The sequence below is a fragment of the Gemmobacter nectariphilus DSM 15620 genome, assembly GCF_000429765.1.
GTDB lineage: Bacteria > Pseudomonadota > Alphaproteobacteria > Rhodobacterales > Rhodobacteraceae > Wagnerdoeblera > Wagnerdoeblera nectariphila.
In genome coordinates, this window is the sequence record NZ_AUCM01000011.1 from 55,141 (window position 1) to 169,458 (window position 114,318).

At 67.5% G+C, this 114,318-nt stretch carries 90 protein-coding genes and 1 pseudogene (1 of these 91 only partly in view); 33 read left to right on the plus strand and 58 right to left on the minus strand.

Annotated elements, in window-relative coordinates; translation table 11 throughout:
- Nucleotides 1-508: the start of an amidohydrolase gene (locus G481_RS0112615; protein ID WP_028030363.1), read on the minus strand. It extends 1,118 nt beyond the left edge of the window; 508 of the gene's 1,626 nt are visible here — the first part of the coding sequence; the start codon lies at nt 506-508; the stop codon falls past the left edge of the window.
- A 332-nt stretch (nt 509-840) separates the two neighbouring features.
- Between G481_RS0112615 and G481_RS23710 the strand changes: the two genes are divergently transcribed.
- Nucleotides 841-1,806, plus strand: coding sequence for a LysR family transcriptional regulator (locus G481_RS23710; protein WP_051294511.1), 966 nt, complete (start codon nt 841-843; stop codon nt 1,804-1,806).
- On the opposite strand, the gene G481_RS0112625 is transcribed toward G481_RS23710, so the two are convergent.
- The 3 genes from G481_RS0112625 to G481_RS0112635 all read right to left on the minus strand — a co-directional run bounded on the left by G481_RS0112625 (nt 1,793) and on the right by G481_RS0112635 (nt 5,277).
- Complete coding sequence (locus G481_RS0112625) at nt 1,793-2,593, minus strand: M55 family metallopeptidase (RefSeq protein WP_028030364.1); 801 nt, start codon at nt 2,591-2,593, stop codon at nt 1,793-1,795. The genes G481_RS23710 and G481_RS0112625 overlap by 14 nt on opposite strands.
- On the minus strand, nt 2,590-3,621 hold the full coding sequence (locus tag G481_RS0112630) for a DmpA family aminopeptidase (RefSeq protein WP_028030365.1): 1,032 nt from the start codon (nt 3,619-3,621) through the stop codon (nt 2,590-2,592). The genes G481_RS0112625 and G481_RS0112630 overlap by 4 nt, the downstream gene beginning before the upstream one ends.
- Nucleotides 3,622-3,720: 99 nt before the next feature.
- Complete coding sequence (locus G481_RS0112635) at nt 3,721-5,277, minus strand: D-aminopeptidase (RefSeq protein WP_051294512.1); 1,557 nt, start codon at nt 5,275-5,277, stop codon at nt 3,721-3,723.
- Between the two features lie 225 nt (nt 5,278-5,502).
- Between G481_RS0112635 and G481_RS0112640 the strand changes: the two genes are divergently transcribed.
- Nucleotides 5,503-6,855: an MFS transporter gene (locus tag G481_RS0112640; protein ID WP_028030367.1), complete on the plus strand. Its 1,353-nt coding sequence runs from the start codon at nt 5,503-5,505 to the stop codon at nt 6,853-6,855.
- The gene (mepA, locus tag G481_RS0112645; protein ID WP_028030368.1) at nt 6,834-7,724 is read left to right on the plus strand and encodes a penicillin-insensitive murein endopeptidase; all 891 of its coding nucleotides are present in this window, start codon (nt 6,834-6,836) and stop codon (nt 7,722-7,724) included. Before G481_RS0112640 ends, mepA begins: the two co-directional genes overlap by 22 nt.
- A gap of 217 nt (nt 7,725-7,941) precedes the next feature.
- On the opposite strand, the gene G481_RS0112650 is transcribed toward mepA, so the two are convergent.
- Nucleotides 7,942-9,360, minus strand: a complete 1,419-nt coding sequence (locus G481_RS0112650) for an amidohydrolase (RefSeq protein WP_028030369.1) — start codon at nt 9,358-9,360, stop codon at nt 7,942-7,944.
- Between the two features lie 142 nt (nt 9,361-9,502).
- Here G481_RS0112650 and sseA point away from each other — a divergent pair, with 142 nt between their 5' ends.
- Together sseA and G481_RS0112660 are read left to right on the plus strand one after the other, a co-directional pair.
- Nucleotides 9,503-10,354: a 3-mercaptopyruvate sulfurtransferase gene (gene sseA / locus G481_RS0112655; RefSeq protein WP_028030370.1), complete on the plus strand. Its 852-nt coding sequence runs from the start codon at nt 9,503-9,505 to the stop codon at nt 10,352-10,354.
- Nucleotides 10,355-10,360: 6 nt separating this feature from the next.
- A complete protein-coding gene (locus G481_RS0112660) occupies nt 10,361-11,542 on the plus strand; it encodes an amino acid aminotransferase (protein WP_028030371.1) in 1,182 nt (393 codons plus the stop codon).
- 267 nt (nt 11,543-11,809) lie between these two features.
- Here the strand turns inward: G481_RS0112660 and smpB are convergent, their stop codons facing one another.
- Nucleotides 11,810-12,280, minus strand: coding sequence for an SsrA-binding protein SmpB (gene smpB / locus G481_RS0112665; RefSeq protein WP_028030372.1), 471 nt, complete (start codon nt 12,278-12,280; stop codon nt 11,810-11,812).
- Nucleotides 12,281-12,385: 105 nt separating this feature from the next.
- Here smpB and G481_RS0112670 point away from each other — a divergent pair, with 105 nt between their 5' ends.
- Complete coding sequence (locus G481_RS0112670; protein ID WP_028030373.1) at nt 12,386-13,567, plus strand: hypothetical protein; 1,182 nt, start codon at nt 12,386-12,388, stop codon at nt 13,565-13,567.
- Here G481_RS0112670 and G481_RS0112675 read toward each other — a convergent pair whose 3' ends face one another.
- Nucleotides 13,568-15,517 carry a lytic transglycosylase domain-containing protein gene (locus tag G481_RS0112675; protein ID WP_245594965.1) on the minus strand — a complete coding sequence of 650 codons (1,950 nt, stop codon included), beginning with the start codon at nt 15,515-15,517 and terminating at the stop codon, nt 13,568-13,570.
- 144 nt (nt 15,518-15,661) lie between these two features.
- Here G481_RS0112675 and dapA point away from each other — a divergent pair, with 144 nt between their 5' ends.
- Complete coding sequence (gene dapA, locus G481_RS0112680) at nt 15,662-16,534, plus strand: 4-hydroxy-tetrahydrodipicolinate synthase (protein ID WP_028030375.1); 873 nt, start codon at nt 15,662-15,664, stop codon at nt 16,532-16,534.
- A gap of 43 nt (nt 16,535-16,577) precedes the next feature.
- Here dapA and G481_RS0112685 read toward each other — a convergent pair whose 3' ends face one another.
- Nucleotides 16,578-17,192 (minus strand): outer membrane protein, encoded by a 615-nt coding sequence (locus G481_RS0112685; protein WP_028030376.1) that lies wholly within the window; start codon nt 17,190-17,192, stop codon nt 16,578-16,580.
- A 284-nt stretch (nt 17,193-17,476) separates the two neighbouring features.
- Nucleotides 17,477-18,262, minus strand: coding sequence for a tRNA pseudouridine(38-40) synthase TruA (gene truA, locus G481_RS0112690; RefSeq protein ID WP_028030377.1), 786 nt, complete (start codon nt 18,260-18,262; stop codon nt 17,477-17,479).
- 206 nt (nt 18,263-18,468) lie between these two features.
- Between truA and G481_RS0112695 the strand changes: the two genes are divergently transcribed.
- From G481_RS0112695 to G481_RS23715, 3 genes are all read left to right on the plus strand, one after another.
- On the plus strand, nt 18,469-19,917 hold the full coding sequence (locus tag G481_RS0112695; protein ID WP_028030378.1) for a TrkH family potassium uptake protein: 1,449 nt from the start codon (nt 18,469-18,471) through the stop codon (nt 19,915-19,917).
- Nucleotides 19,918-20,239: 322 nt separating this feature from the next.
- Entirely contained in the window at nt 20,240-21,124 is an 885-nt protein-coding gene (gene ttcA, locus G481_RS0112700) for a tRNA 2-thiocytidine(32) synthetase TtcA (protein ID WP_028030379.1), read from the plus strand.
- Nucleotides 21,125-21,191: 67 nt separating this feature from the next.
- On the plus strand, nt 21,192-22,712 hold the full coding sequence (locus G481_RS23715; protein ID WP_035025986.1) for a GGDEF domain-containing phosphodiesterase: 1,521 nt from the start codon (nt 21,192-21,194) through the stop codon (nt 22,710-22,712).
- A gap of 6 nt (nt 22,713-22,718) precedes the next feature.
- On the opposite strand, the gene G481_RS23720 is transcribed toward G481_RS23715, so the two are convergent.
- Complete coding sequence (locus G481_RS23720) at nt 22,719-23,516, minus strand: tyrosine-protein phosphatase (protein WP_051294514.1); 798 nt, start codon at nt 23,514-23,516, stop codon at nt 22,719-22,721.
- A gap of 233 nt (nt 23,517-23,749) precedes the next feature.
- Here G481_RS23720 and map point away from each other — a divergent pair, with 233 nt between their 5' ends.
- Complete coding sequence (map, locus tag G481_RS0112715; protein WP_028030380.1) at nt 23,750-24,574, plus strand: type I methionyl aminopeptidase; 825 nt, start codon at nt 23,750-23,752, stop codon at nt 24,572-24,574.
- Here map and G481_RS23725 read toward each other — a convergent pair.
- Together G481_RS23725 and G481_RS23730 are read right to left on the minus strand one after the other, a co-directional pair.
- Entirely contained in the window at nt 24,531-25,463 is a 933-nt protein-coding gene (locus G481_RS23725) for a DMT family transporter (RefSeq protein ID WP_051294515.1), read from the minus strand. The two genes, map and G481_RS23725, sit on opposite strands and share 44 nt — an antisense overlap.
- Entirely contained in the window at nt 25,460-26,395 is a 936-nt protein-coding gene (locus G481_RS23730) for a LysR family transcriptional regulator (RefSeq protein WP_084450900.1), read from the minus strand. Before G481_RS23730 ends, G481_RS23725 begins: the two co-directional genes overlap by 4 nt.
- 102 nt (nt 26,396-26,497) lie before the next feature.
- Between G481_RS23730 and deoD the strand changes: the two genes are divergently transcribed.
- Complete coding sequence (deoD, locus tag G481_RS0112730) at nt 26,498-27,202, plus strand: purine-nucleoside phosphorylase (RefSeq protein WP_028030381.1); 705 nt, start codon at nt 26,498-26,500, stop codon at nt 27,200-27,202.
- A gap of 96 nt (nt 27,203-27,298) precedes the next feature.
- Here deoD and G481_RS0112735 read toward each other — a convergent pair whose 3' ends face one another.
- The 6 genes from G481_RS0112735 to G481_RS0112765 all read right to left on the minus strand — a co-directional run bounded on the left by G481_RS0112735 (nt 27,299) and on the right by G481_RS0112765 (nt 31,676).
- Nucleotides 27,299-27,772, minus strand: a complete 474-nt coding sequence (locus tag G481_RS0112735; protein ID WP_028030382.1) for a GNAT family N-acetyltransferase — start codon at nt 27,770-27,772, stop codon at nt 27,299-27,301.
- Nucleotides 27,769-28,374 (minus strand): glycerol-3-phosphate 1-O-acyltransferase PlsY, encoded by a 606-nt coding sequence (gene plsY / locus G481_RS0112740; RefSeq protein ID WP_028030383.1) that lies wholly within the window; start codon nt 28,372-28,374, stop codon nt 27,769-27,771. The genes G481_RS0112735 and plsY overlap by 4 nt, the downstream gene beginning before the upstream one ends.
- Nucleotides 28,367-29,644, minus strand: a complete 1,278-nt coding sequence (gene pyrC / locus G481_RS0112745; RefSeq protein ID WP_028030384.1) for a dihydroorotase — start codon at nt 29,642-29,644, stop codon at nt 28,367-28,369. The genes plsY and pyrC overlap by 8 nt, the downstream gene beginning before the upstream one ends.
- Nucleotides 29,641-30,171, minus strand: a complete 531-nt coding sequence (locus G481_RS0112750) for a hypothetical protein (RefSeq protein ID WP_028030385.1) — start codon at nt 30,169-30,171, stop codon at nt 29,641-29,643. The genes pyrC and G481_RS0112750 overlap by 4 nt, the downstream gene beginning before the upstream one ends.
- On the minus strand, nt 30,168-30,605 hold the full coding sequence (locus tag G481_RS0112755) for a hypothetical protein (RefSeq protein ID WP_051294516.1): 438 nt from the start codon (nt 30,603-30,605) through the stop codon (nt 30,168-30,170). Before G481_RS0112755 ends, G481_RS0112750 begins: the two co-directional genes overlap by 4 nt.
- Before the next feature lie 105 nt (nt 30,606-30,710).
- Nucleotides 30,711-31,676, minus strand: a complete 966-nt coding sequence (locus G481_RS0112765; RefSeq protein ID WP_028030387.1) for an aspartate carbamoyltransferase catalytic subunit — start codon at nt 31,674-31,676, stop codon at nt 30,711-30,713.
- Nucleotides 31,677-31,895: 219 nt separating this feature from the next.
- Here G481_RS0112765 and G481_RS0112770 point away from each other — a divergent pair, with 219 nt between their 5' ends.
- The 4 genes from G481_RS0112770 to G481_RS0112785 all read left to right on the plus strand — a co-directional run bounded on the left by G481_RS0112770 (nt 31,896) and on the right by G481_RS0112785 (nt 38,194).
- Nucleotides 31,896-32,675 carry a uracil-DNA glycosylase gene (locus G481_RS0112770; protein ID WP_245594966.1) on the plus strand — a complete coding sequence of 260 codons (780 nt, stop codon included), beginning with the start codon at nt 31,896-31,898 and terminating at the stop codon, nt 32,673-32,675.
- Nucleotides 32,672-33,214, plus strand: coding sequence for a molybdenum cofactor biosynthesis protein B (gene moaB, locus G481_RS0112775; protein ID WP_028030389.1), 543 nt, complete (start codon nt 32,672-32,674; stop codon nt 33,212-33,214). Before G481_RS0112770 ends, moaB begins: the two co-directional genes overlap by 4 nt.
- A 107-nt stretch (nt 33,215-33,321) precedes the next feature.
- Nucleotides 33,322-34,782, plus strand: a complete 1,461-nt coding sequence (locus G481_RS0112780; RefSeq protein WP_028030390.1) for an efflux RND transporter periplasmic adaptor subunit — start codon at nt 33,322-33,324, stop codon at nt 34,780-34,782.
- Nucleotide 34,783: 1 nt separating this feature from the next.
- A complete protein-coding gene (locus G481_RS0112785; protein ID WP_028030391.1) occupies nt 34,784-38,194 on the plus strand; it encodes an efflux RND transporter permease subunit in 3,411 nt (1,136 codons plus the stop codon).
- 355 nt (nt 38,195-38,549) lie between these two features.
- On the opposite strand, the pseudogene G481_RS26690 reads toward G481_RS0112785, so the two are convergent.
- Nucleotides 38,550-39,059: pseudogene (locus G481_RS26690) on the minus strand (protein-disulfide reductase DsbD domain-containing protein); the annotation flags it as partial.
- Nucleotides 39,060-39,114: 55 nt separating this feature from the next.
- On the opposite strand from G481_RS26690, the gene G481_RS0112795 reads away from it, so the two are divergent.
- Nucleotides 39,115-39,669: a YqgE/AlgH family protein gene (locus G481_RS0112795; RefSeq protein WP_028030392.1), complete on the plus strand. Its 555-nt coding sequence runs from the start codon at nt 39,115-39,117 to the stop codon at nt 39,667-39,669.
- 23 nt (nt 39,670-39,692) lie between these two features.
- On the opposite strand, the gene G481_RS0112800 is transcribed toward G481_RS0112795, so the two are convergent.
- Nucleotides 39,693-41,204: an aldehyde dehydrogenase family protein gene (locus tag G481_RS0112800; RefSeq protein ID WP_425402461.1), complete on the minus strand. Its 1,512-nt coding sequence runs from the start codon at nt 41,202-41,204 to the stop codon at nt 39,693-39,695.
- Between G481_RS0112800 and G481_RS0112805 the strand changes: the two genes are divergently transcribed.
- Both G481_RS0112805 and G481_RS0112810 read left to right on the plus strand, forming a co-directional pair.
- Nucleotides 41,203-42,450, plus strand: coding sequence for an aminopeptidase (locus G481_RS0112805; protein WP_028030394.1), 1,248 nt, complete (start codon nt 41,203-41,205; stop codon nt 42,448-42,450). The genes G481_RS0112800 and G481_RS0112805 overlap by 2 nt on opposite strands.
- A 136-nt stretch (nt 42,451-42,586) precedes the next feature.
- Nucleotides 42,587-43,825, plus strand: a complete 1,239-nt coding sequence (locus G481_RS0112810; protein ID WP_028030395.1) for a Tm-1-like ATP-binding domain-containing protein — start codon at nt 42,587-42,589, stop codon at nt 43,823-43,825.
- 49 nt (nt 43,826-43,874) lie between these two features.
- Here G481_RS0112810 and G481_RS0112815 read toward each other — a convergent pair whose 3' ends face one another.
- The 13 genes from G481_RS0112815 to G481_RS23745 all read right to left on the minus strand — a co-directional run bounded on the left by G481_RS0112815 (nt 43,875) and on the right by G481_RS23745 (nt 57,988).
- Nucleotides 43,875-44,621 carry an HpcH/HpaI aldolase family protein gene (locus tag G481_RS0112815; RefSeq protein WP_035025988.1) on the minus strand — a complete coding sequence of 249 codons (747 nt, stop codon included), beginning with the start codon at nt 44,619-44,621 and terminating at the stop codon, nt 43,875-43,877.
- On the minus strand, nt 44,618-45,997 hold the full coding sequence (locus G481_RS0112820; RefSeq protein ID WP_028030397.1) for an FAD-binding oxidoreductase: 1,380 nt from the start codon (nt 45,995-45,997) through the stop codon (nt 44,618-44,620). The genes G481_RS0112815 and G481_RS0112820 overlap by 4 nt, the downstream gene beginning before the upstream one ends.
- Nucleotides 45,994-47,082 (minus strand): LLM class flavin-dependent oxidoreductase, encoded by a 1,089-nt coding sequence (locus G481_RS0112825; protein ID WP_028030398.1) that lies wholly within the window; start codon nt 47,080-47,082, stop codon nt 45,994-45,996. The genes G481_RS0112820 and G481_RS0112825 overlap by 4 nt, the downstream gene beginning before the upstream one ends.
- Entirely contained in the window at nt 47,079-47,777 is a 699-nt protein-coding gene (locus G481_RS0112830; protein WP_028030399.1) for a GntR family transcriptional regulator, read from the minus strand. The genes G481_RS0112825 and G481_RS0112830 overlap by 4 nt, the downstream gene beginning before the upstream one ends.
- A 37-nt stretch (nt 47,778-47,814) precedes the next feature.
- A complete protein-coding gene (locus tag G481_RS0112835; protein ID WP_028030400.1) occupies nt 47,815-48,513 on the minus strand; it encodes an EthD family reductase in 699 nt (232 codons plus the stop codon).
- A 2-nt stretch (nt 48,514-48,515) separates the two neighbouring features.
- Complete coding sequence (locus G481_RS0112840) at nt 48,516-49,832, minus strand: TRAP transporter large permease (RefSeq protein ID WP_028030401.1); 1,317 nt, start codon at nt 49,830-49,832, stop codon at nt 48,516-48,518.
- Nucleotides 49,833-49,835: 3 nt separating this feature from the next.
- Nucleotides 49,836-50,348 carry a TRAP transporter small permease gene (locus G481_RS0112845; RefSeq protein WP_028030402.1) on the minus strand — a complete coding sequence of 171 codons (513 nt, stop codon included), beginning with the start codon at nt 50,346-50,348 and terminating at the stop codon, nt 49,836-49,838.
- Between the two features lie 98 nt (nt 50,349-50,446).
- Nucleotides 50,447-51,421, minus strand: a complete 975-nt coding sequence (gene dctP / locus G481_RS23740; RefSeq protein WP_051294518.1) for a TRAP transporter substrate-binding protein DctP — start codon at nt 51,419-51,421, stop codon at nt 50,447-50,449.
- A gap of 132 nt (nt 51,422-51,553) precedes the next feature.
- Nucleotides 51,554-53,173, minus strand: a complete 1,620-nt coding sequence (locus G481_RS0112855) for an AMP-binding protein (RefSeq protein ID WP_028030403.1) — start codon at nt 53,171-53,173, stop codon at nt 51,554-51,556.
- 41 nt (nt 53,174-53,214) lie between these two features.
- On the minus strand, nt 53,215-53,988 hold the full coding sequence (locus tag G481_RS0112860; RefSeq protein ID WP_028030404.1) for a cyclase family protein: 774 nt from the start codon (nt 53,986-53,988) through the stop codon (nt 53,215-53,217).
- Nucleotides 53,988-55,211 carry an SDR family NAD(P)-dependent oxidoreductase gene (locus G481_RS0112865; protein WP_035025990.1) on the minus strand — a complete coding sequence of 408 codons (1,224 nt, stop codon included), beginning with the start codon at nt 55,209-55,211 and terminating at the stop codon, nt 53,988-53,990. Before G481_RS0112865 ends, G481_RS0112860 begins: the two co-directional genes overlap by 1 nt.
- Nucleotides 55,211-56,374 (minus strand): thiolase family protein, encoded by a 1,164-nt coding sequence (locus tag G481_RS0112870; protein WP_211235203.1) that lies wholly within the window; start codon nt 56,372-56,374, stop codon nt 55,211-55,213. The genes G481_RS0112865 and G481_RS0112870 overlap by 1 nt, the downstream gene beginning before the upstream one ends.
- A gap of 12 nt (nt 56,375-56,386) precedes the next feature.
- Entirely contained in the window at nt 56,387-57,988 is a 1,602-nt protein-coding gene (locus G481_RS23745) for an AMP-binding protein (RefSeq protein WP_051294519.1), read from the minus strand.
- A gap of 104 nt (nt 57,989-58,092) precedes the next feature.
- On the opposite strand from G481_RS23745, the gene G481_RS0112880 reads away from it, so the two are divergent.
- Together G481_RS0112880 and G481_RS0112885 are read left to right on the plus strand one after the other, a co-directional pair.
- The gene (locus tag G481_RS0112880) at nt 58,093-58,995 is read left to right on the plus strand and encodes a LysR family transcriptional regulator (protein ID WP_028030407.1); all 903 of its coding nucleotides are present in this window, start codon (nt 58,093-58,095) and stop codon (nt 58,993-58,995) included.
- 52 nt (nt 58,996-59,047) lie between these two features.
- A complete protein-coding gene (locus G481_RS0112885) occupies nt 59,048-59,989 on the plus strand; it encodes an NADP-dependent oxidoreductase (RefSeq protein ID WP_211235204.1) in 942 nt (313 codons plus the stop codon).
- Here G481_RS0112885 and G481_RS23750 read toward each other — a convergent pair.
- The 4 genes from G481_RS23750 to cbiB all read right to left on the minus strand — a co-directional run bounded on the left by G481_RS23750 (nt 59,958) and on the right by cbiB (nt 63,861).
- Nucleotides 59,958-60,668, minus strand: a complete 711-nt coding sequence (locus G481_RS23750) for a GntR family transcriptional regulator (protein WP_084450904.1) — start codon at nt 60,666-60,668, stop codon at nt 59,958-59,960. The two genes, G481_RS0112885 and G481_RS23750, sit on opposite strands and share 32 nt — an antisense overlap.
- Nucleotides 60,669-60,798: 130 nt before the next feature.
- On the minus strand, nt 60,799-61,719 hold the full coding sequence (locus G481_RS0112895) for a glycosyltransferase family 2 protein (RefSeq protein ID WP_028030409.1): 921 nt from the start codon (nt 61,717-61,719) through the stop codon (nt 60,799-60,801).
- Nucleotides 61,719-62,882, minus strand: coding sequence for a lytic murein transglycosylase (locus G481_RS0112900; protein ID WP_028030410.1), 1,164 nt, complete (start codon nt 62,880-62,882; stop codon nt 61,719-61,721). The genes G481_RS0112895 and G481_RS0112900 overlap by 1 nt, the downstream gene beginning before the upstream one ends.
- Nucleotides 62,883-62,940: 58 nt before the next feature.
- On the minus strand, nt 62,941-63,861 hold the full coding sequence (gene cbiB, locus G481_RS0112905; RefSeq protein WP_035025992.1) for an adenosylcobinamide-phosphate synthase CbiB: 921 nt from the start codon (nt 63,859-63,861) through the stop codon (nt 62,941-62,943).
- Nucleotides 63,862-64,102: 241 nt separating this feature from the next.
- On the opposite strand from cbiB, the gene G481_RS0112915 reads away from it, so the two are divergent.
- Nucleotides 64,103-64,894: an alpha/beta fold hydrolase gene (locus G481_RS0112915; RefSeq protein ID WP_028030412.1), complete on the plus strand. Its 792-nt coding sequence runs from the start codon at nt 64,103-64,105 to the stop codon at nt 64,892-64,894.
- Between the two features lie 12 nt (nt 64,895-64,906).
- Here the strand turns inward: G481_RS0112915 and G481_RS0112920 are convergent, their stop codons facing one another.
- Nucleotides 64,907-65,893 (minus strand): glutathione S-transferase family protein, encoded by a 987-nt coding sequence (locus G481_RS0112920; protein ID WP_028030413.1) that lies wholly within the window; start codon nt 65,891-65,893, stop codon nt 64,907-64,909.
- A 210-nt stretch (nt 65,894-66,103) separates the two neighbouring features.
- On the opposite strand from G481_RS0112920, the gene G481_RS0112925 reads away from it, so the two are divergent.
- The gene (locus tag G481_RS0112925; RefSeq protein WP_028030414.1) at nt 66,104-66,454 is read left to right on the plus strand and encodes a hypothetical protein; all 351 of its coding nucleotides are present in this window, start codon (nt 66,104-66,106) and stop codon (nt 66,452-66,454) included.
- A 271-nt stretch (nt 66,455-66,725) separates the two neighbouring features.
- Here the strand turns inward: G481_RS0112925 and G481_RS0112930 are convergent, their stop codons facing one another.
- Nucleotides 66,726-67,898 carry a M20 aminoacylase family protein gene (locus tag G481_RS0112930; RefSeq protein ID WP_028030415.1) on the minus strand — a complete coding sequence of 391 codons (1,173 nt, stop codon included), beginning with the start codon at nt 67,896-67,898 and terminating at the stop codon, nt 66,726-66,728.
- A gap of 125 nt (nt 67,899-68,023) precedes the next feature.
- On the opposite strand from G481_RS0112930, the gene G481_RS0112935 reads away from it, so the two are divergent.
- Both G481_RS0112935 and G481_RS0112940 read left to right on the plus strand, forming a co-directional pair.
- The gene (locus G481_RS0112935) at nt 68,024-70,339 is read left to right on the plus strand and encodes a Tex family protein (protein WP_028030416.1); all 2,316 of its coding nucleotides are present in this window, start codon (nt 68,024-68,026) and stop codon (nt 70,337-70,339) included.
- A gap of 109 nt (nt 70,340-70,448) precedes the next feature.
- On the plus strand, nt 70,449-71,207 hold the full coding sequence (locus G481_RS0112940) for a DeoR/GlpR family DNA-binding transcription regulator (protein WP_028030417.1): 759 nt from the start codon (nt 70,449-70,451) through the stop codon (nt 71,205-71,207).
- Here G481_RS0112940 and G481_RS26695 read toward each other — a convergent pair.
- A complete protein-coding gene (locus G481_RS26695; RefSeq protein WP_342666585.1) occupies nt 71,134-71,514 on the minus strand; it encodes a DUF6525 family protein in 381 nt (126 codons plus the stop codon). The genes G481_RS0112940 and G481_RS26695 overlap by 74 nt on opposite strands.
- The gene (locus G481_RS0112950; RefSeq protein ID WP_028030418.1) at nt 71,463-72,668 is read right to left on the minus strand and encodes a GTP-binding protein; all 1,206 of its coding nucleotides are present in this window, start codon (nt 72,666-72,668) and stop codon (nt 71,463-71,465) included. The genes G481_RS26695 and G481_RS0112950 overlap by 52 nt, the downstream gene beginning before the upstream one ends.
- A gap of 142 nt (nt 72,669-72,810) precedes the next feature.
- Between G481_RS0112950 and G481_RS0112955 the strand changes: the two genes are divergently transcribed.
- Nucleotides 72,811-73,785, plus strand: coding sequence for a quinone oxidoreductase family protein (locus G481_RS0112955; protein WP_028030419.1), 975 nt, complete (start codon nt 72,811-72,813; stop codon nt 73,783-73,785).
- 74 nt (nt 73,786-73,859) lie between these two features.
- On the opposite strand, the gene G481_RS0112960 is transcribed toward G481_RS0112955, so the two are convergent.
- Complete coding sequence (locus G481_RS0112960; RefSeq protein WP_028030420.1) at nt 73,860-77,315, minus strand: chromosome segregation SMC family protein; 3,456 nt, start codon at nt 77,313-77,315, stop codon at nt 73,860-73,862.
- Nucleotides 77,316-77,573: 258 nt separating this feature from the next.
- Here G481_RS0112960 and G481_RS0112965 point away from each other — a divergent pair, with 258 nt between their 5' ends.
- Both G481_RS0112965 and G481_RS0112975 read left to right on the plus strand, forming a co-directional pair.
- Nucleotides 77,574-77,786, plus strand: a complete 213-nt coding sequence (locus G481_RS0112965; RefSeq protein WP_028030421.1) for a hypothetical protein — start codon at nt 77,574-77,576, stop codon at nt 77,784-77,786.
- A gap of 457 nt (nt 77,787-78,243) precedes the next feature.
- Entirely contained in the window at nt 78,244-78,945 is a 702-nt protein-coding gene (locus G481_RS0112975) for a sugar transferase (RefSeq protein WP_028030422.1), read from the plus strand.
- Nucleotides 78,946-78,948: 3 nt separating this feature from the next.
- Here G481_RS0112975 and G481_RS0112980 read toward each other — a convergent pair whose 3' ends face one another.
- The 8 genes from G481_RS0112980 to G481_RS0113015 all read right to left on the minus strand — a co-directional run bounded on the left by G481_RS0112980 (nt 78,949) and on the right by G481_RS0113015 (nt 90,467).
- Nucleotides 78,949-79,644, minus strand: a complete 696-nt coding sequence (locus G481_RS0112980) for an ABC transporter ATP-binding protein (protein ID WP_028030423.1) — start codon at nt 79,642-79,644, stop codon at nt 78,949-78,951.
- Entirely contained in the window at nt 79,645-80,349 is a 705-nt protein-coding gene (locus G481_RS0112985; protein ID WP_028030424.1) for an ABC transporter ATP-binding protein, read from the minus strand.
- The gene (locus G481_RS0112990; protein WP_028030425.1) at nt 80,337-81,272 is read right to left on the minus strand and encodes a branched-chain amino acid ABC transporter permease; all 936 of its coding nucleotides are present in this window, start codon (nt 81,270-81,272) and stop codon (nt 80,337-80,339) included. The genes G481_RS0112985 and G481_RS0112990 overlap by 13 nt, the downstream gene beginning before the upstream one ends.
- Complete coding sequence (locus tag G481_RS0112995; RefSeq protein WP_028030426.1) at nt 81,269-82,147, minus strand: branched-chain amino acid ABC transporter permease; 879 nt, start codon at nt 82,145-82,147, stop codon at nt 81,269-81,271. The genes G481_RS0112990 and G481_RS0112995 overlap by 4 nt, the downstream gene beginning before the upstream one ends.
- Nucleotides 82,148-82,192: 45 nt before the next feature.
- Nucleotides 82,193-83,488, minus strand: a complete 1,296-nt coding sequence (locus G481_RS0113000) for an ABC transporter substrate-binding protein (RefSeq protein WP_028030427.1) — start codon at nt 83,486-83,488, stop codon at nt 82,193-82,195.
- 32 nt (nt 83,489-83,520) lie between these two features.
- Complete coding sequence (locus tag G481_RS23755) at nt 83,521-84,897, minus strand: hypothetical protein (RefSeq protein WP_051294520.1); 1,377 nt, start codon at nt 84,895-84,897, stop codon at nt 83,521-83,523.
- Between the two features lie 62 nt (nt 84,898-84,959).
- On the minus strand, nt 84,960-89,009 hold the full coding sequence (locus G481_RS25165; protein WP_084450906.1) for a PAS domain S-box protein: 4,050 nt from the start codon (nt 89,007-89,009) through the stop codon (nt 84,960-84,962).
- A gap of 99 nt (nt 89,010-89,108) precedes the next feature.
- Nucleotides 89,109-90,467, minus strand: coding sequence for an oligosaccharide flippase family protein (locus G481_RS0113015; protein ID WP_028030428.1), 1,359 nt, complete (start codon nt 90,465-90,467; stop codon nt 89,109-89,111).
- Nucleotides 90,468-90,674: 207 nt separating this feature from the next.
- Between G481_RS0113015 and surE the strand changes: the two genes are divergently transcribed.
- The 3 genes from surE (at nt 90,675) to G481_RS0113030 (ending at nt 93,479) form a co-directional block, all read left to right on the plus strand.
- Nucleotides 90,675-91,463 (plus strand): 5'/3'-nucleotidase SurE, encoded by a 789-nt coding sequence (gene surE, locus G481_RS0113020; RefSeq protein WP_028030429.1) that lies wholly within the window; start codon nt 90,675-90,677, stop codon nt 91,461-91,463.
- Entirely contained in the window at nt 91,460-92,212 is a 753-nt protein-coding gene (locus tag G481_RS0113025; protein WP_028030430.1) for a protein-L-isoaspartate O-methyltransferase family protein, read from the plus strand. The genes surE and G481_RS0113025 overlap by 4 nt, the downstream gene beginning before the upstream one ends.
- Nucleotides 92,213-92,327: 115 nt before the next feature.
- Nucleotides 92,328-93,479: a peptidoglycan DD-metalloendopeptidase family protein gene (locus G481_RS0113030; RefSeq protein ID WP_035026014.1), complete on the plus strand. Its 1,152-nt coding sequence runs from the start codon at nt 92,328-92,330 to the stop codon at nt 93,477-93,479.
- 73 nt (nt 93,480-93,552) lie between these two features.
- On the opposite strand, the gene G481_RS0113035 is transcribed toward G481_RS0113030, so the two are convergent.
- The gene (locus G481_RS0113035; RefSeq protein WP_028030432.1) at nt 93,553-94,320 is read right to left on the minus strand and encodes a glycerophosphodiester phosphodiesterase family protein; all 768 of its coding nucleotides are present in this window, start codon (nt 94,318-94,320) and stop codon (nt 93,553-93,555) included.
- Between the two features lie 103 nt (nt 94,321-94,423).
- Here G481_RS0113035 and G481_RS0113040 point away from each other — a divergent pair, with 103 nt between their 5' ends.
- Nucleotides 94,424-95,632 carry a glycosyltransferase gene (locus tag G481_RS0113040; protein ID WP_028030433.1) on the plus strand — a complete coding sequence of 403 codons (1,209 nt, stop codon included), beginning with the start codon at nt 94,424-94,426 and terminating at the stop codon, nt 95,630-95,632.
- A gap of 123 nt (nt 95,633-95,755) precedes the next feature.
- Here G481_RS0113040 and G481_RS0113045 read toward each other — a convergent pair whose 3' ends face one another.
- Genes G481_RS0113045 through G481_RS0113055 form a run of 3 tightly spaced genes read right to left on the minus strand, consistent with a single transcriptional unit; the run spans nt 95,756 to nt 100,052 of the window.
- Entirely contained in the window at nt 95,756-96,583 is an 828-nt protein-coding gene (locus G481_RS0113045) for a glycosyltransferase (protein WP_028030434.1), read from the minus strand.
- On the minus strand, nt 96,583-99,093 hold the full coding sequence (locus G481_RS0113050) for a hypothetical protein (protein WP_028030435.1): 2,511 nt from the start codon (nt 99,091-99,093) through the stop codon (nt 96,583-96,585). The genes G481_RS0113045 and G481_RS0113050 overlap by 1 nt, the downstream gene beginning before the upstream one ends.
- Nucleotides 99,090-100,052: a hypothetical protein gene (locus tag G481_RS0113055; protein ID WP_028030436.1), complete on the minus strand. Its 963-nt coding sequence runs from the start codon at nt 100,050-100,052 to the stop codon at nt 99,090-99,092. The genes G481_RS0113050 and G481_RS0113055 overlap by 4 nt, the downstream gene beginning before the upstream one ends.
- A gap of 112 nt (nt 100,053-100,164) precedes the next feature.
- Here G481_RS0113055 and G481_RS23765 point away from each other — a divergent pair, with 112 nt between their 5' ends.
- Complete coding sequence (locus G481_RS23765) at nt 100,165-101,394, plus strand: glycosyltransferase (RefSeq protein ID WP_245594968.1); 1,230 nt, start codon at nt 100,165-100,167, stop codon at nt 101,392-101,394.
- Here the strand turns inward: G481_RS23765 and G481_RS23770 are convergent.
- Genes G481_RS23770 through G481_RS0113080 form a run of 4 tightly spaced genes read right to left on the minus strand, consistent with a single transcriptional unit; the run spans nt 101,351 to nt 113,885 of the window.
- A complete protein-coding gene (locus G481_RS23770) occupies nt 101,351-102,043 on the minus strand; it encodes a 4'-phosphopantetheinyl transferase family protein (RefSeq protein WP_051294523.1) in 693 nt (230 codons plus the stop codon). The two genes, G481_RS23765 and G481_RS23770, sit on opposite strands and share 44 nt — an antisense overlap.
- A 3-nt stretch (nt 102,044-102,046) precedes the next feature.
- Entirely contained in the window at nt 102,047-106,540 is a 4,494-nt protein-coding gene (locus tag G481_RS0113070) for a MupA/Atu3671 family FMN-dependent luciferase-like monooxygenase (protein WP_028030437.1), read from the minus strand.
- Nucleotides 106,537-107,544, minus strand: a complete 1,008-nt coding sequence (locus tag G481_RS0113075; protein ID WP_028030438.1) for a glycosyltransferase family 2 protein — start codon at nt 107,542-107,544, stop codon at nt 106,537-106,539. The genes G481_RS0113070 and G481_RS0113075 overlap by 4 nt, the downstream gene beginning before the upstream one ends.
- Complete coding sequence (locus tag G481_RS0113080) at nt 107,541-113,885, minus strand: type I polyketide synthase (protein ID WP_051294524.1); 6,345 nt, start codon at nt 113,883-113,885, stop codon at nt 107,541-107,543. The genes G481_RS0113075 and G481_RS0113080 overlap by 4 nt, the downstream gene beginning before the upstream one ends.
- Nucleotides 113,886-114,318 lie beyond the last annotated feature (433 nt).

Genomic DNA, 114,318 nt, shown 5'->3' on the forward strand with positions numbered 1-114,318 from the left:
GGGTCGCCTCGGTCACGCCGCCCAGCTCCAGCGCGCGGGAATTGGCGATGGCGATATGCCCGCAGGCCCGCGTCACCAGGACCGGATGGTCAGGGGCGACCGCATCCAGATCCGCGCGCGTCGGGTGAACGCCGGTATCCAGCTTGACCTGATCATAGCCGCGCGCCAGCACCCAGCCGCCTTTCGGCGTTTGTGCAACCCGCTCTGCGATGGCGGCCTTCATCGCGGCCAGGGTCGGCACCGCGTCGGGCGTGACATTGACCATGCCCATCACAAGGCCGGTCGACAGCAGGTGCAGGTGATTGTCGTTCAGCCCCGGACAGGCGAACCGGCCCTGAAGGTCGATGACCTGCGTGCCCGCCCCTTTCAGGGACAGGATATCGTCATCGCTGCCGCTGGCGATGATCTTGCCTTGCCAGATGGCAAGCGCCTGACAGACCCCATCGGCCCGGCCGCGCCAGATGCGACCGTTCAGCAAGATGCAGTCGGCTTCAATCTTGATGGACAAGAAGGTTCTCCCGAAAACAGTGAAGGTGCTGGCCCGACGTTGATCTGCCGACCGCAAGAGCCCTGCCCTTCCGTGCCTCAGGCGCGGCAACAGGTACGGCCGCGTTGGCGGCACGCATGGAACTGCGTTCGACCTGGATCATCCCTTCCCGTCCGTTGGACCCGAAAGCCTGTTTCCGGCTTTCTGTTGTTATGGGTGCAGCGTGGCGGGGGAATATCGCGATGGCCAATTCGCTTTTGACACGTCATTATGCCATTCTAACATAGCCGTGCGATTCCAGATGGTTGCAGCATGGCACATCAACAGATCCTGCGCAGCAGGGGGGGTGCAGGATGGAAATCAAATGGCTGGAAGATTTCGTCGCCCTGGCTGAACATTCCAGCTTTTCCCGCGCGGCCGAGGTGCGCAACGTCACGCAGCCCGCCTTCAGCCGCAGAATCAAGCAGTTGGAAACCTGGCTTGGCGCATCGCTGATCAGCCGCGCCACCATGCCCGCGGAACTCACGCCGGCGGGGCGCAGTTTCCTGCCGGTTGCCCAGGAAACCATCCGCACCTTCTATGCCGCGCGCGAGACCCTGCGCCCGATTGCCGAGGCCGGGCTGGTCCGCTTTGCCGCGCTGCATACGCTGACGCTGTCATTCTTTCCGCACTGGCTGCGGGCGCTGGAGGCCAGCGCCCCGGACCTGCGCACCTCGTTCATCCCCGACCGTGGCGGGCTTGAGGCGAACCTGTCCGCCCTGGTCGAGGGCGAGGCCGATTTCCTGCTGACCTACGCCCACAATCAGGTGCCGTTCCACCTGGAACAGACCCGGTTCGGCTTCATGACCATCGGGCATGATCGTCTGTTGCCCATGGTGGCGCCCGAGATCCGCATCGGCGGGGTCGTGCACCGGGGGGCGGGGCTGCTGGACCGGGCGGTGAACGGCAAGCTGACACTGCCCTATCTGAGCTACGGGTTCAGCTCGTTCTTCGGGGTGGCGCTGGGGCGGCTGTTTGCGACGCGCCCGCCCTTTCGCCGCCGGACCGTGCACGAAAATACCATCAGCGCCGGGCTGATGATGCTGACTCTGGCTGGAAACGGGCTGTGCTGGCTGCCCGAAAGCCTGGTCCAGGACGATATTGCCGCCGGGCGGCTGGTCCGGGCCACGATGGACGACAACTGGACCATGGACCTCGAGATCCGCCTGTATCGCCACCGCGAAAGCCAGAGCCGCCCGGTCGAGACGCTCTGGCAATCCGCCGCCGATGTGCTGGCCCGCGGGGCGATGTCTGGTGGCCGCGCGCCTAGCTATTCATGAAGCGCAGCGCGCGCTGGATTTCAAAGAACTCCACCGCGTCAAAGGCCACCGCCCTTGGCCCATGCTTGCGCGCGCCGGGATACCAGCTGGCCCGATAGGCGTCGATCGGGTTCACGAACTCGATCACCACCTCATAGCGATCCGACGTCGCAGGCAGCCGCCCCGACAGATCGCCGCGCAAGGCCGCCTCGACCCCTTCGCGGATCGCGGCGCGGGCGCGGGCCGGCGCCAGAGAGACCGTCGCAGGCCCGAACCCTTCCAGCGTTTCCACCGTGCCGATCCCCGGCACCATGGCGCGGGCATCGGCGCAGATCCCGGCATCCCCCGCGATCAGCGCCGAAGGCACCCCATAGCGCGCCGCGCACAGCGCATTGACCGTGAACTCCGAGGCCACCTCGCCGTTCAGCATCAGCCGCGAGATCCGCAGATTCGAAGTATGCGCCAGCGGGTTCGCCTCGGTTCCCGCCTTGGAATGATAGCCGGTATAGATCGCCGCCGCGAAATCGGGCGCCAGGCCGAACATCATGGAATCCGGATGGCCCGACCAGCTGCGGATCACCCGGCAATAGTCGGGCAGGCGGTCGATCATCAGGTTGCGCCCGCTTTCATGGGCGTCCTTCACCACCACCTCGGATGCCCCGGCGGCCCGTGCGCCTTCGCAGGCCGCGACGACCTCGGCGGTCATCAGGTCGCGAAACTGCGCATAATCGGGATGGTCGCGGTCGGCCTCGTTCCAGTTGGCAATTCCGGCAGTGCCTTCCATATCGGCAGAGATAAAGACCTTCATGTCGGCGCGTTCTCCTTCAGCCAGTCGGCCAGCGCGGGGTAAAGTCGGCCATTGCGGCCCAGGGTGGCGGGGGCGGCACACAGCGCGTTCAGCACCGCCTCTTGCGTCGCCTCGGCGGCGGCGCGAAAGGCAAGGTCGATGCGGCCATCGTCCAGCCGGGTGACGGGGGTAAAGGTCTTGGGCGCATGGGCCACCGGATCGGCGGTGGTAAAGCACAGGCAGAGATCGCCGCTGCCATGGCCCCAGAACGCCCCCAGCCGCGCCAGCCCCGCCCCGCCCCGCCGCGCGACGCGCTGCAATTGCCGGTCGCCCAGCGGCAGGTCGGTGGCCAGAACCACGATGACCGATCCCTTGTCACCTTCGGGCATGGATCGCGGATCCGGGCGCCGGCCATCGGGCAGCACCAGATCGCCCGCCGCCCCGAAATTCGCCAGCACCAGCGCACCCAGCGTGTAATCCTGCCCGCCGATCCCAATCAGCCGCGACGATGTGCCGATCCCCGCCTTGAACCCGAACGAGGTCATCCCCGTGCCGGCGCCGACCGCGCCTTGCGCCACCGGGCCGCCCCGCGCCGCATCCAGCGCGGCATGGGCATCGTCCGGCGTCACGGCCAGCGCCTGAATGTCGCTGATCCCGCCATCGTTGCATTCGCACACCACCGCGTTCACGGTCGAGGTCTTGCGCCCGATGTCAGGGTTTGCCGCGATCGCCCGGCGGATCAGCGCCTCGGTGCAGGCCGCAACGCCGAAGGTGTTGGTCAGCAGGATCGGCGTCTCCAGCGTGCCCAGCTCGGCCACCTGCATCAGCCCGGCCGATTTGCCAAAGCCGTTGATCACCTCGACCGCTGCGCGCACCTTCTGGCGGAAGGGATCGCCGTCATGGGGCAGGATCGCCGTGACCCCGGTGGCCAGAGCGCCGCCGTTCAGCGTCTGATGGCCAACGGCAACCCCCGGCACGTCGGTAATCGCATTCAGCGCGCCCGCAGGCAGTCCGCCGATCACAAGCCCAAGTTCCCGCGCGGTCGCCATGACGTCCCCTTTCCTGATCCCCGGCAAACTGACCGCGCCGCAGGGCGCTGGCCAATACCCTTTGCGCAACGGGCCATGCCGGAACCGCATGACCCCGGCTCAGGCGGTCCGCCGATAGTCCAGCCCCCGCGCCAGCCAGCAGCCCAGCCGCGCGCCCGCCACCCGGCCCGCCCCGTCGCGGCGGATCTGCAAGGTCCAGTCCCCCGGTGCCGGCGCATCCATCGACCGGCGCGTCGAGACAATCCACAGGTCAGGACCGACAGGCATGGCCAGCTCGGCCGGTCCCTGCCCCAACATGCCATCGAACCAGACGGCGACCGCAGGGCCGTTCGCTTCGATCACCATCTCGGCGCCCAGCTCGTCCGAGGCATAGCGTCCCGCGATCTCGGCCCCATCCGCCACATCGACCGGGGCAACGGGCTCCAGCATCGTCACCAGATTTTCCAGCGGCCGCCGCATCAGCAGCCGATCGCCCTGCCGCTCGAGTGTCACATGCGCCGACCCAAGCCGCCCCGGCGCCAGCTGCCGCAGCTCTTCGGGCGAGGTGCCAAAGCGCATCACGACACTGGCCGCGCCAGGCTCCAGCCGCGCGGTCAGGCCGGTCTCGGGGCAGATCCAGCGCCCCTGCCAGCCGGGTTCCAACGCCAGCGGCGCCGGATCGGTCCAGCCCAGCGCGGCCTTGGCCAACATCTGGGCCGCCCCCTGGGCGTCTGCCTGGTGGTTGAACATCACCACCACCGACAGCCGCTGTTCGGCGCAATACATCCGATAGGACCGGAAGCCCCGCAGCGCCCCGCCGTGGCCAGTGAACCGCTGCCCCGCCACCGTCGAATGCGACAGGCCAGAGCTGTAGCTTGCCGGCGTTCCATCGCGGAACACCTGCGGCTCGGCCAGCCGGGAATAGATCGCCTCCGGGGTGTCGCGGCCGGCATCCACCCACCGCTCATAGGCCAGCATGTCGTCCAGCGAGGCCGCCATTCCAGCATCGCCCATCCACCAGATCCCGTTGTCGGCCGGCACGAACCCGGTAAGGATGTTCCCCTCATACCCCACGACCTCATCGGCAGGGTGGCGGGTATCGGCGGCCAGAACCGCCGTTTCCATCCCGGCGGGCTGCCAGATGTGGCGGGCGTAAAGGCTGGCCATATCCTCGCCCGTCGCCTGCTCCAGCAGGTCTGCCAGAATGCGGAAGTTGCCGTTGCTATAGGAATAGCGGGTGCCCGGCGCGAAATGCCCGGTCCGATAGCGCGCGATCAGCGGCGCCGCATCGGCGCGGCCAAAGGTCTGTTCGGCCCGCGCCCCCTGCAAGACGGTCAGCGCCCAATAGTCGCGCAGCCCCGACTGGTTGTTGCACAAGTCCCGCACGGTCGGCAGCGCGCCCTGAAACCGCGGCATCAGCGCAGGCAAGCCGCCGTCCAGCGCCTCGGGCGCGCCGACCGCGCCCAGCACGGCGGCACAGGTGAACTGCTTGGTGATCGAACAGACCGGCAGCCGCGTTGCGCGCGTCATGGCCTTGCGGCGCCCCAGATCGGCATGGCCCCAGGCCGTCGCCGCCACGACCTGCCCCTCGTGCAGAACGCCGGCAACCCCGCCCGGCCCCCGGAACCGTCCCGGCAGCGCCGCCATCACCGCCTCGACCGCCGCAACATCCACCATTCTGTTCCCCATCCACCAGATCGCGCGCAGGTTGACCAAGACCCCCGGCAATGTCCAGCACCCGCCCGCGCCCGTTCATCTGTCCGAAAATATCCCGGGGAAAGGGGCGCGGCACGCGACCCTTGGGGCAGCGCCCCCCCTGCCCGCGGCCGCCGCGAAAGCTTCGCTTGCCAAGCCCTGCGCCACCCTGTTTGATCGCGCCACGGCCAGGGCCAGGGGGACAGGATGACCGAAACACGGCGGCGGATCTGGGGATGGTGGTTCTTTGACTGGGCCAGCCAGCCCTACAACACCCTGCTCCTGACCTTCATCTTCGGCCCCTATGTGGTCAAGGTCATGGGCGACGGCTCTGCCGCCCAGACCGTCTGGGGCTATGGCGTCGGCGCGGCCGGCGTGCTGATCGCCCTTGCCTCGCCGCTGCTGGGCGCCATCGCCGACAGGGCGGGGCGGCGCATGGCCTTCATCTGGCTGTTCTCGCTGATGTATTTCGTCGGGGCCTGGGGCCTGTGGTGGGCCGCGCCGCAGGACTTCAACGTCTGGCTGGTCATGCTGTCCTTCTGCATCGGCCTCATTGGCATGGAATTCGCGACCACCTTCACCAACGCCATGATGCCCGACCTTGCCCCGCCCGAGGACCTGGGCCGCATCTCCGGCTCGGGCTGGGCCTTTGGCTATGTCGGGGGCGTTCTGGCGCTGGCCATCATGCTGCTGTTCTTCGCCGAAGGCGAGACCTCGGGCCGCACGCTGATCGGCCTTGAGCCGCTCTTCGGCCTCGACCCCACCACGCGCGAGGGCACGCGCTTTGTCGGGCCCTTCACCGCCATCTGGTTCGCGGTGTTCATGATCCCGTTCTTCCTGTGGGTGCGCGAACCCAAACGCCCCGGCATCGGCATTGTGGCCGCCGCGCGCGGGGCGTTTCCCGAAACCGTTGCCACCATCCGCGACCTGCCGAAACATCGCAGCCTACTGGCCTATCTGGTATCCTCGACCTTCTACCGCGATGCGCTGAACGGCATGTACACCTTTGGCGGCATCTACGCCGCAGGGGTCCTGGGCTGGGAGGTGACCGAGGTGGGGGTCTTCGGCATCCTGGCCGCGATCACCGGGGCGATCTTCGCCTGGTTGGGCGGCAAGGCCGACAGCCGCCTTGGGCCCAAGCCGGTCATCTTCGCCTCGGTCGTGCTGCTGGCGCTGGTCTGCCTTGGCATCGTCTATGTCGGGCGCGAGGCAGTGTTCGGCCTTGCCGTCGGCCCCGAAAGCGCCTTGCCCGACATCGCCTTCTATGTCCTTGGTTGCCTGATCGGCGCGGGCGGCGGCGTGCTGCAATCGGCCAGCCGCACCATGATGGTACGCCAGGCCGACCCCAGCCGCATGACCGAGGCGTTCGGGCTTTACGCCCTGTCCGGCAAGGCCATGTCCTGGATCGCGCCGCTGTCGATCGCCGTCACCACCCAGATCACGGGCAGCCAGCAGCTGGGCATCATTCCGCTCATCGTGCTTTTTGTCATCGGCCTGTCTCTGCTAGTCTTCGTCAAACCCAACGGAGACAAAGACACATGGTCCGCACCCTCCTCCTGATCGCGGCCCTTCTGGCCCCCGGCACCGCGCTGGCCGAGGCCAAGGCCAACCAGCTGTTCGGCGCGATGAAGACAGCCAGCCGGCACCAGCCGGCCGCCATCGGCAGCTATGCCAAGGGCTGCGCGGCCGGTCTGGTGCAGCTGCCGGAAACCGGCCCGACCTGGCAGGCGATGCGCCTGTCGCGCAACCGCAACTGGGGCCACCCCGAGATGATCCGCTTCCTGCAAGATCTCTCGGCCGAAGCCACCCGCAACGGCTGGCGCGGCCTTTACATCGGCGACATCAGCCAGCCGCGCGGCGGGCCGATGACCTCAGGCCATGCCAGCCACCAGATCGGGCTGGATGCCGATATCTGGATGCTGCCGGCCACCCGTCTGAACCTTTCTCGGGCCGAGCGTGAAAAGATCAGTTCGATCCCCGTGCGCAGCGCCGACCAGCGCAGCGTGACCAGCCATTGGTCCGCTGCGCATCAGGCCATCATGCGCGCCGCAGCCCTGGACGATCGGGTCGATCGCATCTTCGTCGCCGCCGCCGTCAAGATCGAGATGTGCAAGACCGCGACCAGCACCGATACGAGATGGCTCCAGAAAATCCGCCCGATCTATGGCCATGACACGCATTTCCACGTCCGGCTGAAATGCCCCGCCGGATCGGCAGGCTGCGAGACGCAAAGCCCCACGGTTGCGCAACTGTCCAAGGGCGGCAACGGCTGCGACGACACGCTGATGTGGTGGGTAACGGAGTATCTCAACCCGCCCAAGGCCGACCCGAAAAAGAAAAAAGACCCGCAACCTCGCCCGCGCGGCCCGCGCGACTACACCATGGCCGACCTTCCGGCCCAATGCGCCACGGTGCTGTCCTCGCAATGATGGCGGCCGCGCGCTCCGGCGGGCCGCAAGACGCCACCCGCCGGACCGCCCGATCCACGCTGACGGACCCACGGACCGCGCGGGCATCATCTTGCCCCAAATACCCATACCCGGCCTGCCACCCGCGCCGCGGCCTGCCCTTTCACCTTTCCACAAATACCCGTTCAACGCCCGCCACCCCGCGATGCCCGCAGGATGGCAAAGGCGCGGCAAGACCTCAGGGCCGGGGCACCAGCGGCGGCGCCAGATCGGCCGGCAGCGGACAGGTATAGGGCGTCACCGCCAGCCTTTGCGCATGTTCCGCCTTGGCCTCGGCCAAGAGCCCCGCATCCGCCAGCAGCTTTTGCGCCAGCCGGCCCATCGCCTTGGCGGCATGGGTCATGCCCTTGTGCGCCATGCCCGACTTGCCCTGCGCCGTCAGCTGCCAGCTGTGGAACGGCGTGCCGATGGCGCAGGTCGCGACCAGAACCTCGGTCGTCGGCACCTTCCAGGTCACGTCCCCCACATCGGTCGAGCCGATCATCACCTCGCCACCCGGACGCATCGGCACCACCCAGTCGCACAGCGGAACCTCCATCTGCGGCATCTGCCCGACGGCGCGCCATTCGCTGGCAATATCGCTCTCGCTCAGGGTCGCGCGGATCCGCTGGGCATAGGCGCGGTCCTCGTCGTCAAAGGGAACCCCGCCGATCTCGTCCAGCACACTCTGCATGGCACGGTCGAGCGTCAGGTTTTCCAGATGGTTCGACACCGCCGAGAAAATCTTTGCCTCGACCTTGGTCTCGGTCATCAGCGCGGCACCTTCGGCGACCTTCTTCACCCGCTCGACCAAGGACAGCATCTCGGCCAGCTTCAGCGCCCGGATCGAATAGCGCACCTTGGCGCGGGCCTGCACCACGTTCGGAGCGGTGCCGCCGGTTTCCAGATAGGCATAGTGGATCCGCGCATCCTGCGGCGCATGTTCGCGCAGGTAGTTCACGCCCACCGACATCAGTTCCACCGCATCCAGCGCCGACCGGCCCAGATGCGGCGTCGCGGCAGCATGGGCGGCCCGGCCGGTAAAGGTGAAATCCATCCGCGTGTTGGCCAGCGCCAGCGGATCATCCACCCGCGTCATGCAGCTGGGGTGCCAGGTCACCGCCGCATCCACATCGTCGAACGCCCCGTCGCGCACCATGAAGGCCTTGGCCGCCCCGCCCTCTTCTGCCGGGCAGCCATAATAGCGCACGCGGCCCGGCGTGCCGGTTTCCTCCAGCCAGTCCTTGACGGCACAAGCCGCCAGCAGCGCGGCCGAGCCCAGCAGGTTGTGCCCGCAGCCATGCCCGTTGCCGCCGGCCTCGACCTCCTTGCGATAGTCGAGACCTGCCTCCTGGCTCAGCCCCGGCAGGGCATCGTATTCGCCCAGAATCGCGATGACCGGCCCGCCCGAGCCCGCCTCGCCCATCACGGCGGTCGGAATGCCCACGACGTTCTCGGTCACACGGAACCCCTTGGCCTTCAGCATCGCGGTATGTTCGGCGCAGGACTTGAATTCGCCATACAGCAACTCGGGCATGCCCCAGACCCGGTCGGCCAGCCCGATCAGATCTTCCTTGTGAGCCTCGACAAGCGAGGGAATTTCGGACGTGTTCTGCATGATGTTCTCCGTTCGGCGGCAGACTGGGCGGCTCCCCGACCTGAATGAACCGCGCGCGAACGGGAATGTCCATGGCCCGCCTGCACGGCTTGCCCTGCAACGCCCCTGCGGCTAGGAAGAGCTGATTGCAAGGGAGGCCGCGATGGCGATTGACGACCCCCGGACGCTTGTGTCCACGGACTGGCTCGAGGCGCATCTGAAGGACCCCGACCTGCGGGTCATAGATGCGTCATGGTATCTGCCCGCCATGAACCGCAACGGCAAGGCGGAATACGACGCCAGCCACATCCCCGGCGCGCGCTATTTCGACATCGACGAGATCGCCGATACCCGCAGCCCGCTGCCCCACATGGCCCCCCCGGCCGAGAAATTCATCAGCCGGATGCGCGCCATGGGCATCGGCGACGGGCATCAGGTGGTCGTCTATGACGGCATGGGCATCTTCTCGGCCCCGCGCGTCTGGTGGACCTTCAAGCTGATGGGCAAGGCCGATGTGGCCGTGCTGGACGGCGGCTTCCCCAAATGGCTCGCCGAGGGCCGCCCGGTCGAGGACATGCCCCCGATCATGCGCGATCGCCACATCACCGTCTCGCGCCAGGCCGGCCTGGTCAAGGATGTGACCCAGGTCGCCCAGGCCTCGAAACTTGGCAGCCATGCGATCATCGACGCCCGCAGCCCCGGCCGCTTTGCCGGGACCGAGGCAGAGCCGCGCGCCGGCCTGCGCAGCGGCCATATCCCGGGCTCGCGCAATGTGCCGTGGCAACAGGTGCTGTCCGCCGATTGCACGATGAAATCGCCCGAGGAACTGCGCAGCGTCTTTGACGCCGCCGGGGTCGACCTGACCAAGCCCGTCATCACCACCTGCGGATCGGGCGTCTCGGCCGCAATTCTCAGCCTTGCGCTGGAACGGATGGGCCAGCGCAACCATGCGCTCTATGACGGGTCCTGGACCGAATGGGGCATGTACGACGACCTGCCGGTCGAAAAGGGATAAGGCACCATGCTCGAACGTCTCCAGCCGCAGCCCGAGGACAAGATCATCCAGCTGATGGCGCTGTTCCGTGACGATCCGCGCCCGGTCAAGGTGGATCTGGGCGTCGGCGTCTACAAGGATGCCACCGGCCATACCCCGATCATGCGCGCCGTGCGCGCGGCGGGCAAACGGCTGTGGGACGCCGAGACGACCAAGACCTATGTCGCCCTTGCGGGCGATCCCGGGTTTCATGCGGCCATGGCGGGGCTGGTGCTGGGCGATGCGGTGCCTGCGTCGCGGCTGGCGGCAGCAGCCGCCCCCGGCGGCACCGGCGCGCTGCGCATCGCCTTCGATCTGATCCACAAGACCGCCCCCGGCGCAAGCGTCTGGATGTCGGATCCCACCTGGCCGAACCACCCGGCCATCGTCGCGGATCTGGGCCTCAAGCCGGCCAGCTACCGCTATTTCGACAACGCGACCGGCGGCGTGGACTTTGCCGGAATGCTGGCCGATATCGCCGCGATTCCCGATGGCGACGTGCTGCTGCTGCACGGCTGCTGCCACAACCCGACCGGCGCCAACCTTACCCCGGCCCAGTGGGACCAGCTGGCCGAGGCGCTGGCAGGCCGCAAGCTGACCGTGCTGATCGACATCGCCTATCAGGGCTTCGGCGACGGGCTCGAGGATGACGCCTACGGAACCCGCCTTCTGGCACGCCGCCTGCCCGAGCTGCTGATCGCCGCCTCCTGCTCAAAGAACTTCGGTGTCTACCGCGAGCGGGTGGGCGTGCTGCTGGCCGTGGTGCCCGAAGGCGCCGACCGCGCCACGGTGCAGGCCAATCTCGCCATGCTGAACCGGCTGAACTATTCCTTCCCGCCCGATCACGGCGCGCGGCTGGTGCAGACCGTGCTGGGCAGCCCCGATCTGACCGCCGACTGGAAAGCCGAACTCGAAGAGATCCGCCTCTCCATGCTCGGCCTGCGCCAGCAACTGGCGGACGAACTGCGCCGGCTGACCAACTCGGACCGCTTCGATTTCATTGCCCGCCATCGCGGCATGTTCTCGCGCCTTGGCCTGTCACCGGATCAGGTGGCCCGCCTGCGCGCCGATCACGCGATCTACATGGTGGGTGACAGCCGGATCAATATTGCAGGGCTGAACAAGGACAGCGTTCCGCTTCTCGCCCGTGCCATCGCGGCGGTGATCTGAGCCGGGCAGCGGGGGCCAGCCCCCGCACCCCCGCCAAGGAGGGCAGTCTGCCCTCCTTGGAACCACCCGAGGATATTTCCTTCAAGGCGAAATGGCGCAGGCACGATCAGCCATCAGACCAGTGCCGAACCCGTCTTCCCCGACCACGCCCTCCATTTTGCCTTTTTCCAAATACCCCCGCCGGAGGCACGCCGCGCGGAACGCGCGGCGCCCGGCCCAAAGGGAGAAGCCGGGCTGGCCCGGCGTCCGACCTGCGGGAGAGCGCGGTCAGCCTTGCTTGAGCAGGCGCTGTTTCTGGCGGTTCCAGTCGCGCTTGGCCTCGGTGTCGCGCTTGTCGGCGACCTTCTTGCCCTTGGCCACGCCAAGTGCCAGTTTCACGATGCCGCGGTCGTTGAAGTACATCCGCAGCGGCACGATGGTCATTCCTTCGCGCCCGACGGCCTGCCACAGCCGCGACAACTCGCGCTTGGACACCAACAGCTTGCGCCGGCGCCGTTCCTCGTGCCCGAAGACGCCGGCCTGTTGCAGCGAGGCAATATAGCCGTTGATCAGCCACAGCTCGCCGCCTTCGACCGAGGCATAGCTTTCGGCGATGTTCGATTGCCCGGTGCGCAGCGCCTTGACCTCGGACCCGGTCAGCACGATGCCGGCCTCGATCTCGCTTTCGATGAAGTAATCGAAGCGGGCGCGGCGGTTCTCGGCAATCAGCTTGCTGTTGGGATCGTGTTTCTTCTGCATGACCGCTCCGAGATAGGCGAGCCATGCCCGCAAGTCCAGTGGCGCGCTTGTGCCGGGCCAATGCTGGTGCAAAGCTGCAAGCGTCAAGTGCAAGGGAGAACACCCATGGCCGTGGTCGCCGATCTGGATACGCTGGTGCGCGATGGCGTTCTGACGCCGGGGCAGGCCGACACCATCCGCGCGCGCTCGCGGGCGGCGATGATCACGCTGGCGGTCAATGTGCTGCTGGCCGGGGGCGTTCTGGCCGCCGCGGCCGGTCTGGTGGTTCTGCTGGCCGATACCGTGACGGTGGCCGGGGTCGGGCTGGCGCTGCTGGCCATCGGCGTGATCGTTCTGGCGTCCCTGGCGGCCACTTTGCGCATCTTTGGTCATGCCGCCGCGCTGATCGGTGCCGGAATGCTGATCGGCGGCGGCGTCACCGAAGCGCTGACCCGGCTGGAGCCTTCGGGCGCCGGGCTGGTCTTTCTGATGGCCGGGGCGGTTCTGGCACTGGTCGCCCTGGCCGCGCATCAGACCAGCCCCTCGGCCTTGCGCTTTGTCACCGGATTTCTGATCGTCGCCGGGGTCGGGCTGCATCTGGCCGGGCTTTATCTGCTGGGGCAAGCCCATGAGATCAGCGGCGCTCCCGTCATGCTGCTGAACCTTTACGCCGCGCTGCTGGTGGCCGGGGTGGGCTGGCTGGTGGATGTGCGGGCCCTGACGGCGCTGGCGATCGTGCCTTTTGCCCAGGCGCTGGACACTGGCACGTTCTATTTTCACGCTGCCTATGTGTTCTATTCGCCCGAACCCACGCTGAGCATTTTGCAAATGGCGGCCGCCATCGCGCTGTGCCTGTGGATCATGGCAAGGCGGCCCGAGCGGGACGAGCGCCACGCCGGCATGTTTGCCATCATGGCCTTCATCGTGGCGAACCTGTGCTTTCTGGTCGGCTCGCTCTGGGGTGATACGGTGGGCGAAAGTTTCGCAATGACGGCGCTGCGCGCGCAGCACCCGAACGACTGGGAGGCCGTCTGGGCCGGCCGCACCGCGTTCCACGACCATGCGCTGCATATTCCCGAAGGGGTCTTTTCGCTGGTCTGGGCCGCGTTGCTGGCTGCCTGCGCGATCTGGGCCGCACATACCTTGCGGCGCGGGCTGTTCAACGCGGCTGTCACCTTCGGGGCGATCCACGCCTATACCCAGGCGTTCGAGAGCTTTGGCGATCAGCCGCTGACCTGGGTGATCGGCGGGCTGGCGGCCATTCCTTTGGCCTGGGGGGTCTGGCGGCTGAATCAGCAGTTCGGCTGATCAGCCGCCCGTGCCGCGCAAAAGGGCCGTCACCGACACCGTCTTGCCCGGCGCCTGCCGGGCGCGATAGATCGCAACGCCCTCGACCACCCGCATGATATAGGTGCGGGTTTCGGTAAAGGGCACCATTTCCACCCAGTCCACCACGTCGACCGAAGCCTGCCGGGGGTCGCCGAATTCGGTCACCCAGGCGCGCGGCCGCCCTGGCCCCGCATTATAGCCCGCCGCCCGCAGCGCGATCGAGGGACCGAATTCCTCGGCCAGATGCGCCAGATAGGCCGAGCCCAGCGTCGCATTATAGGCCGGATCGGTGGTCAGCGACCCGGGCCGGTGCGGCAGGCCCAGCTTTTGCGCCATCAGCTTCGCCGTGCCCGGCATCAGCTGCATCAGCCCCAGCGCGCCGGCGGGCGAGACCGCCTCGGGCAACAGCTCGCTTTCGCGCCGCGCAATGGCCAAGGCCAGCGGCCGTTCCACCGCCAGCCCATCGGGCAACAGCGAGCGGTCAGGATCGGGGTAATAGATACCCGGCAGGATGATCCCGCGCGCAGCCGCCTGTTTGCCGATCAGCACCGCCAGATGCGCATCACCCTTGTCCAGTGCAAAGGCCCCCATGGCGGCCAGCCCCGCCGCATCCTGCCCTTCGGCCAGGTGCAGCAGGAACCGCCGCGCCAGCGCCGCATCGCCTGCCTTGTAAAGCAGCAGCGCCGCCTCGGTGACCGAGGCGTTCAGGAACGCCCCCTTGCGCCAGTCAGGTGCAGCCGGGGGCGAGACCAACGCCGCATCCAGCGGTTGCCCCAGTGCCTCGGCAGCCAGAAGCCCGTAATAGGCAGTCTGGTGCCGCGCCGCGCGGGCATAGGCGGCCTGCGATTCGTCCGTGCGGCCCAGGGCCTCCAGCGCGCGCGCCTGCCAATATTCGGACCGCGAGACCGAGATCGGCGTCGACACGATGTCACCCAGCGCCTGGAAATGCCGCAGGGCTGCGGCCGGATCCTTGTTGAACCGCAGCGCGATGAAGCCGGCCAGAAACTCCAGCTCTGCCCGGTCGCCACCGGCTTGCAGGTGGTGACTGGCGGCCACCAGTTCGGCCAGCTTGGGGTTGTCTTGGCGCAACAGGGCGCGGGCCAGGGTGGCGCGCCGGCCGGCCCAGGCCTCGGGCCGCCCCAGCAGTTCGGCCGAGCGCGAGCGTTCCATCAAGATCGCCGCCGCGCCTTCGGTCCGGCCCTTGCGGGCGCGCCATTCGAACCGGGCATGGGCAAGCCCTGCATCGGACTGCAGGGATTGGGGAACCAGCTCGATCAGCCGGTCCACCCCGTCGCGGTCCTCGCGCAGGGCCATGCGGGCCTCGGCCAGCCTCTGCCAGCCCGTATCCACCAGCGGCATCAGGCGCCGCGCCTCGGTGAAGCGGCCATCCCACAGCAGGTTGTCCATCCGCGCCTGATGCGCCTTCAGGTCCAGCGCCTTGCCCGCCTCGGCCAGCAGGGCGGCCTGTTCGGCATCGTCGAGGCGCAGGCTGACCCACAGGCGGCGCAGCATGGCATCGGCCTGATCGCCCTTGTCGCTGGCGCGCAGCGCGCGGGCCAGGGCCGCCGCACCATCCGCCGTTGCCGGATCGCGGGTGCCGAACCAGTCGATCACCCGCCCCGGCGTGGTCGAGCGAGCGACCGCGACCTCGCCCTTGGCCTGCAACAGCGGTAGCCCCGGCCAGTCGGGCCGGCGCTTGAGGAACGATTCGTAATCGCCCAGAAACCCCTCGCCCTCGCGCAGGCGCTGCCATTCGACCAGATCGGCCGCCACGGGCCCCAGGGGCGCCGCCGTGCTGGCCGCCGCTGCCCAATCCTTGCGCCCTGCCAGATCCAGCGCAGCGCGCAACGGATCGGTCTGCGCCAAGGCAGGCGACAGCGACAGCATGGCAGACAGGGCAAGGGCGGGCAGAACGGTCAGGGCGCGCATCATGGCGCCATTTTCCCCGGCCCGCACGGCAACCGCAACACACAAACCCGCCAGCCCCCCGCTTGGCAACGCCCCGTTGCGCGGCTAGGAAGGGCGCGTTCCAACCTCGGGCGATTCAGGCCCCATTCTCAAGGAGAGCGTGCCATGATCAAAGGCTCCATGCCTGCACTGGTGACGCCGTTCAAGAACGGCGAACTGGATCTGGATACGCTGAAGAAACTTGTCGAATGGCACATCGAGCAAGGCTCGACCGGCCTAGTTCCGGTGGGGACCACGGGCGAAAGCCCGACGCTGAGCCACGAAGAACACGAGACCGTCATCGAAACCGTGGTTCAGGCCGCCGCCGGCCGCGTGCCGGTGATCGCCGGTGCCGGGTCGAACAACACGGTCGAAGGCATCCGCCTGATCCGCTTTGCCGAAAAGGCCGGCGCCGATGCCGCGCTGGTGGTGACGCCCTATTACAACAAGCCGACCCAGGCCGGGCTGATCGCGCATTTCACCGCGATGCACGATGCCTGCAACCTGCCGATCGTGATCTACAACATCCCGCCGCGGTCGGTCATCGACATGACCCCGGCAACCATGGGCGAGCTGGCGAAACTGCCGCGCATCATCGGCGTCAAGGATGCCACCGGCAAGCTGGAACGTGTCAGCCAGCAGCGCATCACCTGCGGCCCCGACTTCATCCAGCTGTCGGGCGAAGATGCGACGGCGCTTGGCTTCAACGCCCATGGCGGCGTCGGCTGCATCTCGGTCACTGCGAACGTTGCGCCGAAACTGTGCGCCGAATTCCAGCAGGCCACCCTGCGGGGCGATTACAAGACCGCGCTGGACTATCAGGACCGCCTGATGCCGCTGCACGAGGCGATCTTCATCGAGCCGGGCCTGGTCGGCGCGAAATATGCGCTGTCGGTTCTGGGCCTGTGTTCCGACGAGGTGCGCCTGCCGCTGGTCGGCCTGACCGAGGGCACCAAGGACCGGATCAAGGCCGCGATGCGCCACGCCGGGCTGATCTGACAGCAGGATACGAAAAGGGGCGCCAGCGGCGCCCCTTTCCACCTCAGAACCGGAGGTTCACACCCAGCTTGACCTTCTGGGTTTCCACCTTGGACCCGCCAAAGGCCGCGACCTTGCCAAAGTCGGAATAGTTGTATTCGGCATAGCCGCTCAAACGGTCGTTGAACTTGCGCTCGACGCCCAGGCCCAGGGTGTAGCCATCCAGGTTGGCGCTGGTCGCCCCCGACTGGCCATCGGCCCAGGTATAACCGGCCAGCGCATAGGGCAGCCAGGGCCCGGCATCATACCCCAGACGGCCATAGACAGTCCCGGCCTTGCCAACCTCTGCAGCCGCGCCGGCGCCATTGCTGCCCTTGAGCTTGCCAAAGTCGTATTCGGCGCCCAGACCATACACGGTGCGCCCGGCCTGCCAGTCATAGCCGCCGCGCAGCGCACCACTTGCCCCCGAGGGATCGTCGACAAAGCCCGAGATCGGGTTCTTGCCCCAGTTCAGGTTGGCGCCGACATAGCCGCCTTGCCAGTTGCCAAAGCTCAACTGCGGTGCGGGCTGTTCGACCGGCGCCAGAACGGGTTCGGGCGCGGCTTGCACGGGGCCTCCAGCCTGGGCAGCGGCCCCGGTCGCCGTCAGGACGGCAGCGGACAGAAGGATATTTTTCATCTCATCACCTGTATCTTGCGCCTCGTCAGAAGCGTTGATCTGCGGCCCGGGTGCCAGGGCGGGGCGGCACATGTCTGCCAGCCCCGCGGGTGCCACGGCCGCGTCCGGCACAGCTAGGAAACCCTGACAGGCGGGCAAGGGTTCCGTAGATCAGGAAAAATTGATGTGGTTTTTCAAGCAAATAGCAGCGCATCCGGGCTGGGCGAAACCGGCAGGTTTCCGCCGGCCGGGCCTGCCTGCCGATCACGCCGGCGTGCGCCGCCTTGCACCGGAAGGCCTGCACCCTACCTGCGCGCGACCCCGGCAAACGGGTCCAGCGGATAGCCCACACCGGCCAGATACAGCCCCTGCGGCGGACAGACCGGGCCACAGGCCGCGCGGTCCCGCGCCTCCAGCGCGCGCTTCACATCCTCGGGCGCCCAAGCGCCGGCCCCGACCCGCTCCAGCGTTCCGACGATCGAGCGCACCTGGTTGTGCAGGAAACTGCGCGCGCGCAAGGCGATCCGCAGCTCGGTCCCCATCGGCACCGCAACTTCGGTGATGGTGATCTCGTCCAGCGATTTCACCGGGCTTTTCGCCTGGCACATCGTCGCGCGGAACGTCGTGAAATCATGCAGCCCGATCAGATGCGCCGCCCCCGCACGCATCGCCGCCACATCAAGCGGATGCGGCACCTGCCAGACAAGCCCCCGGTCATGCGTCGCCGGCGCGCGCCGGCACAGCAGGCGGAACATGTACCGCCGCTCTATGGCCGAGAACCGGGCGTGAAAGTCGGGGTCCACCTCGGCCACCGCCAGCACCGCGACCGGATCGGGCCGCAGATGGTGGTTCAGCGCGCCCTGCAGGCGGAACGGATCCCAGGTGCGCGTCAGATCGGCATGGGCCACCTGCCCCGTCGCATGCACCCCGGCATCCGTCCGCCCGGCCGCCGCCACGACCGGCGCCGCGCCATCAATCCGTGCCAGCGCCGCCTCGAGCGCGCCCTGCACCGAGGGCAGACCGCCAGCCTGCCGCTGCCAGCCGCAGAACGGCCCGCCATCATATTCCACCACAAAGGCATAGCGCGGCATCGGCGTTTCCTGCCCCCTCAGCTGTCCAGAACCATCCCGCGACGGGATGCCGAGTGTCCGCCATCGGTTCAAGACCCAATCGGCATGGGGTTTGCCCCCCGGTCTGCCCGCGCAACAGGCGCAACCGTCGCCCGTCTAGCCCGCGGGCCGGTCACGCGGCAAGGCCCTGCTTGACAGCCCCCGCCGGGGACGCCAAGCCTGCGGACATGCTGGACCTGCGCCCCGTCGGATATGTCATTGGCCTGCTGACCGCCACGCTTGGCGTTCTGATGCTGTTTCCCATGGCGCTGGATCTGGCCGCCGGAAACCCGAACTGGGCCGCCTTTGCCGAATCTGCTGCGGTGACCTTTGTCTGCGGGCTGCTTCTTGCACTTGCCTGCGCGAACGGGACCGGCAGCGGGCTGAGCCTGCGGCAATCCTTCGTGCTGACGACCGGCGTGTGGATCGTGCTGCCGGCCTTTGGCGCCCTGCCGCTGATGCTGGGGGCGCCGGGCGTCGGGCTGACGGATGCGATGTTCGAATCCATGTCGGGCATGACCACTACCGGCACCACGGTGCTGACCGGCCTCGACAGCCTGCCCCTGGGCACCAACCTGTGGCGCGCCATGCTGCAATGGCTGGGAGGGCTGGGCATCGTGGTCGTCGCGCTGATCTTCCTGCCCGTGATGAAGGTCGGCGGCATGCAGTTCTTCCGGGCCGAGGGGTTCGACACCCTTGGCAAGGTGCTGCCGCGCGCGCTGGATATCTCGTCGGCGCTTGTGCAGATCTATGTGCTGATCACGCTGGGCTGCGCCGCCACCTTCTGGCTGCTGGGGATGGATGGATACGAGGCGGTGATTCATGCGCTGTCCGCCGTCTCGACCGGGGGGTTTTCGAACCGCGACACGTCCTTCACCGAATTCTCCGACGCGCTGCATTATGCGGCGGCGGTGTTCATGATCCTGTCCACGCTGCCCTTCATCCGCTTCATCCAGCTGATGCAGGGCCACCCGCTGCCGATGTGGCAGGACGGGCAGGTGCGGGCCTATCTGCGCTGGACGCTCTATGCCATCGGCGCCATCGTCGCCTGGCGGGTTCTGGCCAATGGCGAACCCGTGCTTCACACGCTGCACGATTCGGTGTTCAACGTCGTCTCGATCTTCAGTGGCACCGGATATGGCAGCGGTGATGTGCTGCTTTGGGGGCACATGCCCTTTGTCGTGCTGCTGATCGTGGGGCTGATCGGTGGCTGCACATCGTCGACCGGCTGCTCGGTCAAGGTGTTCCGCTATCTGGTGATGTTCCAGGCGATCCGCACCCAGATCCGGCGGATCCTGATGCCCTTTTCGGTGCAGCCGGTGCGGCTGGACGGCCGGACGGTCGAGGAAGACGTCATCAACTCGGTCATCGTGTTCTTCGCCATGTTCGTGCTCAGCTTCGGGCTGCTGGCAGTGGCCCTGTCGATGACCGGCCTGCCGCCGCGCACCGCGCTGACGGCCGCCTGGACCTCGATCGCCGATATCGGGCCGGTCTGGGGGCCGATGGTTGGCCCGACCGGCGCGGTCGACGCCTTTCCCGCCAGCGCGAAATGGCTGCTGATCGCCGGAATGCTGGTCGGCAGGCTCGAGCTCTTGTCGGTCTACGTTCTGTTCACCGTACGGTTCTGGTCGCGCTAGGGTCGCCCTCGGGTTGGCCGATGCACCTGGCCCCGGCGTTGAATGGGTATTTGGAAAAAGGCAAAGACTGCGGGCAGAACGCAAGGCCCGATCGGTTGTCCGGGAGAGCCCCCGGCAGGCAACAGGGGGCCAGCCGCTTCTGTCTTTCGCCTTGATCCAAATATCCTCGGGGGTGAATGCGCGCTTGCGCGCAGAGGGGGCAGACGGCCCCCTTTCCCCCACAGGCCAGACAGGCCAACGCCAATCAGGAGCGAATGCCGACCGGACCTAGGCACGGGCGCCGCTTTCTGGCATACCGCCCCCGTTCCGCCACGAGGCCGCGATGCTCGATCAAGCCGACGACATTCACCCCCTGTTCTACGGTGCACCGAAATCCACCGAATTCCGCAAGCTGCGCAAGCGGCTGGTGCAGGAGGTGCGATCCGCCATCGAGACCTATGGCATGGTCGAACCGGGCGGACGCTGGCTGGTCTGCCTGTCGGGGGGCAAGGACAGCTACACCATGCTTGCCATCCTGCACGAGCTGAAATGGCGCGGACTTCTGCCGGTCGATCTGCTGGCGTGCAACCTGGATCAGGGGCAGCCGGGCTTTCCCGCGACCGTCCTGCCGGATTTCCTGACCCGGATGGGCGTTCCGCACCGGATCGAATATCAGGACACCTATTCGATCGTCGTCGACAAGGTTCCGCAAGGCCGCACCTATTGCGCGCTGTGTTCGCGGCTGCGGCGCGGCAACCTCTATCGCATCGCGCGCGAGGAAGGGTGCTCTGCCGTCGTGCTGGGCCATCACCGCGATGACATTCTGGAAACCTTCTTCATGAACCTCTTTCACGGCGGACGGCTGGCAACCATGCCGCCCAAGCTGCTGAACGAAGAGGGCGATCTGTTCGTCTATCGCCCGCTGGCCTTTGTGGCCGAGGCTGATTGCGACCGCTTTTCCCGCGCCATGAACTATCCGGTCATTCCGTGCGATCTGTGCGGCAGCCAGGACGGCCTGCAACGCATGCAGGTCAAGGGGATCCTGGACGAATGGGAGCGCCGCACGCCGGGGCGGCGCAACATCATGTTCCGCGCGCTGATGAACGCCCGCCCCTCGCATCTGCCGGACCCCGCGCTGTTCGACTTTCTGGGCCTTGCCCGGCGCGAGAGTGGCGCGGAACCCGCGCAATCTGAGGAAAATCCGCCGCAACTCAAGGGCGAGCCTTAAGGAACTGGTGAGCATGTCCGTCTAGCCTGACCGGGCCGGATCTGCCGGCGCCGACAGGGACGCCGATATGCCACTGCGCACCAACCTTCGCCGACTGCCCGCATTGATGCGATTCGCCCCTGGCCTTTTGCTGGCCGGGCCGCTTTTGTCCTTGCTGGCCTATTGGCTGGGGGGGGAACGGGGGCTGGTGGGCGGTGTTCTTGGCCTTACCCTGCTGGCGGTGGCGGCTGGATCGCTGATGCAGCGGCCCGGCGGGGGGCAGACGGGGGCGGCCTTTTCGCGCCACAGGTTCCTGACCGACCTGGACGAGCATCTGATCGTCTCGGATGCCGAGGGGTTGGGAACCGCCTGCATCGTCTTGCAATTCGACGATACGGCCACGCTGCTGGACCGCCACGGCCGCGCCACCCAATCCGAAGTGATCCGGCGCATTGGCGAGCGAATCGCCGATGCGCTGCGGCCCGGGGATTCGGTTCTGCCGCTGGACGGCGGCGGCTTTGCCGTCGCGCTGGCGCCGGTCCGTCGGCTGGATCTGGAAACGGCGGTCCAGATCGCAGCCCGGTTGCAGGGGATCGCGGCCGAGCCGGTGGCCATCGGGGGCAAGCGGCTGTTGCTGACCTGTTCGGCCGGCTTCTGCCTTGGCGCCCGCGCCGGACGGGCGGGGGCCGCCGCGCTGCTGGATGCCGCGCAGGTCGCCGCGGACGAGGCGCAGCGCCATGGCCCCGGCGCCCTGCGCGCCTATGCCCCCGGCATGGCCCGCAAACGCGCCGACCGCGATGCCCGCCGCGCCGAGCTGGAGGCCGCGCTGGACAGCGGGCAGATACAGGCATGGTTCCAGCCGCAGATCCGGGCTGACACCGGCGATGTTTCGGGGGTCGAGGCGCTGGCGCGCTGGCACCACCCCGATCGCGGGGTCATCTCTCCGGCGGAATTCCTGCCCCAGATCGCCGAAGCCGGGCTTTCCGAGCGGCTGTCAGAGGTGATGGTGTTTCACGCCTTCGCCGCCCTGACCCGTTGGGACAAGGCCGGGGTGCGGGTGCCGTCGGTCGGGGTCAACTTCTCGAACGACGAGCTGCGCAATCCGCGGCTGGCCGACAAGCTGAAATGGGAACTCGACCGTTTCGACCTGACGCCGGACCGGCTGTCGGTCGAGGTGCTGGAAACCGTGATGGCCACAGGCGATGCCGATGTGGCGGTGCGCAACATCACCGCGCTGGCGCGGCTGGGGTGCCGGATCGACCTGGACGATTTCGGCACCGGCCATACCTCGATCACCAATATCCGGCGATTTGCCGTGCATCGGCTGAAGATCGACCGCTCGTTTGTAGCCCGCATCGACGAAGACCCCGAACAACAGCGCATCGTCGCCGCCATCCTGTCGATGGCGGAACGGCTGGGCCTTGATACGCTGGCCGAGGGGGTAGAGACGCGCAGCGAATACACCCTGCTCGCCCAGCTTGGCTGCGGCCATGTTCAAGGCTTTGGCATCGGTCGCCCGATGCCCCAGGAACAGACGCTTGCCTGGCTGTCCGCGCACCAGGCGCGGACCCGGATTGTCTGGCAGGCCGGGAACAGTGGCCCGGCCTGACGCCGATCAGATCAGCCAGCGCGCGCGCAAGGATCCAATCGCATCGGCGCCCAGACCAAGGCCCGACACCAGATAGCCCGCCTCGCCGCCGTAATCGACATCCAGCCGCGCCCAGAAGGCCCGCAGATAATCCGGATCGGCAGCCAGCAGCGGTGCAAGCAATTCGGCTGGCGGAGGCTCGCGCCCCGGGTTGCGGGCGGCCATCGCATCAAAGATCGCATCGCGCGCCCGGTTGCTGGCGGTGTAGTCGGCCAGAATCTCCTCACGCGGAACGCCAAGCGCCGCCAGCAGCAGCGCCACGGCAACGCCCGTCCGGTCCTTGCCGATGGCGCATTGCACCAGCAGGCCGCCGCGGCAGCTGAGCGCCGCATCGAACACCGCGCGCAGCGAGGTGGCAAAGCGGCTGGGCATCCCGGAATAGACCTCGAACATCGCGGCGCGCACATCTTGCGGGGTGGCATTCGGATCACCGACAACGCGCGTCGCCTCGGACGGGTCGCTTTCGGGGGCAGCCATGGCCAGCGGGAAGCCGGCCGCCGGCAGGGGCGAGGGGAACTTCTTGTGTTCGCCCACGCTACGCAGATCGCAGACCGAGCCAAGGCCCAGCCATTGCAGCGTATCGGCCCCCGCATCGCTGAGCTGGTCAAAACCGCCCGAGCGGAACAGCCGCCCCGCGCGAATCCGGCGCCCGCCATCGCCAACCAACCCGGCAAGGCTGCGGAAGTTCAGGAACTGTGGAAACGTCTCTGGCTGCAACAACTGGCGCTGCGGCACCTGCAGCGGAATCGATACCTGGGTATTCATGCGGCAACTCCTGTCACATATGCGGCCAAATTCGGCCACATTGTCGCGTCTTTTCGCCTTAAAGATGCCATAATGCTATTCAGAATTGCCCAAAACTCAAGTGATTCCCGCCTGACGTGCAGGATTGCTGCGCTTGGGCAGATGCCAAATGCGTTCGGGCAGCAGGATGCAGGTCTGGCCAAGGGCGCGAAACCGGACTATCTAGGACCCATAATCTGGAATGGGACCAAGCGATGGACGACAAGCGCGGTCGGGTCACGCGCGACGGGATCCGCATTTACGATCAATCGGACTTTGCCGGAATGCGCGAGGCGGGACGCATCGCGGCCGAGATCCTCGACGAGGTCGGGCCTCTGGTGCAGCCTGGCGTCGCGACCGAGGCGCTGGATGCCTTCATCGCGGAACGTGTCACGGCCAAGGGCGCGACCAGCGCCACCATCGGCTATACGCCGCCGGGGCGTGACCCCTATCGCCATGCCTCGTGCATCTCGGTCAACCATGTGGTCTGCCATGGCATCCCCGGCCCCAAGGTGCTGGGCAACGGCGACATCCTGAACATCGACGTGACGGTCATCGTCGATGGCTGGTTCGGTGACAGCAGCCGGATGTATGTGGCCGGCAGCCTGGGCGTCAAGGCACGGCGCCTGGTGGAAGTCACCCATGACTGCCTGATGAAGGGCATTGCTGCGGTCAAACCCGGCAACACCTTTGGCGACATCGGCAATGCCATCCAGACCTATGTCGAGGCCCACCACATGAGCGTGGTGCGCGACTTCTGCGGTCATGGCCTTGGCCGGGTGTTCCACGCACCGCCGAACGTGCTGCACTATGGCCGCGCGGGCAGCGGTCCGGTGCTGGAGCCTGGCATGTTCTTCACCATCGAGCCGATGGTGAATCTGGGCCGGCCGGAAACCAAGGAACTGTCCGATGGCTGGACGGCCGTGACGCGCGACAAGTCGCTGTCGGCGCAATACGAACATTCGGTCGGCGTGACCGAGGACGGGGTCGAGATCTTTACCCTTTCCCCGGCTGGCCTGTTCCGCGCGGCAATGGACTGACGGTTTCGTCCTTCAGCAGCAGCACCAGCGCCAGCACCGTCAGGCCGATCCCCACCAGCACCATGGCGGGCGGCGGGTTGCCGCCCAGCGCCAGTTCCCAGCAGATCACCCAGGTCGGGACCAGATAGGTATAGGCCATGACCTTGGCCCCTGGCAGCCGGTGACTGGCCCATGCCAGCAAGAACGCCGTGGCGCCCGAGGCGATCAGCGCCAGATAGGCCAGCGTGGCCCAGACCAGCGGCGGCAATGCGGCCCAGTCGGTCGCCAGAACCGGCCCGATCCCCCAGGGCAGCAGCGCGACAAACCCGCCGGTCAGCAGCAGCGTGGTGGCGACCAGCTGCGGCTCTCCGCGGCTGGTCAGGCGCATCGCGGCGGGCAGGGCCGCGTGAAAGATGCAGCCGATGAAATAGATCACCTCGCCCCGGCCGACCACGAACCGCAAGAGCGCGGCCAGATCGGCGCGAAAGATCACCCACAACGCCCCTGATGCCCCCACGGCAATCGCCAGCGCCATCCGCGGCGTCGTCACCTGGCGCAGCAGCAGCCAGCCGAACCCGGCCGACAGCAGCGGCGACAGGGTAAAGACCGCCGCCGTGGCGACCGAACTTGCGGTCTTGAGCCCTTCGAGCATCAGCACGAAGTAGATGGCGTAAATCCCGCCCAACAGCGCCCAGCGCCATGGCGCGCGGAAATGGGCCGGGCGAAAGCCGGGCCCCATCGCGGCCAGCACCGCCATGCCGATTGCGGCGATCAGAAACCGCATCTGGGTCAGCGCCGCCGGGTCGATCTGGTTCGCCACGCGCGAGCCAAGGCTGAACGAGCCCGCGACCAGCGCCGAAAACGCCAGCATCGCCAGATGCCCTTGCGCCTGCGGGGTCAACGCCTTCATCCCCTGCCTGCCAGAACCGACGGGCCCGCGCCGATCCAGTCGCGCGATTCCGCCTTGAGATGGCTGAGGAACGCCTGAACCTTGGGCGTGCGGTGCAGATCGACATGGGTCACCAGCCACAGCGGCGCGTTCCATTCCTGACGCGGCGGCATGACCTGGACCAGATCGGGGCAGGATGCGGCCTCGTCCAGCGAGATGAAGCCAAGGCCCATGCCGGCCCGGATCGCCTCGAAGATCGCAGCCGATTCCGTGCCGCGAAAGGTGACAAGATCGGGGTCGACATGCTGGGCCATCCAGCGATGATAGGGCGCGCGGGAATGATCGCCCTCGACCCCGACAAAGCGGTGACGGACAAAACCTTCGGGCCCCTGCGGCAGCCCATGCGCCTCGGCATAGCTGCGCGAGGCATAGAGCGCGGATTCGATCCCGCCGAAGGATTGCACCACGTTGTCCGGATCGTCCGGCACCGCACCCGCGCGAATCGCCACATGCGCCTCGCCATATTCCAGCCGGAACAGGCGGGAATCGGTCAGAAACCGCACGCTGACCTGCGGGTGGCGCTGCTGAAAGCTGGCCAGGACCGGCACCAGCAACGAGGCCATTCCGATGATCGAGGTCACCACCAGATCGCCTGCCACCTCGGCGCCCTGCCCCCGGATGCGTCCCGCCAGCTGGCCGAACTGATCCGCGGCCGCTTCGGCCACCTTCAGCAGGTCACGCCCCGCCTCGGTCGGGGTGTAGCCGCGGGAATGGCGCTGGAACAGCTTGGCGCCCAAGCGTTTTTCCAGCGCGTCGATATGGCGGATCACCGTTGCATGGTGCACGCCCAGCACCTCGGCGGCGCCCGAGACGGTTCCCAGACGCGCCACCTGCCATGCCGTGCGCACTTCGTCCCAGCTGTCCAAGATCGCGACCCCGTCTGTCTTTGCCATGCTTCAAGCTTGGCCTGCGAATTTGGTCGCTGCAAGGGGAAGCGGGGCTTTAACTTGGGCGCTGCAGTCTGTATTTTGACCGCTTGGTCAAGGATTGGTGACATGACGATTCATATCGGGGCCCGGCCTGGGCAGATCGCGGAAACGGTGCTGATGCCGGGCGATCCCTATCGCGCGCGGTGGGCGGCGCAAACCTATCTGGAAGATGCCGAGCTGGTGAACGAGGTCCGGGGGATGCTGGGCTATACCGGGCGCTGGCGCGGGCACCGGGTCACGATCCAGGCGCATGGCATGGGGATGCCGTCGATCTCGATCTATGCGAACGAGCTGATCCGCGACTATGGCGCGCAGCGCCTGATCCGCATTGGCAGCGCCGGGGCCCTGCAGGACAGCGTGCAGCTGCGCGACATCGTGCTGGCGCAGGCGTGCAGCACGCTGGGCAGCCCCTCGCGCAGCCTGTTCGGCGAGATGAACTTTGCCCCCGTCGCGGATTTCGGGCTGCTGGCGGCCGCCCATGCGGCGGCGCTGCAGCGGCGGGCGCGGGTGCATGTGGGCGGGGTCTATTCCTCGGACACGTTCTATGACGAGCGCGAGGATCTGACCCGCCAGTTGCAGCGCCACGGCACGCTGGCGGTCGAGATGGAGGCGGCAGAGCTTTACATGCTGGCCGCCCGCCATGGCCGCAAGGCGCTGGCGATCCTGACGGTGTCGGATCATATCGTGACCGGCGCGCAGACCAGTTCGGCCGAGCGGGAAACCGGCTTTGGCGCAATGGTGGAACTGGCGCTGGAGGCCGCGTTCGCCTGAAGCGGGGCTGCCGGGGGCCAGCCCCCGGACCCCCGCTCAAGGGGGCCGTCTGCCCCCTTGAGAAACCCCCGAGGATATTTGGATCAAGGCGAAAGATCAGGCCAGCGGCTTGGTCATTTCGATGGTCGTGGTGCGGGTAAACCCGGCGTGGCGGCTTTCGCCTGATCTGGTGAACCCCCAGGCGGCAAAGCGGGCATGGTTGCCCGTCAGCTCGGCGCGGGTTTCCAGCCGCAGGTGGGCCGCCCCTTCAGCGCGGGCGATGGCTTCGGCCTTGGCCAACAGGTACCGGCCGACGCCGTGGCCCTGCCATGCCGGATCGACCGCCAGCTTGCCCAGATAGAACCCGCCCGGTTCCGGGCGCAGAAAGGCGCAGCCGACAAGGGTGCCGCCTTCAAACGCCGCCAGCCCGATTTCATCGGCCGCCTTCTGGCGCAGGCTGTCGACCGTCAGGCGATGAGCCGAAGACGGCGGGTCGATCACCCCGTCCATATAGGCGAAGGCATGCAGGATCAGCGCGAGCAGCGCCGCGAAATCGTCGGCCGGGTCGATCCGCCGGACCGTGAGGGTCATTTCTTGCCGATCCGGGGTTCCTGGCCCGCCAGCAGGCGGCGGATGTTCGCCTTGTGCCGTTCAAGGATGATCAGCGCCAGAACGATGGTCAGCGCCATCAGCTGCGGCTGACCCAAGAGCCAGGCCGCCAGCGGCGACAGGACCGCCGCGACCAGCGCCGACAGCGAGGAGATGCGGCTGACAGCCGCCGTCACCAGCCACAGCGCACAGGCCGCCAGACCGACGGGAAACGACAGCGCCAGCAGCGTGCCAAGGAAGGTCGCGACCCCCTTGCCGCCCTTGAACCCCAGCCAGAGCGGGAACAGATGCCCCAGAAACGCCGCCACCCCCGCCAGTTGCGCCGCATCCTCGGCCAGCAGTCCGCGCGCCAGCAGGACGGCGATGCCGCCCTTGCCTGCATCCAGCACCAGCGTCAGAAAGGCTGCCAGCTTGTTGCCCGTGCGCAGAACGTTGGTGGCGCCGATATTGCCCGACCCGATCTTGCGCAGATCGCCCAGACCAAAGGCCCGCGCCATCACAAGGCCAAAGGGAACCGAGCCCAGCAGATAGCCCAGGACCGCCGTCAGGGCGAGCAGCGGCAGCGATGTGACGATCTCAGGCATTGTCCCCTCCGAAGACCCGGTTCCCGGCAACCCAGGTGCCCAGAACCTTGCCTTGCATCCTGGCCCCGTCAAAGGGGGTATTCTTCGATTTCGACCGCAGCTTGAAGCGGTCCAGCACGAAAGGCGCGTGGGGGTCGAACAGCACCAGATCGGCCGGCGCATCAGCCGCCAGACGGCCGAAGGGCAGGCCAAGGCGGCGCGCCGGGTTCAGCGACATGGCGCGGAACAGGCCCGGCAAATCCATCGCCCCGGCATGGAACAGCCGCAGGGCCGCCGGCAGGAAGGTTTCCAGCGCCACGGCGCCGGGGGCGGCTTCCTCGAAGGGCAGGCGTTTCGATTCCTCGTCCGCCGGGGTGTGCATGGAACACAGCACGTCGATCAGCCCCGAGGCCAGCGCCTCGACCACCGCCAGGCGGTCATCCTCGGACCGCAGGGGCGGGGTCAGCTTGAAGAAGGTGCGATAGTCGCCCACGTCGAATTCGTTCAGCGTGACATGGTGGACCGACACCCCCGCCGTCACATCGAACCCGTTGGCCTTGGCCCGCTCCAGCGGCGGCAAGGCGCGGGCACTGGTGATCTGGTCGGCGTGGTAGCGCACGCAAGTCATTTCCACCAGCGCAAGGTCGCGGTCCAGGCCCATGCGCTCGGCCAGCGGGGAAACGGCGGGCAGGCCGCGCAGGGACGCAAACTTGCCGCTGGTGGCCGCCGCGCCCTTGGACAGCACGGGTTCCTGCGGATGGCCGACCACCAGCGCGCCAAGGCTGCGCGCATAGGTGAAGGCGCGGGACAGCACCTTGGTATCGGTCGGGACATGATCGGCGTCGGTGAACGCGATGGCGCCGGCATCCATCAGAAAGCCGATCTCGGTCATCTCGCGGCCGTGCCGGCCCTTGGTCAGCGCGGCCATGTGGCGGATGCGGACCGGCGCTGCCTCGCGTGCGCGGCGGGTGACGAATTCCAGCACTTCGGGCGTGTCGATCGGCGGGTTGGTGTCGGGCCGGGCGATGAGGGTGGTGACCCCGCCTGCCGCTGCTGCGAGGCCGGCCGAGCGGAAGGATTCGCGGTGCCGCTCGCCCGGCTCGCCGATCTTGACGCCCCAGTCGACGATGCCGGGGGCAAGGCACTTGCCGCCGCAATCGACGATGGTCGCGCCTGCCGGGGCGGCCGCATCGCGGGCCAGGATGGTGCCATTGGCCACGGTCAGGGTGCCGGGTTCATCCGTGCCGGTTTCCGGGCAGATCAGCCGTGCGTTGGTGAAATGCAGCATCATGCCGCCCCCCTCTGGATGGCGCGGATCAGGCCGATGACCTTGCGCCCGTCGTGAATGCCCTCGAACCCGATATCGCGGGTCGTCGTTCCGCCCTTGGCGGTGCGGCGCTGTTCGGTTGCGAAATTGACCGTCTGCGGATCGCCATCGATCAGCTGGATCGGCGAGTCAGGCCCGATTTCCCATATCCGCAGCTGCCGGCCGCGAATCGGATAGTCCGAGGCGATGAACGCCCGTTTGTTCGACAGCGAATAGAAACTGTGCCGGCGCATCCACCACGACCCGACCGGCTTGCCGACCGCGATGCCAAGGCCGACCGCAAAATGGATCAGCCCGAACATCCAGAAGAACCCGCCCGCGTGCGAGGCCATGATCATCCAGAACAGTGCGAAACCGGCAAAGGCCAGGCCGAAGGCGCCCATGATCAGATCGGTCAGGCCGAACCGGAACCGGGCATCGGGCTGACCCTGCCACACGATCCGCTCGTCCGGGTCAAGGATGCCGTCCCAGCTGTTCGCCTGTCCGCTCATGCGGCGGCCCTTGCGCGGTCGATGGCCGCGATGACTGCGGCGGCATCGGGCTGATACTTGATCAGGTGCTTGTCGCCCTGACGGGTGATCACCTGCACATCGCCCAGAAACTTGCGCACCGTCACGATGTCGCGCAGGCGAAAGGCGCGCCCGCCCGGCAGGATCAGCCGCCGGTCGGTCAGCTGCCAGCGCAGGCCCAGCACCTCGGACGCCAGATAGGCGCCGCGCACGCCAACCGCCAGCGCCGCGCCCAACGGGCCGACCCAGGGCGTGCCGTTGCCCATGGCCAGCAGCGCCAGACCCGCCAGCGCGCCGCCCAGAACCGCCATGACCAGATGGCCGCGCCAATAGGCAACGCGGTCGGCACGGAATTCGGCCAGAACGGTTTCGCCCGGCTCAGGCTCAAGCCCGCCTTGCAACGCCGGGCCGCTCATCCGCCGATCCAGACGAACAGGATGGTCACAACGGCAATCACGGCCAGCGCGGCGGTGGCGATCATGCCGGACATGGCAGCATCGGACCGGCGTTTGCGGGGCGGCTCAGACATAGGTGCCTTCCACCGCCTGACGCCCGCGTTCGGCCCGCAGGTTGCGCGCCAGCAGATCCATGCAGGCCATGCGGACGGCGACGCCCATTTCCACCTGTTCCTGAATCACCGAGCGGTTGATATCGTCGGCAATCTCGCCGTCGATTTCGACCCCGCGGTTCATCGGGCCGGGGTGCATGACGATGGCATCGGGTTTCGCCACTGCCAGCTTTTCGGCATCCAGCCCATAGCGGTGGTAATATTCGCGTTCCGACGGGATGAAGCCGCCGTCCATGCGTTCCTTCTGAAGCCGCAGCATCATGACGACATCGGCGTCCTTCAGCCCTTCGTTCATGTCATCATAGACCTCGGCGCCAAGTTCCGAGAACCCGGCGGGCATCAGCGTGGGTGGGCCGACAAGGCGCAGGCGGTTTTCCATCTTGCCCAGCAGGATCAGGTTCGACCGGGCGACGCGGGAATGGGCAACATCGCCGCAGATCGCAATGGTCAGGCGCTGGATGCGCCCCTTGGCGCGGCGGATGGTCAGCGCATCGAGCAGGGCCTGGGTCGGGTGTTCGTGCTTGCCGTCGCCCGCGTTGATGACGGCGCAGTTCACCTTTTGCGCCAGCAGATCGACTGCGCCCGAGTTCTGGTGCCGCACGACCAGCAGATCGGGGTGCATGGCGTTCAGTGTCAGGGCGGTGTCGATCAGCGTCTCGCCCTTTTTGACCGAGGATTGCGCGACCGCCATGTTCATCACATCGGCGCCCAGCCGCTTGCCGGCCAGTTCGAAACTGGCCTGGGTGCGGGTCGAGTTCTCGAAGAACATGTTGATCTGGGTCAGCCCGGCCAGCGCGTCGGATTGTTTGACCGTGCGGCGGTTCAGATCGACATAGCGGTCGGCCAGATCAAGGACCGAGACAATCTCGGACGGGGCCAGTGGCTCGATTCCAAGAAGATGGCGTTGACGGAACGACATCGGCGGACCCCCTTCTGACCGGACGGGCTGCTTATAGGCGCGCGGCGCCCGGCGGGCAAGGCGGCGTTCTGGGTCGAGGGGTGGGTCGGGGGGCCAGCCCCCCGTCCGGCCAGGGCCGGACTCCCCCCGGGATATTTGGGGACAGATGAATGGGCAGCCGGTGCAGACCCGTTCCAACCGGGCGCGGCTTGGCCTATGGTCTGCGGCATGAGTCTTGGGATGGACCCCCGTGTGATCGCGGCGCTGCTGGACTGGCAGGCCGAGCTTGGCGCCGATGAATGGATCGGTGACGGGCCGGTGGACCGATTCGCCCTGGCCGAGGCCGCGCGCGCGGCGCCGGTGGTGGCCGCCCGCCCCAGGCCCGCGGCCGAGCCGCCGCCCGAGCCGGCCAAGGTCGATCCGGTGGCCGAGGCGCGTCAGCTGGCCGCGCAGGCCAGTTCGCTGGACCATCTGGCCGAGCTGCAATCCGGCTTCGCGCATTGCGAGTTGAAGAAGGGTGCGCGCAACTTCGTCTTTTGCGATGGCCGGGCGGGTGCCCGGGTGATGATCGTGGGCGAGGCACCGGGCGCCGACGAGGACCGGCAGGGCAAGCCCTTTGTCGGGCGGGCGGGGCAGTTGCTGGACCGGATGCTGGCCGCGATCGGCCTCGATCGCCATGCCCCCGACATGGAGCGCGCGGTCTATATCACCAATGTCCTGCCGTGGCGTCCGCCTGGCAACCGCGACCCCGAGCCGGCCGAGATCGCCATGATGCAACCCTTTGTGCGCCGGCATATCGAACTGGCGGCGCCGGACTTGCTGGTGCTGGTGGGCAACCATTCCTGCCAGGCGCTGCTGGGCCAGCGCGGCATCACCAAGCTGCGCGGGCGCTGGACGGAAACTGCCGGCCGCCCTGCCCTGCCCATGCTTCACCCGGCCTATCTGCTGCGCAATCCCTATGCCAAGCGCGACAGCTGGGCTGATCTGCTAAGCCTGCAAGACAGATTGAGGGGCCGATGAGCCGCATTGACGAGAGCCGCGAGTTCATTCCCGTCCGCATCGCGGTGCTGACGGTCTCTGACACCCGCACGGAGGGCGACGACAAATCCGGCGATACGCTGGTCGAGCGGCTGGTCGGTGCGGGGCACAAGCTGGCCGCGCGGGCGATCTGCCGCGACGACCGCGCCGCCATCACGGTGCAGTTGCATCACTGGATCGCCGATCCCGAGATCGACGTGATCCTTTCGACCGGCGGGACCGGGCTGACAGGGCGCGACGTGACGGTCGAGGCGCACCGCGATGTCTATGAGAAGGAGATCGAGGCCTTCGGCACGGTCTTTACCATGGTCTCGATGCAGAAGATCGGCACCTCGGCGGTGCAAAGCCGGGCCACAGGGGGCGTTGCGGGCGGCACCTATCTGTTCGCCCTGCCCGGCAGCCCCGGCGCCTGCCGCGATGCCTGGGACGAGATCCTGCGCTGGCAGCTGGATTACCGGCACCGCCCCTGTAACTTTGTCGAGATATTTCCGCGGCTGGATGAACATCGTCGCAGAAAATAGTGACGGATCTGCGCGTCTCCTGCGTATCACGACAAGGCGCCTTTGGCTGATGGCCGGGGCGGGGTCTGGCGCGACAGTGCCGGATCAAGCAAGGAGAGGGCCACCCGATGCGCTTTGTCATGCGCTCGATGATCGCGATTGTCTTGCTGGCGGTGACGCTGGCGGTGCTGACCTTGGCCGCAAACACGGTCTATACCGGGCTGAAGGCCCGCTGGGCCGAGAAATCGACACCGCGCGCGGTGCGCGAGCGGGTCTATGCGGCGCCGGTCGTGGCGGTCAGCGTCGGCCAGGTCACACCCGAAATGCAGGTCTGGGGCGAGGTGCGTTCGCGCCGCACGCTGGAGGTGCGGGCGCCGCGGGCGGGCCGCATCGTCTGGCTGGCCGACGGGTTCGAGGATGGCGCCCAGGTTCAGGCCGGGCAGGTGTTGCTGCGGCTGGACCCATCGGATGCGCGCGCCGCGCTGAACCTTGCGCTTTCAGACCGCGTCCGGGCCGAAGCCGAGGCGCGTGATGCGGCACGGGCCCTGACCCTTGCGCGGGACGAGGCGGCCTCGGCCCAGGCGCAGGCCGACCTGCGCCGGGCGGCGGCCGATCGTCAGCGCACGCTGCGCGACCGCGGCGTCGGGTCGGATGCTGCGCTGGAAACGGCGGAACTGGCTGCGCAGCAGGCCGAACAGGCAGTGCTGTCGCGCCGTCAGGCCGTCGTCAGCGCCGAGGCGCGCGTCGATCAGGCCGCCGTGGCGCTGGACCGGCTGGCGATCACCATCGCCGAGGCGGAACGCGCCTTGGCCGAGACCGAGGTTTCCGCAGGGTTCACCGGCCGGCTGTCCGCCGTGGCGGTGGTCGAGGGCGGGCTGGTCGGCATGAACGAAAAGCTGGGCGAGATCGTCGACCCTGACGCGCTGGAAGTATCGGCCCGCATCTCGACCGCGCAATATGCCCGGCTTCTGACACCCGAGGGGGCCTTGCGGGCGGTTCCGGTCAAGGCAACGCTGGATCTGCCCGATGCGCAGATCGTGGCGCAGGGCGCGCTCGCGCGCAGCAGTGCCGTGGTGGGCGCGGGGCAGTCGGGCCGCGTCGTCTATGCCACGCTTGACCCCGCGCCCGGCCTGCGCCCTGGCGATTTCGTGACGCTGCATATCCCCGAACCGCCCCTGAACGGGGTGTTTGCCTTGCCGGCCACCGCGCTGGGGAATGATGGCACGGTTCTGGCCCTTGGCCCCGAAGAGCGGCTGGAGGCCGTGCCGGTCGCGCTGGAGCGGCGGCAGGGCGACAGCGTGATCCTGCGCGCCCGCGCACTGGACGGGCGCGAGCTGGTGACGGAACGCACCCCCCTGCTGGGCAACGGGGTGAAGGTCCGGCCGATCCGCCAGGGCGACAGCCGCGCCGCCGCCCCGGCCCCCGACATGGTCGAACTGACCCCGGAACGCCGCGCCGCGCTGATCGCCTTTGTCGAGGGCAACGCCCGGATGCCGCAAGAGGCCAAGGCCCGGCTGCTGGCCCAGCTGGCGCAAGACAAAGTGCCGGCGCAGACGGTGCAGCGGCTTGAATCGCGGATCGGGGGCTAGGATGGCGACACCGGGCAAATCGCGGGCACGCGGGATCCTGTCGCATTTCACCCGGCACCGGACGCTGGCCAACCTGCTGCTGGTGCTGATGATCCTGGCCGGGGTGGTCGCGGGGCTGCGCATCCGCAGCCAGTTCTTTCCCGACAATGTGGTCGGCACTGTCACGGTCAGCGTCCTGTGGTCCGGCGCCGGCCCCGAAGAGGTGGACCGCGCCATCGTGCAGGCGCTGGAACCCGCGCTGCTGGCGGTCGAGGGCGTGGAAAGCACCGCGTCCCGGTCGCGCGAGGGGGCGGCGAGCATCACCGTCACCTTTGAACCCGATTGGGACATGGGCCGCGCCAGCGACGAGGTGCAGGCCGCCGTCGACAGCATCCGCACCCTGCCGGACGATGCCGAATTGCCCGAGGTGCGGCGCGGCAACTGGCGCGACCGGGTGACGGATGTGGTCATCACCGGCCCGCTGCCCCCCGCGCAGCTGGCCCAGCTGACCGACGAGCTGACGGCCCGGCTGTTCGCCCAGGGCATCACGCGCACCACCATTCAGGGCATTGCCGCGCCGCGCACCATGGTGCGGGTGCCCACCGCCGCGCTGATGCGCCACGGCCTGACCATGCGCGAGATCGCCGCCGCCATCGCCGCCGAGGTGCAATCCGCCCCGGCTGGCGACGTGGCCGGCGGCACCGCCCGCGTGGTCATGGGCACCGAGCGGCGCAGCGCCGATCAGATCGCCGCCATCATCTTGCGGCGCTCTGCCGACGGCACCACGCTGACCGTGGGCGACATTGCCGGGATCGAGGTTCTGGGCGCCGACCGCAATGTCGCCTTTCTGGTCGGGGACAACCCGGCCATGCAGATCCGGGTGGATCGCTCGGCCACGGGCGATGCCATCAAGATGCAGGCCCAGGTGCAGGCCGTCGTGGACGAGATGCAGCTGACCGTCCCGCAGGGCGTGAACATCGACCTGGTGCGCACCCGCGCCGAAAGCATCACCGACCGGCTGAACCTGCTGCTGGAAAACGGCCTGATGGGCCTTGGCCTTGTGCTGGTGCTGCTGTTCCTGTTCCTGAACGCGCGCACCGCGATCTGGGTGGCGGCGGGGATCCCGGTCTCGATGGCCGCCGCCATCGCGGTGATGTATGGCGCCGGGCTGACGATCAACATGATGTCGCTGTTCGCGCTGATCATCACCCTGGGCGTGGTGGTGGACGATGCCATCGTCGTGGCCGAACATGCCGATCACCGGGCCCGCAATCTGGGCGAGGCCCCCTTTGAGGCCGCCGAGAATGCCGCGATCCGCATGGCCTCGCCGGTCTTTGCCTCGACGCTGACGACCGTGATCGCCTTTGCCGGGCTGTTCGTCGTCGGCGGCACCTTTGGCACCATGATCGCGGATATTCCCTTTACCGTGGTGGCGGTGCTGATCGCCTCGCTGGTCGAATGCTTCCTGATCTTGCCGAACCACATGACCCACGCGCTGGCCTCTACCGCGCGGGAACGCTGGTATGACTGGCCCTCGCGCCAGTTCAACCGCGGCTTTGGCTGGGTCCGCGCCCGCCTGTTCCGCCCGCTGATGGCGCTGGTGGTGCGGGCGCGCTATCCGGTGCTGGCGCTGGCGGTGCTGGCGCTGGCCAGTCAGGCGGGCCTGTTCTTGCGCGGCGATATCGGCTGGCGGTTCTTCAACTCGCCCGAACAAGGGTCGATCAGCGGCAATTTCTCGATGCTGCCGGGGGCGACACGGGCTGACACCATGGCGATGGTGGCCGAGATGCAGCGCGCCACCCGCGTCGTGGCCGAACGCCATGCCGAACAATATGGCACCGACCCGATCAGCTATGTCACCGGCCAGATCGGCGGCAATGCCGGGCGCGGTCTGCCAGGGTCCGAGGTAAAGGAACCCGATCTGCTGGGATCCATCTCGATCGAGCTGATCGACCCGGATCTGCGGCCCTATTCCTCGTTTGAATTCCTCTCGGCCATCGAGGCCGAGCTGCGCCCGCATCCCAAGGTCGAGGAACTCAGTTTCCGGGGCTCGCGCTTTGGCCCCGGGGGCGATGCGCTGTCGGTGCAGCTGACGGGCGCCGACGCCCAGACACTGAAGGCCGCGGCCGAGGCGCTGAAACGCGCGCTGGCGCCCTTTCCGGCCGTGTCCGCGCTGGAAGACAACCTGACCTATGACAAGGACGAGATCGTCCTGACCCTGACCCCCCAAGGCGAGGCGCTGGGGTTCACGGCGGAAACCCTGGGGCGGCTATTGCGCGAGCGGCTGAACGGGATCGAGGCTGCCACCTACCCCGATGGCCCGCGATCCGCCGAAATCCGGGTAGAACTGCCGGAAAGCGAGCTGACGGCCGATTTCCTGGACCGCACCTATCTGCGCGCCGCCGGGGGCACCTGGCTGCCCTTGGCGGATGTGGTCCGGGTCGAGATGCGCAGCGGCTTTTCCACGGTGCGGCGCGAAAACGGGCTGCGCGTGCTGACCGTGACCGGCGATATATCCGAAGACGACCCCGCCGCCTCGGCCGAAGTGCGCCGCCAGCTGACCGACGTGATCTTGCCCCGCATCGCCGAGGATTTCGGGGTCGGCTGGCAACAGACCGGACTGGCCGAGCAGGAAAGCGACTTCCTGTCCGATGCCATGCTGGGGCTGATCCTGTGCCTGACCGGCATCTATCTGGTGCTGGCCTGGATCTTTGCCAGCTGGACCCGCCCGCTGGTGGTGATGTCGGTCATTCCCTTTGGCCTCGTGGGGGCGATCTGGGGGCATTATGTCTGGGGCGTGCCCCTGTCGATGTTTTCCATTGTCGGGCTGCTGGGCATGTCGGGGATCATCATCAACGATTCCATCGTACTGGTGGACGCGGTGGACGAACTGGCCGCCACCCGCCCGCTGCACCGCGCGATCATCGACGGCGCGTCGGACCGGCTGCGCGCCGTGACGCTGACCACGACCACAACCGTCGCGGGGCTTGCGCCGCTGCTGTATGAGACCTCGTCGCAGGCGCTGTTCCTGAAGCCCACCGTGATCACGCTGGTCTATGGCCTGGGCTTTGGCATGGGGCTGGTGCTGCTGGTCGTCCCCGCTCTGATCGCGGCGCAATCCGACGTGGGGCGCGCGTTCCGCTCGTTGCGGCGCGGGCTTGGCCAGACCCGCCGCGCGGGGCTGGCGGGCGGGCTGATGCTGGGCACGGGCCTTGCGGTGCTTGCCCTGTTCGTGGGCACGCTGGGCTGGGCGGTGGTTACGGGCGCCCTGCCGGGCCCATTGGCCCACCTGCTGCGCGGGTTGCCGCCGGTTCCTGCTGCGGCTCTGCTGTTCCTGGGCGGGACAGTGGCACTTGCAGCGCTAGCGACGGCCGTTGCGGCGCTGTCACCCCGGCAAGCGGCAGGTCGATCCGCGGGGCAGGACAGCCCCTGAGTTCCACCGCCTTGCCGCCCGACAGCACCGTGATGGTCAGGGCCGAGCGATCCAGCGCAAAGGGCTTGCGATCGACCGCGACCAGCTGGGTTTCCGCGACCAGCCGCCCCCCCTCGCGCCGGGTGTCGGCTTCGGCCACCCAGATCGAGGGATCGCCGGATTCGACCACGACCACCTCGTCGGGGCCCAAGCGCGGCATGTCCAGCACGGCCCGCAGCCTCAGGCCCTTGCGCATCGGTTCGACCTCGCAGCTGGCCATGCGCAGGCCGGCGGCACCGGCACTGCCCGGCTGGTCCTTCAGCGCGGCGCGGATCACGGGATCGGCGGCGCCCGTGGGTGCCAGAACGGCCTCAAGCCGCACATTGGCCGGCACGCAGATATCGCGGCACACGCCCAGATCCAGCGTGGTATCCAGCCGCACCGGCTGGCCGGCCACCTGGGGCCAGATCTCGACCGGCAGCACCAGTTCATGCGAATAGCCGATGGCCTGCATTCCGTTGAAGTGGAACACCTCGGGCACCGGCCAGTGCAGACGCACGGCGCCCAGATTGTCCGACCCCTGCCAGTTGAATTCCGGCGGAATGCCCGCATCGCCCGGACTGCGCCAATAGGTCTTCCAGCCTTGCGACAGCGTCAGCCGGATCGCGGCCATATGCGTGCCGCGTTCCGTGCGCCAGCCGGGCAGCAGTTCGGCCGACATGATATCGCCCAGCGATTGCGCCTGCATCGGCGAGGCGCTGGACAGAAGGGCGACGGCAAGGGCCAGGGGGCGCAGGACAGTTTTCAGCATGATGCTGCTTTTCGGTCGTCGGGGCGCTATTTCAAAGTCACATTCCGGCGATGCGCGCGCGAGGGTGGCTTGCATGCAACGCTTTCAACCGCCACCCTTGCCCCATGGACACACCAGCGGAGGGCCCCGGATGGATCTGACCGGAAAGTTCCTGATCGCCATGCCCGCGATGGGCGACCCGCGCTTTGAACGCAGCGTGATCCTTGTTTGCAGCCATTCCGACGAAGGATCCATGGGTCTGATCGTCAACAAGCCCATGCCGGATCTGAATTTCTCGCGCCTTCTGGATCAGATCGGCATCGCCCATGGCGATTCGGTCGCCCCGATCCAGATCCAGTATGGCGGCCCGGTCGAGCCGGGGCGCGGCTTCGTTCTGCATGGCGACAGCTGGCAATCGGCCGCCGGCACGATGAAGGTTCCGGGCGGTCTGGCGATGACCGCAACCCAGGACGTGCTCGAGGCCTTGGCCCGGGGCGCCGGTCCTGCACAGGCGTTTCTGGCGCTGGGATATGCCGGGTGGGGGCCAGGGCAGCTCGAATCGGAAATCCTGCGCAACGACTGGCTGACCGCCGATGCGGCGCCCGATCTGGTGTTCGGATCGGACCAGGGCGCCAAATGGGCGGCCGCGCTGGCCACGCTGAAGATCGACCCGCTGACGCTGTCGTCAACCGCAGGCCGGGCGTAGGGCGCGGCGGGGTGACCCCCGCCCTACCCCAACAGCCGCAGCGCCATCCGCACCAGCCCCCTGACCCGTCCGGTATAGGGCGGGAACACCATGGTCAGCGCCGAGAACCGGTTTTCCAGAACCGCCCGTTCATGGCTGAACGCCCGGAACCCGAATTCCCCATGCGCGGCCCCGATCCCCGAATTGTTGACCCCGCCAAAGGGCAAGCCATGATGGCTGTAATGCAGCAGCGTCAGGTTCACCCCGACCCCGCCCGAACTGGTGGCCCCGATGATCCGGTCGGCAAAGCCGCGATCCTTGTCAAAGACATAGAGCGCCAGCGGTTTGGGTCGGGCGTTGATCCGGGCGATCACCGCGTCCAGATCGTCATAGGCGATCACCGGCAGGACGGGGCCAAAGATTTCCTCCTGGTCCAACCGCATTTCGGGCGTCACCGCCTCGACCAGGGTGGGCGCAAGGCGCGTGCCCTCGCCATCCCCGCCCAGAACGATCCGCGCGCCCTTGTCACGCGCATCTGCCAGCAGCGCCCGCAGCCGCCCGGCATGGCGATCGTTGACCACCCGCGCCAGATGCGGCGAGGCCCCATCGCCATAGGCCTTGGCGATCCGCGCCCGCAGCGCCTGCAGGAAGGCCTCGCGCACATCGTGATGCACATAGACATGATCGGGCGCGATGCAGGTCTGCCCGGCATTGGCGAACTTGCCAAAGGCAACCCAGGCCGCGGCCTGCGCCACATCCGCCCCCGGCCCGATCACGGTGGGCGACTTGCCCCCCAGCTCCAGCGTGACCGAGGTCAGGTGCCGCGCGGCCGCCGCCATCACGACCTTGCCCACCTCGGGGCTGCCGGTGAAGAAGATGTGATCGAACGGCAGCGCCAGCAGCGCCTGTGATACCTCGACCCCGCCTTCGATCACCGTCACCAGATCGGGGCTGAACGCCTCGGCCACGATGGCGGCGATCAGGGCAGATGTCGCCGGGGTCATCTCGGAGGGCTTGATGATCGCGCTGTTCCCGGCGGCCAGGCACGACACCAGCGGCCCCAGCGCAAGGTTCAGCGGATAGTTCCACGGCGCGACGATCAGGCAGACGCCGCGCGGCTCGGGCCGGATCCGGGCGCTGGTGCCAAGGGTCGCCACGGTCGGCGCCACGCGGCGCGGCCGCATCCAGCGGCGCATGCGGCGCAGCGCCAGCGCGATGTCCTGCCGCACGGGCAGGATCTCGGTCAGCAATGTCTCGGTCTCGGGCTTGCCGAAATCGGCGGCCAGCGCGGCGACGATCTCGGGCTGGCGCCGGCCCAGCACCTCGCGCAGGCGGATCAGCGCGGCCTTGCGCTCGGCCAGGCCAAAGCCGGTGCGCCGCGCGACGGTGCCTGCGGCTTGCAGGGCAAAGGCCGCAGCTATGGGATCGTGGATCTGATCGGTCATCGGCACCTCCGGCCCGATCCTGCCGCAGCGCACCGCCCTTGACCAGAGCGACTTGCGCGGCGCCGCGAACAGCGCCAGTCTGTCGCAAATCCAGACCGGAAGGCCCGTCATGCCCGATACACCCAAGACCCCGATCGACCCCAAGCGCATCGACCGACTTGCCCGCGTGGCGGTCAAGGTCGGGCTGAACCTGCAGCCGGGGCAGGATCTGGTGCTGACTGCCCCGATTTCCGCCGCCCCGCTGGTGCGCCGAATCGCGGTGCATGCCTATCAGGCCGGGGCCGGGCTGGTCACGCCGATCTTCAACGACGAGACTCTGGCGCTGGCGCGCTACCGCCATGCTGCCGACGACAGCTTCGACCGCGCGCCCGACTGGCTCTACAAGGGCATGGCCGAGGCCTATGGCAAGAACGCGGCCCGGCTGGCCGTGGTCGGTGACAACCCGATGCTGCTGTCCGAACAGGACCCTGCCAAGGTCGCCCGCGCCAGCCGCGCCAATGCCCTGGCCTATCGCCCGGCGCTGGAAAAGATCTCGAACTTCGACATCAACTGGTCGCTTCTGGCCTGGCCCGGCGTGCCATGGGCAAGGCAGGTGTTCCCGGACCTGCCGCGCCGCGCGGCGCAGGCCAAACTGGCCGAGGCCATCTTTGCCGCCAGCCGGATCGACGGCGACGATCCGGTCGCCGACTGGGCCGCGCATTCTGCCCGCCTTGCGGAACGGTCGGGCTGGCTGAACGGCCAGCGCTTTGCCGCGCTGCATTTCACCGGGCCGGGCACCGACCTGACCGTTGGCCTTGCCGATGGCCACGAATGGCACGGCGGCGCCTCGACCGCCAAGAACGGCGTCTCGTGCAATCCGAACATCCCGACCGAAGAGGTGTTCACCACCCCTCACGCCCTGCGCGTCGAGGGCCATGTCGCCGCCACCAAGCCCCTGTCGCATCAGGGCAGCCTGATCGATGGCATCCGCGTGCGCTTTGAAGGCGGCCGGATCACCGAGGCCCATGCCACCAAGGGCCAGGACGTGCTGCAAAAGCTGATCGACAGCGACGAGGGCGCCCGCCGTCTGGGCGAGGTTGCGCTGGTGCCGCATTCCTCGCCGATCTCGCAGTCGGGCCTTCTGTTCTACAACACGCTGTTCGATGAAAACGCCGCCAGCCATATCGCGCTTGGCCAGTGCTATTCCAAGTGCTTCGTGGGCGGCGCAAGCCTGACGCCCGACCAGATCGCCGCGCAGGGCGGCAACAGCTCGATCATCCATGTCGACTGGATGATCGGCTCGGGTCAGGTGGACATCGACGGGATCGGCGCCGATGGCAGCCGCACCCCGGTGATGCGCAAGGGCGAATGGGCCTGAACCGCGCCAGCCGCTGCTCTTTCACCTTGCCGGAAATACCCCACGGGCGCCGGAAGGTCGCGCCATTGGTTCAAGAACCAACCGGCGCGGGGGGTGTGACCCCCCCGGCGCGCCCCACCAGCGCCACGAGGACCGAATGGGCGAGCGTATCCTGATCGTCGGCACCTATGACACCAAGGATGACGAGCTGTCCTATATCGCCAGCGTGATCCGGGCGCAGGGCGGGGCTGCCCTGTCGATGGATGTCTCGGTCCTGGGCGAGGCCAGCCGGCCGGCCGACTGGTCCAAACATGATGTCGCAGCCGCAGGTGGCGGCAGCATCGCCGAGGCCATCGCCGCCGAGGACGAGAACACCGCGATGCAGCTGATGGCGCGCGGCGCGGCAGCGCTGGCCAGCCGGCTTCACGCCGAAGGCCGGTTTGATGGGGTTCTGGTGCTGGGCGGGTCGATGGGGACCGACCTTGCGCTGGATCTGTGCGCGGCGCTGCCGGTGGGGGTGCCGAAATACATCGTCTCGACCGTCAGCTTTTCCCCGATGATCCCGCCGGAACGGCTGGCGGCGGATGTGCAGATGATCCTTTGGGCCGGCGGGCTGTATGGCCTGAACCCGGTCTGCAAGGCCGCGCTGTCGCAGGCGGCGGGCGCGGTGCTGGGCGCCGCCCGGGCGGTGGAACCGCCGCGCCATGACCGGCCGATGATCGGCATGACCAGCTTTGGCAAGACGGTGCTGCGCTACATGGTGGCGCTGAAACCCGAACTGGAACGCCGCGGCTATGAGGTGGCGGTGTTCCACGCCACCGGCATGGGCGGGCGGGCGTTCGAAAACCTGGCCGAACAGGGCGCCTTTGCCGCCGTCATGGACTTTGCCCCGCAAGAGGTGTCGAACCATCTGTTCGGATCGGCCATCACCGCCGGGCCAAGCCGCATGACCGCCGCAGGCCGCGCCGGTGTGCCGCAGATGATCGCGCCGGGCTGCTATGATCTGGTCGATGTCGTCGGCTGGCACCCGGCGCCCGAGGCGTTCCGCGACACACCCAGCCACGCCCATAACCGGCTGCTGTCATCCTACCTGCTGAACGCGGATCAACGCCGGCAGGTGGCGCAGGCCATCGGGGCAAAGCTGTCACAGGCCACCGCGCCGGTGACGCTGTTCCTGCCCCGGCACGGCTGCAACGAATGGGACCGCAGCGGCGGCCCGCTGTCCGACCCGGCCGCCCTGTACGCCTTTTGCGACGAGATGCGCGCGGCCATTCCGGCCACCGCCGATCTGGTCGAACTGGACGCCCATATCAACGATGCCGCCTTTTCCGAGGCCGTCCTTGCCCGCTTTGACCGCTGGATTGCCGAGGGCGTCGTGCCGCCTGGCCGGCCCTGACCGCCGCCCCTGTCGGCAAGGGCGGCGGCTTCAGCGCTGCGACACCCCGTCAGGCAAAGGCCGCGTCAAACCCGGCCACAAGGATCGTGGCATCCGACCCGACGATCCCCAGCGCGATCCGGCCCGCATGGGGGGCCAGCGCCTCGGTCGTCATGGTGAAGATCCCGGCAGGGCGGCTAGCTGCGGCGCAGGCGGTCAGGATGGTGTCGATCGCTTCGGCCACCGTCGTGCTGCGACCCGAGGCCGCCAGCCCGACCCCCAGATCGCCCGGCCCGATGAACAGCAGATCCACCCCCGGAACAGACGCAATCTCGGCCACGCGGTCCAGCGCCTCGACGGTCTCGATCTGAAGCGCCACCACGGTTTCCCGCGCGGCGCGCGCCAGCGCCTCGGGGATCGCCCGGCCATAGCCCGACATGCGCCCCGGCCCGGCCCCGCGCGATCCATGCGGCGGATAGTGGGCGGCATCCACCACCCGGCGCGCCTCGTCGGCGGTGTTGACGCGCGGCACCAGAATGCCCTCGGCGCCCCAGTCCAGCGCCTGCCCGATCGCCACCGGATCGACCCCCGGCACCCGGACCAGCGCTGACACACGATGCACGGCCGCCGCCCGCACCATGTTTTCCGCCGTTTCCGGCGAGACCGCCCCATGTTCCATGTCGATACAGACGAAATCGGGAAACGACCCGCAGGCAATTTCCGTCACCACTGGCGAGGGCACGGCAAGAAACGGGCCGCGCAACACCGGCAGATCGCCCGCATGGGCCGCCTGGATACGTTGGCGCAAAGGGGTCATGCAAATGCCTTGCCGGGGTTGAGAATGCCGCGCGGGTCCAGCGCAGCCTTGACGGCCCGCATCGTGGCCAGTTCTTCGGCGGATCGGCTGTAACCGATCACGTCGCGCTTGATGGTGCCGATCCCATGTTCGGCCGAGACCGTGCCCGCGTAATCGCGCGTCAGACCATAGACCATCGCCTTGATGTCCTTGGTCGGCTGATCGGCCCCGGCCGATGGCACGTTGACCACAAGGTGCAGGTTGCTGTCGCCCATATGGCCATAGCTCAGCGCCTGGGCATCGGGCCAGCGCGCCTTGATCGCAGCTTCCAGCGTTGCCACCGCCTCGGCCATGCGATCCAGCGGGATGCCGATGTCAAAGGGCGTCAGCTTGCCGATGATCCGGGGATATTCGCTGACCGATTCCCGCACGGCCCACAGGGCGCGTTCCTCGCGCAGGTTTCCGGCGATCACCGCATCTTCGACGATACCAGCCTCCATCGCGTCGGCCAGCGTCGTCTCCAGCCGCTCGCGCACCGAAGGGTCGAACCCGCCCGCCTCCAGGATGACATACACCCCATGCTGGCCCGACAGCGGATGCGGCGCCCCGATCCCCTCGCGCATGATGTCGTAGAAGCTGGGCCACATCACCTCAAAGGAAATCAGCGCCGGCCCCATCGCCTTGCGCGCCTGCGCCAAGAGGGCCAGCATCGCCGCTGAATCCGCGACACCGACAAAGGCGGTGGCCCCATGGCTGGGGCGCGGTTGCAGGCGGAACACGGCTTGCGTGACGACGCCCATCGTGCCCTCGGTCCCGATGAACATCTGCTTGAGATCAAGCCCGACGTTGTTCTTCAGCAGCCGGTTCAGCGCAGGCAGGATCGTGCCATCGGCCAGCACGGCCTCGACGCCCAGAACGTGATCGCGGGTCATGCCATAGCGCAGCACCTGATTGCCGCCTGCGTTGGTGGAAATCACCCCGCCCAGCGTGCAGGTGCCGCGCGCGCCCAGATCGACGGCCAGCATCATGCCCTGATCGGCCGCCGCCTGCTGCGCGACTTGCAGCACGCATCCTGCCTCGGCCGTCAGGGTGGCCTGCGCCACATCGACCGAGATCACCCGGTTCATCCGTTCCAGCGACAAGGCAACGCCCTGCGCGATCGGATGCGCGCCGCCGCACAGGCCCGACAGCCCGCCCTGCGTGACAACCGGCGTGGCAGTTTCGTTGCAAATCCGCAGCGCGGCCGACACATCGGCGGTGCTGCGCGGCCGCACCAGCGCCAGCGGTGTCACCGCAGGCAGGCCGGACCAGTCGGCGCGGTTGCGCTCGGGCACGTCCCCACCGGCCGAGACGATATCGGGCCCAAGCGCGGCCAGCAGGCGTTCCGTGACACTCATCCCCGCAGCCCCGCCTTTTGCAGAATTGGCAACACGCCCTCGCAGAAATAGGGCAGCTCGTTCGCGTAGTTCACAAAGCACAGCGCCGTCCCGGCAAATCCGGCGCGCGAGATCTCGACCATCTGCTCGGCAATATCGGCAGGCGTGCCGATCAGCGGGAAGGTGCCGCCGCCGCCCGCGAACCACTTGCGGTGCTGCTTGTAGGTTTCGGGATCAAAGTTGTTGGCATTGGCCGATTGCTTGCTGGTGTGCTGGTCCACGGCCTCGTTGTCGGCCATGGTGACGGCATAATGTTCGTAATACTCCTCGGCCTCGGCCCGGCTGGGGCGGCAGACGACATGGTTGGTCGTGAACACCCCAACATCGCGCCCGGTCACGGCAGACCGCTTGGCAACGTCGTCAATCGTGCCCTTGCCTGCCTCGATGGTCTTGAAGGTGGTGAACAGGAAATCCGCATGTTTCGCCGCAAAGTCGCGGCCAGGCGGCGAGAAGGCCGCGTTCAGCACCGGCGGGCGTGTCCCGCGCAGCGGCTTGGGCAGCGTCTCGGCGCCCTTGAGGCTGTAGTATTTGCCATCATAGTCGAAGGGCGCGGTTTCGGCATAAAGCCGCGTGATGATGTCGATCCACTCGCTGGCCTGATCATAGGGCGCATCGACCTTGTTGACCCCGAACAGGTTGAACTCGTCGGGGTTCCAGCCGGCAACGACGTTCAGCCCGGCCCGTCCGTTCGACGCATGATCGACCGTCGCCCAGGCCTTGGCGGCAAAGACCGGGTGAACCATCGGCACATGGACGGTGGAAAACAGGCCGATCCGTTCCGTCACCCCGGCCAGCGCGGCAGCAAAGGTGAAGGTTTCGAACGAATGCAGGCGGTTGTTCATCTCGCCGCCAAAGCCCTTCCAGCGGGCGATCGGCAGAAAGAAGTCGATGCCGGCGCGGTCCGCGATCTGGGCCGCGCGCACGATCTCGGGCCAGCTTGCGCTCCAGCGTTCGGGCACCTTGGTCAGGGTCAGGCCGCCATCGGCATTGGTGGCGAAGATGCCCAGCTTGAAACGGCTGGGTCCGTGCATGGGATGAGGAGTCACGGCATTTGCTCCGGCTGAAGGGTGGCAGGCGCGGCAACCGGGTCGGTCACGGCCTGACGAAAATGCGACAGCGCACTGTCGATGAAGTCTTCCATCACCTTGCGCGCGGCGACCGGGTCGCGGGCGGCAAAGGTCTCGACCAGACGGCAGACACCATGGGCCGCATCGGCCCGCGACTGGGCGGAACGCAGAGTCGCGTGACGCACCAGAACGACCTGATCGTCAAAACGCATCAGCACATCCTGCATCCGCCGGTTCGGAATGCGCCCCAGCCACAGGCCGCGAAAGGCGATGTTGGCCTTGACCGCCGATTCCTCGTCGCTCGCCGAGGCGATCACCCGGTCGCGCCCGGCGATATAGTCGGCCAGTTCGCCATCGGTCGTGGCGGCGGCCACATCTGCGACCCCCTGCGGCTCCAGCAGGCGGCGCATCTGAAAGATTTCCTCGACGTCGCGCAGGGTCAGGCGCGGCACATGGAAACCGCCATCGCGCTGTTCCAGCATGCCGTTCTGTTCCAGCCGGAACATTGCCTCGCGCACGGGGGTGCGCGAGACCGCAAGACGGCGGGCCAGATCCTCTTCGACCATGCGCTCGCCGGGCTGGAACACCCGGGCCTGCATCATGCGGCGCAACGTATCATAGACCTGCGCGGCAAGAGGCGGTTGGCGACGGATGCGAAAATCGGGCGAGGACACAGGATACTCCGAACTCGATCAAGGCCCGCAGGGCCGGTTACGGCCGCACGGTCTCGGTCCACATGGGGAAATGGTAATTGCCCCCCTCGAACGGCGGGAAGGTGTGGAAATCTGCCCGCAGCTCGTGCCGGACCGGCGATTGCAGGGCGGCGGTCAGCGCCTCGGGGCTGTCGAACATCACGCGGTTGCGCTGAAGGTGGCGCACCTTGCGATGAGGCAGGAACGACACCCAATCGACCGGGGTCAGGATCTCGATCCCGCGAATGCCGGGCAGGCGCTGGAACAGCGGGGGATGGCCGTGCATGTAATGCGCGTGCCAGGCGTTGTCGTCCTGGGCCGGGCCGGGATAGTGCACGACAAAGGAACAGGGCAGCGCACCGGCTGCGACCTGCGGCACCGGGTCCGGCACCGCCCAGGTCCGGCGCCAGAACGCCTGCGCCGTGGCATGTGTCCCGGCCAGCGACGGCAGGGCCGCCGTCAGCCCCTGCAAGGCCCCGCCCTGGGCGCAGGCGGCCTCCAGCTCTTCCAGCCGGGCAAAGTGCAGCTGCATCCCCAAGGGCGGCGAGGCGCCGTCATCGGTATAGCTGTCCTTGGCCGTGGCCGGAGTAAAGACCAGCGCCTCGGTCAGACCGGGCACGCCGGCCAGCAGGGCGCGCAGGGCGGCAAGCTCGCCCTCGGGGACCAGCGGATTGGTGCCGCTGGCCGCATCGTGGAACAGAACAAGGGCAAAGGTCATCGCTATCGTCCCATCATGCTTGGCAACCATAGCGCCAGCTGGGGCACTGCCGCCACCAGCGCAATCAGCACGATGGTCAGCCCCACATAGGGCGCCGCTGCCATCGCCATGGTGCGCAGAGTGGTCTCGCGCGGCGCCACGCCCAGCACGACGAACAGCAGCATGCCAAAGGGCGGCGTGGTGAACCCGACCTCGTAGGCCAGCAGAAGCATCAGCCCGAACCAGACCGGATCAAAGCCGAACTGCTTGGCCAGCGGCATGAACAGCGGAATGGTGATCAGCATCATCGAGACCTGATCCATGAACATGCCAAGGATCAGCACCACAAGGATCATCATTGCCAGGATGCCATAGGGCCCGACATCCAGCGACAGGATCGCCGTGATGAAGCCGTTCGACGCCCCCGAAAAGGCAAAGACCTGGCTGAAGGTCGTCGAGGCGGTGATGATCAGGAAGGTCATCCCCGTGACCTTCATCGCATCGTCCAGCGATTGCCAGACCACCCGCAGGTTGAACTTGCGATAGACGATCAGCAGCGCGACCACGCCCATGCAGCCCAGACCGGCGCTTTCGGTCGGGGTGGCGATGCCCATGATGATCGTGCCGACGACGCAGAAGATCAGGAAGCCCATCGGCAGGATGTTGGCGGCAATCGTGCCCAGCTTCTGCCAGCCGCTGACCTTGGGGGTTTCGTATTGCGGGGCGGCCTCCGGGTCGATCGAGGTCTGCACCCAGATCAGGCCGGAATACATCAGCACCAGGACGATCCCGGGGATCACGCCCGCGATCAGCAGCGCACCGACGTCAATCTCGGCCAGGCTGCCCAGCAGAACGCCCAGGGTGGATGGCGGAATGATCACCGCAAGGCTGCCGGCGCCCAGGATGGGACCATAGGCCATGTGGGGCTTGTAGCCGCGCTTGAGCATCTCGGGCGCCATCAGGCTGCCCATCATGCCGGCATTGGCCATGGACGACCCCGACAATGCGGCAAAGATCGACCCGGCGCCCAGCGTCACATAGCTGAGCCGTCCGCGCAGGTTGCCGATGGCAAGGTCGATGGCCTGGATCACCCGCTCGCCCAGACCGGAGCGGAAGAACAGGCTGCCCATCACCAGGAACATCGGCAGCGGCGCCAGCGAATAGGTTGTCACCGCCTCGGAGAAGTTCGAGATCATCTGCGTCACGCCGCGCGATCCGCCGAAGAACAGGAACAGCCCCATGATGTTGGTGGCAAAGAAGGCAAAGGCCACAGGCAGGCCCAGCCCCATCAGCACCATGATCGACGAGATCAGAATCGCGAATGCGTAAAGCCAATCCATCGCTCAGTGCCCCCCGACTTCCATCAGGTCGCGCTCGTACATGTCGTCATACCCCAGCGCGTAGCGCAGCCATTCCAGCGCCGACAGGAAAAACGCGACCACCATGGGGGTGAAGACCACCCATTTGGGAATGTCGAAGGTGCGCATCTCGTAGGTGCCCCGCTGCACGGCCAGGGTCAGCGAATTCAGCGCCACCCAGCCCAGATACAAGCACAGCGCCATGCAGCCCAGATAGACGATCCGCGCCAGGACCTTCTTGGCCGAGGTCGGCAGCGCGATGCGCAGGAACTCGACGAAGACATGCCCCTTGGACCGGATCAGCCAGGGCATCGACAGGAAGGTGATGTAGAGCAGGAAGAATTCCGAGGTGTTCACCGCCCAGCCAAGCGGGCGCATCCCGAGGTTTCGGACGGCCACATCGGACACCACCAGCAGCACAAGCGCGCCGATGAGCAGACGGGCGATCACGGCCAGCAGCTGGCTCGTGCGACCTGTCAGGTCAAACAGGAGTTTCATGGACGGATCCCGTTGGAATGGGGCAAGCCACCAGGCGCATCGGCGCAGGGCTTGCAAAGACGACGGGGCGGGCTAGGCCCGCCCCGAAGGTTCTCAGATCACTGGAACAGCTCTTTGAGCTTGGCGATATAGGTCGCGTCGCGCGCTTCCATGCGCTGCCACGAAGCGGCGGCGGCGGCTTCCAGGAACTTGGTCTTGCCCGGATCCTTCATCTCGACGGCCTTCATGCCATTGGCGACCATGTCGGCCTTGAGCTTCTCGACCAGGGTGGCGGTTTCCTCGAAGCTCTTCTTTTCGTGCTCTTCGGCGGTTTCCACGATGATCTTCTGCGCTTCAGGCGACAGCGCGTTGAAGGCATCGAGGTTCATCGAGATCAGCACGTCCATGCGGAAGAAGCTGGGATCGACGCGATACTTGGTGAACTTGTCCCAGCCGAACGAGGCATAGCCCAGTGCCGGATAGGCGTTCGCATTGATCACGCCGCGCTCCAGCGAGGTATAGACCTCGCCAGCGGGCTGGATGATGAAGGTGGCGCCCAGATTTTCGAACAGCTGCTTGTAGAGCGGCGAGGCGCGCAGCACGATGTCCTTGAAGTCCACCATGCCGTCTGCGGTCAGCTTGGGCTCGTTCACGGTCCACAGATGGAAGCCGGCCGAGGCATCCATGTGGGCCAGCAGCTTGGCGTTGCCCTTTTTCTGGTAGATGCTGTCGATCAGATCCCAGGCGCCATTCTTGCGCGCATCCATCGGGGTCAGCGTCGAGGCCGAAAGCACTTCGCCTTCGGGCACCAGTTCCAGATAGAGACCGGCAGGCAGCAGGACCATGTCGATCAGGCCCGACTGCTGGGCGGTGCCTTGCTGCGGGTTCGGGATGACCTCGGGCCCGCCCTTGATGTCGATGCGGACGACGCCTTTGCCCTTGGTGTTCACGTCATCGACGAAGCGGGCGAATTCCTTCGAGAAGTCGCTCGGGCCCGGGGTGAAGGTGACGGCGTTGATGACGTCTTCGGCGGCAGCGGCGGTGCCGAACACTGCCATCATGGCAGCAAAGGCCGCCGGTTTGAGGAATTTCATGGGTCGCTCCTTGTTGGTGGTGGCATCCGGTTTCCGCAGTCGGGCCGGGGCTTTGGTCGATCATGCCCTGCATTGGGGCTGGCCGTTATTTGTGTTCTGTATACAGTGTCCAGCGCCTCCCTGTCAATTTGATCAATGGATCGCAGGACGCCGCAGCGCCTGTTTTTCCGCCCGCAGATCATGGGCGCGCGGGTCGGCCATCGGGTTGTCGGTCAGCCCGCCCAGATCGGCCTTGCGCACCTTCTGGGTCGAGGTGACAGGCAGCGAATCGCGGAACACGACAAAGCCGGGCACCTTGAAATAGGCCAGCCGCTCGGCCGCATGGTCCAGCAAGGCACGGGCCAGCGCAGGTTCATCCGCGCCGGGTTTCGGCACCACGACGGCCATGACCTCTTCACCGCGCAGTGGCTCGTCCGCCGCGACCACGGCGCATTGCGCCACCAGCGGATGGGCGTTGATCACGCCCTCGACCTCCAGCGCGGCGATATTCTCGCCCGAGCGGCGGATGACGTTCTTCTTGCGGTCCATGAAATACAGCGCGCCGTCGGCATCCTGCCGCACGATGTCGCCGGTGTGGAACCAGCCGTCCTTCCACGCGGTTTCGGTCGCCACCGGATCGTTCAGATAGCCGGAAAAAAGCCCGCGCCGGGGATCGCTCCCCTGGGCGCGGACCACCAGTTCGCCAGGGGTGCCGGGGGAAACATCCAGCCCCTGGTCGTCGATCACTCGGTAATCCATGCCGGGACCGGGGCGGTCGGGCCGGCCGATGCAGCGCTCTCCGACATGACGCGGTTCGGTCACCGCGCTCAGCAGGCAGGCCCCGCCGGTCTCGGTCATCGCCCAGCCTTCCAGCAGCGGCACGCCAAAGCGCGCCTCGAAGACCGCATGGTGATCGGGGTGGACACCGCCCCCCATGCCATAGCGCAGGCCATGGTCGCGGTCGCGGTCCGAAGGCGGGATCGCCAGCAGGATTGCGGGCATCACCCCCAGGAAGTGAAAGCAGGTTGCCCCGGTCTCGCGCGCATTGTCCCACCAGCTGCGGGGGTGAAAGCGGTCGACGATCACCTGCGCGCCGCCGCAGGCCAGCATCCCCATGAAGCTGTTGCCCATGGCGTTGATGTGGAACGAGGGCAGCGGGGTCATCAGCCGCTCGATGCCTTCGCGCAGGGCGATGGGGGAGGGCTGGGCAACATACCAGGTGCCCCAGTTCATGAAGTAGAGATCCGACAGGATGCAGCCCTTGGGCTTGCCCGTGGTGCCCGAGGTATAGATCAGTGCGCATTCGCCATCGCCCGGCGCGGCGGCGGCGCCGGCCGGGGTCGGGGCGGCGGGCACCGGGTCGCCATCGGCGATGGCCGGCAGGCCATGGCCCTGCATCTGCGCCAGACGCGACGCTGTCGCCACCGCCAGCACCGCGCCGGAATGGCCGGTCAGATAGGCGATTTCCTCATGCGTCGCATCGGGATTGATCGGCACGATCGCCACGCCCAGCCCGTTCAGCGCCAGCCAGTGAAAGAAATGCGCCGGCCGGTTTTCCAGCAGCAGCGCCACGCGGTGCCCCGGCCCATAGCCCGCCGCCGCATAGGCCGCGCGGAGCGCCTGAACCTTTCCCTCGACCTCGGCATAGGTCCATTCGGTCTGATCGGTCCCCCACATCGCCGCCACCGATTGCGGAACGATGAACAGCGGGCGATCGGCAAACCTTGCCGCCTGCGCGGTCAGCAGTTGCGAGGGCGAGAAGGCGGGGGTCATGGCTGGGTCACCTTTGCGAACGGCGAAATTTGGGGGGCGCCTTATGCGCCGGGAACAAGCGCCAGCACCCGAAGCGGGCTGCCAGAGCCTTCGTGAACTTTGAGCGGCGCGGCCAGCAGCACCGCGCCCGTCGGCGGCACCAGGTGCAGGTTGGTCAGGCATTGCAGGCCATAGCGGCCGGCGCCGTGCAGATAGTGGTGCGCCGGATAGGGCGGGGTGAAATCGCCGCCCTGCCCGGCATCGGTGCCGATGGTTTCGGTGCCAAAGCCAAGGATGCCCCGGTCATGGACCAGCCAGCGCATCGCCTCGGCATCCGGGCCGGGGGTATGGGCGCCATCGGCGCGCAGGTTGGCATAGGCGGCGCCCCTGCGCTGCGACCAGTCCGAGCGCATCAGCACCCAGGCACCAGCGGGAATGCGGCCGTGTTCGGCCTCCCATGCCTCCAGCGCCACGCGGGTCAGCAGGTGGTCGTCATCCGTCGCGCTGGCGGCCGAACAGTCGATCACCACGGCAGGCGCGACCATATGTTCGGGCGGCAGGGTGTCGACGGTGCCACGCGGGATGTCGCGGCCGGTGAACCAATGGGCGGGCGCGTCGAAATGCGTGCCGGTATGTTCCCCGAACGACAGGTTGTTCCAATACCAGGCGGGGCCAGCCGCGTCATAGCGGCTGATCCGTTCGATCCGCACCGGGGCCGAGGCGCCAAATTCCGGCGGCAGGACGATGGTGGGGAAATCTTCGGTCAGCGTCTGGGTCAGATCCACCACGCGGACTGCGCCGGTTGCCAATGCGGCGGTGAGCGTCTCAAGGACCATCAGAATCTCCCCTGCGCAAGTTCGCGTTCGACTGCCTTTGGATTTTCAGCCAGCCGGTCCAGCAGATCGCGGGCCAGATCGCCGACGACGACCTCTTCCAGCCCCTTCATCAGCCCCGAGACAATCGCATTCGCCAGCGCCGAGCCGCCAACCTTGGGCTGGGGAAAGGTCTGGAACCAGTCATCCTCGGTCGGCCCCGACAGCACGGTCATCAGCCGCACGCCGCCTTGGGCCAGATCGGCGCGCAAGGCCTGACCATAGGCCAATGCGGCGGCATGGGCAGCGCCATAGCCCGCCAGCCCCGGCGCATGGACACGGCCAAAGACCGAGGCCACGTTGACCCAGGCCACCGCGCCCTTGTCGCCATCCGCCCCGCGCCCGGCCATCGCCGGGCCGAACACACGCGCCAGCCGCATCAGGCCAAAGGCCACGACCTCCATCGCCTGACGTGCCTCGGCCGCAGCAGCCGGGGCGCCCAGGCCGCCGGGGCGCGGCAGATCGGCGGTGTTGATCAGGATCTCGACCTTGCCGCCAATGTCGCGTGCCAGATCCTCGACCGAACGATCCGAGATCACGTCCAGCGGCAACAGGGAAACGCCGGGGATCGCCGCAAACGCCTCGCGCGTGGGCAGGGGCTTCCAGTCCTCGGGCACACCGACAAGGATCGCGGCCGCCCCCGCCTTGGCCAGCGCGCAGGCCAGCGGCAAGGCGGCAACGTGGCGCGCATCGGTGATCAGCACGCGGCGGTCACGGGGGTTGGCGGTCATCTCGTGCCATTGCGGATCGGCGGTCATGGCCTGCCCCTTCTTGGCGGCGAACAGCACCGCCTGCCCGGCGCGGTCCAGCATCAGGCTCAGCGCAACCTTGTCGCCCGGCGCGCAATCGGGGCCCAGATGCACCACGGCCTGCGGGCCGCAGTCCATCTGCACCAGCCCGACACGCCATGGCGCGCGTTCGCGGAAATAGCTGTCGGCCGGCACCTCGGCCGTGGTGGCAGAGATCACCGTGGCGCCGGTCGGGGCAGGTTTCAGCGCAACCTCGGACAGGCAGGCGGCGCACAGTTCCGGCATCGGCCAGGCAAAGCGGCCACAGCCCGTGCAGCAGGGGAGGTCAAACCGCCCCTGACCGGCCGCCGCGGCCAGCAGATGCGCGGCGCGGCTGCGCGCACCGGGCGGCAGCAGCGGGCGGCGGGTGCGCAGAACGGGGTTCTTCTTGATCCGCATCACGCAGCCTCCAGCACCACGGCGCCGGACCCGAGGCCCCGGTCGAAGTTGATCATCCCAAACCCCATGGCCAGGGCACGCCGCGCGCCCTTGACCTGACGCGCGCCGGCGGTGCCGGTCAGCTGGCGGATGTTTTCCACCAGCCCGATATGCCCGCCCGCACAGCCCGCCTGCCCGGCCGACAGCTGCCCGCCGCTGGTATTGTGCGGCAGATCGCCGGTGGTGGTGAAATCGTGGGAATTCAGGAACTCGGGCAGGCCCTTGGCGGTGCAAAAGCCCAGATCGGCCAGCTGCATCGCGCTGATCACCGGATAATCGTCATAGGTCTGCACCAGATCGACCGTGCCCGGCGCGACGCCCGCCATGGCCCATAGATCGGCCACATCGCGCTGCCATCCGCCGCGCAGCATGACCGGATCATCAGGATAGCCGTTGTGCCGTTCGATCGCCGCCGTCAGGCGGACAAAGGGCAGCCCCTGGGCCTTGGCCGTTTCCTCGCGCATCACCAGAAAGCCTTCGGCCCCGGCGCAGGGCATGACGCAATCGAACAAATGGATCGGCGGGGCGATGGGGCGCGAATTCAGGTATTCGTCCAGGCTGAGCGGCTTTTTCATCAGCGCATTGGGGTTTTTCAGCGCATTGGCCCGCTGGGCGACGGCCAACTGCCCGATGTCGGCCCGCGTCAGGCCGGTTTCCGCCATATAGGCCTGCGCGATCAGCGCGAACGACACGTTCGGCCCGCCCGCGCCATAGGGATAGACCGCATCTTGCGAAAAGCGCGAGAAATTTTCCAGCGACTGGCGGAAGCTTTGCGGCGCGTTGGTATCGGCGGCGATGCAGGCGACCACATCGGCATCGCCCGCCTGCACGATCCGCGCGGCACGGCGGATGCTGGCCACCCCTGCCACCCCGCCCAGCGGCAGGAAATCCAGAAACCGGGGCGACAGGCCGAAATGCTGGGTCAGGCCAATCGCGCTGTCGGGTGCCATGGAAAAGCTGGCCAGCGAGAACCCGTCGAAATCCCGGTGCGCGATGCCCGAAGCCTCGGCCAGCGCCGCCAGCGCCTTGCCCACCCACCATTGCGCCGGGCGGGTGGAAAACCGGGCATAGGGCACCGTCACCGGCGCCGCCAGAACCACCCCATCATAGCCTTGCCGCGCCATGGACATTCCCCCTTAGTGCGCCTTGCGCAGCGCACCCTTGGTGCGGCGCAGATCGACGACCGTGCCCGCGGCGACCGCCGCCTCTGCATCGGCCTTGATCTGCCCGCGCTGCAACTTTTGCGTCGAACTGACCGGCAGGGCATCGGTGAACAGCACATAGCCCGGCAGCTTGTGATAGCTCAGCCGCTCTGCCACCCGCTCCAGCAGCGCGGGGGCGTCGGGGGTGGCGCCATCGGCGGGAACGATGAAGGCGAACACCTCCTCGTCGCGCACCGGGTCGGACACCGGCGTCACCGCGACGGCCTTGACCGCCGGATCGGCGGCCAGTGCTGCCTCGACCTCGAGGGCCGAGATATTCTCGCCCGAGCGGCGGATGATGCTTTTCTTGCGGTCGACGAAATACAGCAGGCCCGCCTCGTCGGCGGCCACGATATCGCCGGTATGGAACCAGCCGCCGCGCCAGGCCTCTTCGGTGGCGTCAGGGTTGCCCAGATAGCCCGAAAAGAACCCGCGCCGGGGATCGGGGCCGGCCGCGCGCACCAGAAGTTCGCCCGCCTGACCGACGGGCAAGTCCTGATCGGCGTCGTTCACGATGCGCCAGTCCATGCCGGCGCGCGGGCGCCCGATGCAGCGGCGGCCCGGTTCATAGTCCACCCCGGCCGTATCGGTCACGCCCGATCCGCCCGTTTCGGTCATCGCCCAACCCTCGATGATCGGCAGATTGAACCGCGCCTCGAAGTCGATCTTGTTCTGGGCATCGACACCGGGGCCAAAGGTGAACCGCGCCTTGTGGCGGGTATCGTCGGGGCTGGCAGGGCGTTGCAGCAAAATGGCCGGGATCACGCCCAGCGAATGCACGATGGTTGCCCCGCTGTCCGCGATGGTCGCCCACCAGCGATCCGGGTGGAACCGGTCCAGCGGCACGATGGTGCCGCCAATCAGCATCATGCCCACCACGGTGCAGCCCAGCGCGTTCATGTGAAAGAACGGCAGCGGGGTCAGCGACACCTCAGCATCCGGGGTCATGGCGCCGATGCCGGGCATCGACACATACCATTCCGCCACATTGATGAAGTAATAGTTCGACAGGATGCAGGCCTTGGGCATCCCCGTGCTGCCCGACGTGAACAGCAGCGCGGATTCGTCATCCGGCCCGCCAACGGCAGGCGCGCGGCGGGTGCGGGCGGGCGGCGGCGCATCGGGGCTGGCGATCGGCACGCCTTCGGGCACGCCGGCCAGAACGCCCTCGAACCCCGGCACGGCGATCACCGCCTCGGCCTGGGACACCACCATCTGATGACGCAGCTCATCAGGGCGCATGTCGCCGTTCAGCGGCACGATCGACGCGCCGATCGCATTCAGCGCCAGCCAGTGCAGCAAAAACTCGGGCCGGTTCTGCAACAGCAGCGCCACGCGCGAGCCATGGCCATAGCCAGCCTCCGCATAGGCGGCCTGCAAGGTCGCAACCTTGGCGGCGGCTTCGGCATAGGTGATGCGGAACCCCTCGGGCGCCCAGGGCAACCGGGCCGAAGCCGGGGCCAGCGCAAAGACCAGATCGGGACGGCGCGCCGCAGTGCGTGCGAAGGCGTGATACGGCGACGAAACCCTGGCCATGGCGACAGCCCCCCTTGAACATCCATCAACAGGCTATGCCCGGCCCGGCAGTCTTTCCAATTCAAAACGTTTGCGGAACTGATACCGATTTGTTATCAAATCGCATGGAGCTGAGACAGATCCAGTATTTCATCGCCATTGCCGAGGCCGAACACTTTGGCCGCGCCGCCCAGCGCCTGCGCATCGCCCAACCTGCGCTGAGCCGTCAGATGAAGCTGCTGGAAACCGAGCTGGGGATCGAGCTGTTCGAGCGGCTGCCGCGCGGGGTGCGGCTGACGCAGGCGGGGCGGGTGTTCCTGACGGAAATCCGGGGGTTGCAGGGGCTTATCGGCCGCGCGGTCGGGGCGGCACGGGCGGCGGCTGCGGGGCAGCACGGCACGCTGCGACTAAGCTTCATCGAGGCGGCTGCCTGGCAAGGGCTGTTGCCCGACGCGATCCGCCGCTTTCGCACCGATTTTGCCGGGATCGACCTGTCGCTTCTGGCCATGCCGACGGCGGAACAGCTGGCCGCGCTGCGCCAGCGGCAGACGGATGCCGCGCTGATCTACAACCCCGAGCCGATGGACGATCTGGTCAGCCTGCCGCTGGTCCGGCACCCGGCCCTTCTGGCGGTGCCCGCCGAATCGCGCCTTGCCGGGTTTGACGAAATCGCGCTGACCGATCTGACGGATGAGCGGATGATCGGCTTTCAGCGCCGGGCCAGTCCGCGGTTCTTTGACGACATCCACGCCGCCATGCGCAAGGCCGGGGTGACACCGCGGTATGTCAGCGAGCTGATGGCCGAGACCGAGATTCTGGCGCTGGTCAGCGCCGGTGCCGGCTGCGCCCTGGCCAATGCGCAACAAATCTGGCGCCCGCCGCACGGGGTGCGCTTTGTCAAGGTGCGCGATCTGAACGTCCACCTGACGCTGTCGCTGGTTCATCGGCGGGGCGACGCGCCCCCGGCATTGCTGCGCTTTGAAGAGATTCTGCGCGAACTGGCCGAGGCCGAGAAATTTCAGACTTGAAACATCTGCGACGCAGGCGCACCTTGCCCGCGCAGCAAAGGCGGAGAGTTCCATGGCCAAGATGATGCGCGCAGCCCGGTATTTCCAGCATGGCGGCCCCGAGGTGATCTCGGTCGATCATGTGCCGGTGCCCGAGCCTGACAAGGGTCAGGTTCTGGTGGAAATCGCGGCCGCCGGTGTCGCGCCGCTGGACTGGAAGATGCGCGCGGGCCTGCTGCAACAGTATTTCAGCCTGCACTTTCCCAAGATTCCGGGGCGCGATGGTGCAGGGCGGGTGGTAGCCTGCGGGCCCGGCATCTCGCGGCTGGCGCCGGGGGATCGGGTCGCGGTGATGGCCCCGCCGGCAGGGCAGGCGGGCACCCATGCCGAATATATCGTCGCCGATGCCGATCTGGTCGTGCCTCTGCCTGACAATCTGGGCGACGATGCGGCGGCGGCGCTGATCAACGCGGGCCTGTCGGCCTGGATCGCGGTCATGCGCACGGCGCAGGTGCAGCGCGGCCAGCGCGTGCTGGTGCAATCGGGCGCCGGGGCCGTGGGCGGGCTGATGGTGCAGCTGTGCGCCCATCTGGGGGCCGAGGTGACAGCAACCTGCCGTGCAGCGAATGCCGATTATGTGCGCGGTCTCGGGGCCTCGCGCGTCATTGCCTATGACGGGCCTGCGGTCACGGACCTGCCCCCGCAGGATGTGGTGTTTGATCTGATGGGCGGGGCGGTGCATGATGCCTGCTACCCGATGCTGGCACCGGGCGGGCATCTGGTCTGGCTGGCTGCCGCCCCGATCACCGATCGCGGTGCCGAATTCGGTGTTCGCGTCACCCGCGCGATGATCACGGATGATGCCGGTGTGGTGGCCGAGGTGATGAAACTGGCCGCGCAAGGCGTTCTGAAGCCGCAAATCGCCGGCGTGATGCCGCTGGATCAGGCCGCCGAGGCCCAGCGCAAGCTGGCCGCTGGCGAGATCACGCGGGGGCGGCTGATCCTGCGGCCTTGACCCCGGGCTTGCGCCGACGCGGGCGGGCCGGGGCCTCGGGTGGGGGCAGGCGGGCGACCAGTTCGGTTTCGGTGCGCCGGTAATGCGCGGTCAGCCGCTCGACGGCCAGGGCGCTGTTGCGCGCCAGCGCGGCCTCGGCAATGGCGCGGTGTTCGGCGGCCAGATCGCGCGTGCCATCGCGCGCCTCGACGGTCAGGGCATGAAAGCGGAACCGCTCGGATTCGGAATAGAGCTTCTCGAACAGATCGAGCAGCCAGCGCGACCCACAGGCGGCCACCAGCGCGCGATGGAAATCGTGGTGCAGCTGTTCCAGCCGGTCGGCATCATGCCGGGTTGCGCCATCGAGCAGCGCATCAAGCGCCGTCTGAACGGCGGCGGCCCAGTCCTCGCCGCCGCGGTCGATGGACCGGGCCAGGGCCTCGGTCTCGATCAGGATGCGGGTGTCGGTGGTGTCGGTCAGCTCGTCCACCGTCAGGGGCGCCACGAAGAAGCCGCGCAGCGAGATCGCCGTGACCAGACGTTCGGCCTGAAGCCGGTTCAACGCCTCGCGCAGCGGGGACATGCCCATGCTGTAACGTTCACACAGAAAGGCCATGCGCAGCGGCAATCCCGGCGCCAGCGCGCCCGAGATGATATCGTGCCGCAAGGCGGCGTGGGCGGTGTCTGCAAGCGTTTTCATGCGCGGTCCTGCTGTGGTCCGGGCATTGTGCCAAAGGTGGCGGCGCCTTGCAAAGCCCCGGCGGCATCACGGGCGGCGATGTCGGATGCCTCCGGCGGGGATATTTGGATCAAGGCGAAAATGGGGTCGGTCACGCCGGATCCAGACCGGGAAAGCGCGCGGCGACCTTGCGGCGCAAACCCAGCTTGGCCTGACGCAGCAGGCCCTGATCGGCCAGCGCCGTGACCAGATCGGGGCGCGCGGTCTGGATGCGGTCATAGAACTGGTCGATCCCGTCGGGCGTCGCGGCCTGAAGCCAGGCCTGCATCGCGGGGCGGTATTGATAGGCACCTTTCGACAGCCGATAAGGCAGGCGCGCTTTCCACAGTTCGGCATCCTGGGCATGGAAATGCAGCAGGGCAAGGTCAGGGTGGAAGCGCCCGCCAAAGACCCAGTCGCCATGTTTCCAGCGAGCACCGTGGATGCGCGGGATCATCCCCTGAACCCCGGTGCGAAAGAAGCATTTGCCGACGGTATGGCTGAGCATTCCCTTGTCCAGCAGATCGCCAAGCGGGCCGTAAAGCTGCGCCGCCATGTCGCCGGCATCGTCGGGCAACTGGCGGCGGAAGGCGCGGGCCGTGAAAATGTCATCGGGCAGTGCAGGGTCGTGCAGCGCCTCCCACGGCTCGGCGCGGACGATATGGCGGTCTGCGGGCTGATCGGCCAGCATTTCGGCCACGGGAACATCCGCCAGCAGGAATTCGTCAACGTCGAAATGCCCGATCCAGTCGAGCCCGGCCTTGCGCAGGATACGGCCGATGTTCTTGATCTGCCGCACCTGATGGGTATCGGGGCGGGTGCCGGCAATGGTCTGCCAATAGGGATCGTCGCAGCGGATGACAGTGATGCCGTCCTGCCCCGACAGCAGATCGGCGGCCGGATCGTCCGGGTCGTCGAAATGCAGCCAGATGCGGTGGGCGCCCAGATCCAGATGATGGGCGGCAAAGGCCAGCACCTGATCGGCCGGCGCCTTGACGGTGGCCGCGACGCCCCAGCGCGGCAGGCGCGTCATCAGAGCCGCTCCAGCAAGGTGGTGGTCGGCCAGGCATCGGCAGGCAGGCCAAGGCGCGCCTGTTCCTTTTGCACCGCGATACGGGTCAGCGCGCCAAGGATGCCGTCGATCTTGCCGACATCATGCCCGCGCGCCTGCAACTTGCGTTGCAGCGCCTTCATCTGATCCGGGGACAGGGCAGGATCGGGCGTGCCGGGGCGAAAGGCCGGGGCGCCCTCGATCCTGGTGGCGAAATAGGCCGCCGTGGTGACGTAGACGAAGCTTTTGTTCCACTCGAACAGGGTGTGGAAATTCGGATAGGCCATGAAGGCCGGCCCCTTGCGCCCTTGCGGCAGCAGGACCGACCCTTGCAGGCCAGGCGCCAGCGTGCCGCTGCGAGCGGTCACCCCCATGGCCGCCCAGTCCGCCGTGGGCAGCGCCTTGTCCACCCCGGTCTGCGACCAGTCCAGATCGGCAGGCAGCACGATTTCCTGAAGCCACGGCTGCCCTGCCCGCCAGCCATGGTGGCGCAGCATGTTCGCCCCCGACAGGATCGCATCGGGGACCGAGGTTTTCAGTGTCACCTTGCCATCGCCATCGCCATCGACGCCGCGGGCCAGGATATCGGCGGGCAGCATCTGCACCATGCCGATCTCGCCCGCCCAGGCGCCGGTGGTGGTGGCGGGGTCAAACTCGCCGAGTTCCCACATGCGCAGCGCGGCCAAAGCCTGCGGGCGGAACAGGCCGGGGCGGCGGCAATCATGGGCCAGTGTCACCAGCGCGTTCAGCGTGTTGAAATCCCCCTGATAGCCGCCGAAATCGGTTTCAAACGCCCAGAAGGCCAGCAGGATCCCGCGCGAGACGCCATAGTCCGCCTCGGCCCGGTCGAACAGCGCCTTGTGCTGGCGCGCCTTGGCGACAGCGGTATCGCTGCGGTTCTGGCTGATCAGGCTGCGGGAAAATTCGGTGAAGGTCTTGCGGAACACACCCTGCGCGCGGTCGGCGGCCAGAACCTTGGGGTCGGGCGCAGCGGTGCGGAAAAAGCGGTCTACCCCGGCGGGCGCATGGCCCGCCGCCACAGCCTCGGCTCTCAGCGCGTCCAGCCAGCTGCCAAAAGGGCCGCCACAGGGCACCTCGGCCATGGCAGGGGTGGCGGCAAGCATCAGGGCAAGGGTCAATCGCATCGGGCACTCCGGGTCTGGCGGGACCAGCATACCCGGCAAGGCGGCGCGGAAAAGGGCGTTATCCGCACGAAATCAGGGCAATCAGCGCGACCAGGACCAGCATCAGCCCCCAGACCCGCCAGAGCAGGCCAACGGCCGCGTCGATGTCATCCGGCCCGGCATCGCGGCGGCCCTCGGGGTGCACGAAGGGCTGATCGGTCATCCGCCCGTGATAGCTGCGCGGCCCAGATACGGCGACGCCCAGCACCACGGCCATGGCTGCCTCGGGCCAGCCGGCATTGGGCGAGCGATGGCGCGGGGCATCGCGCAGCACCACGCGGGCGGCATCGGGCCGCCAGCCCGCCAGCGCCAGAAGCACGGCAGACAGCCGGGCCGGGATCAGGTTCAGCACATCGTCCAGCCGCGCGGCGGCCCAGCCGAACTGTTCATGCCGCGGGGTGCGGTGGCCGATCATGCTGTCGGCCGTGTTGACCACCTTGTAGATCAGGATCCCCGGCAAGCCGCCGATCAGGAACCAGAAGGCCGGGGCGATCACGCCATCCGACAAATTCTCGGCCGCGCTTTCGATGGCCCCGCGCGACACCGCAGGCGCGTCCATCGCCGCCGTGTCGCGCCCGACGATGCGCGCGACCATCCGCCGCCCGTCCGCCAGCGAGATCCGCAAGGCATCGCCCACCGCCTGAACATGATCGGCCAGCGAACGCTGCGCGAGCAAGATCGCACCGCCCAGCATTTCCCAGACCGGGCCAAAGGGCAGCGCCGCGACAAGGCCGCCCAGGGCCCCTGCCCCGACCACCAGCAGCACCACAGCCGCGATGCCCCGCATCTTGCGGTTTGTCCCCCGGTTCAGCCGCGCATCCAGCACTGCCACCGCCCGGCCCATCAGCACAGCCGGATGCGGCCAGCGATCCCACAGCCAGCGCGGCTCGCCCAACAGGGCATCCAGCAGCATCGCGGGGATCAGGATCAGGGCGTGCATCGGGCCTCCGGGATCGGTTGCATGGGGTTATCAGGCAGCGCCGCGCGCGCGTCCAGACCGGACATCGGGCCAATGCGGCCAATCGCTGCGGCAAACCCTGCTTGATGCGCGGCGACAGACATTTATTCATGGCGCCATGAAACGCGCGCCTTCCGCAGCCGCCCGACGGGCAGTGACCTGCCCCCTGGTCGATGGCCCCGGTCTGTCGAAGGCCCGCACAACCCCAAAGCGGGACCAGACCATGACCACGAACGACCAGCCCACACCCCAGGATCACCGCATCCCCTGTGGCGACGGCCATATCTTTGCCCGCGACTGGGCGGGGCGTGACACCAAGGTGCCCATCGTGCTGCTGCACGATTCGCTTGGGGCGGTGACGCTTTGGCGCGACTTTCCCGAACGCCTTGCCAAGGCCACCGGGCGCCGGGTCATCGCCTATGACCGGCCGGGCTTTGGGCAATCGTCGCCGCGCACCGATGTGCTGTCCCCCGGCTTCGTGGCCGAGGAAGCCCATCACGTCATCCCGGTTCTGTGCGATGCGCTGGGGCTGACCCGGTTCATCGCCTGCGGGCACAGCGTGGGCGGGGGCATGGCGGTGGAAACCGCCGCCGCCCACCCCGATCGGGTCGCGGCGCTGATCACGATCGCCGCACAAGCCTTCATCGAAGACCGCACGCGCGAGGGGATCCGCGCGGCGAAGGCCGCCTTTGCCGACCCTGCCGAACTGGACCGGCTGGCCCGCCACCATGGCACCAAGGCGCGCTGGGTGCTGGATGCCTGGACCGAAACCTGGCTGTCACCCGGCTTTGCGGACTGGTCGCTTGACCGCGCGCTGTCAGGGGTGAAATGCCCCGCCCTTGTCATGCACGGCGAGCGCGACGAATACGGATCGCACGCCCAGCCCCGCCAGATCGCGGCGGCGACGGGTGGCCAGCTGGTGATCCTGCCCGGCACCGGCCATGTCCCTCACCGCGAGGCGACGGATCTGACCATCGCCACCATCCGCGATTTCCTGCAAACCGCGCAGGTCTGACCCCGCAGGCGTTCAAATCTGCGGCGCTGCCCGACCATGCGGCGCCGCAAAGTCGATCACCGGGTTGATGGGCAGAATCCGGTTCGGGTTTATCGTGTCGTGGCTATAGTGATAGTGCCGCACGATGTGATCGAGCTTGACCGTATCAGCCACCCCCGGCACCTGATACAGCGCGCGGGTGTACGCCCAAAGGTTCGGAAAATCGACCAGCCGGTTGCGGTTGCACTTGAAATGCAGGTGATAGACCGGGTCGAACCGCACCAGCGTGGTGAACAGCCGCCAGTCGGCCTCGGTCACGACGCCGCCGACCAGGAACGGCGCGCGCGACAGATGGTCCTCCAGCCAGTCCATCGTGTCGAACACCTCGCGCACGGCCTCGTCATAGGCGGCCTGCGTGGTGGCGAATCCGGCGCGATAGACCCCGTTGTTGAAGCCGCGATAGATGCGGGTGTTCACCGCCTCGATCTGGTCCCGCAGCGGTTCGGGCCAGAAATCGCGGCCATTGCCGGTGATCCCGTCAAAGGCCGAGTTGAACATGCGGATGATCTCGGCGCTTTCGTTCGACACGATGCGGCCGGTCGCCTTGTCCCATAGCACCGGCACGGTCACGCGGCCCGACATGTCAGGCACCGCACGGGTGTAGAGGTCGCGCAGGAACGGCAGGCCGAATTGCGCATCGCCCGTCGCCCCCGGAAAATCGGTGGCAAAGGTCCATCCATCGTCCAGCATGTCCGGATGGACCGCCGACACGTCGATCAGCCCTTCCAGCCCCTTGAGCGCCCGGAAGATCAGCGTCCGATGCGCCCAGGGGCAGGCGTAGGACACATACAGATGATAGCGCCCCGGCTCGGCCCGGAAGTCGCCATCGCCCGACGGGCCGGGCGCACCATCGGGGGTGATCCAGTTGCGGAACCGGGCCACCGTGCGCTGAAACCGGCCGCCGGTGCTGGCGGTGTCGTACCAAGCGGGATCCCAGTTCCCGTTCACAAGCTGACCCATGGCATTTCCTTTCTGTTGCCGCCTACCTAGGGGCCTTGCCTCGCCTTGGGAACATCCGCGTGGCGCGCAGAAAGGGCTGCATCTGCGCACATCCGGACAATCCGCAGAGTTGCTCTCTTGCCACGCCGCCCGTCTGCTGGGCATAAAACCGCAGAATCGCTTGAAATTCCGGCACGTTGCGGCAGAGTTGAGGCAGGGAAGGGAAAAGCCATGCTGGAATTTCTGCCTGCCGATGTGCGTGAGGGGCTCATGCGCGCCCAGCGCCGCGCGCCCGCGCGCCGCCGCAAACTGGCGCTGCACCTGGGGGATGCGGTGTTCCCGATTCTGCGCATCTGGGACAGCGGGTTCGCCATCGACGCAAGCCGCCTGAACCGCCTGCGCGGGTTTGTGGAAATCCACGAGGGGGCGCGCCCCTTGCTATCGTGCCTGATCGTCGCCAGCGACCTGGCCGAGGGCGAGCTGATCTGCACCTTCAAGCGCGCGACCCCGATCCAGGACCGCGCCGCGCTGGATTACGAACTGCCCGAGGACCAGCCAACGGTGCTTCTGCCGCGGCAATAGGCTTTCATCTTTCCAGAAATACCCGACTGGGGCGCCAGCGGGTCAACGCGGGGAAATGAGACCACCGCTTCGGCCGCCTTCGGGCCGCAAGGTCTGCTCACCTACCACCGTCGCGCGTCGCGTTCCGACGGCCCAGCACGGACCCCACGGCATTTCCTGCCCCGGGGTCCCATTCGTCTGTCTCCGAATTTTCCACGGCCGCCGGTAGGTTCGCCAAGGGGTCAAGAACCGACCGGCGCGGGGGTGTGCCCCCCGCCCGGAAAGATAGCTCTCAGCCCGCCGCCAGGGGCAGGCGCCGCTCGACCAGCCGCGCCATGATGGATGCCCCCACGGGCAGCACTTCGGTATCCAGAACGAAACCCGGATTGTGCAGACCGACCGTGCCGGCATGGCCCACCCGGCAATAGGCGCCGGGCACCAGACGCAGCATGTCGGCGAAATCCTCGGATCCGGTGGCGGGTTCTTCGGTATCGCTGACCTTGTCATCGCCGACGATATCGCGCGCCGCTTCCAGATAGGCATCCGACAGATCGCCATCGTTGACCAGCACGTCAAAGGCATTGCGCAGATCGGCCTCGATCTCGACACCGTGCGCCAGGGCGTAACCGGCGCAGATTTCCTTCATCCGCCGGGCGGCCATGTCATAGACCTCGTCCTTGAAATAGCGGATCGTGCCGGCCAGCGTCGCGGTTTCCGGCACGACGTTATAGGCGGTGCCGGCATGGATCTGCGTCACCGACAGCACCAGCATGTCCAGGGGATGCAGGTTGCGGCTGTGGATCGTCTGCAGCTCGCTGGCCAGCGAGGCGGCGATCAACAGCGAATCCTTGCCGTTGTGCGGCTGGGCGGCATGGGCGCCCTTGCCCTTGATGCGGATGTCAAAGAACGCCGCCCCCGCCATCGCCGCCCCGCGGGTGATGCCAAAGGTGCCCGGCTTGCCGTTCGGGGAATTGTGCATCCCGTAGACCTCGTCGCAGGGGAACCGCTCGAACAGCCCCTCGGCGATCATGCGGCGCGCGCCGCCCATGCCTTCCTCGGCCGGCTGAAAGATCAGCACGACGGTGCCGTCAAAATCGCGGTTCTCGGCCAGGTATTTCGCGGTGCCCAGCAGCATGGTGGTATGCGCATCATGCCCGCAGGCGTGCATCTTGCCCGGCACGGTCGAGGCATAGGGCAGGCCGGTGGTTTCCTGCACCGGCAGCGCGTCCATGTCGGCGCGCAGCCCGATGCGGCGGTTGCCGCGGCCCTTGCCCTTGATGATCCCGACAACGCCGGTGCCACCGATCCCTTCATGCACCTCGTCGATGCCCCAGGCGCGCAGCTTTTCGGCCACGATCCCGGCGGTGCGCACCTCTTCGAACCCCAGTTCGGGATGGGCGTGCAGATCGCGGTAGATCGCGGTCAGTTCGGGGGCATGGGCTGCGATGGGGGGCAGGATGGACATGGGGCGCGCTCCTTGATGGGGTGATCACATGCTGGCGCGCAGCCGCCGCCACTGCAACCCCGGACTTGCGGGATGGCGGCGGTTGGGGTTACCTGCCCGCCCGGTCCCGGATGAAAGGTTGCGCCATGGCCCCCACCCCCGAAGTCGCCCGCCAGATCGCCCTGACGATTGCCGCCGAAATCGGCGCGCGCGCCGATCAGGTCGCCTCGGCGGTGGAATTGCTGGACGGGGGCGCGACGGTGCCGTTCATCGCCCGCTACCGCAAGGAGGTGACGGGGGGTCTGGACGACACCCAGCTGCGCAATCTGGCGGAACGGCTGGTCTATCTGCGCGAATTGCAGGCCCGGCGCGAGGCGGTCATCGCCTCGATCACCGAACAGGGCAAGATGACGGACGATCTGTCCGCCAGCATCGCCAAGGCCGCAACCAAGGCCGAGCTGGAAGACATCTACCTGCCCTACAAGCAGAAACGCCGCACCAAGGCGATGATCGCGCGGGAAAACGGCCTTGGCCCGCTGGCCGAGGCGATCCTGGCCGACCGCGCCGCAGATCCGGCCGTGCTTGCGGCCGGATACATCACCGAGGCGGTGCCGGATGTGAAGTCCGCGCTGGACGGCGCGCGCGACATCATTGCCGAAGGTCTGGCCGAGAATGCCGAGCTGAAAACCCGCCTGCGCGACCTTCTGCGCCGCGATGCCCGCCTGACCTCGCGCGTGATCGAGGGGAAAGAGGCCGAGGGCGCCAAGTTTTCGGACTATTTCGCCCATTCGGAACCCTTTGGAACCTGCGCGGGGCACCGGGCACTGGCGATGTTCCGCGGCCGGAATGAAGGTTTCCTGAGCCTTGATCTGGAGATCGACCCGGATGCCGCGCCGGGCATGGGCCGGGCCGAGGGCATGGTCAAGGGCGCGCTGTCGGTCGCGCGCGGGGGCAAGGGAGATGAGTGGCTGGCCACTGTCGCCGGCTGGTGCTGGCGGGTGAAGCTGCGCCCCTCGCTGACGGTCGATCTGATGATGGAACTGCGCGAGCGGGCCGAGGAAGAGGCGATCCGCGTCTTTGGCCGCAACCTGAAGGATCTGCTGCTGGCGGCGCCGGCAGGCGGGCGGGCGACCATGGGGCTGGACCCTGGCATCCGTACCGGGGTCAAGGTCGCGGTGGTGGACGCCACCGGCAAGCTGGTGGAAACCGCCACCGTCTATCCGTTCCAGCCGAAAAACGACCTGCGCGGGGCGCAGGCCACGGTCGGGGCGCTGATCGTCAAGCACGCGGTCGATCTGATCGCGATCGGCAACGGCACCGCGAGCCGCGAGACGGAAAAGATGGTGGCCGATCTGCTGGCGATGATGCCGGGGGCGAAGAAACCCACCAAGGTCGTGGTGTCCGAGGCTGGCGCCTCGGTCTATTCGGCCTCGGAACTGGCGGCGCAGGAATTCCCCGATCTGGATGTGTCCTTGCGCGGCGCGGTTTCGATTGCCCGGCGGCTTCAGGATCCGCTGGCGGAACTGGTCAAGATCGAGCCGAAGTCGATCGGCGTGGGCCAGTATCAGCATGACGTCGACCAACACCGCCTGGGCCGCGCGCTGGACGCGGTGGTCGAGGATGCGGTGAACGCGGTCGGGGTCGATCTGAACACGGCCTCGGCCCCGCTGCTGGCACGGGTGGCAGGCATCGGGCCGGGGCTTGCGGAAACCATCGTCAGCCACCGCAATGCGAATGGCCCCTTTGCCACGCGGCGCGATCTGCTGAAGGTCAGCCGGCTGGGCCCCAAGGCCTTCGAGCAATGCGCGGGCTTTTTGCGCATTCCGGGCGGCAAGGAACCGCTGGATGCCTCGTCCGTGCACCCCGAGGCCTATGAGGTCGCGCGCCGCATCGTTGCCGCCTGCGGGCGCGATCTGCGCACGCTGATGGCCGACCCCACGCCGCTGCGCCGGCTGGAGCCGCGCGATTTCGCGGATGAGCGGTTCGGCCTTCCGACGGTCAAGGACATTCTGGCCGAACTGGAAAAGCCCGGCCGCGACCCGCGGCCCGCGTTCAAGACCGCAACCTTTACCGATGGGGTCGAGGAAATCACCGATCTGCGCGTGGGCATGCTGCTGGAAGGCACGGTGACGAACGTGGCCGCCTTTGGCGCCTTTGTCGACATTGGCGTGCATCAGGACGGTCTGGTTCATGTCAGCCAGCTGGCAGACCGTTTCGTCAAGGACCCGCACGAGGTGGTGAAGGCAGGCGATGTGGTCAAGGTGCGGGTGGTCGAGGTGGATGTGCCACGAAAGCGCATCGGCCTGACCATGCGCAAGGATGGCGGCGGGCGCGACGAGGCGCCAAAGCGCGGCGGCCCTCCGGCCAAAGGCGGGCGCGGGCCGATGTCGGCCGGGCCGAAGGGGGGCGAGGCGACCGGCGGCTTTGGCGCCGCGCTGCTGGACGCGATGCGCAAGCGTTGACCTGACCGTGCCGTTGCGCCAGTGGTGAGGGCGGAACCGGGGGCCAGCCCCCGGACCCCCGGGGTATTTTTGGCAAGATGATGGGGAACGGGGCCGGGAGGGCGCGCATATGGCACTGAGTTTTCGGCAGGGCGAGATTCTGGAGATCGCACGCAGCGAGGGGCGCGTGGTGGTCGAGGATCTGGCCGCGCGGTTTTCCGTGACCTTGCAGACCATCCGCCGCGATCTGGGGGAACTGGCCGAGGCGGGACTTCTGGACCGGGTGCATGGCGGGGCGGTGGTGCGGGCCGGCGTCGCCAATACCGCCTGGGCCGAGCGGCAGCGGCAGAACCTGGAGGCCAAGGCCGCGATTGCCGCGGCCTGCGCCGCGCTGATCCCCGACAATTCCAGCCTGATCCTGAACATCGGCACCACGACCGAGGCGGTGGCCCGGGCGCTGCTGGGGCACCGAAACCTGACGGTGGTCACGAACAACCTGAACGTTGCCAACATTCTGGCCCGGAACGAAAGCTGCGAGGTGATGGTTGCGGGCGGCGCGTTGCGGCGGGCCGATGGCGGGCTGGTGGGGGAATTGACCACGCAGTTCTTTGAACAGTTCAAGGTGGATCTGGCTGTCATCGGCATTTCGGCGCTGGATGCCGATGGCGATCTTCTGGATTTCGATCTGGCCGAGGTGCGGGTTGCACGGACGATCTTGCGGCAGGCACGGCGGCGGCTGGTGGTGGCCGATGCCTCGAAACTGTCGCGCCATGCGCCGGTGCGGCTGGGGTCCTTGTCCGAGCTGGACGGGATTGTCACCGACCAGCCGCTACCCGAGGCGCTGGCAGCGGCCTGTCAGGGCTGGGGGACCGAGGTGTATCTGGCCTGATCGCCGGATGGCCGTCACCCCAGATGCGGGCGGCATCGCGGGCGATCAGCCGGGATTCGATCGCGGACAGGCGGGCAAGGGCGTCATACTCGGATCCGGTGTCGCGCAGGGCGCGCTGCCATAGCCGCAGGGCCGAGGCTGTCGACCAGGGCAACGCCGCCTGGTGCAGCCAGTGCCTTAGGGCCGCGGGCAGCCGGTCAAAGGCCGCCATCGGGGCGGCCTTGCGACGCGGCAGGCGGGTGGCAAGGTTACGCCTCATGCTGTCTGGCGGCCCCAGCGCGGGAACGGGTCGGCCAGATGCGCCCATGCCTCGGGGGTGAAGCGGCTGGCGGGAACAAGGCAGGCATCCAGCGATGCGGTGATCGCGGCGCGGTCCATGCCGGCACCGATGAACACCAGTTCCTGCCGCCGGTCGCCCCAGGGGTTCTCCCACTGTGCGCGCATCTTGTCGAGCATCGCCGGATCCTGGGGCCAGCGGTCTTGCGGGATCGCGGCCCACCAGCCCCCCAGCGGCGTGACCGAAGAGATGGCCCCGGCGAGCGAGAATTCCGCCACCCAGTTCGGCCGGGTTGCCAGCCAGAAATGCCCCTTGGCCCGGATCACGCCAGGCAGCGGGCCGTTCAGAACCCCGTGCAGGCGGGCCGGGTCGAACGGGCGCCGCGCGCGGTAGACAAAGCTGGAAATGCCGTATTCCTCGGTTTCGGGGACATGGTCGGCAAAGCCGTAAAGTTCCTTGGCCCATTGCGGGTGCAGGTGGGCGCGGTCGAAATCGAAGAGGCCGGTATCGAAGATGCGCGCGGCATCGACGCGGGAATGATCGGTCTCGATCAGCATGGCATCGGGGTTGAGGGCGCGGACGATCTTGCGCGCGGCATCCGCCCGGTCAGGTCCGGCATCGGTGATCTTGTTCAGCACCACCACATCGGCAAATTCGATCTGCTCGGTCAGCAGGGTGACAAGCGTGCGATCATCCCCCTCGCCCGCCACCTCGCCGCGGTCGGACAGGAAATCGTGGCTGGAATAATCGGCCAGCAGGTTTGCGGCATCAACGACCGTCACCATGCAATCCAGCCGGGCGATGTCGGACAGGCTGTCGCCGAATTCGTCGCGGAATTCAAAGGTGGCGGCGACGGGCAGCGGTTCTGCTATGCCGGTGGATTCGATCAGCAGGTAGTCGAAGCGGCCTTCCTCGGCCAGGCGCCGCACCTCGGTCAGCAGATCGTCGCGCAGGGTGCAGCAGATGCAGCCGTTCGACATTTCGACCAGCTTTTCCTCGGCCCGGTTCAAGGTGGTGCCGGCGGCAACCAGATCGGCGTCGATGTTCACCTCGGACATGTCGTTGACGATCACCGCGACGCGGCGGCCCTGACGGTTGTTGAGGATGTGGTTCAGCAAGGTCGTCTTGCCGGCGCCCAGAAAGCCGGACAGGACGGTGACGGGAAGGCGGGGGTCGCGGGTCATGGGGGCCTCGGGTCAAGGGGTGCCCGGCCTTGTAATATGTAATGTTATTACATTCAATATAAAAGGTCGGGCTTGCACCAGTGCTGCCCGCCGCTACGATGCGCGCAGGCCGCAGGGGCGGCATTGCGAACGGGGGGAGAAGATGGCGAGAACCGTGGTGATCAAGGCCTTTGGCGGGCCCGAGGTGCTGGAGCTCGAGGACCGGCCGGTGAGCGATCCGGGGCCAGGGCAGGTGCGCATTCGCCACCATGCCGTGGGGCTGAACTTCATTGACGTCTACCAGCGCACCGGGGTTTATCCGCTGCAACTGCCCTGTGCGCTTGGCATGGAGGCCGCTGGCGTGATCGAGGCCGTGGGCGACGGCGTGACCCATCTGAAGCCAGGCGACCGCGCCGCCTATGCCGCCCAGCCGCCCGGTTCCTATACCGAGGCGCGGGTGATGCCCGCCGCCCAGGTCTGCCCCCTGCCCGACGCGATTTCCTTTGAGGAAGGCGCGGCGATGATGCTCAAGGGGTTGACGGTGCAATACCTGTTCCACCGCACGGTTCCGCTGAAGGCCGGGGATACCGTGCTGTTTCACGCGGCAGCAGGCGGCGTGGGGCTGATTGCCTGCCAATGGGCAAAATCCGAAGGCATCCGGCTGATCGCCACCGCCGGATCGGACGAGAAATGCCAGATGGCGCTGGACCATGGCGCCGATGCGGCGATCAACTACCGTGACGGCGCCTTTGCGCCCAAAGTGCGCGAGCTGACCGGCGGGCGCGGCGTGGATGTCGTGATGGATTCGGTCGGCGCGGCAACGTTCGAGGGCTCGCTCGATTGTCTGCGGCCGGTGGGGATGATGATTTCCTTCGGCAATGCCTCGGGGATGGTGCCGCCGGTCAGTCTGGGCACGCTGGCGGCCAAGGGATCGCTGCAGATCACCCGCCCGACGCTGTTCACCCATATTGCTCGGCACGAGGATTGCCAGGCCATGGCGCAGCATCTGTTCGGCAAGGTGACGTCGGGGGCGGTCAAAATCCGCATCGACCAGCGTTTCCCGCTGGACCAGGTGGCCGACGCCCATCGCGCGCTGGAATCGCGGGCAACGACCGGAGCGACGGTGCTGTTGCCGTAGGCGCCCTTGGACCGGGCAGGACCGGGGGCCAGCCCCCGGACCCCCGGGGTATTTGAGGCAAGGTGAAAGGGCGATCAGGCGACCAGGGACTCGGCGCGTTTCAGATCGACGCTGACAAGCTGGCTGACGCCCTGTTCCTGCATCGTGACCCCGAACAGCCGGTCCATGCGCGACATGGTGACGGCATGGTGGGTGATGATCAGGAAGCGGGTTTCTGTCCGCCGGGTCATTTCATCCAGCAGATCGCAGAAACGGGTGACGTTGGCATCGTCCAGCGGGGCGTCCACCTCGTCGAGAACGCAGATCGGGGCGGGGTTCGCCAGGAACACTGCGAAGATCAGCGCCAGCGCTGTCAGGGTCTGTTCCCCCCCGGACAGCAGCGACAGGGTTGAAAGTTTCTTGCCCGGCGGCTGGCACATGATTTCAAGGCCGGCTTCCAGCGGGTCATCGGATTCGACCAGCACCAGCCGCGCCTCGCCGCCATTGAAGAGATGGGTGAACAGGGTCGAGAAGCTGGCGTTGACCTGATCGAAGGCGGCCAGCAGCCGTTCGCGCCCTTCGCGGTTGAGGCTGGCGATGCCGGCGCGCAGCTTGCGGATGGCCTCTTCGAGATCCTCTTTTTCGGCGCGCAGGGTGTCGTGTTCGGTCTGCACCGCGCGGGCGTCTTCCTCGGCCCGCAGGTTCACCGCGCCCAGGGCCTCGCGCGAGCGGCGCAGGCGCTGCGCCTCGGCGTCAAGATGGTCCGAGGGCGGAATGGTGTCGGGGTCGATCTTCAGCGACTCCAGCAGATCGGCCGGGCTGCCCTCGGTTTCCTCGGCGATGCGCTCGGCGGCCAGGGCTACGGTTTCGCGGGCCGCATCGGCGCGGGCCTCGGCGCGGGCGCGGGTCTCGCGCGCCTCGCCTGCGGTGCGTTCGCTGGTGCGTTCGGCATCTTGCGCGGCGCGCAGCGCGCCTTCGGCGGCCGACAGCGCGTCTTGTGCGGCAGCGCGGCGGGTTTCGGCATCATGGATCGCCTCGAGCAATTCCTCGCGCCGGGCGGCGATTTCCGAGGGAACGGCATTGGCTTCGGCCAGTTCCTCCTCGGCGGCCTCGCGGCGGTCCTGCAATTCGGCGGCGCGCTTTTCCGCCGTTTCCAGCCGCAGGCGCCAGCCAGAGAGTTCCTTGGTGACTTCCTGCCGGCGGCGGGTGCGCGATTCCCCCTCGCGCCGCGCCTCATCATGGGCAGACCTGCGGGCGATCATCGCAAGGCGGGCGGCCTCGACGGTGGTTTTCAGGGTTTCGACCAGCGCGCGGGCCTCGGACAGGTCGGGCAGATCGGCGGCGGTCTCGTGCGCCTCGGCCAACCGTTCAGTGGCTTCCTCGGCCTCGGCCTGAAAGCGGGCAAGGGCAAGGCGGGCGGATTCCAGCTTGCCTGCGGCAATCGAGCGATCCGCCTCGGCGCGCGACAGGGCGCGGGTGGCCTCGGTCACGCGGGCATCAGCGGCGCGGCGTGCCTCGCGGGCCATCTGATCGGCGCGGGACAGCTCGGCCAGGCGCGCGGTCAGCGCCTCGTGCGCGGCTCGGGCGCCATCGGCACGGGCCGAGGCATCCTCGAGATCGCGCTTGAGCTGGACAAGCCGGTTCAGCTGGCGCAACCGCAGCGCGGCGGCCGAGGGCGCATCGGCCGCCGCCGCGCGGAACCCGTCCCAGCGCCACAGATCGCCATCAAGGCTGACCAGCCGCTGACCGGGGCGCAGATCGGCTTGCAGGCGCGGGCCATCGGCGCGATCCACCAGACCCACCTGCGACAGGCGGCGGGCCAGCACGGCAGGGGCACCGACATGCGGGGCCAGCGGTCCCGCGCCAGCGGGCAGCGGCGCGGTATCGTCATAATCGGGCAAGACGACCCAGCCCGACGCCGCGTCCGCCGCCACCTCGGGCGCGCGCAGATCGTCAGAGAGGGCGGCGCCCAAGGCGGCCTCATAGCCCGGCTCCACCGTCAGATGGTCCAGCAACTGGCTGCCGGCATGGGATTCGCGGTCCACCAGCCGGGCAAGGGCGGCCACTTCGGCGCGCAGGGCATTTGCCTCGCCTTCGGCGGCCGAGCGGGCGGCGCGGGCCTCGGCCTCGCGGGTCTGCACCTCGGCGCGGGCGGTCTCGGCCTCGGCAAGGCTGGCCTCGGCCTCTTCGGCGGTGGCGACGGCCTCGGCCTGAGCCTCTTCGGCGATGGCCTGATCCTCGGCAGCGCGATCCAGGGCCAGGGCGGCGGCTTCGGCGGCGCTTGCGGCGCGGGCGGCCTCGGCCCGGGCCTTTTCCACAGCAGCGGTTGCCTCTTGCACCAGACGCTGTGCGGACTGGTGGCGGGCCGAGAGGCGCGCGGCATCTTCGGTCGCCTCGGCCAGATCGCTTTCGCAGGACGCAAGGACCGACGCGGCCTCGCGCGCGGCTTCGGCCAGTTCTGCCAGCCGGTCGCCCTCGCCGTCCTGGGCGCGGGCCAGCTGGTCAAGCTCCCATTCCAGACGGGCAAGGGTTTCGCCGGCATCGCGGTTCAGCCCGGCCTCGCGTTCGGCGTCGCGCTGCAACTGGGCGATGCGGGCGCGCAGGGATTCCACCGCCTCGCGGGCCCGCGATTCCTGATCGGTCAGGGCATCGCGCTGCACCATCAATCGCTGAAGGATCGCCCCCGCGATCGCCTCTTCCTCGCGCAGCGGCGGCAGGCGATCCTCGGCGGCCTGACGGTCGGCCGAGGCCTTGCGGGCCGCCGTCTCGGCCATCGAGGCCAGGCGGACCGCCTCGGTCAGCTGGCTCTGGGCAAGCTGGCGGGCGGTATCGGCCTCGTGCCAGCGGCGAAACAGCAACATGCCTTCGGTGCGGCGCAGATCGGTGCCAATCTCGCGGTAACGCGCGGCCTGCCGGGCCTGGCGCGCCAATGTGGCCAGCTGCTGGGCAAGCTGTTCCAGCACGTCATCCACACGGGTCAGGTTGGTTTCGGTGGCGGACAGCCGCAGCTCTGCCTCGTGGCGGCGCTGATACAGGCCGCTGATCCCTGCCGCCTCTTCCAGCACACGGCGGCGGCTGCGCGGCTTGGCATTGATCAGTTCGGAAATCTGCCCCTGCCGCACCAGCGCCGGCGAATGCGCGCCGGTCGAGGCGTCAAGGAACAGCATCTGCACATCCTTGGCCCGCACTTCCTTGCCATTGGCGCGGTAGGCCGACCCGGCATCGCGGGTGATGCGGCGGCTGATTTCCAGCAGATCAGAGTCGTTGAACCCCGAGGGCGCCAGCCGATCGGCATTGTCGATGCTGAGCGAGACCTCGGCAAAATGGCGCGCGCCCCGCGTGGCGGCGCCGGCGAAGATCACATCCTCCATCTCGCCGCCGCGCATGGCGGTGGGGCGATTCTCGCCCATCACCCAGCGCAACGCCTCGAGCAGATTGGATTTTCCGCAGCCGTTCGGCCCGACGACCCCGGTCAGGCCGTCGGCGATCACCAGCTCTGTCGGATCGACAAAGCTTTTGAAGCCGTTCAGTCGCAGGCGGGTGAATCGCAAAGGGCGCTCCGTTGGCAGGAAGCGCCATGGTCTTGAGCGCGCGCGGGCGAGTCAAGACCGATACGCGACATTTCGGGGGATAAGCCGCCCTGGGCACAACATGTCGGCAGACAGGGCGATCCGCACCAGTCGAAACGCGCAAGGCATGGCGCCACCCGGCCCCTTGCAGGTCCGCCAGCCACCGGATTGCACCATCCTTGCCCAGATTTCGCCGCATTGGCCCTGCACGTTGATCCTCAGTCAGCGCGGAGAACCCTGATGATCATGGCATCCATCCTTGTCGGAACTCTTGTGGCAATCGTCTCGGGCGCAACGGGGCTGATCGCCGGATATGGCCTGCTTGCCGCCATGGGCTTGTATGCCATTGGCGGCATGGCCGGCGTTGTCCTGACCCTTGGGGTTTCGGCCCTGCGTCATCTGGCCCGCAGCGCGCCGGAAGAGCACCTGGCGCTGGCGACCGCTCAGGGCTGACTTCGCCGCAGATGCGAATGCAGAAACAATAGCGCAAGGCCCTTCCTGACGGTCAGCCGATAGTCGGTCTGGCCGTTAATCTTGTTCGCTTCGGCAATCTGCCGGGAATCGGCGCGCCCTGGGCGCGAATCATGCCCGGGATTTGCCAATTGCCTGAAACATGTAATTAAACCCTTGGTTGCGGGCCGCCAAATTATGGCGACATTACGGCGAACAAGTGGCCCGTTGGCGACACAATCCCCCCGTCCAGTGATGGATTGGTGACACCTTTCCCCGTTCGCAACTCGGCCAGAAAAGGCTAAAATGCCTTTAGATTGGTAATGCCTTGTGAGTGCTTAGAAAGCTGCCCAGCTCCCGAGTTCGATGATCGCTTCGAACGTGCCCTCGGCGCGCCTGGTTCGCTCGTGCCTTGAATTGCAAGCAATGCTTATCGCTGACTGTTGCCAAGAGAGCCACAATGACCCTGACCTATGGACACTTCGAGACGGATGCTGAATTGCCCGGCGGCATCGAAGTTGGCCACGGGTATGAAGACACCAGCTATCGCGACAAGGGCATCTATCGCCACGGGCTGAAACGGGCGCTGGATGTGGCTCTGGTTCTGCTTGCCATGCCATTCGTGGCACCACTGATCGCGCTGCTTGCGCTTGCGGTCATGCGTGATGGCGGAAAACCGTTCTATTTTCAGGATCGGGTCGGCAAGGGCGGCCGTACCTTCCGCATGTGGAAGCTGCGCAGCATGGTCGTCGACGCAGACGAGCGCATGATCGCCCATCTTGCGGCCGACCCCGAAGCCCGCCGCGAATGGGACGAGACGCAAAAGCTCAAGAACGATCCGCGGATCACCCGTTTCGGGCATTTCCTGCGCAAGTCCTCGCTGGACGAGTTGCCGCAGCTGATCAACGTGCTGACCGGCGACATGAGCCTTGTCGGACCCCGCCCGATGATGGTCAGCCAAAAGGCGCTGTATCCCTCGACCGCCTACTATGAGCTGCGGCCGGGCATCACCGGCTATTGGCAGACCGCCGGGCGCAACCGGACCAGCTTTGCCGCGCGGGCAAGCTATGATGCGGCCTATGAGCGTGAGCTGTCCTTTGCGACCGACGCGGAAATCCTGATCCGCACCGTCGGTGTGGTGGTCAAGGGCACCGGCTACTAGGGCTCAGACCCCGACATAGCGCGCGAACTGCGCGCTGTGCGGTGTCAGGGTGCTGGCGTCGCAGGTCTCCGCCACCGTCCCGCCGGTGACAAAGGCCACCCGGTCCGCCACCGACAGCACCGCATCGACCCGCTGTTCCACCAGAACGACAGCCACCCCCATCGCCTTCAGAGACAGGACGGTATCGCGGATCAGCGCGATCATGGACGGCTGCAACCCCTCGGTCGGCTCGTCCAGCAGCAGAACCGAAGGTTCCAGGCACAGGGCGCGGGCAATGGCCAGCATCTGCTGTTCGCCCCCCGACAGGGTCGAGGACCGCTGGTCCAGACGCTCGCGCAGGCGAGGGAACAGGTCCAGCACCCGCTCGCGCGTCGCGGCGCCCTTGTGGCGGGTCATCAACCCGACCTCGATATTCTCGGCCACCGACAGCGGACCGAACAGGCGCCGCCCCTGTGGGACATAGCCGATGCCGTGGCGCGGCACCTCATGCGCAGGCAGTTGCTGGATGGGCTGGCCATCCAGCAGGATGCGCCCCGCCGTCACCCGCACCTGCCCCATGATCGCGCGCAGCATGGTGGTCTTGCCCGCCCCGTTGCGGCCCATGACGCACGTGACCTGACCGGCCGCAGCGGCAAAGGTCAGGCCGCGCAGCACCTGCACCGCCCCATAGCCGCCGTCGATGCCCTCGAGCCGCAGCATTCAATCCCCCAGATAGGCGGCCTGAACCGCCGGGTTGGCCCGGATCTGCTCGGGTGTGCCCTGCGCCAGAACCTGGCCAAAGTTCAGCACCGTGATGCGATGCGCCAGATCCATCACCACATCCATGTTGTGTTCGATCAGCAGCACCGTGGTGTCCGGCACCAGACCGCGCACCAGCGCCTTGAACGTGTCGATCTCGGCATTGGCAAGGCCCTGCGTCGGCTCATCCAGGATCAGCACCTTGGGACGCAGCGCAAGGCCCATGGCGATTTCCAGCAGCCGCTGGTGGCCATAGGACAGTGTGCCCGCCTCTTGCCCCGCGCGATCGTCCAGCCCGACACGGGCCAGCGCCGCCATGGTGCCCGACCTCAGGTCTCCTGGATGGCGCTGCACCGCCAGGGCCACATTGTCGAACACGCTCAGCCGCGCATAGATCGAGGTGATCTGGAACGTATAGGCCACCCCACGCGCCACCCGCGCATGGGCCGGGAGGCGGGTGATATCCACACCGTCCAGCGTGATCGTGCCCGACTGCACCGGCACCCGCCCCGACAGCAGGCTGACCAGCGTGGTCTTGCCCGCCCCGTTCGGGCCGATCAGCGCGTGACTCTCGCCCCGGTGAAGATCAAGGTCCACCCCGTCGACCGCCCGAAGCCCGCCGAAATGCCGGACCAGACCGCGCGCGGACAGGATCACGGCAGCCATCGGACCAGCCTTTCCCGCACCACACCCAACAGCCCACGCGGCGCGAACAGCACCAGCACCAGCAGCGCGACGCCAATCACCGCCAGATGCGCCGTGGTATAGCCCGAGGCAATGTCGATCAGATAGAACATCAGCACTGCCCCCAGCAGCGGCCCCAGCGTCGTGCCCGCACCGCCCAGCAGCACCCACAGCAGCGGCAGGATCGAGAACTGGGTGGCAACAAAGCTGGCCCCGACATAGCCGAACATCACGCCATAGGCCGCCCCCGCCGCCCCCGAATACAGACCCGACACCCCCAGCGCGATCAGCTTCACCCGAAAGGGATCATAGCCCAGCATCCGGCTGCGTTCCTCATTTTCCCTCATCGCCACCATGACGCGCCCAAAGCGCGAGCGGACCAGCGCCAACTGCCCCAGCAGCGCGACGGCGAACAGCACCAGCGCAACGGCATAGCGGGTGCCATCGCTGGACAAATCCAGCGGGCCGATGGCACGGGCGGCGCGGGCCAGGTTGAACCCCTCTTCCCCGCGGGTGTAGGCGGTGAAATACATCACCAGCAGATAGCCCGCCTGCGCGAACATCAGCGTCACGATCATGAAGCTGACCCCCGCGGTGCGCAGCGCCAGCAGCCCCACCGCCACCGCCGCGGCCCCACCTGCCAACAGCCCCATGGGCAGGGCCACCGCCGCAGGCCAGTCACCCAATTCCATCAGCAGACCAGTGGCATACATGCCGGCACCAAAGAACAGCGCGTGTCCCAGGCTCAGCAGCCCCGTATAGCCAAAGGCGATGTTGTAGCCCATGGCATAGACCGCCAGCAGCATGATGCGGGCGGTATTGGTGTGGTGATAGGGCGGAAGCAGGACACTAAGCACGGCCAGCCCGGCGATCACGGCCAGATGCAGCGCCAGATCCCGCCTCATGCCCGCTCTCCGAACAGGCCCTGCGGGCGGAACACCAGCACCAGCGCAACAAACAGCGTGGCGAGGATCTTGGCCAGCGTCGGCGACCAGAAGAACGAGATCACCCCATCCGACAGCCCGATCACCAGCGCGGCAATCAGTGTGCCGCGCACCGACCCCAGGCCCCCGATGATCACCACGATGAAGGACAGCAACAGCGGATCATGCCCCATCAGGTAATGCGCCTGCTGGATCGGCACCAGAAGCACCGCCGCCAGCCCCGCCAGCCCCGCCCCCATGGCAAAGACCAGCGCATAGACCCGGTCCACGTTGATGCCAAAGGCACGGGCGGTGTCGCGGTCGATCTGGGTGGCGCGCATCACCAGCCCGGCGCGGCTGCGGTTCATGAACAGCCAGACGGCCAGCAGAATGACCACCGCCGCCACCACGACCGCTACCTTGTAGCCCGAATAGCCGAACCACGGGAACTGGATGCGCCAGGTGAACGGCGCCTCGATCGGCCGCGCGTCGGGGCCGAAAAAGCTTAGCGCGCCCTGTTGCAGGATATAAGACAGGCCGATGGTGGCGACGATGGTCGCCTCGGGCTCGTAGCCCAGCCGCTTCAGCACTGCCCAATCCGCCAGCGCCGCCAGCGCCGCCACGATCAGCGGTGCCACCAGCAGGGCAACGACAAAGGCCGCCCAGGCCGGGCCGGGCACGGCTTGGGCCACGAACCAGGCCAGCACCGCGCCCAGCATGAAAAACTCGCCATGGGCAACGTTGACCACCCGCATGACGCCGAACACAAGGCTAAGACCAACGGCCGTCAGCGCCAGAACGGCGGCCATGACCGTGCCTTCCATCAGCGCCAGCAGAAGATAGGGGCCAGAGATCATGCGCCGTCCTTGCAGGGGGCCGGGCGGACCCGGCCCCACGGGGCCTTAGAACGACTGCGCGGTGTAATCCACCGCATCGGGATACATCCCGTCCTCGATCGAGGTGCGGTGCACGCGGATCAGCTTGCCCCCTTCGACCCTGGAGATGTTCTGATGGCCAAAGACCTGATGGGTCTTGCCGTTGAACAGCTTGTCACCCTGCGGATGCTGCAACCCTTCGGGAATGGCGGTCATCGCCTCCATCGCCTCGACGAACTTCTGCCGGTCGGCCGGGCCCTGATAGCCGGCAGCCTCCATCCCGTTCTTGATCAGGAACAGCGTTTCCCAGCAGCTGAACATATGGGCATAGGTCGCAATGTCGCGCGCATCCGACACCGAGGCGCCATTGCCATCCACCCCGACCGCCGCGCGATAGGCCTTTTCACTCTCGGACGCATCGGCCTGAAGGTTGCGGCAATGGCCTTCCCAGAAATGGGTGCCTTCCAGGAATTCCAGCCCCGGCGCGCCCATGTCGACGGCTTCCAGACTGTCGATAAACCCGAAGATCTGCGGCCGCGCGCCTGATCCATAGAACTCGCCCAGTTCCTTGCAGAAGGTCAGCACGGCCGGGCCGATCATCACATGATAGATCACCTCGGTTTCCTTGGGGATCCGGGGGAAATAGCGGGTAAAGCTGGTTTCGGTCGGCGGAATGGCGACATGGGCGATCACCTCGCCGCCCTGTGCCTTGACCGCCTCGGTAAAGAAATCGCGGTGGTCGTGACCAAAGGCATAATCGGGGAAGATCATCGTGACCTTCTTGCCCAGGTTCTGCGTGACCCAGGGCGCCATCGACGCCACCTGCGAGCGCACATCGGTGATGCCCGGTTGCAGCGTCCAGCGGTTCAGCTTGCCGCTGGCAACGTGGAACCCTTCGGAGCAGACCAGATAAGGCACCTTGAGTTCCGCCGCGCGGGGGGCCGAACCAATCACCACATGCGAGAACAGCGGGCCAAAGATCAGATCGCAGCCTGCCTGGCTGGTCAGCTTTTCCACCACCTCGGCCCCGCGCTTGGGGTCGGTGCCATCATCCTCGAACACCACCTCGACCGGGCGGCCGTTGATGCCGCCCTGTTCGTTCAGCAGCTTCAGCGCCGCTTGCGTGGTGCGTTCATACCAGCGGCCATAGGCAGCACCGATCCCGGTGCGGTGCAGCTGGAACCCCAGCTTGATCGGCGCCGAGGACTGCGCCTGCGCGAACCGCGCCCCAAGGCCTGGAACCGTCAGCGCCGCGCCGCCAGCTGCCAGCCCCGCAAGGACCGAACGCCGTGACGGCATGTTTACAGTCGAAAGTTTGGTCATGTGGCAGCCTCCCCGCAAGTGGCCGGTGTCGCTCAGGCGCCGGTCGGTGATGCCAGAAGCCACAGGCCCAGTATCGTGTACCCTACCATCAACACAGTCAGCGGCAAATGCGCAAGTCCGCGTTCCCCGCGCGCCGACAATTGCAGGGCCAGAACCACGGCCAGGACATGCGCGCCCAGAATTGCGGCAAACTGGGCGTTCCAGATCAGGGTCATGGCGCCGCGATCGGTCAGAAAGCCCATCGAGACATAAAAGGGCGGCAGTCCCAGCAGCGCATCGCCCTGAAACAGCGGATCGTTCAGCGCCGCCAGCGTGTATTGCCCGGCCGTCAGCAGCGTCAGCAGGTAATGCGCGCCATGATAGCCGGCAGCGATGGCCAGAAAGCTCAGCATCACCGGCCCGGCCGCCAACCGTGCCCCCGACAGCCGCCGCCCCAGCGCCAGCGCGCCCATTATGGTGGCCGCCGTCAGCCCCCAGGCGGCGAACAGGCCGATGGTGTTTTCGGTGACCACCGCCGAGCGGCCCGAGAATTCCAGCGGATTTTCCCCGACCAGCGCCAGCCACCAGAACGTCTCGCGCAGCCCGTCAAAGGTCAGCGCTGCCAGCGCCAGCGTGACAAAGGCCACCTGCGAGGCGCCCAGCGGCGCCATGGTCAGCACCTGCGTGCCCGGCCAGCCCGCCATGATCCGCAGCCGCGTGCCGTCGGGTTCGGCCCAGAACGGCGCGATGCGGGATAGATAGCCGAAATAGACAGTCAGGAATTCGCCGTGCTCCAGCCAGTCCTCGCCCTCGGCCAGGGCCAGCAGGAAGATGACCAGCCAATAGGCCCCCGCTACCTGCGCCAGGATCAGCGGATCGTCAGGCGAAAGTGAGACGATCTGGAACCAGCTGAACGCCGCCAGCCCCAGGACTGCCGGGGCCTGCCCCAGCCGCGACAGCCCGATGCTGCCCTGCCATCCGGTCAGCAGGCGAATGATGCGCACCGGCCCGGTCCAGGGGTTCAGCCCGCGCCACAGATTGCCGAAAACCAGCGAGGCCAGCGGCAGCGCGACCCAGACCACCGTCCAGAACACCAGCGTCCACAGATTGTGCATCGGGTCGCGCGGGCCAAGGATGCCGACGCCCAGCAGGCCCAGAAACAGCAGGAAGCCCAGATAGCTGGAGACGGTTTGCGGCACCAGCACCCGCCGGCTTGCCAACACATGCGCCTGCATCTCGGGCAAGCGGCGCGCCATCGCTGCCAGCAGGCCGGTCAGCGCCACGGTCAGCGCCGCGCCCAGCATGTAGCGCCCGGTCGGCAGCGTCATCACGATCGAAGGCGGCAAGGCGCAGGCCAGAACAGGCACAGGCGCCAGCCCGGCGGCAAGACCGCCCAGCCCAGCCCGCCCGAAATGCCGGTCCTTGCGCATGGCACCCCCGTTCAGCCGATCGGCAAGAATGAAACACCGCCAGCCCCGGCAGCACAAGCCTGCTAGTGCGCGGCGGCCACCCTGCCAAGTTCACGGGCCAGATCCTCGCGCCGGAAGGGCTTGCCGACATAGCCATCGAACCCCGCCGCGAAATAGCCATCGACCTGATGCTTCATCGCATTGGCGGTGACCGCAATCGCCGGCACCTGTTCCGCGCCCTGTTCGGCGGCGATGCGGCGGATTTCATGCAAGGCCGCGATCCCGTCCATCTCCGGCATGGAAATGTCCAGCAACAGCACATCGAAGGCGCCAGGCGTCCAGGCCGCAACGGCGCGCGCGCCGTCCTCGACCACTGTCACGCTGACGCCCAGCGCGCCCAGCATCGCCTTGAGGATCAGCCGGTTCGTCGCGTTGTCGTCCGCCACCAGCGCGCGCATTCCCGCAACCGATGGCTGTTCGCACACCACCTCGTCCTTGCGAAGGTCCTGGACCTGTTCGGCGACCGGCAAGGGCAGCTCCAGCCGGATCCGCGTGCCTTCCCCCAGAACGCTGGTCACCTGAATGCGCCCGCCCATCAGCTGGATCAACCGGCGCGAGATCGACAGCCCCAACCCCGTGCCCCCATAGCGCCGCGTCACCGCGCCATCGGCCTGTTCGAAATCCTCGAACGCGCGGGCCTGCTGTTCGGCTGTCATGCCGATGCCGGTATCCGACACCTCGACGATCAGCGGATCCGATCCGCGCGTGCGGAAGGTCACACGGATCTGCCCTTCGTGGGTGAACTTGATCGCATTGTTCAGCAGGTTGTGCAGCACCTGAAGCGTGCGGTGGGGGTCGCCCATCCGTGCCCGCTCGCACCCGATATCGCATTGAACCGAGAACGAGATCCCCTTGTCCTGCGCCCGCAGCGAATACATCGCCTCGACCTTGGCAGCCAGTTCGCGCGGGACGAAGGCCACCGTTTCAAGGTCGATCTTGCCGGCCTCGACCTTGGCAAGGTCCAGAATGTCGTTCAGCACATTCAGCAGCCCCTGCCCCGATTCCCGGATCGTCTCGATCATCTGGCGGTGGACCGGATCGGTCAGCGCATCCGACATCAGTTCCGCCATGCCCAGCACACCGTTCAGCGGGGTGCGGATTTCGTGGCTCATGTTGGCCAGGAACTGCGATTTGGCGCGGTTTGCGGCCTCGGCCCGTTCCTTGGCGGTATAAAGCAGCGTGATATCGGACGATACGCCCCGATAGCCCATATAGGTGCCGTCGGCCGCATAGAACGGCAGGCCGCTCATGCGGATCCACATCTCGCGGTTTCCGGTCGCGTGCTCGGGCAGATAGAACACGAAATCGCTGAACGGCTCTTGCGCCTTGAACCTGTCGCGCAGCCAGTCCCAGTCGGCGCTGTCGCGGGTTTCGACGAACAGCTCGGGGCAACTCCAGCCCGAAACGCCCAGCATCCGTTCTGGCTGATGCCCGGTGTTGCGGATGTAGCCCTCGGACAGGAAGGTATAGCAATCATCGGTATCGGTTTCCCAGAACCAGTCCGACGAGACGGCGGCAATGTCGTTGAAACGGCGCTGCGCGGTGTCGCGCGCGTCCAGCGCCGCACGAAGCCGCTCGTTCGCGGCGTGCATCTCGGCCTCGCGCGCCTTGGCTTCGGAAATGTCGATATGAATGCCCGAGATCACCTCGATCGCGCCGGTCTCGCTGCGGCGTGCGACCTGCCCGCGCGTCATGACCCAGACCCAGTGGCCATCCTTGTGGCGCATGCGCATTTCGGCTTCGAACACGTCGTGTTCAACCTGACCCAGAATCGCGTGCTTGCGCCGCATCCGCGCCAGATCGTCGGGATGCACCATGGCTTCCCAGGATTCATAGGGCATGTCCTGCATCTCGGCATGGGAATAGCCCAGCATTTCCGCCCACAGATCGTTAACGATGTTGCGCCCGGTGATGCGGTTGTATTCCCAGGTCCCGACCGAGGCACCGCGGATGATCTGTTCCATCCGCTGCTGCGCCTCTTTGACAGCCGTCACGTCGATATGCGCGCCGACCATCCGCAGCGCCCTGCCATCCGCCCCGCGCAGGCCCACCCGTCCGCGCGAGAGGATGTTGACCCAGTGGCCCTGCTTGTGGCGCATCCGGAATTCGATCTCGAACTGATCGGTCTTGCCCTCGACGATCTGGGCGACTTCCCCCAGGACTCGATCAACGTCGGCCGGATGCAACAGGCGGCGCCACAGCGCAGAGTTGTTGGGTTCCATCTCGGGGCGGGAATAGCCCAGCATCTCGGCCCAGCGATCGTTGATCTGGGTCAGATCGGCCACGACATCGCATTCCCACGTCCCTGCATCGGCGGCAACGATAATGTCCTGCAAACGCTGCTCTGCGCTTTTCAGATCGGTGATGTCGATCCGCATTCCGACCGAGCCACCGTCCGGCATCGCCTTTTCGACCGAACGCAGCCAGCGACCGTCGCTGAGCTGAATTTCGCTGTCGTTCTGGCGCAACTGGTGGCTGACCATTTTCTGGGCGAACCAGGCGTCCTCGTTGCCGATGGCATCGCGGTAGACACCATGATCCAGGGCCGTGCGCAGCAGATCGGCATAGGTCACGCCCGCAACGATCCTGTCCGCCACTGCCGAGAAATATTCGACATAGCGGCCGTTGAACAGCGTCAGGCGATCGTCGGCATCGAAGATGGCAAAGGCATCGGGCAACGCCTCGATGGCGGCTTCCAGCTGCTCGCGCGCCGTGACGGCGGCATGAGCCAGCTCTTCCAGCCGGATTTCCTGGGTCTTGCGGTCTGTGATGTCGGTCTCGACCGAGACGAAGCCGGCCGGCTGACCATCGGCATCCTTCATCGGGTGGATGTTCAGGTCGATCCAATAGGGCGTGCCAAAGCGGTCACGGTTCAGGATTTCGGCCCGGACAGGCTCGCTTCGGGCAAGTGCGGCGGTGATCCGATCGGCTGTCGCCGTGTCGGTGCCCTCAAACCGGGTGAATTCGCCTGGATTGCGGCCCATGATCTCGGCCAGCGCATATCCTGATCGCACCTCGAACGCGGGGTTGGCCCAGGTCACGCGCTGTTCGGTATCGGTGATGACCACGAAATTGGTCATGTGCTGGGCGACCTGGCCAAGACGCACCAGTTCCTCGCGCCGGATCTGGTCGGCGGTGACGTCGCGGATGACAAAGACAAAGCCGGGGGCTTCATCGGGGCTGTCCGCCGCGCGCAAGGCGGCCGATGCCTCGAACCAGCGCTTTTGTCCGGCGGTGCGCAGCGCATAGCGAAAGCCCGACGCGCGCCCGTTCAGCAGCGCGGCCTGCATGGCCATGCGGGTGATCGCGGCGGTTTCGGCGGGCAGCACCTCTTCCAGCGTGCGGCCCATCATCCGGTCGGGGGCATCGAACAACAGCTCGGGCGCGCCGGTGTGATAGGCGGTATAGCGCCCCTCGGAATCCAGCTCCAGGATCAGATCGGGCAGCGCCTGCATGGTGGCGGCAAGCCGGTTGCGGGCATGTTCCAGCTCTGCCTGCGTCTGGCGGATTTCGCGGTCTGCCTCGGCCCGGCCGATGATCGTGCCGATCGCGCCGGACATGGCGGCCAGGATGGCGATTTCATCGGCCGAATAGTCACGGCGGGCCCGCACGGCATCATAGCCGACAAAGCCGGCAAAATCACCATCGACCCGGATCGGGACAAAGACCGCGCTGAGAATGCCCTGCATCTCCAGCGCCTCCTTGACCGGAGAGTCCGGCGGCAGATCGGCGACCGAGGGGATATGCACGACAACGCCAGCCTCGAACCCGTCGCGCCAGGGGCCGATCATCTCTGTCGGCTGATCCTGAAGTTCCTCAAGCATTGGAACGATGCCCGGCGCGCACCATTCGTGGGTGTTGTCCAGCACCTCGTTCGGGCGCAGCTGAAAGACATAGGCACGGTCTGCGCCGGCATAATCGCCCATCTCGGACAAGATCAGGTCGATCGCCTCGTCTGCCTGGGACACGGGGGCCGACAGCGCACGCGCAAGAACATCCACCACACGCGCAGACGAAGCCGTGCTGGATGCGCCGCCGGAAACCGACCGTAGCATTGCCGCTTGCTGCGTCATCTCGTCTCCTCGGCGGTCGCGCCACTGTCATCTTGGTGCACGCACCCCCTGGGATGTGCGCATACCAAAGTCAATCAATCGTAAATAGTATCATGTTAATCACAAATCGAGCAGTGCGGCCAGAGAATTGGACGAAAACCACAGTGCCAGGGCCGCAATCAGCGCCGACAGAAGCACATAGATCACATCGTGGCGGGCATCATGCACCCCGTGCCGCCGCGCCAGCCACATGCTGGCCGGTGCGGCGACCAGCCCCGCCAAAGCCTGCCCCGCAAGCGCGCCCGGCAGGCCTGCAAGTTCCGCGCCGATCAGGAACAGCACAAGCTGCGCCCCGGCCCTGAGCAGCACCACACGAAAGAACCCGCGCGAATCCCCGGCTGCCAGCGCCGCCTGATCATAGGTCGCCACGATCAGCTGCGGCAGCTGGACGCAGGCCAGCGCCACCACCACAGCCCCCGCCACCGCATAGCGCGGATCATACAGCAGATGCACCAGCGGCACCCCGGCCAAGGCCATGAAGGCCAGCATCGACAGGACGATCCCCGTCATGCCCATCCGCATGCGCCGCAACCGCTGGCGCACGGCATCGGATCCATCCATCGCCACCTCGCGGTAGATCGGAATGAACACGCGCCCCACCACGGCCGAGGCCAGCAGCATCGGAAAACTGGCCAGGAAATAGCCGACGTTGTAGATCCCCAGGCTTTCCAGGCTGAAATAGCGGCCCAGAACCGCCTTGTCGCCCTGCATCAGCACAAAGCCGCAGGCAGTCGACAGAAAAATCCAGCCACCAAAGCGGATCAGTTCCTGTGCGGCCTCCGGCTCCCAGGCAAAGCGGTTGCGATGGCCCGGCAGGAAGGCCGACATCAGCATCAGCTTGACGACCGTATTCACCAGATTGCCCCAGACCAGCGCCCAGACCGAATGGGTCGCCAGCGACAGCGCCACCATCGCCAGAATGCCCGCCAGTTGCGCGGCCAGATCCAGCGCCGTCACCCGGCCCAGGGCCAGATGGCGGTTTGCCGTTTCGATGCGGGTCGGGTTGAACCCGCCGATCAGCAGGACCAGCCCCGCCACCGGCAGGATCTGCGTCAGATCGGGCGCCCGGTAGAACTGCGCCAGCGGCCAGGCAAGGGCACAGGTGAACAGCCACAGCAGCCCGCCCCGGACGACCTGCACCGTCCAGGCGGTATCCAGAAAGCGCGGATCGTCGCCCCGGCGCGACGACATGATCGACGGGCCGATCCCGACATCCGAGAACATGGTCAGCCCGATCATCACCATGGTGACCAGGGTCATCAGCCCGAACGCCTCGGGAAACAGCAGACGGGTCAGGATCAGGTTCGACGCCAGGCGCATCCCCTGCCCGGCGACATAGCCCACGGCGATGATGGCCGATCCGCGCATCGCACGTTCGAACAGTCCGGTTCCGGCAATCCTGCGAATGGCAATGGTCATGGCGGCGCCTGTCCCTGCAACCGGGGCAGGTTAGCCGCGACGCTGCCCCGGCGAAAGGGCCATCCCGCCGCCGCGCGGAAACAGCCTGTCGACGCCGTTTCCAGCAATGGCATACGGGCCACAGATCCAGCCCCCGAATTGCGCTGCGCGGATTCCCTTTTGCCGCAATCCGCGCTAAGCAGGGCGCGACAAAGGCAAGGCAGGCACATGCGCATTCTTCTGACCAACGACGACGGCATCAACGCACCGGGCCTCAAGGTGCTGACCGCCATCGCCCACGAGATCGCCGGCCCCGATGGCGAGGTCTGGACCGTCGCCCCCGCGTTCGAACAATCGGGGGTCGGGCATTGCATCAGCTACACCCGGCCGATGATGGTCGCCAAGCTGGAGCCCCGCCGCTATGCCGCCGAAGGCAGCCCGGCCGATTGTGTGCTGGCAGGCCTTTACGACGTGCTGCAAGGCGCGCAGCCCGATCTGGTGCTGTCCGGCGTCAACCGGGGCAACAACTCGGCCGAGAACGCGCTTTACTCCGGCACCCTGGGCGGCGCGATGGAGGCGGCGCTTCAGGGGCTTCCGGCGATTGCGCTCTCGCAATACCTCGGCCCGGAAACCATGGAACTGGACGACGAATTCGAAGCGGCGCGCGTCCACGGCACCTCGGTCGTGCGCACCCTGCTGGACAGGGGCGTCTGGGATCACGGCAGCGACTATCGCCTGTTCTACAACGTCAATTTCCCGCCAGTGGGCGCCGCGGGCGTCAAGGGTGTCAAGGTCAGCGCCCAGGGCTATCGCCGCGATGCATTCTTCGGGGTCGAGCCGCACCGCTCACCCTCGGGGCGCAAGTTCCTGTGGATCAAGGGCGGCCCGCAGCACATGCCGACCGCACCGGGCACCGATGCGGCGGCCAATCTCGACGGGTTCATCTCGGTCACGCCGATGCGGTGCGACCTGACCGCCCATGACATGCTGGCCGATCTCGAGGCCCGCTTCGCATGACAGGGGACGAGGGCCAGGACAATTCCGAGACCCTCGCCGAACGCAAGATGCGCTATCTTTTTGCCCTGCGCTCGCGCGGGGTTACCGACAAGCGGGTTCTTGGCGCGATGGAGCGGGTGGACCGCGGCGCCTTTGTGCGCGGTCACTTCGCGGACCGCGCCTATGACGACATGCCCCTGCCCATCGGCTGCGGCCAGACGATCAGCCAGCCTTCGGTGGTCGGCCTGATGACCCAGGCGCTCGAGGTCGGGCCGCGCGACATCGTGCTCGAGATCGGGACCGGCTCGGGCTATCAGGCGGCGGTGCTCAGCCAGCTGGCTCGCCGGGTCTATACGGTCGATCGTCACCGCCGCCTTGTGCGCGAGGCACAAGAGGTGTTCACCAGCCTTGGCCTGCACAACATCGTGGCCCGCACCGGCGATGGCTGCCTTGGCATCCGCCCGCCCGCCACCAGCCGCGACACAGCCGCGCGCCCCCTGCCGGTCGGACGTGACAGCCTGCCGCCTGGCCCGGCGCCCTTTGGCGAACAGGCGCCCTTTGACCGCATCATTGTGACTGCCGCAGCCGAGGATCCGCCGCCAACCCTCTTGGACCAGTTGCGCATCGGCGGTATCATGGTGCTGCCGGTCGGCCAGTCCGACGCGGTGCAACAGCTTGTCCGGGTCCGCAGGCTGGAGCATGGTTTCGATTACGAAGACCTTTGCCCGGTGCGTTTCGTGCCGCTGGTGGAAGGTGTGGCCCCCGACTGACCGCCCGCCGCTTGCCGGGCGAAAACCAGCGCCGGGATCAGCCCGGCCATGAGTGCGAGGCAGAGCGATGCAAACGGTATCCATTCCCAACCGCGGTTTCCGGCTGCGGGGCCCCATGGCCGCCACGGCCATGCTGCTTGCGCTGTCGGCCTGCACCGGATCGGGCGACGGGTTCGACTGGGATCTGCGCGCCCCCACCGCCGGCAACACCGCCGAGGCCGCCCGCAACCCCAGCGCATCGCGCCCCCGCGCGGATGATCGGGGGGTGATCTCCTATCCGGGCTATCAGGTGGTGATCGCGCGGCGCAACGATACGGTCGCCTCGGTGGCCTCGCGCCTCGGGATCGACGCAGCGGCGCTGGGGCGCACCAATGCGATCCAGCCCGACCTGCCCCTGCATGGCGGCGAGGTGCTTGTGCTGCCCGGCCGCGTGGCCGAGCCGATGACCGGCACGGTCGCACCCGGCCCTGTCGATGTCGGCACCATCGCCACCACCGCGCTGGACCGCGTATCGCCCACGACCTCTGCCGCCCCGGCCGCCACCACCGCCAAACCGGCGCCTGCCCGCCCGGCGGCACCCCAGACCGGGGCGGAACCGATCCGCCACAAGGTCAAGCGCGGCGAGACCGCCTATACCGTCGCGCGGCTTTACAATGTCACCCCGCGCGCGCTGGCCGAATGGAACGGGCTTGGCGCCGATCTGGCCCTGCGCGAAGGCCAGACCCTGCTGATCCCGCCAAGCAGCGGCAGCGTGCCCTTTGCGGTGGAAACGACCTCGGCCCCGGCGCCCGGTCAGGGCTCGACCACCCCGCAACCGCCCTCGGCTGCCAAGCCGCTGCCGAACGAAACTCCGGCCCGCGCAGGTGCTGGCACTGTGGAAAACGTGCCGCCCTCTCCGAAACTGCCGACGACCGCCAGCAGCAAGATGGCAATGCCGGCCGATGGCAAGATCATCCGCGCCTACCAAAAGGGCAAATATGATGGCGTCGGCATTGGCGCCCCGGCCGGCTCGCCCGTCCGCGCCGCAGCCGATGGCACGATCGCGGCGATCACCCGCGACACCGAACAGGTGCCGATCGTCGTCATCCGGCACGAAGGCAACCTGCTGACCGTCTATGCCAATGTCGACGGCATCTCGGCCAACAAGAACGACAAGGTCCAGCGCGGGCAGCAGATCGGCACCGTCCGCGCCGGCAACCCGCCCTTCCTGCATTTCGAGGTGCGCCGCGGCTCTGACAGCGTCGACCCCATGTCGATGCTGCAATAGGGTTTCATCTGTCCGAAAATATCCTTGGGGGGTGAATTGGCCGGCACGGCCAAGAGGGGGGCAAAAGGCCCCCCTAGCCCGCCCGCCACTGGCCCCGCCGCTGCAGCACCTCGCGCAGCAGCGTCGGCCGATCGGTCATGATGCCGTCGATTCCCAGATCCAGCAGATGCTCCATCATGGGGGCGTCGTTCACCGTCCAGACCTGAACCGGGATGCCGCGCCGGTGTGCCGCCCGCAGGAAACGCGGCGTGATCACGGCGATACCCTTCCAGTCCAGCGGCACCTGCGCGACCGGAAAGCCGACCGGCAACGGCAGGCCCCAGCCTGCGGCCCACAGCCGCGCCACCCCCCAATGCGCAGGCGACCAGCATAGCCCCGGCCCCAGGGCCGCGCGCGCCGCCGCTGTCCTCGAAGGGTTGAATGACCCGATGCAGATCCGCTCCAGCGCATCCGCCTGCCGGATCACCTCGGCCAGCGGGCCGACGACATCGTCCGACTTGGCCTCGATGTTCACCTTCAGGCGCGGAAAGGCGTGCAGCAGATCTGCCAGCCGTGGCACCGTCGCGCCGCCGGGGCTGCGGATCGTCGCCAGATCGGCCATGGTCAGCGCGGCAACCGCCCGGTCCACCCCGAAGACCCGCGCCAGCGTCGGATCATGGTGAATGACCACCTCGCCATCGGCGGTCAGGTGAACGTCCAGTTCCACATGGCCATAGCCCAGCGCCACCGCATGTTCAAAGGCGGGCATGGTGTTTTCCTCGGCCTCCAGACTTCCGCCGCGATGGGCAAAGGGAATGGGGCCATCATGGACCAGAAAGGGATGCAAGCCGCGCCGTGTCATGCCGGCATCATGCCCGAAGCCCGCAATCTGTCGAGCACAAACCTTGCCGCTTTGCGCCATTGCCCGCAGGTGCCATAGTCGCCCGGCGCAAACCGGAGCGGCCATGAAGATCGCCTACATCGTCAACACCTATCCCCGCCCCTCGCACAGCTTCATCCGGCGCGAGATCCGGGCGCTCGAGGCACAGGGCCATCAGGTGATCCGCCTTGCAATGCGCGCCGATGCCGCGCCGCTGGTCGATCCGGGCGACCGGGCCGAGGCTGCGGCCACGCTGCGAGTGCTGGAGCAAGGCGCGGGCGCGCTGGCCGGGGCCTGTCTTGCGGCGCCGCGCGCGCGGATGTGGCAGGCGCTGAAGCTGGCGGCAGCCTGCGGAATGCGCGGGCGCGGGGGCACGCCGGGCACCGGGGGCATCGCCCGGCATATGATCTATCTGGCCGAGGCCGCCTTTGTCGCCCGCCACTGTGTGGCCCAGGGCGTCACGCATATTCACGCGCATTTCGGCACCAACTCGGCCACGGTCGCCATGCTGGCGCATATGCTGTCAGGCATTCCCTACAGCTTCACCGTTCATGGCCCCGAGGAATTCGACGCCCCGCGCGCGCTGTCGCTGGGCGAGAAAATCCGGCACGCGGCCTTTGCCGTGGCGATTTCCAGCTTTGGCCGCAGTCAGCTGATGCGATGGGCCGATTTTGCCGACTGGCCCCGGCTGAAAGTGGTGCATTGCGGGATCGAGCCGGCGCGGTTTGACGACCCCGCCCCGCTGCCCCCTGGCCGCGGGCGCATGGTGGCGATTGGCCGCTTGTCGGAACAGAAGGGCCAGATGCTGTTGATCGAGGCGCTGGCGCTGGCGGTGAAACAGGCGCCTGCCCTGCATCTGACCCTGGTTGGTGATGGCGAGCTGCGCGCGCCGATCGAGGCGGCGATTGCCGCGAACGGGCTGGGCAGTCATGTCCGCCTGACCGGCTGGCTGGACGAGGCAGGCGTGCGCGCCGAACTTGCGGCCGCCCATGCGCTGGTGCTGCCTAGTTTTGCCGAAGGCCTGCCGATGGTGGTGATGGAAGCGATGGCCGCTGCCCGCCCCGTGCTGGCCACCGCGATTGCCGGGGTGCCGGAACTGGTGCTGCCGGGCGAGACCGGCTGGCTGGTCCCTGCGGGCGATGTGGACGGGCTGGCGACAGCCATGGTGGCGCTGGAGGGCACTGCGCCAGAGCGGCTGGCCGCGATGGGGGCTGCCGGGCGGGCGCGGGTGCTGGACCGGCACGATGTGGCGCGCGAGGCGGGCAAGCTGGCGGCGCTGTTCGCGCAGCCCTGAGCCAAGGCGTGTGGCAAGGGTGCAGGGGGCCTGCCCCTCTGCGGCTGCGCCGCCGGCGCCGGTTGGTTCTGGGACCAATGGCACCCCGAGGATATTTGGATCAAGGCGAAGGACGGCGCCGGTTCAGCGCCCGCGCGTCCAGCCCCGGCTTTGCGGGCCAAGGCGGACGGCCAGCGAGACAGCGGCATAGGTTGCAAACCCGATCGGATCGCGAAGGGCGAGTTTCAGCAGGGCGGCGGCGCCCAGGCGGGCCTTGCCTTCACGTTCCAGAAGATCAGGCCAGCGCGCGGCGATTTCGGCAACGCCATCATCCTGGCGGCGGCGGACGCGGACAAGGCGGCGAAAGCCCTCAACCATCGGCCAGCTGTAGGTGGCGGGCAGGCCGATGCGTTCGCCCGGGGTGAACTGAAGGCGGACATAGGTGTCGTCCGAGATGATCGCCGGAAAGGCGCCCCAGCGGGCGCGGCCGGCCGCGTTCACCGCGAACAGGCCAAAGCCGGGCGCGGGCGACCGGGCAAAGGGCAGCTGCATCCAGAACCGCGCATAGGCGCGGCTCACCGCGCTGGTGGCCGGGGCGATCCTGGGGGTGCCGCTGGCATAGGCCGGTCCGGGCGCCTGCGCCAGGGCGCGGGCGATCTGGCCGATCAGCGGCGGGCTGACCACGACATCGGCATCGAGATAGACGCGAATATCGCCGCTGGCCCGCGCATCGCCGATGTTCAGCGCGTTCAGCTTGCCCGGCTCGGTCAAGTCCAGCACGGTCAATTGCCAGCCGGCCGTCTGGGCGGCATCCATGCGGGCCTGTGCCTTGGCCACGGTCCCATCCTGGCAGGCATTCGCCACCACCAGCACCTCGGCCGGCATTCCGGGCGGGTCCGAGGCAATCAGCGCATCAAGGCAGGGGCCGATCCAGGCCTCTTCGTTGCTGGCAGGCAAGATGACGGACAGCATCATTCCCCCCGTGCCAGCGCACGCCAGCGCGGGTTGTCATCGCCCAGATGGCGCAGCGCGCCCCAGCTGCCCCAGCGGCTGGGGCCCATCACATCGACAAAGGCGTTGAACGGCGCATCGGACAGCTTCTGCCAGCCATCCACCAGCTGTCGATACAGCGCGCCCATGCCGGGGCTGTAGTTCAGCTGCGCCATGAAATCCGTCACCTCGGGATCGTCCATCAGGGGCCCAAGGCCGACGACATGGGTGCCGCCTTCGTACATCATCAGGCGCAGGCCATACTGGCGGGCAATATCGGCATGGTAGGGCAGAAGATCGCCCACGATGCCCGCGAGCGAATCCGTCACGCGGCCCGAATGGCGGCCATCACGCAGATCCTCGACGGCGCGGTCGATGGCCAGGTCGAAGCGGTGGGCGCTGACGTGGGCCGCGCGCTCGGACGGCGCAAGCCGCGTGGCCGCAGCCTCGGCCGCCGCGCGGCTGTCAGCCAGCCAGCGGCGCAGGACGGGTTCCGCCTCGGGATCGCCAATTCCGGCCGAAAAATAGCCGGTCACGGCCCAGGCATCGAAACCGCCATGGGGTGCCGGCTTGCCTTCGGCCACGACCAGCGGGGCGTTCAGAATATCAGCCTCGAGCCCCTTCCAGCCGGTCTGGGTGGCCAGCACCCGGACCAGCCGATCCGGCGCATCGGCAAAGACCTGTGACCAGATCCCGGTCACTTCGGCCGCGCGCATCGCACCGAACTGAAGCCATTTCCAGTCTTGCCCCCAACGGGCGCGGGCCTGTTCCTCGGCCCAATGCGCCTGGGGAAAGATCATGTTCCACAGCTCGTTGGAATATTCGACATGGGCAGTCAGACCGGGGGCCAGCCCGTCATGCACCGCCTGCGCATAAAATCGGACCAGATCGTCGGTGGCCAGATGCGGCAGGGTAAACCACGGATCGGCCTTCAGTTCATTGGCCAGCCTGACCATTATTTCAACCGGCACACCGTTGCGCGCCCAGGTGTAATCCGGGGGTTGCGGGCGGTCGGCCAGCGCCGACAGGGTGCTGCCGTTCGTGCGCATCCAGTCCATGAAACGCACCAGCCGGGTGCCGCTGATGCGCGCCAGCCAGTCGGGGTTGAACACCTCGCCGGCCTCCAGCCGCGCCAGCCGGTCGGCGCGGACCACGCGGATGCGGCGGATCGGGTCGGCCGGATCGGTGGCCGCGATGGTCAGCAGCACGCTGCCATCGCCGGGGGAAAAGTCGAACTCGGCCTGCCCCGGCGCCTGCGAGATCACCCGCGCGCGCCCGTCGATCTGCAAGGTGCCGCGCCCCTCGTGCAGCAGGACATAGCGTCCGGCAAGCGAGGCCGCGTCGGCCGGCAGGTCGGTCAGCAGCAGGGTGGACAGGCCGGTCAGTTCGGGCGGGATCGCGCGGGGCCAGCCCTCGGCATCCAGCCAGCCGCCTGCCGACAGCTCGTCATGGCCCCAGCCGCCCCATTGGCCGGGCAGATGGCCGACCCAGGGCCGGGCGGTCTTCATCACGTCCAGAAAGGGCTGCTGGACCGACCAGTCCACCACCTCGGCCAGGCCAAAGCCGATACCCGGCGCCGTCACCCCGCCAAGCGCCGCGATCACCGGATCGGGGCCACCATCGCCCGCGCGCGGAACCGACGCGACCGATGCTGATCCGGCACCCGCAGCCTGCACCGCAGGGGCCTGCGGCGGGGCGGCCACGGGCTGCGGCACATCGGCCTGGCGGTCCTGCACCACCTGCCAGGCGATGTCCTGCATCCGCAGGGCCATGGGTTCCGTCACGATGGCGCGGGTCTGCCATGTGCGCATCAGCCTGGCAGGCAGGCCATGAGGATCGCGCCCCGTCAACGCCGCGTGCATCACCATGGCAACCATGTAGAGCCCGCGTTCGTTCAGGTGGATGTCGTCGGTGAACACATCGGAAATGTCGCTCAGGCCCGGCACCGTGCCCTTGGCGATTTCATCGGCCAGCGCGCCCATCGCCTGCCCTGCCGGGATCACCCGGACAGAGGGCCCGGCCGCCGCCGCGATGCCCTGCCACTTGGCCCAGTCATCGGCGATGCGCTGGCGCCAGGGCACGGCCGCGCCGTCATCATGCGCAACCGGCCGGCCCGTGCCGCTGTCCAGACTGTGCCAGGTTTCATAAATCCAGACCTGTGCCTCGGGGTTCGCGGACCAGGCGGCCTGCGCCCATTGGCGGGCATAGCCGGCGCTGTCGGACCATTCGATGTGATTGGCCAGCGGGATCGCCTCGGTCAGCACCAGATGGCCGATCCGGCCGGTTTCCAGCAGGCGGCGGCCATCATCGCCCTCGGCCTCGGCGGAATGATCCCAGTTCCAGCGCAAGGGGGCGCCGTTGATGATCTGCATCTCGGCCCGCAGCTCTACCCCCTGGGCAGCAGCGGCGCGTTCGACCATGCGGGGCAGAACCGGGCCGATCAGGGAATGGCCGACGAACAGAACCTCGGCCAGCAGGGCGGTCAGGCTCATGCGGCGACTCCGGTTCCGGGGGTGGCACGGACAACCTGCCAGACAAGCCGTTGCAGGGCGTCTGCCGTCGCCGGATCAATCTGCACCGGCGTTCCATCGGCGCGGGAAACCGTGGCGGGCAACCCCTCGGGCGAGCGGTGGTAGAGAACGGCGTAATGCACCAGTGCAATCAGGTAATTGCCAATATCGCCAAGGTGGATCTGGTCGGGCGCGCCATCGGGGTTGCGGCCAAAGAACTGCGCGCGGTCTGTCAGGCCGGGCAGCGCGCCCGATTCTGCCGCGCGGACGGCGGCGGCCAGAACCTGCCCGCCGGGGATCAGGTGGATAGGCGGCGCCCCCCATGCAAGGGCGCCCTGCAACACCTCGCCCTGCCACAGCGCGGGCAAATCGGCATCGACCCGCGCCAGCCATCCGGCCGGATCGTCCAGCCGGTGCCAGGTTTCATAGAGATAGAGGCGCGCCCTGGGGTTGCCCTGATGCGCGGCCTGGGCCCAGTTTGCCAGATAATGCGGGCTGGCATGCCAGCGGATCGCATCGCGCAGTTCCACCATCTCGGTCAGCACAACGGCATCATAGGCGCCCGAGGCCAGCGCCGCGCGCGCGGGGCGAAAGTGGGGATGGGCGTTTTCGGTCTCGAACCCGGTGATCGGAACCCGATCCTCCCAATGGGCGCGCAAGGGCGTGCCCCAGCCCAGCTGGCTGGCATGGTCGTGCCCGGCCAGCTGCGCCAGCATCGCCGGCATGTCGCGCCCGACCAGCGAATGCCCCAGATGATAGACACGCATCGGGCCGTCAGGCGGGGTCAGCGGGGCCTGAGCTGCCGCCAGCGCGGCCGCATCGACCGGCGGGCGCGGGTCGGGCAGCGCAGGCGCCCGGCCACGGCGCCAAATGACGAAGGCACCGGCCAAGGCCGCCATCGCGGCCAACGCTCCCCCGCCAATCACTGCCCTGCGCTGCATCTGCCTGCCCCGATCCCGTGGAGGAATTGCCATTCCCTTGCCAAAAAGTGGCGTCTAACCTGCCGGATAACCGCTCGCCTCCTGGACCCCATCAATGCCACAAGACACGCTGATGATCTACGCGCCCGTTCCGCTGTTCCGGGATGCGCACGGGGATTTGCTGCTGGAGGATCAGGCCTGCAACGGCCTTCGCCTGTGGGCGCAGCATTTCGACCGGCTGATCGTGATGATGCCGCTGGAAACCGGCCCGCCCCCGCCGCAGTGGAAGCCGCTGCGCACCATCGGGCCGGCGCTTGAGCGGATGGAACTCCTGCCGGTGCCGACAGCCTGGAGGCCGGACCGCTTTCTTCGCCACCTTCCCGAACAGCGGCGGCGAATCCGGTCTGCGATCGGCCGGGCGGATTATCTCAGCTTTGCCATCGGCGGGTTGTTCGGGGATTGGGGCGCCGTCGCCTGTCTCGAGGCGCATCGCATGGGCCGGCCCTATGCCGTCTGGACCGACCGGGTGGAATCGCAGGTGGTCCGCACCAGCGCCGCGACGGCCCCACACTGGCGGGCGCGCCTGCGCGCGCGGCTGACCTGGCGGGCGATGGCCCGCCTGGAGCGCCATGTGATCGCCCGCGCGGCCGTCGGCCTGTTCCATGGGCGCGAGACCTGGCAGCACTATGCCCCCTTTGCCCGCCATGCAGAAATGGTCCACGACATCCACCTGCGCCGCGAAGATCATATCCGGCCCGATGCATTGCAGGCCAAACAGGCCAGCGCCGCCGAAGGCCCCCTGCGGCTGATCTATGTGGGCCGCGCCGATCCGATGAAAGGACCCGACGACTGGCTTGACGTGCTGCGGCACCTGAAGGCCAGGGGCATCGACTTTACCGCCACATGGCTTGGCGAGGGCAGCCGCATCGAGGCCCTGCGCAAGGGCGTGATCCAGGCCGGGCTTGGCAGCAAGGTCGCGCTGCCGGGGTTTGCCGCCAGCCGGGCAGACGTGTTTGCCGCCCTCCGGGACGCCCAGGGGCTGCTGTTCTGCCACAAGACCCCTGAATCGCCACGCGTGCTGATCGAGGCGCTGGTTTCCGGCACGCCGATCCTTGGCTATGACGGGGCCTTTGCCCGCGATCTGATCGCGGGCCATTCCGGGGGACTGCTGACCCCTTTGAACGATCCTGCCGCCCTTGCAGATGCCGTGGCGGCGCTGGCCGCCGACCGGGGCCGCCTGGCCCGGTTGATCGGCGCCGCCGCGCAAGATGGCGCCCCGTTCGAGGATGAACAGGTCTTTCGCCATCGCTGCGAGATGATCAGACATTACCTGCCGGCCCCGGCGCGTGAACCGGCAGGGTGAACCCTGCCATCCACAGGCCAGCGGCCCGCGAAAACCGGCCCGAGATCGTGGTGCCTGACCGGAACGGCGGCACATCGATCGCGAAAGATGCCGAAAGGCGCTGCGTCGAGGTGTCGACGCTGATGCGCAGCGCCTCGAAGCCGATCAGACTGCTGCTCAGGGCAAACTGGCATTTGTAGGCAGCTTCCTTGGCCACGAAAATCAGCCGCGCGGCGCGGTCGGGTTCGGGCTGGCTGGCGATCCAGCCCCGCTCTGCGGGCAGGGTCACGCTGTTGACCAGCTCTTCGGGAAAGGGCTCGTCGGGTTCGGCATCCAGCCCCAGCGCCCGGCACTGGCGGCGCGGCGCCAGAACGGCCAGTGCCAGCCCGTCGGTATGGCAGATCGACCCGGCGATCCCGGCAGGCCAGCAGGGCGCGCGGGTGCTGGCGGCGGGCACCGCCACGGGTGGCAGCCCCAGCGCATCCAGCGCGGCCCGCACCGCCGCACGGCCCGCCGCGAATTCCGCCTTGCGCGAGGGCACCGCCCCCGCGACGGCGGCAGCCTCGGCCATCCAGGGCGGAGGCGCCTCGCCAATGGTGACGGCTGCGACCTCGGCCCCCGGCGGGAACATCGCCTGAGCGGCGGCGGCGGCCTGACCCGCGCGGTCCATGACCTATGCCCCCCGCCGGGCACGCAGGGCGCGCCGCGCCGACATGGCCTCGGCCCGCTGCGTTGCGCGATCGGCAAGGCCGGGGCCTTCGTCGTTGGCCGGTTGCTGCGGCGCTGGCCCGTCATCCAGATGCGCGGCCAACGCGGCCAGCGTCGGAAAGCGGAAGATGTCGGTGATCGACAGGTTCGCGGTGCCCAGTGCTGCGCGGATTTCCCGATGCGCCTGCACGGCCAGCAGCGAATGGCCGCCCAGCGCAAAGAAATTGTCCCGCGCGCCCACCGAAGGCACGTTCAGAACCCGCTGCCAGACGGCGGCGATGGTGGCCTGCACCCCGGCCTGCGGCGCCTCGAACGCCTGAGGGATTTCCGCAGTTGCCACCGGGGCGGGCAGCGCCTTGCGGTCGACCTTGCGGTTCGGGGTCAGCGGGAATTCCCCCAGCTTGACCACATGGGCCGGAACCATATGTTCGGGCAGACGCGCGGCGATATGGGCGCGCAAGGCATCGGTTGCCAGCCAGCTGTCGCCCGTGACATAGGCCACCAGCCGCAGATCGCCGGGGCTGTCCTCGCGGGCCATGACCACGGCCTGACGCACGCCGGGGAAGGTTTCGGCCACGGCCTCGATCTCGCCCAGCTCGATCCGGTAGCCGCGCAGCTTGACCTGATGATCAGCGCGGCCCAGGAAATCCAGCTTGCCATCGGCCCGCCAGCGCACCAGATCGCCGGTGCGATACATCCGCCCGCCGTGGAACGGGTTGGGCACGAACCGTTCCGAGGTCAGGTCGGGGCGCTGCCAGTAGCCGCGCGCCACGCCATCGCCGCCGATCCACAATTCACCCGGCACACCGATGGCGCAGGGCTGCATCGCCTCATCCAGCACATAGACCTGGGTATTGGCGATGGGCGTTCCGATGTTCACAACCGATTCCGCCGCAGTGGCGGCTTCGGTCGTGGACCAGATCGTCGTTTCGGTCGGGCCATACATGTTCAGGATGCGCGCGCCGGTCGCCCTGTTCAGATCGGCCACCAGCCCGCCCGGCAGCGCCTCGCCGCCGATCATCAGGGTCTTGATGCGCGACAGAGCGCCCCGCGCCTCGTCGTTCATGGCGATCATGCGGGCCATCGACGGGGTGCATTGCAGATGCGTCGCGCCGTGCCGGACGATCTGGCCAGCAATCGAGAAATCGGTTTCCGCCACCGACGCCCCGGCATTGGCGCGCTTGACCACCTCGGCCAGCGGGAACAGCCCTTCCAGCACGGTGTCCTTGGCGATACCATAGTCGATCAGGCAGGCGACCTCGGACACCCCGATCCGCTTGAGCTGTTCGACGCGGGCCAGGCAATCCTCGACCGTGCCGAACAGGCCCGAATCCTCAAAGTAGCGCAGGAAGGCGAAATCGAGGATCGCCTCCAGCTCGTCGCCGGACAGATCGCGCAGGTCGATGTCCATCGGATTGGTCACGCCCTGCGGCTTCTTGAAGGCCGGAAAGGCCCAGGCATATTGCTTGATCAGCCCGGCGGCCGAGCGCAGGTAATCCTTCATCGGCTCGCGCGCGATCTTGCGGGCGGTTTCACGGTCACGCGCCACGAAGGTGTGCAGCATCAGCGTGACAGTGAACCTGGCCGGATCGTGCCCCGCCTTGCGCAGGGCGTCGTGATAGATGGCGATCTTTTCCGCCACCTCGTCGATGGACTGCCCCAGCAGGTGCGTCAGGACATGGGCGCCGATCTCACCCGCCTCGCGCCAGGTCGCGGGGTTGCCCGCAGTCGTGACCCAGACCGGCAATTCGGCCGAAACCGGGCGCGGCTGGGTCAGCACGGCAAAGGGCGTGCCCGAGGCGGTCGGAAACTCGACCTTTTCGCCGCGCCACAGGCGCCGCACCTGGTCGATGCTGTCGAACATCGCCTGCCGGTTGTTCGGCGGCGTATTCTCGGGGCGCAGGACGAAATCGTCCGGCTGCCAGCCCGAGGCCATGGCAAGGCCCGCCCGCCCGTTGGTCAGGTTGTCGATCACCGCCCAATCCTCGGCGATCCGGGCGGGATGGTGCAGCGGCGCCACGCAAGACCCCGCCCGCACGCTGATATTGCGCGTCACCGCCGCCACCGCCGCGCCCGTCACCGACGGGTTGGGATAGGGCCCGCCAAAGGCATGGAAATGCCGCTCGGGCGTCCAGACGGCGCAGAAACCGTGGGTATCGGCGAATTTCGCCCCTTCCAGCAGCAGTTCGTATTTCGCCGGGCCAACGCCATCATCGTTGCCCCAGTAATACAGGCTGAAATCCATATGGCGGTCGCTGACCGTCGGCCCGTTCGACACCAGCGCCCTGTCCGCATCGCCCATCAGCACCAGCTTGAAGCCGCGTGTCAGGGTCCAGAACAGCTCCAGCACCGAAATGTCGAAGGACAGCGAGGTGACGGCCAGCCAGGTGCCCGGATCGGTGCCGATGCGGTCGTCCATGCCGGCAAAGAAGTTCGCCACGTTCCGATGGTCGATCATCACCCCCTTGGGCCGGCCCGTCGAGCCCGAGGTGTAGATCATATAGGCCATACCGTCGGGCGCCGCGCCGCCATCGGGGTTCGCCGTGCTGGCGGTATCAATGCGCCCGTCGCGGTCCAGCAGCAGTTGCGCGGTGCCTTGTGGCAGGCTGGCGGCCAGCGCGGAGTCGGTCACGATCACCGGCGCGCCCGAATCCTCGGCGTAAAGCGCGATGCGGTCGGCCGGATAGGCGGGATCCATCGGCACATAGGCCCCACCCGCCTTGAGGATCCCCAGCGCCCCGATCACCAGGTCGGGCGTTCGGCGGGTGCACAACCCCACCAGAGTGCCCGGCCCCACCCCCATCTCGCGCAGCACATGGGCCACACGGTTCGCGGCGGCGTTCAACTTCGCATAGCTGAGGCTGGTCGCCTCGTGCACCAGGGCGGGTGCGTCGGGGGTGCGCAGAACCTGCGCCTCGAATGCCCTATGGATCGGCAAGGGCTGGTAGTCGGTCGCCGTTGCGTTCCAGCCATTGACCGTCAGATCCCGCTCGGCCTCGGGCATGGCGGGGATGTCAGAAAGGCTCTGTCCGGCCGACAGGGCCTGTTTGATCGCCACCAGCCGCGCATGAAGAATACGCGCATAGACCGGGTTCAGCCGGGCCGCATCAAAGTGAAATCCCGTGGCGGTCAGCGTGATGACCGCGCCATCAACCGGCGCGTCGGTGCCGATTGCCAGCACGATCTGCGGCATGCTGACGGCGCCAATCGCCGGATCGCGCAGCGGCAGGTCGGCGGCAAAGCCGGATGCGCGGGTCGTCATCTGGTTGGGTCCGGCTTCGGTCACCCGCAAGGGCGCCCAGGGCGTCACATAGCCCGGCGCCTGCGGCAGGCGCGCATCGTGCAGCGCAATGTCCACCGCCTCGCGCGCTGTCAGGCGGCAGGCCCACAGCGCAATCGCCGCAAGGCCTGGATCGTCCAGCGGCAGCACCTGCCAATCCGGCGCGGTCGCGGCGGCGCTCATTGGCACCTCGGCCGGGACCAGATCGCGCAGCGCGCGGCGGGTGGCGCCTTCGGCCGGGGTCACGGCAGCGATGGCGGCGTCGATCCGCGCGGCATCAGCCGCCGTCAGCTGGGGCAAGACATCCCCGACCTTGGCCAAGGTCAGCGGACAGACTGCGCCCGGCAGATCGCGCAAGCCCCGCAAGGTCACGGCGCCCTGCCCGCAGGCCACCGTCAGCCCGGCCTGATCCACCCCTAGCACCTGCCCCGGCGCACCGTGCCCTTCGGCGGGCTCGGCGGCTGAAACAGTCACTATTCGGCCATTAGCCTCGATTTTCGGCAAAGCCAGCGGGTTGGCGTAGCTGCCATGATCCAACGCGTGAACAAGCGCCAGCAACCGATTGGCTGGCTGAGAGAAATCCAGCCGGGCTGCCGCGCGGGGCCGATCATCGCGGGCATGGTAGCTGCGCTGCGACAATTCCTGCGGCTGCCGGCGCGGCGCGCCCGATTCCAGCTGTGCGACCAGCGGGCCGAAACTGTCGATTGCGGCCTCGAAACATTTGGTGTTCAGTGTCAGCGCGGTCTCGCCCGGCGCAATCGGGAACAGGCGCTGTTCCAAAATGTCGCCTTCGTCGATGCCACCTTCGATCAGGTGCCAGGTGATGCCATGCTGCGCCTCGCCGTCCAGAATGGCCCAGACCGGGGCGTTCAGACCGGCATGGCGCGGCAGCGGGCCATCGTGAAAGTTGATCGCCCCGTTCCGCGCCTGCCGCAGCAGGGCATCGGGCACCAGGTTGAGGTTGGCGACGGAAAACAGCCAGTCATAGGCCACATCCGCCAGCCGCTCTGCATGGCCGGGCGCCTGCGCCTCGACCCGCACCCCGGCGCCTTCGGCCCAGCGGCGCACCTCGGCGTTGCGGGTGACGATGGCGGCGATCAGGTGCCCCCGGTTGCGCCAATGTTCGGCACATTGGACCAGCAGCGATTCATTGCCGATGAACAGGGCAGAGAGGGTCATGTCTGGCTCCGTGCGGGGCTGATCGCCCCGGTATCTGGCACAGCAGGTGCCGTGCTGGGGATGCGCGTTCCCATCGAAAGACTGTGCGCGATCAGGTCGCGCAGAAAATGCGGCGGATCGCCCGTCTCGCGCCGCGTCAGCGCGCAGCGCAGGCGCCACAGCGCCCCACCGGCCACATGTGCCAGCGTTGCAGCGGCTGCATAGGCGCGGCCGTGGCTTTTGGTGAAATACCGCCAGCGGCTGTCGAACCAATAGCGCGGGGTCCGCGTCCAGCGCTTCATCCCGGTTGATTCCGACCCGATATGCGCCACCTGCGAGGCGCGCACATAATCTGTTGCCCAGCCGGCACGGGCCGCACGCAGGCACAGATCGGTTTCCTCGAAGTAAAGAAAGAACCCCTCGTCAAAGAGGCCGATCCGGTCCAGCACCGCCTGACGCATCATCAGGCTGCACCCGGCGGACCAACCCACCCGCATCACCCCTGCATCGGGGATCTGCATCGGCACGACATGGCGGCGCAGCATCCGGGTGATCGGGCCGGTGCGGGCGGCGGCCTCCAGTTCCGACCAGACCGAAGGAAAGCGGAAGCAGGTGGTATGCGGCACACCATCGACCCCGTGAATATAGCTGCCGGCAAAGCCGGTCCCCGGATGCGCCTCAAGATGGTCGAGCAACAGGTGGATCGCGTCGGGCGCCGGAAAGGCGTCAGAGTTCAGGATATAGACGTAATCCGGCTTGCGCCCCCCAGGCAGCCCAGCCCGAATCCCGACGTTGTTCCCGGCCCCGAAGCCGCCATTGCGCCCGGCCTGCACGACGCGCACCCGCGACCAGCCACGGTCCGCGACAGCCTGGCGCAGCATCGCCTCGGACCCATCGCCGGAATCGTTGTCGACCACGGTGATGGCGCCTTCGATCCCCTCCATCGCCGCAAGCGCGGATTCGACGGACCTCAGGGTCATGTCAGGCGTACGCCAGTTGAGGATGACGGTCAGAACGGTGCTCATTCCGCAGCCTCGCGCAACGGCTTGGCCCCGGTTTCGGCCGCATCAAGCATCTTGCGGATGCGGGCAGCCAGAACGCGGACATTGGGTTCCAGCACCATGGAATCGTGATCGCCCGGCACCTCGACCACCTCCAGCGCGGGGGCAAAGGGGGTCCACTGATTGTCGGGGTAGACATATTCCTTGGCCGCGCTGACCCATTGCCCGCCCGACACCTGCCAGTGCCGGTCCAGCGCAGGGCGGAACAGGGCGACGCGGCCCTGCCAGCGGTGCAGCTGGTAGACGGGTAGCGCAGCGCGGAACGCCGTCTCGATCGCAGCGTTGTGCAGCTGATGGCCCTGCGCATCGGCCTGCGTCTGGCCCTGCTGCGCCTTCCATGCCTGACGGGCGCGCCACCATTCCAGCGCATAGCCCAGCCCCTTGCGGCGGAACTCGGCCAGCTTGATCAGCGCCTTGTCCTTGCGCGTCAGCTCCGGCCGCATCGGCAAGGGCGTGTCCAGCAAGATCACCTGCGCCACCACCTCGCCTGCCTCTTCCAGCTGGCGGGCGATTTCCCAGGCGATCAACCCGCCGCCGGAAAAACCGCCGACCAGATAGGGCCCATGCGGCTGCACCTGCCGCATTTCGGCGATGTAGTCGCGGGCGGCCGACACAAAGTCGCTATGCGGCTGTTCATCGCCATATAGCCCGCGGGCCTGAAGGCCATAGAACGGCCTGTCCGACCCGATCAGCTGCGCCAGATGGCGCAGGTTCAGCACATTGCCGAACATGCCTGCCACCAGGAAGAACGGCCGCTGCGCGCCGCCTTCGCCCTGATGCATCGGGACCAGATGGGTGAACCGGCGCTGCGGCGCGGCCGGGGCGGCGGTGCTGTCCTGCGGGCCGATCCGCGCCTCGATAAGTGCGGCACAGGCGGCGATGGTCGGCGCCTCGAACAGCACCGAGATCGGGAAATCGGTAGCCCAGGCCTTGCGGATCATCGCGAACAGCCGCACGGCGATCAGGCTATGGCCTCCAAGGTCAAAGAAGCTGTCCTCGACCCCCACCTGACCAACGCCCAGCAGATCCTGCCAGAACCCGACCAGCGTGCGTTCGATGTCGTTGCGCGGTTCCACATAGGCGCTGTCGAGATCAGGCCGGGCAAAGGACTGGCCAGCCGGCGCCTCGGCCTGCACCTCGGCGGCCTGGGCGACAAGTTCCGGCAGCGGCATGGACGAGACGATCACCGGGTTCTGCCCGGTCCCCAGCGCACGAATGAAGGCCTCGGCCCCCTCGGCCGCGCGGATCCCTTGGGCCAGGTTGTGGCGCAGGCGTTCCTCGGCCGGAGACAGGGCGCGCGAGGCATCCTCGTCAAACTCCATCTCGCGCGGGTCGGGGTGGGCGGTCAGCGACAGCGGGCCATCCAGCCGGCGGATCTGAAAGCCCTGAACCTCGATGCAGATGTTGCCCTGCGGGTCGGCAAGGGTGATGTCAAAGGTCGCAAAGGGCGCATCGGCACGGTTGTCGCCCGCATTGCGCACCCAGCTGACCACCTCGGCCGGCAGGGGGCGGAACACGCGCACCATGGCATAGGATACCGGCACCCACAGATGGGTGGGCTGATAACCCGCGATCAGCCCCATGGCCCAGCCGGTCGCCAGATCCATCAGCGCCGGGTGGATCAGGTGGCCATCGGCCAGATCGTGCCGGAAGGCCAGCGGCAACGATAGCCGGGCGATCCCCTCGCCCTGCCCCAGCGCCGTGCTGGACAGCACCCGCCAGCGCGGGCCAAAGGCAAGGTGTTCTTCCTGCGGGGAACGCATCCCCTCGCCCGTCACGGGCGCCGCACAGCGCGCGGCAATCGCCGCCGGGTCGATCCGGCCGGGCACGGCGCGGGTAAAGCCGATAGTCCCTTGCGCATTCAGCTGATAGCCGATGCGGCCAGAGGCGCGGGCATCGGACCGCACCTCGAACCCATAGCCCTGATCGGTGCGCGTCAGCCGCAACCGCAGGTGCCGGGTTTCCCCATCGGCCACCGCCAAGGGGCGGAAGAAATACAGGTCGCGCAATTCCCACGCGCCGGTTTCGCCCTGCGCCTTCAGCGCCTGCGCCGCCAGATCCAGATAGCCGGTGCCGGGGATCAGCGCATCGCCTGCCGCCGTGCGGTGGCCATCCAGCCACCAGCGGCCAACCTGCCAGTCGGCGGTGAACAGCCGGTTGCCCTGTGCGTCAAAGGTGGCGTGATCCAGCATCGGCACCCCGGCCGCAACCACGGGCGCAGGCTTGCGGCCCGTGACCGCCTCGGCTGCCATGCCGACATCGGACCAGATGCCCCAGTTCAGCGCCACGACACGGGTCTTGCCGGTATGCGCCTGCGCCCAGGCGTTCAGGAATTCGTTCGCCGCGACATAATCCACCTGCCCGGCCGGCGCGATGACGGTCGAGGTCGAGGCAAAGGCCACGATCAGCGACAGCGTGCCATCGGGGAAGACCTGATCCAGCACCTGTGTGCCGTGGACCTTGGGGCCGAACACATCTTCGACCTGCGCGGGGGTCTTGGCCAGGATCGGCGCATCGGCCACCACACCCGCCGCATGGATCAGCGCATCCAGCTTGCCGAACATGCGTTCGCATTCGGCGCGGGCCGCCCGCATGTCCTCGACGTTGCAGACATCGCCCTGCACAACCAGAACCTGCGCGCCCAAGGATTCCAGATGTTGCACAGCGCGAATACGGGCCGCCTGCGCGCCAGCGGGATCGCTGCGCAGCACCTCGGGCCAGTGCCCGCGATCCGGCAAGGCGCTGCGCGTCAAAAGGGCAATCTTTGCGCCAAGTTGCGTCACCAGCCGTTCCGCCAGCGTCAGGCCGATACCACCGAACCCGCCCGTCACCAGCACAGCAGCCCCTTGCGGCAGCGGGGCCGCCGCCGCCGGCAAGGCCAGCGGGCGCTGCACCAGTTCATACCGCCGATCACCGCGCAGGGCGGCGGTCAGATTCGCGGGCTCGGCCAGAAGTTCCTCGATGATGCGGTCGGTCAGCGCATCAACCCCTGCCTTGCCGGGCAAGGTCAGGTCCAGGCTGGAACAGCTCACCCCCGGAAACTCGCGCGGGATCACCCGCAGCGGGCCTTGCAGCGTGGCCTTGTCCGGATAGGCCAGCCGTTCCGCTTTCACCCGCACAGCCCCAGTCGTGAAGGCGGCAATATGGATGGGGCGCGGCAGGTTTTCCTCGGCCAGCGCTTGCGACAGGAACAGCAGCGACCAGAAGCCCTGTTCCTGATTGCGATGGAAAAAGCTGGATCCGGGGCGGAAGGTTTCCGCATCAGTCACCAGCCAGAAATGCGCGATCCGCTGGGGCGCAAGGCCATGCGCGACCAGCTCGCGCAGCAGGCGGTCGTAATCCTCGCGCCCGCGTTCGGGCGAGATGACAAAGGCATCCTCGCCCGTCCGGGCAAAGCTGTCACCGGCCTGAACCGTCACCACCCGGTGCCCGGCCGCGCGCAACCGTGCGACGGCCCGCGCGGCCACGCCGGCCGGATCGGTGAACACCAGCCAGGTCCGCCGCTCGGCCTGATCCAGCGCATCGGCATCCACCTCGGAGTCGGCCGCGCGCGGGCGCCAATGCGGGCGCCAGCCCCATTGGGCGATATCCTCGACCCGCTCGGGCCAGTGCCGGTCAGGTTCGGCCTGCGCGGTGCCCGGTTCGATGAAATAGCGGCTGCGCTGGAACGGATAGGTCGGCAGCGGCACGCGCTGGCGCGGCCCGTCCCCCCAGATCGGCGCCCAGTCGACCGCCACCCCCAACGCCCACAGCCGCGCCAGCGTGCCGATGAAATAGACATCATCCGCCAGCACCTGATCGGGATGACGGAGCGAGGACAGCACCTGGTTGGCCGCAACCCCATTGGCCTGCGCCAGCGAGGACAGCGCCTTGCCCGGCCCCACCTCGAGGAACACCCGATCGGGGGCGGCCAGACCGGCGATGCCCTGGGCGAACATCACCGTGCCGCGCAGGTGATAGACCCAGTATTCCGGGTCCGTCGCCTGCTGCGCCGTCAGCGGCTTGCCCGTGCGGTTCGAGATGATCGGCAGGGTCGGCGCATTCAGCCGGATCCCGCGCAGATAATCGCCAAACCGCTTCAGGATCGGTTCAAGCATCCGGGAATGCGCGGCGATGTCGATCTGCACGCGCTGCGTGTCGATCCCCTTGGCCGCCAGTTTCGCGGCCAGCCGGTCCAGTTCCGCCTGCGGCCCGGAGACCACGCACAGATCCGGCGCATTGACCGCGGCAAGATCCAGGCTGTCGCCCAGTTCCCGGCGCAGATCGTCTTCGGACAGCGGCACCGACAGCATCCCGCCCGGCGCGATGGTGTCGAACAACTGGCCGCGCAGATGCACCAGCCCGATGCAATCTTCAAACCCGATCACCCCGGCAAGGCAGGCGGCGGTATTCTCGCCCATCGAATGCCCGATCAGGTGCGAGGGGCGCACCCCCCAGCTGATCCACAACTGCGCCAGCGCATACTCGGTGATCATGATCAGCGGCAGCTGAACGGATGGCCTTTTCAGCGCCTCGGCCGCTGCAGGTTCGGCCCCCGGCTCGGGCAGCCACAACGCGCGCAGGTCGTAGTCCAGCCTGGGTTGCAGGTGATCAAGGCCGCGGTCCATCCAGTCGCGGAACACCGGCTCGGTCTCGTAAAGGTCGCGGGCCATGCCGGCATATTGCGCCCCGCCACCGGGCAGCATGAACACCACCTCGGGGTTGTCGCCCAGATGGGTATGGGTGAACACGCGATAGCGATCACCCGTTTCCAGCAGCCGCGCCGCCTGTTCATGGCTTTCCGCCACCACCACCCGGCGACGTTCGAACGCGCGGCGGCCCTCTTTCAGCGTAAAGGCCACATCGGCCAGCGGCTGATCGGGATGGGCGCGCAGATGGGCGGCCAGCCGGGCCGCAGCCTCGTCCAGCGCCTTGCCGCTGCGGGCCGACAGGACCAGCGGCTGGAACGGCCAGTCGGACGCGGCCGAGGGCGCGCGTGCTGGCGCCTCTTCGACAACGGCATGGGCATTGGTGCCGCCAACGCCAAGGCTGTTCACCCCCGCCCGCCGCGGCGCGCCCAGCGCCGGGAACGGCGCCAGCCGGTCGTTCACCCGAAACGGCGAGCTGTCGAAATCAATCGCCGGGTTCGGCGCCTCATACCCCAGCGAGGGGGGCAGTTCCTTGTGATGCAGCGCAAGGCCGACCTTGATCAGGCTGGCGACGCCCGCCGCCGTATCCAGATGGCCGATGTTGGTCTTGACCGATCCGATGCGGGCATAGCCCACCTTGTCCGTGGTTTCCCGGAACGCCTGCGTCAGCGCGGCCACCTCGATCGGGTCGCCCAGATAGGTGCCGGTGCCATGACATTCGACATAACCGACCGTATCGGCGCTGATCCCGGCCACGGCCTGCGCCTCGGCAATCGCGCGGGCCTGGCCATCGACCGACGGCGCCAGATAGCCCGCCTTGGCCGCGCCATCGTTGTTGACCGCCGTGCCCTTGATCACCGCCCAGACATGATCGCCATCGGCCAGCGCATCGGCCAGCCGCCGCAGCACGACACAGCCGGCGCCAGACCCGAACACCGTGCCCTGCGCCCGATGGTCAAAGGCATGGCAATGGCCATCGGGCGACAGGATCTCGCCATCCTCGAACATGTAGCCGCGCCCGTGCGGCAGCTCGATGGTCACGCCGCCCGCCAGCGCCATGTCGCATTCGCCGTTCAGCAGCGATTGCACCGCCAGATGCACCGCGACCAGCGAGGTCGAACAGGCCGTCTGAATGTTCAGCGACGGCCCCTTCAGATCGAATACATGGCTGACGCGGGTCGACAGGAAATCCTTGTCGTTCCCGGTATGCCGCAACAGGAACATCCCGGTGTTCTTCACCAGATCGGGGTTCGAGCAGACATTGAAATAGAAATAGCTGCCCATCCCGCAGCCGGCGAACACGCCGACCTGTCCGGGAAACCCCTCGGGCGGGTGACCGGCATCTTCCAGCGCTTCCCAGGCCACCTCCAGGAACTGGCGATGCTGCGGATCCATGATCGCGGCTTCCTTGGGCGACAGCCCGAAGAATTCGGCATCGAAATGATCGAAGCGATCCAGAACAACGCTGGCCGGCACGAAATTGCGCGCCCGCATCCGGGCCGGCGATTCGCCATTGGCAAGCAATTCCTCGGCGCTCAGGTGGCGGATGGATTCCAGCCCGGCCCGCAGATTGTGCCAATATTGCCCCACGGTTTCCGCATCGGGCAGATGCGCAGCCATGCCCACGATGGCAATGTCCGTCTCTGAAACCTGAGGGCCGTTGGCAGAAGCAATCATTGCGAGAGTCCCGGGAAATACAGGCGCAGGGCTAAGAAACAACCTTGGCCAAATTATGGACGGCTCGGTTCAGAATACCCCAAGTCGCGACACATATGTGGACACCCCCTTCGTCAAGTCTTTCCTCAAAGCGCGTCGAATCCGGTTGGGTGCTTGCATATGTCCGGCCTCGTAGTGCGGCCGGTTGGCCGCGGGCCCTGATGATATCCGCGGATCATGGTCCCTATCAAATCATCGCGCTTTTGGGCGCTGTCTCGCGAACGGGTTTTCCTGATCCCCGGCAAAACCGGTAGTCATCACGCTTCTTGGGCAGACCCTCCGAACTGTTGCGACGCCAGTGCGTCGTATTCTATGCGGCTGCTTCTCCGTAGACGGTTTTCCGTGCCATCACGGCCCAGCAGATCCGTGCCATCTTGTTGGCCAGGGCCACCGT

Bases quoted from the DNA above. Each gene is read 5' to 3' on its own strand.
- G481_RS0112810 (WP_028030395.1), top strand. From the start codon at position 42,587: ATGGGCGAGCGTATCCTGATCGTCGGCACCTATGACACCAAGGATGAC.
- G481_RS0112840 (WP_028030401.1), bottom strand. From the start codon at position 49,832: ATGGATTGGCTTTACGCATTCGCGATTCTGATCTCGTCGATCATGGTG.
- G481_RS0112800 (WP_425402461.1), bottom strand. From the start codon at position 41,204: ATGACGGGCCTTCCGGTCTGGATTTGCGACAGACTGGCGCTGTTCGCG.
- dctP (WP_051294518.1), bottom strand. From the start codon at position 51,421: ATGAAATTCCTCAAACCGGCGGCCTTTGCTGCCATGATGGCAGTGTTC.
- G481_RS23765 (WP_245594968.1), top strand. From the start codon at position 100,165: ATGATCTACGCGCCCGTTCCGCTGTTCCGGGATGCGCACGGGGATTTG.
- G481_RS0112990 (WP_028030425.1), bottom strand. From the start codon at position 81,272: ATGAGGCGGGATCTGGCGCTGCATCTGGCCGTGATCGCCGGGCTGGCC.
- G481_RS0112625 (WP_028030364.1), bottom strand. From the start codon at position 2,593: ATGAAGGTCTTTATCTCTGCCGATATGGAAGGCACTGCCGGAATTGCC.
- G481_RS0112685 (WP_028030376.1), bottom strand. From the start codon at position 17,192: ATGAAAAATATCCTTCTGTCCGCTGCCGTCCTGACGGCGACCGGGGCC.
- G481_RS0112915 (WP_028030412.1), top strand. From the start codon at position 64,103: ATGACCACGAACGACCAGCCCACACCCCAGGATCACCGCATCCCCTGT.
- G481_RS0113075 (WP_028030438.1), bottom strand. From the start codon at position 107,544: ATGAGCACCGTTCTGACCGTCATCCTCAACTGGCGTACGCCTGACATG.
- mepA (WP_028030368.1), top strand. From the start codon at position 6,834: ATGGTCCGCACCCTCCTCCTGATCGCGGCCCTTCTGGCCCCCGGCACC.
- G481_RS0112995 (WP_028030426.1), bottom strand. From the start codon at position 82,147: ATGATCTCTGGCCCCTATCTTCTGCTGGCGCTGATGGAAGGCACGGTC.
- dapA (WP_028030375.1), top strand. From the start codon at position 15,662: ATGATCAAAGGCTCCATGCCTGCACTGGTGACGCCGTTCAAGAACGGC.
- G481_RS23755 (WP_051294520.1), bottom strand. From the start codon at position 84,897: ATGCGCAAGGACCGGCATTTCGGGCGGGCTGGGCTGGGCGGTCTTGCC.
- G481_RS0112845 (WP_028030402.1), bottom strand. From the start codon at position 50,348: ATGAAACTCCTGTTTGACCTGACAGGTCGCACGAGCCAGCTGCTGGCC.
- G481_RS23725 (WP_051294515.1), bottom strand. From the start codon at position 25,463: ATGAAGGCGTTGACCCCGCAGGCGCAAGGGCATCTGGCGATGCTGGCG.
- G481_RS0112870 (WP_211235203.1), bottom strand. From the start codon at position 56,374: ATGGCGCGGCAAGGCTATGATGGGGTGGTTCTGGCGGCGCCGGTGACG.
- G481_RS0112935 (WP_028030416.1), top strand. From the start codon at position 68,024: ATGGCCCCCACCCCCGAAGTCGCCCGCCAGATCGCCCTGACGATTGCC.
- G481_RS0112920 (WP_028030413.1), bottom strand. From the start codon at position 65,893: ATGGGTCAGCTTGTGAACGGGAACTGGGATCCCGCTTGGTACGACACC.
- G481_RS0112770 (WP_245594966.1), top strand. From the start codon at position 31,896: ATGGACCCCCGTGTGATCGCGGCGCTGCTGGACTGGCAGGCCGAGCTT.
- G481_RS0112835 (WP_028030400.1), bottom strand. From the start codon at position 48,513: ATGACCTTTGCCCTTGTTCTGTTCCACGATGCGGCCAGCGGCACCAAT.
- G481_RS23750 (WP_084450904.1), bottom strand. From the start codon at position 60,668: ATGAAAACGCTTGCAGACACCGCCCACGCCGCCTTGCGGCACGATATC.
- moaB (WP_028030389.1), top strand. From the start codon at position 32,672: ATGAGCCGCATTGACGAGAGCCGCGAGTTCATTCCCGTCCGCATCGCG.
- G481_RS0112805 (WP_028030394.1), top strand. From the start codon at position 41,203: ATGCCCGATACACCCAAGACCCCGATCGACCCCAAGCGCATCGACCGA.
- G481_RS0113050 (WP_028030435.1), bottom strand. From the start codon at position 99,093: ATGAGCCTGACCGCCCTGCTGGCCGAGGTTCTGTTCGTCGGCCATTCC.
- G481_RS0112750 (WP_028030385.1), bottom strand. From the start codon at position 30,171: ATGAGCGGACAGGCGAACAGCTGGGACGGCATCCTTGACCCGGACGAG.
- G481_RS0112895 (WP_028030409.1), bottom strand. From the start codon at position 61,719: ATGACGCGCCTGCCGCGCTGGGGCGTCGCGGCCACCGTCAAGGCGCCG.
- G481_RS23720 (WP_051294514.1), bottom strand. From the start codon at position 23,516: ATGAATACCCAGGTATCGATTCCGCTGCAGGTGCCGCAGCGCCAGTTG.
- G481_RS0113000 (WP_028030427.1), bottom strand. From the start codon at position 83,488: ATGACCAAACTTTCGACTGTAAACATGCCGTCACGGCGTTCGGTCCTT.
- G481_RS0112980 (WP_028030423.1), bottom strand. From the start codon at position 79,644: ATGCTGCGGCTCGAGGGCATCGACGGCGGCTATGGGGCGGTGCAGGTG.
- G481_RS0113025 (WP_028030430.1), top strand. From the start codon at position 91,460: ATGACAGGGGACGAGGGCCAGGACAATTCCGAGACCCTCGCCGAACGC.
- cbiB (WP_035025992.1), bottom strand. From the start codon at position 63,861: ATGCACGCCCTGATCCTGATCCCCGCGATGCTGCTGGATGCCCTGTTG.
- G481_RS26695 (WP_342666585.1), bottom strand. From the start codon at position 71,514: ATGGGCGCATCTGGCCGACCCGTTCCCGCGCTGGGGCCGCCAGACAGC.
- G481_RS0112865 (WP_035025990.1), bottom strand. From the start codon at position 55,211: ATGCGGATCAAGAAGAACCCCGTTCTGCGCACCCGCCGCCCGCTGCTG.
- G481_RS0112660 (WP_028030371.1), top strand. From the start codon at position 10,361: ATGCTCGAACGTCTCCAGCCGCAGCCCGAGGACAAGATCATCCAGCTG.
- G481_RS0112795 (WP_028030392.1), top strand. From the start codon at position 39,115: ATGGATCTGACCGGAAAGTTCCTGATCGCCATGCCCGCGATGGGCGAC.
- G481_RS0113035 (WP_028030432.1), bottom strand. From the start codon at position 94,320: ATGACACGGCGCGGCTTGCATCCCTTTCTGGTCCATGATGGCCCCATT.
- G481_RS0112955 (WP_028030419.1), top strand. From the start codon at position 72,811: ATGGCGAGAACCGTGGTGATCAAGGCCTTTGGCGGGCCCGAGGTGCTG.
- G481_RS0112940 (WP_028030417.1), top strand. From the start codon at position 70,449: ATGGCACTGAGTTTTCGGCAGGGCGAGATTCTGGAGATCGCACGCAGC.
- G481_RS0112985 (WP_028030424.1), bottom strand. From the start codon at position 80,349: ATGGCTGCCGTGATCCTGTCCGCGCGCGGTCTGGTCCGGCATTTCGGC.
- G481_RS0113030 (WP_035026014.1), top strand. From the start codon at position 92,328: ATGGCCGCCACGGCCATGCTGCTTGCGCTGTCGGCCTGCACCGGATCG.
- G481_RS0113070 (WP_028030437.1), bottom strand. From the start codon at position 106,540: ATGACCCTCTCTGCCCTGTTCATCGGCAATGAATCGCTGCTGGTCCAA.
- G481_RS0112735 (WP_028030382.1), bottom strand. From the start codon at position 27,772: ATGACCCTCACGGTCCGGCGGATCGACCCGGCCGACGATTTCGCGGCG.
- G481_RS0112635 (WP_051294512.1), bottom strand. From the start codon at position 5,277: ATGGTGGATGTTGCGGCGGTCGAGGCGGTGATGGCGGCGCTGCCGGGA.
- G481_RS0112815 (WP_035025988.1), bottom strand. From the start codon at position 44,621: ATGACCCCTTTGCGCCAACGTATCCAGGCGGCCCATGCGGGCGATCTG.
- deoD (WP_028030381.1), top strand. From the start codon at position 26,498: ATGACGATTCATATCGGGGCCCGGCCTGGGCAGATCGCGGAAACGGTG.
- G481_RS23730 (WP_084450900.1), bottom strand. From the start codon at position 26,395: ATGGCAAAGACAGACGGGGTCGCGATCTTGGACAGCTGGGACGAAGTG.
- ttcA (WP_028030379.1), top strand. From the start codon at position 20,240: ATGCTCGATCAAGCCGACGACATTCACCCCCTGTTCTACGGTGCACCG.
- sseA (WP_028030370.1), top strand. From the start codon at position 9,503: ATGGCGATTGACGACCCCCGGACGCTTGTGTCCACGGACTGGCTCGAG.
- smpB (WP_028030372.1), bottom strand. From the start codon at position 12,280: ATGCAGAAGAAACACGATCCCAACAGCAAGCTGATTGCCGAGAACCGC.
- G481_RS0112675 (WP_245594965.1), bottom strand. From the start codon at position 15,517: ATGCGCGCCCTGACCGTTCTGCCCGCCCTTGCCCTGTCTGCCATGCTG.
- G481_RS0112820 (WP_028030397.1), bottom strand. From the start codon at position 45,997: ATGAGTGTCACGGAACGCCTGCTGGCCGCGCTTGGGCCCGATATCGTC.
- map (WP_028030380.1), top strand. From the start codon at position 23,750: ATGGACGACAAGCGCGGTCGGGTCACGCGCGACGGGATCCGCATTTAC.
- G481_RS0112630 (WP_028030365.1), bottom strand. From the start codon at position 3,621: ATGGCGACCGCGCGGGAACTTGGGCTTGTGATCGGCGGACTGCCTGCG.
- truA (WP_028030377.1), bottom strand. From the start codon at position 18,262: ATGCCGCGCTATGCCTTTGTGGTGGAATATGATGGCGGGCCGTTCTGC.
- G481_RS0113055 (WP_028030436.1), bottom strand. From the start codon at position 100,052: ATGCAGCGCAGGGCAGTGATTGGCGGGGGAGCGTTGGCCGCGATGGCG.
- G481_RS0112780 (WP_028030390.1), top strand. From the start codon at position 33,322: ATGCGCTTTGTCATGCGCTCGATGATCGCGATTGTCTTGCTGGCGGTG.
- G481_RS0112880 (WP_028030407.1), top strand. From the start codon at position 58,093: ATGGAGCTGAGACAGATCCAGTATTTCATCGCCATTGCCGAGGCCGAA.
- G481_RS0113045 (WP_028030434.1), bottom strand. From the start codon at position 96,583: ATGCTGTCCGTCATCTTGCCTGCCAGCAACGAAGAGGCCTGGATCGGC.
- G481_RS0112975 (WP_028030422.1), top strand. From the start codon at position 78,244: ATGACCCTGACCTATGGACACTTCGAGACGGATGCTGAATTGCCCGGC.
- G481_RS0112650 (WP_028030369.1), bottom strand. From the start codon at position 9,360: ATGCAGAACACGTCCGAAATTCCCTCGCTTGTCGAGGCTCACAAGGAA.
- G481_RS0112965 (WP_028030421.1), top strand. From the start codon at position 77,574: ATGATCATGGCATCCATCCTTGTCGGAACTCTTGTGGCAATCGTCTCG.
- G481_RS23770 (WP_051294523.1), bottom strand. From the start codon at position 102,043: ATGGACCGCGCGGGTCAGGCCGCCGCCGCCGCTCAGGCGATGTTCCCG.
- G481_RS0112755 (WP_051294516.1), bottom strand. From the start codon at position 30,605: ATGAGCGGCCCGGCGTTGCAAGGCGGGCTTGAGCCTGAGCCGGGCGAA.
- G481_RS0112900 (WP_028030410.1), bottom strand. From the start codon at position 62,882: ATGCGATTGACCCTTGCCCTGATGCTTGCCGCCACCCCTGCCATGGCC.
- G481_RS0112930 (WP_028030415.1), bottom strand. From the start codon at position 67,898: ATGTCCATCCTGCCCCCCATCGCAGCCCATGCCCCCGAACTGACCGCG.
- G481_RS0113015 (WP_028030428.1), bottom strand. From the start codon at position 90,467: ATGACCATTGCCATTCGCAGGATTGCCGGAACCGGACTGTTCGAACGT.
- G481_RS0112765 (WP_028030387.1), bottom strand. From the start codon at position 31,676: ATGTCGTTCCGTCAACGCCATCTTCTTGGAATCGAGCCACTGGCCCCG.
- G481_RS0112950 (WP_028030418.1), bottom strand. From the start codon at position 72,668: ATGACCCGCGACCCCCGCCTTCCCGTCACCGTCCTGTCCGGCTTTCTG.
- G481_RS0113040 (WP_028030433.1), top strand. From the start codon at position 94,424: ATGAAGATCGCCTACATCGTCAACACCTATCCCCGCCCCTCGCACAGC.
- G481_RS0112785 (WP_028030391.1), top strand. From the start codon at position 34,784: ATGGCGACACCGGGCAAATCGCGGGCACGCGGGATCCTGTCGCATTTC.
- G481_RS0112925 (WP_028030414.1), top strand. From the start codon at position 66,104: ATGCTGGAATTTCTGCCTGCCGATGTGCGTGAGGGGCTCATGCGCGCC.
- plsY (WP_028030383.1), bottom strand. From the start codon at position 28,374: ATGCCTGAGATCGTCACATCGCTGCCGCTGCTCGCCCTGACGGCGGTC.
- G481_RS0112670 (WP_028030373.1), top strand. From the start codon at position 12,386: ATGGCCGTGGTCGCCGATCTGGATACGCTGGTGCGCGATGGCGTTCTG.
- G481_RS23715 (WP_035025986.1), top strand. From the start codon at position 21,192: ATGCCACTGCGCACCAACCTTCGCCGACTGCCCGCATTGATGCGATTC.
- G481_RS0112855 (WP_028030403.1), bottom strand. From the start codon at position 53,173: ATGACCCCCGCCTTCTCGCCCTCGCAACTGCTGACCGCGCAGGCGGCA.
- surE (WP_028030429.1), top strand. From the start codon at position 90,675: ATGCGCATTCTTCTGACCAACGACGACGGCATCAACGCACCGGGCCTC.
- G481_RS0112885 (WP_211235204.1), top strand. From the start codon at position 59,048: ATGGCCAAGATGATGCGCGCAGCCCGGTATTTCCAGCATGGCGGCCCC.
- G481_RS23710 (WP_051294511.1), top strand. From the start codon at position 841: ATGGAAATCAAATGGCTGGAAGATTTCGTCGCCCTGGCTGAACATTCC.
- G481_RS25165 (WP_084450906.1), bottom strand. From the start codon at position 89,009: ATGACGCAGCAAGCGGCAATGCTACGGTCGGTTTCCGGCGGCGCATCC.
- G481_RS0112860 (WP_028030404.1), bottom strand. From the start codon at position 53,988: ATGGTCCTTGAGACGCTCACCGCCGCATTGGCAACCGGCGCAGTCCGC.
- G481_RS0112695 (WP_028030378.1), top strand. From the start codon at position 18,469: ATGCTGGACCTGCGCCCCGTCGGATATGTCATTGGCCTGCTGACCGCC.
- G481_RS23745 (WP_051294519.1), bottom strand. From the start codon at position 57,988: ATGGCCAGGGTTTCGTCGCCGTATCACGCCTTCGCACGCACTGCGGCG.
- G481_RS0112640 (WP_028030367.1), top strand. From the start codon at position 5,503: ATGACCGAAACACGGCGGCGGATCTGGGGATGGTGGTTCTTTGACTGG.
- pyrC (WP_028030384.1), bottom strand. From the start codon at position 29,644: ATGATGCTGCATTTCACCAACGCACGGCTGATCTGCCCGGAAACCGGC.
- G481_RS0113080 (WP_051294524.1), bottom strand. From the start codon at position 113,885: ATGATTGCTTCTGCCAACGGCCCTCAGGTTTCAGAGACGGACATTGCC.